A 115343-nucleotide genomic window follows, 5' to 3' on the forward strand; every position below is an offset into this window, starting at 1 on the left:
TTCGTTTGGTCATAGACACTCCTTCTAGGCCCATTATGCCTTCTTATGGCTGTGTCCGTAAAATCTGGGTAGAACCCGAGTGCTTCCCATGATGCTTTGAAGCCAATGTGGCGAGGGTTGTCGTATAAGCCTGCTTGCTCGCCCTCAACGGTAATCTGTTTAAACTCTTCATAGTACTTATAATCAGGCAGTACCATGGTTTCTTTGCGGTGAAGAATAGGAGGGTTGTCATAATTAGTGTAGTTAGTCACTTTATGGCTCAGTTTTGCCAAATCGACTGTAACGCTCTGCTCTAGAGCAGGATAAGACTCTCCATCGAAAGTAGGGTAGCTCAGTAAGCTTAGAGAAAACTCCTTTCTGGATAGTTTGACAATGTTCCAGCTTTCTCTTGGAACTTTTAATGCTTTGCTAACTGCAAGAATAACGGAGCTGAGTTTCTCAGGAATACTGATTAAAGTGCTTTCATGAAGATACTTTGCGTCGGGTAACTTCTTACCTACGTTAACCTCATCCACTAACTCTTTAAATAGCTCAGCATTCATATTAAGTTTTCCGCTAGTTCTATCGCGTCGTCACCAAAGGCTTTCTGACCAGGATATCGCCTTCCTTTGCTACTCACCCCCATTATTTGGAGATGTTTAGCTGGGTTTTCAGGGTGGATGCTTACATGGATAGGGCGATCATTGCCGTAATAGTAAAGCCTATCAAATTCTAAGTTAGCCACAATGAATCGAGTGATATCTGCACTTGAAAACTCATTGACTTGAAAGTCACAGGCAGCACCACCTCTCTCACAAATCATGACCCCTCGGCTATTTCTCTCAAAGCCTGAGTGCTGATCTATATTTGGAGCAATTCCTTTTGAAGCATGCTTGGAAACGAACATTTTAAGTTTATGCGAGGTAAAGCCATAAGTAATTAAGGGAGTTGAAAAAGCACGCTCTATTGGAAGCAAAATTTTTTCGACAAATAGCTCTAGTGCACGTTTTGTACTTTCTTGCTGTGGAAGGTTTTCAATATCAGAATCGTGTTTGGACCGATGCCAGCCTAAAAGCTGCTCTCCTAGGGGGTGTTGAAGCAGAGAAAGCTCACATGGTAATTCGTAAAGAAAAGCATTGCCTTGCTTGATAAAACTTAGCTCACCATTCGTCCTTCGATGCATGAGCTCGCAATCGCTGACTTTTAGGATATTTTTAATTTCTTTTGATGTTAAAAGAGTTGCGGGCATCAATTTGTAGGCTCACGAATTTATTGTAATCGTAAAGCCTCTATTGTTGATTATCAAAATGTATTCTGTAACCACATATCGCTTTGCTTAATAAAGTGGGATCAACTTTCTAACTTAAAAAGCTTATCGCTACACTAGTCAGGTACTAGCGAGAGGAAGCTGTCGCAATACGTTTTAAGAGTTTGGTAGCTGCTGAGCTCGAAAGCGGTATCTAATGTTTCCTGAGTAGCTTCTGAAAAAATGAGCGCACAGCTGTTTATACTGGTGCGGTCGGCTTCTGCTTTAGCATAGAACTGTTTTTGTTTTGCAGTAAACATAGACTTTATAAGAACCGTATTGAGCACGAAAACTCGCTGGTTGGAATGGTATGTTGCAATGATCACAAAGTTTGGCGTAATGATATGGTAGGTGAGTCTTCCTTTCTTAAGATAATTCCCCTCTATAGCTTCAAAATACTTTAGCCCAAATATCGCTTCACAAATAACATTTTTACAAAACCGCTGCTGTTCGACAGGTAGGCGTTGTAGTAGCCGCTGTAAAAAGTGTGAGTGTAATGTGACATTATTAAAATAAATATCCATGCCCCGTTTTAGTTCTTTTTTGCTCGCAAAGGAGCGAGTGCTTAGATGGTATATATGTATTGGGTATAGGTCGCCAATTGAATCTAAACTGAAGGAATTATGTGACGTGCCTATTAATATCATCTTTTTATGCCATGAGCTCCTGCTATTTTTTACAGTTTCACTTAGGCTAAATGGACTATAACTAGAAGCCCAATCGTTGAAGAAAGATATAATTTTCTTTTTACCAACGATGCCTTTTGACCTTGGGCCTTCAGTTACATCTAGCCATTGCTTTTTAAGTAACTCGTTTTTGACTATTGAGCTGCGCAGGCTCCCTTTAACCTGCGCTTTAGCTATTGATTCATGCATATACATCACCCGTGTGCTTTATTAAATAACTTCGCTACGTTTAACTCTGCGCCACTCTACGGCGCTAACAAGGCCGTAATTTCCAACGCTGTTAGGCCGACGCCATTTCGCATGAGGCATGGATGTCAGGTAATGTAGTGCTTCTTCGAACGAATGAACTTTTATCTCGTCGCCTTTTTCTCCAATCGTATAGCCCCCCCTTTTGTATTCACACATTGAACTAAACATTGTACCGTCCGTCGCAACAGGGACATTTACATATTCATTATGCAAACCAGACATGCCCGATAGGTTTTTTGTAGGTTTGTAGTCCTTTCTGGACTTTAACCACTCCTGACAAAACGCTACATCTACAAGTTGATTCCCACTTTCAGATTTATAAACTTTACCTTTGGGGGCGCTTAGTAAGTCGTTTCGAACCGACCTTGGGGCCATATTAGCCAATGCTGCTAATTCGTTAATTGTTAAATCTAAACCCGCGATATTCTCGAAATGATCGAATTGCTCAGGCAAATCATATATTTTTCCCAATGGTAGATTGTCATACAGACACAGCTTAATTCTTCCATTCAAAGCTTCATCAAGTAGAGAACAAAGCGCCTCACCTTCAAAGGACGCGGTAAGCCGCTCCATCTTGGCGAGCATGGCGATATCCTCGAGATCTGAAGGGAGCATTTCACCTTCTAGAATTTTGCCCTTTACCCCCAACTCAAAAAGTCGTTCAAACAACCTTATCAACCCATCAGTACCGACTTCAGAACTAGTGAGGCTCTCGAAGGTATCTCCTGAGTATTCGTTAAGAAACTTCAAAATGAAGTCCATGTACTGATTAGCTGTCTCAACAAATAGGGTGTTATTTATAGATTCATGCTTTAACATTTTATTCCCATGTATGTTTTATGATTGACATATTCAGGTTATGTTTTGAGTGTGAGGATGTCAACCTATTTATGTTTTTAATTGGCATGTTTGGGTTTGTTGGGGTTTTATTGTTTGGGAAGGACTTTTCTATCAAAAGCTTAGGTGTTGGGAGATTTTCAGAGACAAATAAATTTTAGAAACACCCCGTTACACCCAACAATTGACACCCTCCTCGGGGTTGGTTACTTTTCATTCTACACAACGAGGAGAGTGAAAAAATAACATGTCCATTTCAATAAGTTTTGAGTTATCTGACAGCGACCTGGATCATTTCAGAGAAGTGATTAAGGCTGCCGCACAGAACGCCAGCAAGTACACCGAAGACGAAATTCTCACCAAAGCCGCTGCCACGTGTAAGGAAATGGAGAATGCTGATTTGCCCTCCTTCGTGTCTGAACGTGTTGAGTCGCTGGAAGTGCTGATGGCCGCAGTGAAGGACGAAGAATGGCAGATGCCGGAAGAAGAACGGCAGGACATTCTGACGTCACTGGCGTATTTCGTCGACCCTGAAGACATGGTGCCAGACCATATTCCGGGTCTGGGTTACCTGGATGATGCCATCATGATTGAGCTGGTAATTCAGGACATGTCGCTGGATTTGTCTGCTTATCGTGAATTCTGCAGTTTCCGCAGCACGGAAGAAAAACGTCGCGGCGCAGAAGCCAGAGTGGATCGCGAAAGCTGGCTGGCAGGCACTCGCAGTCAAATTCGTTCCAGCATGCGCAAAAAACGCCAGTCAGGCACCCGTCGCCGCGTGTTTGGCCGAATTATGTAATACCGGCGGTATTTCACAGTTAACGCGCCAGGAGGGCTTTCTGGCGCTGTTATCCGCCATCTGAAATTGTTCGTAAGGCTCTCGGTAGTTATTTTCAGCAGCCGACAGCGTTTTGATAAGCGAACGCTCGAAAGGCGTATTCGCAAAACCATAAAATTGCAGGCACAACGTTCAGGTATCGAAGGGTTTTCGCGAAAGCCCTGACCGGTTTATCTGCTACCTTACCCTCTACTCTTGTCCGTACTTTGTTGATTGCTCGCTGTCCTGATGCGGCGGCAGCTGTTCACGTGCCTGTTCTACGTGCTCTTTATTGCGCGTCCGGTCCATAGTCTTCACCTGATGATGCATTGCCACCTTTGCCAGAATATGAGCGGTAACCGGTGCGGTTATCACCAGGAACACGGTGATAAGAATTTCTTTAATGGTGGCATAGCCCTGCAAATCGAACATATACACCATAGAGCCAGCCAGCACACCGCCCAGACCCAGGGTAGTGGCTTTGGTGGGGGCATGCAGGCGTACGTACAAATCTTTTAATCGCAGCAGGCCAAACGAGCCTACCAGGATAAACACTCCACCCAGAATGAGGAGTAGAGAAATAGTCAGTTCTGCTGCAAAACTCATAAACACTCCTACTCGATGATGTCGCCGCGAAGCAGATATTTGCCAAACGCGACACTACTGACAAACCCCAGCATGGCAATTAATAGCGCGGCCTCAAAGTACAGTCCGGTGCGGTTGTAAATGCCGTACAGTAAAATTAAGGCGATGCTGTTGATATACATGGTATCCAGCGCCAGGATCCGGTCGACAATATGCGGGCCGAGAAACAGGCGCCACAGATTCAGTATCAGGGCGAGACAGATCATGATGGCAACCGCGATTACAGTGATATCTAGCATGCGAAGATTTCCTTAATGCGCGCTTCATAACGCTGCTTGATGAAGTCTATGATCTCCTGCTCGTCGTCAGGCATGTTCAGAACGTGTACGTACAGCCATTTTTTATCAGACGATATTTCACAGCTTACCGTTCCGGGCGTCATAGTCACCGTACTGGCCAGCACAGTGATAGGAAAAATATTGGGTAAATCCAGCGGCACCGCCACAAAGCCGGGCTTGATGTTGCGCATTGGGCCCACCACCAGAAGGGCCACCTGCACATTCGCAACCAGAATGTCCTTGGCCACAATGGCGATATAGCTGATTACCTTCAGCGGGCGCTTAACCGGAGCTTCCGGCATTCGCAGCGGCTTACACAGCAGCGGGATGATAATGCCCAGTGCCGTTCCCAGCAGGATATGGCCCAGGCCTATCGAGGCGTTTAACGCCAGCCACACAATAAGCAGGGTGACACTGTGCAGCGGCAGAGGGAGTACTTTTGATACCATGCTCATTGTGCGCCCTCCCTGAGGTTCAGTGTCTCGATAAGATACGGCACGTTATGCAGTTGCTCAGCGGCAGCTGTCGTGTACTGGATAACATAACCGCCCAGAAGCACCATGGCAGGGGAGGCAAGCAATAACAAGGCTGCCGCAGAAACCTGCCATTTCGATGCATCTTTAGAATCTGACGGATCGCTGTTTTCCGGATACCGCCAGAACAATGTGGTACCCGCTCTGGAGAGTGCGACGATGGTAATCAGGCTGGAAATCAGGATAAAGCCCCAAACCCAAAACTTTTCAGCGGCGCCGGTTGCCGACTGTAAAATCATCAGCTTGCCAAGGAACCCGGAGAAAGGTGGTAACCCGGCGATGCCCAGCGCGGCTACAAAAAACAGAATGCCAAACGCAGCCTGTTGTTTAACTTTGCGCGCTTTTACGAATCGATCTAGTGCTTTTCCGCGCTGTTCACCTATCATATCGGCAATTAAAAACAGTGACGCTGATATCAGTGTGCTGTGCACCAGGTAATATAGGCCAGCGGCTGTCGCCTCCGGGGTGCGCAAAGCAAAGGCAATTAACAGCGTGCCTACCGACACAATAATCAGATTGCTGTTTAACATGCGTAAATTTGGGCTGGCGAGTGCGCCTACCGAACCCGCCGCCACGGTGAGTATCGCAAATACCCAAACCCATGGCTCTGCCATGCCGGCTAAGTCACCGGCAGTATCACCGAAGATCACAGTGAATACGCGGAAAATACAATACACGCCCACCTTGGTCATAATGGCGAAAAGGGCGGCTACCGGGGCGATGGCCGCTTCATAGGTTTGCGGCAGCCAGAAATGCAGCGGCAGCATGGCGGCTTTTAATCCAAACACAATCAGCAACAACGACCCGCCTACCTGGGCAATCACCGCCTGGCTGGGCTCTAATTCAGCAATGCGTAACGACATATCAGCCATGTTCAGCGTGCCGGTGGTGGCATAAAGCGTACCCAGCGCAATCAGGAACAGGCTCGAGCCGATAAGGTTCAGAATCACGTAGTGTACGTTTGCCTGCGTTTTTTGTTTCCCGCCGCCGTGCACCATCAGCGCGTAGGAGGCGATAAGCAACACTTCGAAGAAAACGAACAGGTTGAACAAATCGTTTGTCAGAAATGCGCCGCTTATTCCCAGTAACTGAAACTGAATTAACGGGTGATAGTACTTACCTTCGCGGTCAGTGCCTGCGAAGGAGTACAGCGTAATGCCCAGCCCCAGGAAGCTGGTCAGTGTAATCAGCATGGAAGACAGTAAGTCGGCATACAGAATAATGCCGAACGGTGGTTGCCAGTTGCCAACCGCGTACACCAGTGCGCCGTTTTGACTTACCGTCGCCATTAGCCAGATACCGCAGGCTACCTGCATCAGGGTAAGAACCAGCGTGGCTACACGACGATACTGATAACGCTCTACGCCGATAAATGGCGGCAGCAACATCAGCAAACCGCCCAACAGCGGTATTAAAATGGGCAGAATGGGTAAATGAAAACTCATTGCTTACCTCTGGCAGCTTGAACTTTTTTCTCGGTGTCAGGGTGGTCACGGCCATCTACCAAATCGTTCCCGAGGTCGGCCCGGGCGCGCATCGACAAAATTACCACAAACGCAATCATGGCAAAGCCGATAACAATGGCCGTCAGTACCAGTGCCTGCGGCAGGGGGTCGGCATAGTTTTCAGTGGTGCCCAGAATAGCGGAACCTCTCAGACTTAAGCGACCGCTTGAGAATAAAAAGAGGTTCACTGCATAAGACAGCATGGTCAGCCCGACAACAACAGAGAAGGTGCGGCCGCGTAAGCACAGGAATACGCCGCAGAACGTGACAACGCCAACACATATTACGTATAAAGTTTCCACTATTCCTCCATCGTCGGACGATAACGCACTGACGTCAGCTTACCTAAGTTCGCCAGGATCAGCAGTGTCGCCCCTACTACAGTTAAGTACACCCCAAGGTCGAAAATGAGCGCGCTTGTCAGCTCGATTTCGCCAATCAGCGGAATGTCGAAATAATCAAACCAGCTTGTCAAAAAGGGTCTGTCGAAGAACCAGCTGCCAACCCCTGTGACTGCAGCTATCAGTATGCCCCAAGCGATCAGAGACTGATAATCGACTTTCAGGCGGGGTTTTATCCAGTCAACGCCATGGGCGACGTACTGCTGGATGAGTGCTACCGAGGTAATCAGTCCGGCGATAAACCCGCCTCCTGGCATATTGTGACCGCGCAGGAAGATATAAAACGACACCAGCAATGCCAGCGGCAACAGGCTCTGAGAAATCATGATCAGAATAGGAGGATGAACGTCTTTAGACCATGGCAGGCCATTCTCATCGGCATTGGTCATAGACAACCTGATACCGGCAAGCAATTTGAATATCCCGATGGCGGCAATACCCAGCACCAGAATTTCACCCAAAGTATCCAGCCCCCGGAAATCCACCAGAATGACGTTAACCGCGTTGGTACCGCCACCGCCGGTTTTACTGTTTGCAATAAAGTAATCAGAAATACTGTCCAGTGGCTGTGTGATAAACGCGTAGTTGACGGTGGCCACGATGCCGCCAATAGCAGCCGCTATGGCTAAGTCCCTGACAACCCGTGATGGGGCCGACTCTATCAGGGTTTTCTGCGGCAGGAAGTACAGCGCCAGCATCAGCAGAATCACGGTAACCACCTCTACTGCCAGCTGGGTAAGTGCCAGGTCGGGGGCAGAGAAACGGGCGAATGCCACTGACACAACCAGTCCGACAACCGACAGTAATATAAGAGAAAACATCCGTTTACGGTGAAATATCACGGTACCAATGGCACTGAGGCACAGGATGATACCGGCAACAATTTCTACCCCGGTTACGGGCTGGTCAGGCGGGATCACTGTGGAGATCTCAAGATCTATCAGCGGCACTGTTGTCAGTACAATAGTGAACAGGAGCAGTAACGCCATATAGCGCTGCAGAGAACCATTATCGATATATTCCTGCACGCGTGTGGCACCGGCAGTGATACGCTGTATTACCCCTTCAAAGACCAACTTGGCATCAGATTCGCGGAATTGAAACTGGAACCGGTACACTTCATTGCGGTAGAAATACACGATCAAGCCACCCACGATGGCAATGACACTCATCAGTAACGGCAGGTTAAAGCCATGCCAGACAGACAAACTGTAATAGGGCAGGTTACCCACGATAACCACCGAGGCAGCCGAAGCAAGCAAATCACCCACCATAAATGAAGGGAATATCCCGACCAACAGACACAGCGCTGCGAGGATCTCGATGGGCACTTTCATATAGCGTGGTGGCTCGTGCGGAGTCTTTGGCAGATCTTCAGGTTCGCCACCAAAAAAGACATCGTGAACAAAGCGAAGTGAGTAAGCCACTGCAAAAATCCCGCCCAGTGTTGCCAGTACCGGGATCATCCAAGACAAATAGCCCAGCGTTTCCTGATGCAGCGACTCTGCGAAAAACATTTCTTTAGAAAGGAAGCCATTGAAAAGCGGCACCCCGGCCATGGATGCTGAGGCTATCATTGCCAGCGTCGCGGTGTGTGGCAGATAAGGCCACAAGCCAGAGAGCTTGCGCATGTCGCGAGTTCCCGTTTCATGGTCCACTACCCCTGCAGCCATAAACAGCGAGGCTTTGAAGATGGCGTGGTTCATGATGTGGAACAGCGCGGCAACGGTAGCCAACTTGGTATCCAGCCCTAGCAGCAACACGATAAGCCCCAGATGGCTCACGGTTGAATAGGCCAGCAACCCCTTCAAGTCGTGTTTGAACATGGCCACATAAGCGCCCATAACCAGCGTGATTAACCCTGCTGTTGTCACAATGAGGAACCACATACTGGTACCGGCCAGAACCGGATAGAAGCGCGCCAGCAGAAATATCCCTGCTTTTACCATAGTGGCAGAGTGTAAGTAAGCACTTACTGGTGTTGGTGCCGCCATGGCGTGGGGTAACCAGAAGTGAAAAGGAAACTGCGCAGATTTTGTGAATGCGCCCAGTAATACCAGTGTCAGCGCGATAGGATAAAGCGCGTGGTCACGGATAGTATCGCCACTGGCGAGGATCACACCCAGATCGTAGCTGCCCACAATATCTGAGATGAGCAGCAGGCCAGCAAGCAGCGCCAGTCCCCCGGCACCGGTTACCGTCAGCGCCATGCGCGCGCCTTTACGCGATTCGGTTTTTGATGCCCAGAAGCTAATCAGCAAAAATGAGCTGATACTGGTCAGCTCCCAGGCCATCCACAGCTGCAACACGTTGTTGGCAAGCACGATAGAAAGCATGGCTGACATAAACAGCATCAGATAGGCAAAGAAACGTCCTACGGCTTCGCGTTCAGACAGGTAATAGCGTGCGTAGATGATAATCAGCAGGCCTATACCAAGGATCAGCAGAGAGAACATGAGGGCCAGTCCGTCCAGACGCATCGATAAATCAAGTCCTACGGACGGTATCCATGAGAGGCGCTCAACAACGGTAATGCCATCCAGTACCGTAGGAGTCAGACTGATCACGTAGGTCAGGGCGACCGCAGGGGCAATCATAGTGCAAATGGTGACCGCTGTGCGTCCAAACCTTTCGGTCAACAACGGTACCAGCACACCACCAAGCATGATCGCCGTTATCCAAAATAAACTCATGGTTACCTCATGCTCCCGTCTGTTCTTCTCTTATGTTGCGCGTGTAAAGCGAATTGAATTATCGTTTCTGCCGGTATTAAACGTTGCAGATTGTAGATCGGGTTATTATTGCTGACGCATGATAGCAGTATAGACATTACTTTTTTGAAATTTAAGAGGAATCTAACCGATAAGTCGTTATGAGGTGCCGGCGGTAAGAAGGAGTTTGAGGTTTTTGCGAGTGGATAGCAGATGCGCAGCGCACGCTCCGGTGAAGATCAAAAGGAATACCTCGCGAACAGGCTAATAGCGTCTGAATCTGAGTATTTTGTGTATTCTGTGCCGAAAGAGAACGTGTCCAGCTTGTAGCGTGCGCCCAGATGATAAGCCTTCTGGTCAGATCCTTCACTCCACATTTGCCACTCCAGGCCACCGTATAATTTGATATTGTCATTTAGCTGGTGGAAGACGTAGCTGCTAATGCCGCGGTAGTTAGCATGCTGTGGCTCAGATACCGGCTATGATACGTTTTTTACATGCCAAAGCCGGCTCCATTGATAAACCGGGGACGGTGACATTACCGGTTTATTTAAAACCTTCACACCGCTTTCAGGCTAATTCAATTTACTGAACTGCAAAGCTGTGCAATGGTATTTACAGCACGCGGTAATGTAAGCGATGCCGCCTTTCGGCTACTAACTGAATCACGCAGCAGTGCTGCATCTGCAAAGTCTTGGAAAAGGAAGTGTTCTGATGAAATATCCCCTCTTGCTGTTATCGCTGGGCTCGCTGTTGTTGCTTACTGCCTGTAGCCAGCAGGACACCGCGTCTGACGCACAGGCACTTGCGCCCAGAGCGGCCACGGCAACAGGAATTGTTGAGGGACTGAATGAAGATGGTATCAGCGTATATAAAGGGATCCCTTACGCCAGGCCGCCAGTTGGCGACCTGCGCTGGCGCTCACCGCAGGAGGTTGACAGCTGGGAGGGAGTAAAAACAACCAAAGACTTCGGCAATGACTGTATGCAAAAGCCATTTGCAGGCGATGCTGCACCGCTGGGTGAAGAGCCCGCTGAAGACTGTTTATACATGAACGTCTGGGCACCTGCACAGTCGGCAGACTTGCAGGATAAGCGCCCGGTTGTGGTGTGGATCCATGGTGGCGGGTTTGTGAACGGCGGCGCCTCTCCGGCAACCTATTCCGGCGAACAGTTTGCACGTGCGGGCGTGATTTTTGCCAGCTTCAACTACCGCCTGGGGCGGCTTGGCTTTTTTGCGCATCCTGCGTTAACCGAAGCCAGTGAAGGTCCGCTGGGTAACTACGGATTTGAAGACCAGATAGCCGCGATGCAGTGGGTACAAAATAATATCGCGGCTTTTGGCGGCGATCCGCAAAATATCACCGTCATCGGCGAGTCTGCGGGTGGCGCGTCTGTGTTCAATTTATTAACCACGCCAGCTGCACGCGGGCTGTTTCAAAGGGCTGTGGTGATGTCAGGCGGTGGCCGGGGACTGATGCGGGCGCGATCCATATTTGATACTGAAAATGGCACACCATCGGCCGAACAGATTGGAGTAAATTTCGCGCAGAAGCACGGCATTGAAGGTACCGGGCCAGAGGCACTCGCGCAGCTTCGTGAGCTGCCTGCAGAGGCTATTGTTGATGGCTTTAATTTGTCGACACTGTTCCAGCCACCACAAGATCCGCCAACGTATCCTGGCGCGCCCTTACTGGATGGCGAGATAGTCAGGGGTCATACCGAGGCACTGGTAAAAGCGGGTGACGTTGCCAATGTCACACTGATGATAGGAACGACGAGTCAGGATCTGGGCTATGCATCGTATCAGGATAAAGACGCGCTGTTTGCCAGCTTTGGCGAATATGCCGCCGATGCGCAGAATGCTTACGATCCCGGTGGTGATAAGCCAATGGACGCAGTGGCTGTTGCCGTCGGACAGGACAGAGCGATGCAGGAGCCGGCCAGGTTTGTCGCCCAGCAGATGACAGCACAGGGGCAAAAGGTGTATCTGTATCGCTATAATTATGTGGCCGAGTCAGTGCGAAACGGGCAGGGCACGCCGCATGCTGCGGAAATTCCGTTTTTCTTTGATACAGCAGACATCAAATACCCTGATGCCACCGAACAGGATAATGCCGCAGCTGAGCTGGTTTTCTCTTACATGGTTAGCTTTGCCAAAGATGGCAACCCGAACCTGCCACGATACCCGCAGTGGCATCCTTATGACAACGAGCAACATAACATTATGATCTTCAATATGGATGCTACCGCCGAAGAGGTAAGCGACCCCTGGGCTGACAGATTAGATGCCGTGCAGCGAGCGCACGAGTCGGTATTAATGCCGGGACAAGATTAAGCGGCTGCAATCAGCCTGATGCCGCTCTGCGGCTCAGGCATTGTGCTCACGGTTTGTCATCATTCTCAGGGACATTAGCGGACGTTGCGAAATCGGTCTGATGCCCTTCTGCGGCTCTGATATCTCTACCGGTTTTATCTTCACTCTTTGGTCCGTTAGCGAACCTGATGACATTTCGCGGAACTGGTATTTTCCCTCCGGGCATTTGGTGTCACCTTTTGGGTTGCTAGCGAGCGCTTCAACATGAGCCTGAAGCCGCTCTGCAATTCAGGCATTATCCTCAGCTATTATCATCTTTCGGGCCACTACCAAGTGCCGTAAATGTCATAGGCGAGCTGGCTAAGAAACCATTGGTGTGTTCGCAAACGGTATAACCACTTTTAGTAAATCGCATTCAAGATCCCGTAATTACGCTCCTTTAAAAAGTTACATAGGCTGTTTGCCAAAGGAGAAAATTATGAAGAAATCGCTTAGTCTGCTCTTTGGCGCGCTGTGCACATTTTCAGCTGGTGCACAGGGTCTGAAAGACGTTTATCAGGATGCTTTTCTGATTGGCACTATTGCCAGCAACCAGCAATTAATGAAGCCAGACGCCGATACCAGTGCGCTGTTTCAGCGTGAATTTAATGTATTGACCGCAGAGAATGACATGAAGTGGCAGCGCATCTATCCGTCGCCGCAGGGCTACAATTTTGCCGCCGCCGATGCGCTCATGCAGCAGGCAGAAGACTGCCAGTGCCAGGTAGTGGGGCACACACTTATCTGGCATCAGCAAACCCCCGACTGGGTATTTGAGGATGATGCTGGCAACCCGGTTAGCCGTGAAGTACTGCTTGGCCGGATGCAGTCACATATCAATACGCTGATGACGCGTTACCAAGACGATGTGTACGGGTGGGATGTGGTCAACGAGGCGCTGAATGAAGACGGCACGCTGCGGGAGTCGCGCTGGCGTGAGATTATCGGCGATGATTACATTGCTCAGGCGTTTCGTTTCGCTACCGAGGCCAATCCAAATGCCGAGCTTTATTACAACGATTATAACCTGAACGCGCCAGCCAAGCGTGACGGGGCGGTGCGCCTGGTTAAGTCGTTGCTGGCACAGGGTGTGAAAGTCAGTGGTATCGGAATGCAGGCACATTATATGCTGCGTTCTCCTGCGATATCGCAGATAGAAGAATCGATTACTGCCTTCGCGTCGCTGGGTGTGAAAGTAATGATAACCGAGCTGGATATCTCGGTGCTGCCCTTTCCGAAACAGGCGGCCATAGGTGCGGAAATCAGTGAGACAGCGGCGTTTGCTGAAGCATTAAACCCGTACGCCGATGGGCTGCCCACCGATGTACAGGATGCACTGGCAACGCGCTACCGTGAGCTTTTTGCGCTGTTTTATAAGCACCGCGATGACATCAGCCGGGTGACGTTCTGGGGAACACACGATGGTACCAGCTGGAAGAATAACTGGCCGGTGCGCGGACGCACCGACTATCCGTTATTGATCGACCGGCAGGGACAACCTAAGCCTGCTTACGAGGCCGTCGCAACCTTGCCTGCATCCATTGCGCAATAACGCTGAATAAAGGACTCGTGAGTGGGAAGCTGACTGACTGCGTTAGTGACCCGCTCGCGTTGCTGTCGCATCGACTGCATTAACTGAGTATCGGAGAGCATCGTGGCGGCAGGATGATAACTTGTCGGTGTTACGCCCTGACCCAGCATGACCTGGGTCCAGGAATCTACCCTGAACAGTTCGTTTTGCTTTTGGAAGGCGTGCGCCTGTTCTTTGAACAACGTGATGCGCTCGGCCAGTGATTCCGGCACGTCCATGTCTTTGCAGTGCTTCCAGAACGGACTGTCTTCGCGCTCGGTGACATGATAATGCAAAATGATAAAGTCGCGGATCCGCTCAAGCTCAAGCTGAGTCTGCTCGTTATATTCATTAATTAACGCCTGATCATGACCGGAATGCGGAAACAACTGCATAAACCGCGTGATCCCCATTATCACCAGGTGAATGCTGGTGGACTCCAGAGGTTCAACAAAACCGCTGGCAAGCCCCAGAGCAAGACAGTTCCGATTCCACGCTTTTTTACGTCGCCCGGTTTGAAAGCGCAGCGTTCTCGGTGTGGTTAACGGCTCGCCTTTTACGTTTTTCAGTAACGTGCGCTCGGCTTCTTCATCGCTCATATACTTGCTTGAATATACCAGCCCGTTTCCTACCCGATGTTGCAGAGGAATTTCCCATTGCCAGCCAGCGTGATGAGCCGCTGAACGCGTATACGGCACTGCCGGCCCTACCGCACTGGTTTGTACCGCACAGGCGCTGTCGCACATCAGCCACTGCGACCAGTCCTCAAATCCGGTATTCAGGGTGTCTTCAATCAGCAGACCTTTGAAGCCGGTACAGTCGATGAAAAAGTCGCCTTCAATCACTTCACCACTTTTAAGATGAAGTGCCTGAATATCGCCATTATCGTGCTGTGCCACGCGGTCTATAACACCTTCAGTGCGCGTTACGCCCAGTGAACTGCAGAAACGCTTAAGAAACTCAACGTAATCTCCGGCATCCAGGTGATAGGCGTACTGAATGTTGCTTTGTGGTGAGGTCGCGAATTTGTGCTGTTTAGCCGCTTCCAGCTCAAAACAGTAATCGCCGTACTCGCTCTCCAGTCCTCTGGCTTTTGCGCTTAAGTAAAAATGCACGAATTCGGCCAGCCAGCTTTGTTGTCCGGTCACGCCAAATGAATGGATGTATTTTTCGCCGACATGCCCCCAGTTTTCAAACTGAATGCCCAGCTTGAACGTGGCCGCCGTGGCGCGCATGAAGGCCTGCTCGTCAATTTGCAGCAGCTTGTGAAAAGTACGTAGCGGCGGAATGGTTGCTTCGCCCACGCCAATGGTACCAATGGTTTCAGACTCTATCAGACTGACGTTGACCAGCGGGCCCATTTTGCGTGCCAGCGCTGCTGCGGCAATCCAGCCCGCAGTGCCCCCGCCGGCGATAACAATTTTTTTCGGATGCGTAGTCATAATACTGCTACTTATTCAGTTGATTAATGATTAGCGCCCGCAAACGGCGGGCCTTTAACTCGTCGAGCTCGCCCAACATGCCTTTGCCAGCATCCGGGATGTGCCCGGCAGGCATGTCGGCATCGCCAAACACGTAATAATCGAACAGCGCCTTAAACGCCGCTTTTTCTCTTTCCGGTCTGTCACGAATTGCCAGCATGGCGTGAAAAAGAGACGTCATGCCATTGCCAAGGTATGTCGGTGCCTGCGACCACCAGTAGTTCACCAGAATGTTAAAGTCGCTGAGCCCCTCAACCTGATGCCACCACATGCTGGGAATAAAAATACCATCACCGGGTTCAAGTTCGGCAATCTGGGCGTGCTTCATCGCTTCTTCAAAGCGCGGAAAACGGGCCAGGTCAGGGTTGTGAAAATCTACCATACTGATCACCTGTCCACCTGGTGTACGTTCAACCGGGCCTGGGTACAGGTTTGCGATTTGCTCCGGAGGCAATACCACCACACGGCGGCGTCCGGAAACACAGCAGGCGATATTCTCCATATTATCAAAATGGCACGAGGCCAGAGACCGGTTACCCACCCAAAGGCTAACCAGCGGGTCGTACTTCGCGTCGGGGATAAGCTGTGGCGTCTCGGAAAATTCTACTTCCGCTTTCATCCCCGGAAAAAATTTATCCAGCGGCGCTGACGCCATATACAGCGACAAATCATCAGGCGCTGTTACCAGTTCATCCAGAAAGCCGTCGACTTTTTCAAGCACGCTCTCATAGTTAAGCGCCGCTGCATTCTCACTGTAAAAATAGCGGCCCTGAATACTGGATGAGGCGCGATAAATCATAGACGGCCGGCCATTATAAAATGGCTTCAGATAGTTTGCTGCCGCAGCAGAACTATCCTGTGCATGATGAGTAAGTGCCCAGTGTTTCGCAATGCCACGCAAAACCAAAGGCCTGGCGTTTTCCGCAAGGGTACTAACTGAAGGTGCATCAGCCGCGGCGATGTCTTCCACCGGCGTGCTGATACCCGCAATGCTACCCGGCATAAGCCTTAAGTTCCTGCTGCTTACGCACATTTTTCAAATCAACCAGCGTCTGTAAATTGCTCAGTGATGTCATCGCCAGAAATAACCCCTGCAAATATCCGTCTTTATGCAGTGAATGTAGCTCATCAGCCCCTAACGCTGCGACTTTTTCTTCGCTTATCGCGTAGTGGCCGCCCAAAGACAGCTTCGTTCCATCCACCAGATCGATATTCACATTCAGCGGCTCCAGCAGCTCCAGCGCCTGCCATGCTGCAATCATGTCTTTAGTTACCTGCACGCCGCTATGGATGAGGTTCAGAATAGACGCAACACGGTTCAAATAATCAGAGTTCCCGCCTTTAGGCAAAAATACCGGTTTACCTTCTGTTGTCGATATTTTCGGATGGTTTTCATCTACATGCACCATTACCTGCGTGCCGTTTTCGTGCAAACCAATGGCAAACGGCCCCCTCGCAACCATCGCAGGAACATAGTCCGCGGCCCAGCCAGCCTGCGCGCGAATACGTTCATAACCTTCCGGCAAGCTTTCATTCAAAAACAAATTCTCGCCCTTCTCCAACCCCAGCAGCGCTGTCATCACAAAGCTGCCCGACGCTTCCTCAGGGTAAAACAATACCGGATAATGGCGCGACACATTCGCAAGTTCAGTCGCAAAAACCGGCACAGACGCCATGTTGTCGCCAAACTGCGCACGGTATTGCGTTATCACGCGCAGGTCTTTGTGGGTGACGTTGTCGAGGAGGGTGTAGGTGTTGTTCTTTGTCATTATTCACTTCCTTTAAAACCTGCTGCGCTCGCTTTTACTGCGTTAAAGCTGATGCGGAAAATCCTCATTTACTTTATGTAAACTCCGGTTTTCCGCATCACCTTTGCCTTGTACTAGCGTCGCTCGCGACGGTTTCACTGTTATTGTCCTGCTGCGCTAGGCTTAACTGCGTTAAATGAATCAGGAAAAATCCTCATTTACTTGGTGTAAACTCCGGTTTTTCCCGATTCATTTGCCTTGTTCTGCCGTCGCTCGCGACGGTTTTATGCTTTTGTTTGCTGCGAGTTTTATTGATGCTGCGTTACTGCTGCGTCGGTTTGCAAACCGTGTTATCAGCGAACGTTGTCAGTACCTTAAAGCTTATGCGCAATACACCGGTTTATGCCAGATAAACGTCGGGCTTGCGTATAAACTCTCTGTCGTGCTCCTTCTTACTCTTAATCGTTACGGCGGTATCAGTAAAATAGCCTTTTACTGAACGCACTAAGGCCACCGAAGTGGCCTTGTGCTTTTTGCTTGTCAGCTATCAGAAAGTATAGCGTGCACCTAAGTGGTAGCGTGCGCCTAAGTCTTCCAGATACCAAAGCTGGTTTGGAGTCCGGCCGTGCTCACGGCTGTTCTCGTCAGTGATGTTAATACCCTCAACAAAGACGGTCAGATTTTCGCTTACTTCGTAACTTACGTTAGCATCAATCTGGTAGTAGTCTTCAATGTACGCCGGGTTGTTAGACCCTTTGTAGTTTGCACGGTTAAGGAATTTCTCACGCCAGTTCCAGGCAACACGAGCTGTCCAGCCGTAGTTCTCATATAGCAGAACCAGGTTGGCAGTATCACTCAGGCCGGTAAGGGCGAACTGAGATACGTTTGGATTGCCTTCGTTGTCGAAGCCGATATCGCCACGAACAATGGTGTAGTTAGCCTGAACACCGAATCCGGTATCACCAAAGAAGTGCTGTACAGCCAGTTCGGCACCGTACAGTTTCGCTTCTCTGTTGTTTTGCGGATAAGACGTACGGAACACCATGTCTGGGTCGCCTTCTTCTGGAATCAAATCCCATCCCGGAGTTTCACCTAAGCGAAGGATTTGATCTGCAGTCCCTGTGTAGTCATCCGCGCCATTCGGGAACGCTTCAGGGTGCTCAAGCAGTACCATCATGGCAAACAGAGACGTGTCATCTACCGCAAAACCGCGTTCACGCAAGGCTTCTGCCGCAGCGATAGCACGTGGTCCTGATGTCTGATCCTGAATGCCGAAGAAGGTGCGATCCTGCTGACCAGTACCGATAAAGTTCGCTACACGCTTCTCGAAGAAGCCGACTGACGCGTAGCTGCTTTCGTCGTAATACCATTCCAGAGACAAATCGAAGTTATCCGATTCAAGCGGTAACAATGCCGGGTTGGATGAAGACGCTGTTGCTCTCGCACCGTTGATAGTCGAGCCGGTCAGACCGAAGTTTGACGGTGATACACGCAGGTCGCCGTATCCGGCACGGGCAATGGTTTTGCTGTAAGAGAAGCGGCCTTTGATATCATCGGTTAGCATGATGTCAAAGTCTAAGCTTGGCAGCAGGTTGTCATAGTCCGCATCCACTGACAGCGGTTGTGCTGTTGTGTTTGGATCAGTGAAGACTGAGAAGTCGTTGTTGTTTTCCCATACCAGATAGCTTGGTGGCGTAACCAGCGACGTTGATTCTACGTCAGTAGTTTCGTAGCGAACGCCGGCTAACACGTTGACTGGCATGTCATTCCACTCAGCCTCAATGTGCACCTGGAAGTAGGCAGCCATGGTGTCTTCTTTCACGGTATCGTTGGTAGAGAATACGCTGCTTACACCAAAGTAGTTAGCATCCGACGGATACAGAGCGATACCTTCACGTGCGAGTGCAACCGGGTCACCGATAAAGCCAATGCCCTGGCTTTGACCGATGTCGAAGTCTTCAAACAGTGCGCCAACATCAATAGGCTCAAGCAGTCCTTCTGAGAATTCGCCTGGGTTTGCAATACCCCAGTTACCTAGTGTCATGTTGTCACCGGCAGTCTGGCGAGCGTTCATTTCCATAGCACGGCCTTCCACACCAAACTGGAATTTACCGTTATCCATGAAATAAGTACCGTCGAACTTGAACTGGGTAATTTCTGTAACCTGTGAAGCGTGACGGAAACGCAGGATGGATGAACCCACATCGCCAGCATCTACGGTGCCATTATTGTTACCGCGTTCTGAGTCATCATAAACGTTGAGGTAAGTAGGCAGTTCAGAATCGTACCACCACTCACGAGAGGCAACAGAAGGTGCACCGATACCCACAGCAATTTCACCTGAGGCCAGGTTGTCACTAGGACCGCTTGGCAAACTTTCCATCTCTGAATTGTGAACGTCGAAGTTCAGTTTCAGTGAGTCGTTGACGAAATATTCAAAGTTTAAGCCCAGAGAGTTGAGCGTGTTGGTTTGCTCACGATACTGCTGCTCGTAACCTTCATCCACGGTGCCGTTGTAGTTCTCAGCAATGTAGATAGGCGTAGCCACAGGACCATCGTCAAATACAACGTTAGTCACGTTAGAGCCGTTCTGAACCCAGTTCGTGATTTCGCCGCGGTGCTCAGTAATTTCGTTTTCAGCAAAAATATAGTCCAGGGTAGCGGTCATATTGTCTGCTGGTGCATATTGCAGCGTAATCTGCGCATTTTTACGCTCACGCTGACGGTCTGAGAATGCATAACGTAAATCGTTCGGGCGGGCATAAAGCTGGCCTACGTCCGGCGCATTGTCATAAATAGACATGTCGGCGTTGTTGAACAGGGTGTCCGGGTCGTTTGGATCGCCCCAGGTGCCAATGTTCCAGTCGTTAACAGTTGCGCCCACGTAACCTGAGTCACGTTGCTGCACAACGGCCGCAACGTTAACACCAAAAGTGGCGTCGTCGTTGGTCCAGTTCATCAGGCCTGAAAGTTCAGGCGTGACGTCATCGCCTACGCGGTTAGTGGTATCGTGAACTGCTTTTGCACCCACAGTGGCGCTGAAGCCCGGGTTATCCAGCGGACGTGCGGTGATAATGTTAATCGTTGCACCAATACCACCGGTTGCGATATCCGCTTTACTGGTTTTGTAAACTTCAACCGCGCGCACACCTTCTGAAGCCAGGTTGCCGAAATCGAAAGCACGGGTACTGCCGCCGCGAGTGGTACCGTCAGCACCACTACCACCACCGTAAGTCTGCGCCGCCGGCATCATACGTCCGTTAAGTGTGATCATGTTGTTTTGACCACCAAAACCACGTACGGTAACTTCGTTACCTTCGCCGTTTGAGCGGCTGATAGATACACCGGTAATACGCTGTAGAGATTCAGCTAAGTTGGTATCCGGGAATTTACCGATATCTTCTGCAGAGATGGCGTCAACCACACCCACAGAATTTTGTTTGATAGACGCCGCTTCTGTCAGACTTGATTTCAGGCCCGTGACTTCAATAACTTCAACCGGCTCGTCGTCCTGCATGTCGACATCGTTTTGTTGTGCCATTACAGGCATCATTACACTGGTACCCAGAAGCAGGGAGATGCTCTGCGTCAGCAATGTTTTTTTGTATGGTAGTTTACGTTTCATGTGTGTCCCCAATCGTTTCCCTATGACCTGCTTACTACAACCTAACATTCGTCGCTGGCTTTCCTGGCCATCGTGGCTTTCACCATCGAACGCAAGAGTAAACAAACTGTTAACGAATGGTAATGAGGTAGTGCTGGCAAGCTATTATCTTTTTTCACAATACATTGTCGATAAATTGCGTATTTGATGAGTTAAAAAAGCCGGGACAGTGCCCGGCTCGATTTTTTAGTATAGATTTACGCTCAGAACTGACAGCTTGCCTGCCCCTGATTTGCCACCAGAACCAGCTGTCTTATCTGAATTGAAAGCGGACCGTCGCTGGTAATTTGCATGGGTGATACAAGCTGTTCCATATTTACCTTGTCACTAAAACAGCTTAGCTTGATATAGCGCGTCTGCCAGTCACTGGTGCGGTCAAAAGACGAGGTCACATCAACCTGAGCCGGGTCACGCTGGTCACTTTGTAGTGCCAGACTGACGGAAGACGCAGTGGGCTGAAGGACTTTGTATTCCAGTGCCAGCGCCATATCACCATTACTCTGACGGCTCAAATCAACGGCTTCGCCCTGAATCGAAACTGAGCCTGCAGCTTGCCAGGTAACAATTACGGTATCCTCCTGCGCCATATCGTCTGCCGCAATGGCGCTTAACTCGCCAGCCGGGCTGGTTGCCTGAGGGGGATAGACCACTTCTGTACCGGCGCTGTCGGTGATCATTAACTGCCACGGCGTGACGGGATCGCCGGCTAGCAGGAAGCGTGTGGTGGGGTCGCCTTCACCGGCCACCGCCGTCGATTCATCCAGACGGTCTATCGTACTGGTATCGCTGTAGCTAAGTCCGTAGCCGAATGGAAAGAGTGTCTGCTCAGTGGCCTGGTCACCGTTTTGTCTGGCGTCCATGGGCGTTGCCGGCCACGAGAAACTCAGCTTACCGGTAAAGTCGTAGCGTGGTGCCCTGTCGCTACCACTAAGCAAGACGTCAGCGATGCCACCGCCTTCCGTGCCCGGTAACCAGGCGGCTACGAAGGCATCTGAAGCATTAATTTCCGGGTTTACCCACATTGGGCGACCTGACAGAAATACTGATACGGTGGGAATGCCAGCTGCCTGTAGCGCTTTTAACTGAGCCAGCGCGGTCGTGTCCTGGTAGTCGAGGTGAGGGCGATCACCCTGAAATTCCGCATAGGGTTGTTCGCCGAACACCACAATGGCGACATCTGGTTGTTGCGATAGTGTATCGCCGATGCTACCGGACACACCTACCGACGGAAGGTAGCTTAGCGAGCCGCCAGCCTGAGCGACCTGTTCACGTAAGCCATCAAGGATCGACTGACTGTTTGGGAAGTCACTGTTTTTATTGCCCGTTCCCTGCCAGCTTAATGTCCAGCCCCCGGCAGCCTGGCCAACATCATCGGCCGCTGCACCTGCAACCAGGATCGTGGCCGCGGGTGATATGGGCAGTGTCGCGTTGTTATTTTTCAGTAACACCAGCGACTTTCTGACCGCCTCGCGAGCGACTGCGCGATGATCATCGCTTCCAAGCAGATCAAAATCACCGGCATAAGGGCGGGATGAAGGCAGTACCGAGTCCAGAATGCCTGCACGAGCCTTGACCCGAAGAATGCGGCTAACGGCTTCATCCAGGCGAGCCTGCGAAATGGTGCCGTCTTTTACCTGGGCCAACGTATTTTCGTAAAGCGCTTTCCAGCTGTCAGGTGCCATGAACATATCCAGTCCGGCATTAAACGCCTGTGGACAGGACGTGGGTTCGCATCCTTTAACCTGTCCATGACCATTCCAGTCACCAACCACAAAGCCGTCGAACCCCATGCGACCTACAAGTACGTCGGTCAGCATGGCCTTAAAACCGTGCATTTTTGTGCCATACCAGCTGTTGTAAGAGGCCATCGCCACCTGTACGCCAGCCTGAATAGCGGGTGGATAGCCAGCAGCATGAACGTCACGCAGTTCAGCTTCAGAGACATTGCTATCGCCCTGGTCTTTGCCGCCAATGGTACTGCCGTCACCGACAAAGTGCTTTACCGTGGCTATCACGTGCTCATCGCTGAGAAATTCATCGGTGTTTACTTTCCCCTGCAGACCGGTAACCAGTGCACCTGCGTAGCGGGCAACAATATCCGGATTCTCCGAGTAGCTCTCGAAAGTACGTCCCCAGCGGTCATCCTGCGCTACAGCCACCGTCGGCGCAAAGGTCCAGTCGTTACCTGTGACGCGAATTTCTCTGGCAGTGATTTCGCCAATACGGGTCATCAGTTCGGCATCATTGGCAGCGCCCAGTCCGATGTTGTGTGGGAAGAGTGTGGCACCAACAATGTTGTTGTGCCCGTGCACCGCATCAACACCCCACATAAGCGGGATGCCGAGATAGCCATCGGAAGTATCCACTGACGCCTGCCACATCGCATCGGCCAGTGCCAGCCAGTTTTTAGCGGCAGTACGGTTGTCATTGCCAGGCGCGCTGTTACCGCCGTTGAGTATGGAGCCCAGATGATATTTTCTTACCTCTTCGGGCGTCACCGAGGCGATATCAGCCTGAATAACCTGACCGACTTTTTCTTCCAGCGTCATCTTTTCAAGCAGCTCTGTCACTCTGGCCTCAACAGCCAGACTGGTTGTCAGCGGCGATGACTGCTGTGGCCATTGCTCGGGGTGAATAGTTGGCGCACTGGTTCTTTCTGGTGGCACAGGGGCTGTAGACGTAGGGCCGCAGCCACTGATTGCCATAACGAGTAAACAAAGAGAAGGGGTTTGGTATTTCACGACGGACTGACTCCGGAATAAATTTTAAGCAAGGTCACAGAAGTAAAGGCGGGGGTAAAGGTAAAGCCTAAAAATCTCAATAGACTAATTAGAATTCGTAAAAAGTGGTCAATCGAAACCAATGACAGACGGTTGTCCGATGAAGACTATCGGCGTGTGAAAGGCGTTGAATAAGCAAGGTGCTCAGTTGGGAAACTTTGAATGAGTTGCGTGAACCTGAGGAGACAACATAACGATGTCACAGGGCGGTGCAGCCAGACCGTCGGTTTCCAGGGAAAAGGTTAAGGCCGTAAAAACGCTGTCGCGGTAAACCGTCCCTGGAAGGGATCCATAACCGGACGAAAGCCAGCGCGAATATCACCGGAATGCAGCGAGCTGCACCGATAGGCAATAAGACGATTGAAGCGGGCATTTACTGAATAGATGCGTTCGAATAGCGGCGTGCTGCTGTGAATATAGTCCTGTGCAGGTGGATGGCGCTGAAGGTCCTGGTTCAGTGCAGGCAGATATTCCCGCTGGCGGCTTTCATCGATGTACTCAAAGCCGGTACGACGATGGCGGTAAAATGCGGTACCACCGTGCTCAGGTCCGCACAGATAATGCACCACGGCAATCTCGTCGGGTTTGGGTTGGTCGAAGTGTGGAACGCGCTGCATCGGCAATAGTTCACCGGGAGATTTCGTCACCATGGAAAAGTAACTCTCTCCCTGAGAAATAGCGGGTAAATCACACCCTGTCAGAACGATAGCTTTATTAATGATGTCTATCAGAAACCCGTTGTACATGTCCATCGTTCTGGCCCGCAGGCCAGGATAGAGACCATTTTCGAAAAGCTCGACACACTGGCTGACGGCCTGTTGCTTCAGTGCATCGGCCGCGGGGGCGGCGTCGTCAATGATAAGCACGGGCTGTAACTCCCGTCCTATTTGTGCAGTGTGTACTTCCATTGCTATTGCGTCATCTGGCAATGCTCACGAATGTAGTCATCGTGAGAGGGCATGTAGTCCGCCGACCGGCGTATCACGCCACGGATCTCTTCCAGACGATGCGCCAGTTGCTCGTCGGTATAGCGGTTGGCCAAAGCATGATAGCCCTTCGGACGCAGCCCTTGTCCGTACATGACTTCAAACCAGCTGATGTCGTTAAACAGTTCGTTGTTAAACCGGAAAATGCGACCGTTTTCCTCAAACAAATCCATTTTTCTCTGCAATTCGTCCGGGATATCCATGGTTTTGCAATAGCGCCAGAATGGGGTGTCGGTTCGGCTGGTAGCGTGATAATGCAGGATCAGAAAATCACGTATCGCCTCATATTCAAAACACATCTGGCGGTTAAATTCATCCACATCCTGTTGCGACTGACCCTGGTGAGGAAAGAAGCTGAAAAACTTGGAAATGGCTACCTGTATCAGGTGCAGGCTGGTGGACTCCAGTGGCTCCATGAAACCGGAGGATAAGCCAACTGCCAGACAGTTATGTGACCAGCTTTTACGACGCATGCCTGTTCTGAATTTGATCAGGCGCGGTTCACCCAGCATATCGCCGTCGAGGTTACTTTTGAGGATATCCAGCGCTTCGTCGTCGCTGATAAACTTGCTGCTGTACACATGACCGTTGCCGGTACGGTGCTGCAAAGGAATCCGCCATTGCCAGCCTGCTTTTTGCGCCGCTGCGCGCGTAAAGGGCCAGGGCTCACCATTACGTGCCGTACCCACTGTCACGGCGCGATCACACGGTAACCAGTGTTGCCAGTCGTCGAAACCGGCATTCAGTGTTTGCTCGATTAACAGTGCACGGAAGCCCGAACAATCGATAAAAAAGTCAGCTTCCAGCTTATCGCCGTTTTCCAGCGTCACACGTGCGATATCACCGTTCTCGTGTTGCTGTACCGTATCGACTTTTCCTTCAATACGCCTGACGCCCCAGCCCTCAGCCAGTTTGCGTAAATAGCGGGCGTAGAGTCCGGCGTCAAAGTGAAAGGCGTAGGCGATTTTTGACAGCGGCGAGTTTCCGGCATCAATAGGGCGCATAAATTTCTTCTGCAGGCATGCCTGTGACGCCAGCGAGTAATCGTCTAAGTCGCCGGCATGTCCTTGTTGCTGCATGCGTAACCAATATTGGTAAAAGTGCACGCCTTCCATGTTTTTGCCCAATTCACCGAACGCGTGGAAGTACTTGCTGCCAATTTTGTCCCAATCGGTAAACTGAATACCCAGCTTAAACGTGCCGCCGGTTTCTCTGACAAATTCATCCTCATCCAGCCCAATTAGATCGTTATACAACATTAGCTGTGGGATGGTGGCTTCGCCTACGCCCACGGTACCTATATCATCAGACTCGACCAGCGTTACCGCAGTCTTGCTGGTGTCCAGTAGCTTGCCAAGCGCTGCCGCTGTCATCCATCCGGCTGAGCCGCCACCTAAAATAAGTATGTGCTGTAAAGGTTTCACGATAATGCACTGCCTTTTACTGATTCTCCTGACGCTGCCGTCAGGCTGTTGGGTAGAGTATTATCCGCATTGTTACCCATGGCAATAAAACGGAAAAAGCAGGAAGCCCTTAACAGAGCTTCCTGCATATATAGCCAGCGTGGTCACCGATGAGCCTGAATGGGCACACATCCCCATCGGTGTGTCGCGTTAGCATGTGGGTTATGGCATCAGAAGTTTGCTCTGAGTACCAGTGCCACACGACGGTCGGCTATAAACCATGAACGACCGGCCTGAAGGCCTTCGTTATTCAATTGCATGATGGTTTCTGACTGCGCGTTCGTCAGGTTGGTACCCTGCAAGCCCACTGTGATGTGATCATTGATGTTGTAGAACACCGATCCATCAAGCTGTCCATGATCGTCGTACCAAAGCGGGGCTTTGGAGATAACATCACGTGTCGTCAGCAGGTAGCGCGAGCGCCAGTTATAGGCCAGACGGGCACTCCAGTCATCCTTTTCGTACATCACTACCAGGTTCGCGGTCTTTTTGGATTGTCCCTGTAACGGCACGTTATCCAGGTTCACGCGGATACCGGTATCGGTAAAATCATCGCCAACCCAGTCTTCGCTGTCAGCATCCACTTCATTGTTGGGCACACCGCCTGCATCAATGTAAGTGAAGGTAGCTTGCACACCGAAACCATTCCACGGCGATGGCAGCATATCGAAGAATTGCTGATAGGCTATCTCAATACCGTCCATTTTACCGTCGCCGCCGTTGGTAGTGCTGTTGAGCAGCACGGCCTGGGTTTGTCCGGTTTCCGGGTTGGTGTATTCACGCGCCGCTGCACCCTGAATAAAGTAGTTCTTCAGATCCTTATGGAATATTGTGGCACTCAACTGGCCGACATCGGCAAAATACCATTCCAGTGCAAAGTCGTACTGAATTGCCTCCATGGGCTCCAGGAACGGGTTACCACCAGAGCCTGTCCACGCAGGCACGTAGCTGTACTGGATAAGGTTTTCTTCCGGCGGTGGCGGATTTTCAGGATCGGTCTGCGGACGCACGCTGGTTACTGGTTCATTACCCAGTGTGGCGCGGTTTCTGACATCACCCATGTCCGGCAGTGCTACCGCTTTCGAGAAGGCGAAACGTGCTAATAGTTCGTCCGTCAGCTCCACTTTAATGTTGAAGCTGGGCAGGAACATATCAAACTCAGTTTCTGCTGCCAGTTGCTGCTCGGCGTCGTTACCGAATGCGCGGTCACCTTCAGACAAATAGTTAATTTGCTCGCCAATCCAGCGGTTTTCTTCCGCGTCTACCGCTTCCTCAAACGTGGCATAGTTGCCCGCTGCAATTTGCTCATTCACCCAGGCGGTTACGATTTCCGGCGTCAGGCGCTGTCCCTGTAACGACTCTGGTGGTGGGAAGTCAGGCAGCAGATCCGGGAAGGTAATAGCACCTTTCGCGGCTCTTTTCAGATTAACGTAACGCAGACCGATGTTACCGCTGTAGCGCAAGTCACCCGTCCCTTCGAAGTTCACGCGGACGTAAACGGCTTTGTTGGTTTCCTGCGTTGAATTGATTTCACCAGGGGTGAACAGGCCGAATTCTGCATCTACACCATCGCGGTCACGATAGGGTTCCCAGGTCCCGCCGGCAGTCATGTATGGCATCGCGCCGTTAATAATCGAGCGCACGTACGCTTCAGTGGCGTGAATGGTCTGGCCGCCTGGAATATTGGCAACGCCGCCACCGTGGAAATCTGTCCAGTCCACCAGTTCAAAGTTAGAACTGTCTACCGGGATCTGGTCAAGCCAGCCTGCCGGTGCAGCACTTGAGTATTCCGGACCCAACGCACCCCAGTTCCAGCTGGTCGAGCGGACGGTCTGGTCACGTTTTGCATAACGTGCACCGGCCTGAATAGACGTAATTAAACCCTCACTGTCAGGATAGTACTTAGCGTCAAAACGGATGGCTTTCGAGTCACCCTCGGAACGCTCCCAGTGGTCCATCGCGCTTCGCAGGAAATACGAGGTAGGATCCTGGAAGTAGTTGGTGTCGCCTGCCGGGTCGCCGGTGAAACCCGGGTAGTTACCTCCCTCGTATTCGCCGGGGTTGGCATCGCGATAACCAAAATACGGCTCCAGTAGTGCCATATTGGGTGTCGACGTCGTAACATCATAATACTGACCGGCAAAGGCGGCCGTGTGCACTACCAGGTCGTCATCAGAAGTTTCTGCTTTAACGTACTGCAGGTCTGTTGAGAGCTCGAGGTTTTCTGTGGCTTTCCATTCCAGATTAAATGAAATGTCTTCAACCAGCGTTTCGGTTTCCTTTACCCGCGAATCAAACTGCGTCGGATAACCAAATTGTGGGCGACCACCCGCTTCCCAGGAACGTATGATACGGTCGTTATTGCCGTCTGCGGCACGCCAGCCATCAGTACCCTGTGTCATGGTGCCGTTTTCGAACAAACCGTCTTCGTCGAAGGAGAACGATGTGCCCTCAAGCGGACGAGTACGGCGGCCATCAATAGCGTAGTAACCACCCTGATATTTTACCGCCTGCTCGTGCCAGGATAGGCGTGCGTCAGAGCGAATATACTGAATGGTACCCAGTAAGGTTTCATCTTCGTTTTGCCACTGCAGTGCACTGGCAATCCCTTTACGTTCACGATCATCAAACTTTTTCAGCAGGTTTGACGCGTTAGGCATCCACACCGTGCCTTCGCCGTCTTCACCAACGAACGCCTCTGCGCCTGCCAGATCGCGGGCGTAAAAAGGTACATAAGCATCTGACTGAATACCGTGAGACTCACCGTATAACTGGGAATGCGCGAAGTTAACTAAAAAGCCAACCTCGCCGCCATTGCGGATATCCCAGCGATCACTGAATAGACCGGAATAGGTAGGGCTGCCTTCTTCAGCCAAATCGCCATAAGAGTAGTCGCCGCTGAATGCCAGTACGCGATCTTCTGAGTCGAAGGGCTTGCGGGTACGCAGGCTGACCGTACCACCAATGCCGCCTTCAATCATGTCGGCTGTCTGGTTTTTGTATACATCAACCCCGCCCATCAGCTCGGGCGAGACATCCTGAAATGATAAGCCGCGACCGCTGTTAGCTGTAAATGAATCGCGACCGTTAAATTCACTTCGGGTTTGCGTCATACCACGGATAATTGCGCCACTGCCTTCCACACTGAAGTGGTCAGGATCATCCGGACCGGCAAAGCGTTCTACGTTTACCCCAGGCAAGCGCTGAATGGCTTCAAGAACGCTTCGGTCTGGCAACGAGCCAATGTCCTCGGCGGTAATCGCATCGACTACCGTATCTGACATCCGCTTTAAATTCTGTGCACTGTTAAGGTTACCGCGTATCCCTTTAACTTCGATAACCTCTACAGATTCATCTTCTTCTTCCTCGGCGTCGGTTTCTGGTGCTTCCTGCGCATAGGCGGTGTGCAGAACAGAGACCAGCGATAACGCCAGCAAGGACTTTCTGAATTTCCTGTTCGGACCAAAATGATGGTCCTGTTTCGACATCTTCATGTGTTACCCCAGACGAATTATTGGTATTACCTGCTACCCATCGTATGGGGCGCAGTCACTTTTATTCTTGGGGTAAATTTTGTGCGATGGGGGCAGGGCAATCAACGAAAGTCATAAATATCACAATAGCAAAAACATAAATCGCAACATTTGATTAACACTTTATGGGTCGTTGCTTAAAAAAGTAATGCAAATCATGCCTCTGGTGAGTGCCTAATTGTTAACTTTTTGCTTTTTACTCTGTGTGAGGAGGGCGCGGGGCGTGATATCTGGCCAGTGTCGCCAGCGTCGTAATGAAAATAAGGCCGGGTGAAAAACCGTAACCGCAAGGAAGTGTTAAGTAATTCGTTGATGAGCCAAAGCGAAAGCCTAATCCCGGAGCCGGGCGGCACGTCAGCCGCCTGCTCAGAGAATGAAAGCGACGTTAATTGTCGCTAATAACGCTGGCGAGTACATACACCAGTGGCGCATTCCAGTTGATAGTAATTTCGTTGGTTGAATAACTACACCAGTCGTCCAGGTATGAGGTAGCCGGTAAATCAGAAGAATACTGACAGCCGTCCTGATGCCCGTTCTGCGGTCCGCCGGCTAGCCAGCCGGGTACCGGATCAGCAATACCATCCGCCTCAGAGGGGCGATGATGAATAAAACGTGGTGAGTTGACACCAAACCCGGTAACAAAGCTGTAGCCTGTAGGGTTGCGCCCGCCCACGTAATCGAGCAGCGCCAGTGCGGCCGTTCGGTATGCCTGTTTACCCGTTAACGCAAAGGCGTTTTCAAGCAGCATGGCTTTGTTCATCATCACAGCATTGCTTCCCCAGACAAAATCTTTTGTCACAGCCGGAACGCGAAATGCGTTGGCTTCCATGATAGCTACCTGCTGGTCGGCAAACCGGGTAAACCGGCTACTAATAGCCTTGTAGTCGCTGTCAGTCAGAAGTGCTTTAGCATCCCGCAATAATGACAAATAGCTCAGGCCGGTTACGTTTGCCCATGATGGGGTGGATACGCCGGATAAGCTGCTTGTCAGTTCTGCAAGCCTATCCGCATCCTGGCGGCTGATAGCGTATTCAATGGCAGCCCAGGTATGCTCATCGGATAGTACGTTGTCACCGTACTGGCCTGTTTTTACGTTATCTTCATTGGTGTAATAACGCGCCGGGTTCGCTTTTGCCCATGCCAGTGCGCGATCTGCCCGGCTTAGGTAATCATCACGACGTTCATCAAACACGCGGGCAGCCACTGACATCACGGCAGCGAAGTTCAGTGCAGCAGCAGTGCTCTTTGCGGTTGCGTAGCGGGTGGCAGTTGCTGCTTCTGGCATCACCGGCCCGGAGAAATTCAGCGTGGTCAGTTTATGAAACACCCCACCGTCGCTGTCCTGCATAGTGATCATCCAGTCCAGATTCCATAAAATCTCATCCAGCAGGTCTGCCCGTTCATTGGTTGACTCGGGAATATTCCAGTGTCGGCTGTTATAGAATTCGGTGTTATCGAGATAGGCTCGCAGTAGCGTGTAGGTAGAAATACCCGAGTTCACAATATATTTGTTGTAGTCACCGGCATCGTACCAGCCTTTGCTACGGTCTGTCGGCGCAGCGTCAGGTTCGCCCAGTATCAGCGTCTGCATGTCCGGGTGGCCGGCGGCGCGGTGCCATTTTCCGGCAAAAGCCTGATCCAGCGCCATGCCTGCGCGATTATAGTAATAGGCTTTAATCGCGGCATCGTGAAGGGCCCCATAGGGATCGGACTTCACAGTAAATATCACAGGTTCGGTACCATCTACACTAAGCCGATATTCGCCAGGCGTTGTGATGGCTGACAGATCTGCCAGTGAAACACGCATACCCGCATCATCCCAGGTGCCTGACGGTTGGGTGTTACCGGACAATGGCTGGGCGCCGTCATTCAGGCGGGTTACTGTAAACGGAGACGGGGACGCATTGGCAATCACTGCGAGTTTGTTCTGCTTGGGGGTAAAACCCCACTGATTGAGATAAACATTGTCTGCAGATGCAGCTGTCATAGAAAGTGAGCTGAGTGCAAAAGCCAAAAGGCATGTCAGACGCTGTTTTTGAGTTATTTTCATCACGTTTCTCGACCTGGTTACTGCAAAGAAAGTTCAAAGGGAGCCAGCGGCCATCCCTCGGCATCGGTGATCTTGTAAATCGGATTATCAGCCCACGCGTAGCGCACAGTCACTGGTTTGTCGACGTTATCGCTGTGCAGTGTGAAACGGTTGCCGTCACGCTCAAGCGTAGCCCAGTGATATTCACCGTTTTCACCGGCAAGGGTAAAGCCGGAGTGGGCAGTGGTGAGCATTCTCAGCCCCTGAGGATCAGTAATCGTCAACTCCACTGAGCTTCCATTCACCGCTGCGCTTTGTACCTGTGGCCCACTTATATTGACGTCTCGCTGATAAACAGCATGTTGCGCCTGCTTGGCCAGGCGCTCACCGACAACCCGCTTGTTAACCGGATGAATATCGTTGTATTCGCCAGCATCGATGGTCGTTACCACATAGGCATTCGGTGTAGTGGCGGCCTGTGCCTGTTCATCGCGAAGCTGTGCCCAGTGACTTTGCTCCGGGCCGGTTTGCGGTGTCATATAATTGGTAAGCTGAACCAGAAAAAAGGGCAGGTCCGGTTGTTCCCATGCCTGTCGCCAGTCGTCCATCATCGCCAGCATTTTTTCGGCGTAGGTGTCTGGCTCACCGGTATTGGATTCGCCCTGATACCAAAGCACACCTGACAGCGGGAAGTCAGTAAGCGGGGCAATCATGGCGTGATACAAGCCGGTTGGCTTCCAGCGAATGAAGGTTTGCGTGGGCGCGGCTTCGTCCATGGTTGCGGCCTGTTTATAATGCCATTCACCGGCTAAAGAAATACGTTGCGTGTCAGTTCCCAGAAAGAAGGCTTTATCTGGGAAGAACTCAGTGTTTCCGTTATTGGCGATAACGCGCACCGTGATCGTGTTGTCGCCTTTGCGCAATACATTCTGAGGTACAGTATAGCGCCGCGGCGGATAGTGATATGTGGTGTTTCCGATACGTGTGCCGTTTACCCAAACCTCATCTGCATCGCGGATCCTTCCCAGGCGCAGTATCATCGGGTGCTCAGGTGTCCGTGACAACGACACGGTTTTCTTTGCCCACCAACTGCCGGTAAAGCCCGCTTGAGTAAAGTCAGGTCTGCCAGGTACGGTAAAGGTTTTCCAGTCACTGGTGTCGGCGGATTCTGCATACCAGGGAGTGTCATCGTTTAATCCGGCATCGCGATTTGCCAGTGTACTGTGCCAGTCTTGCGCGGCGGCCTGATCCGCTTGCTGAGTTTGCTCTATAAATGCATCATCCTTAAACGGTGCGGCAGCCTCAAGCGCTTGTGGATACGGGGTAAGCAGACGAGGTGCCATCCACGCCTCAATCGGCGAGCCACCCAGCGAGGCATTGACTATCCCGATGGGCACACCTTCGTAACGATGAAGATGACGCGCAAAATAAAAGCCTACTGCGGACAGTGAGCGGATGTGTTCTGCCTGGGCCTTTTTCCACTGGCTCTCGCCAGGCTCAGACAGCGGTTTGGTAAAATCAAATGCATCGGGTACGGTAAATTCGCGTATCTGCGCATAGTCCGCCTGCGCAACGTCTTCCGGATAAGCTTCTTCTGTGCGCGCCAGCGTCAGTTCCATATTCGACTGCCCGGATGTCAGGTACACATCGCCAAAATACACATCGCTGATCGCAAGCGAGACGTTTTTACCTTCTACCGAAATTGTGTGTGGACCACCGGCCTGTTGCGCCGGAATGGCTAACGACCATCGTCCGTTTTGTACATCGGCGCTGCCAATAATCTCGTTATTCAGACGCAGTGTCAGTGTGTCGGTGTCGTCACTGAAAACGACAACCGGAACATCAGCGTGTCGTTGTAATATGGCGCTATCGGTGAAAAGTGGATGAAAGTGTGTTGCTGCCAGTGCGGGAATAGAAAGTAAGCTAAGCAGAGTGGTAGTGATAAGGCGCATAACGGGGTCCCTGAAAGCAAAAACGTGCAGCGAAGGCTGCACGTTTTTTTAAAGGCAAGGTTATTTGAACAGAACCTGATTAACCTGATTTTCCAGCAACTCCTGCTGACCGGAAACATGTTTAGGATCAAGGTTATTGTCCTGCGTGTAAGCTGCCAGTGATTCCAGACTGAAGCCGCCGGTGGCAATTTTGCTGCCGAAATCGCCGTCCCAACCCTGATAACGCTTCGCTTTGGCATTGCCAATGAAGTCGTTCTCAATCATGGCTGCGGCTTTTTTCAGACCCAGCGCACAGGTATCCATACCACCGATATGGCCGTGGAACAGATCCGCTGCATCGATACTCTGACGACGAAGCTTAGTGTCAAAGTTAAAGCCGCCAGACGTGTAACCGCCGTTCTTCAGAATTTCGTAACAGATCAGCGTCATTTCTTCCACGCTGTTCGGGAACTGGTCAGTATCCCAACCCAGTTGCGCATCGCCGCGGTTAGCATCAATAGAACCAAAGATACCCAGCGCAAATGCAGTAGCAATTTCGTGATGGAAAGAGTGACCAGATAAGGTCGCGTGGTTAGCTTCAATGTTGACGGCGAACTCGTTTTCCAGACCGAATTCTTTTAAGAAGCCATATACCGTAGCCGTATCGTAGTCGTACTGGTGCTTCGTCGGCTCCTGTGGTTTTGGTTCAATAAGCAGCAGGCCATCAAAGCCAATTTTGTGCTTATGCTCAACCACCATGTTCATGAAACGACCCAGGTTGTTGCGCTCGCGCTTTAAGTCTGTGTTAAGCAGGGTTTCGTAACCTTCACGACCACCCCACAGTACATAGTTCGCGCCGCCCAGTTTCTTGGTGGCGTTCATAGCGTGGAATACCTGCGTAGCAGCGCGTGCGAAAATTTCCGGATCCGGATTCGTCGATGCGCCAGACATGTAGCGTGGGTTACTGAATACGTTCGCCGTACCCCATAACAGCTTCATGCCGGTTTCTTCCTGCTTGGCTGCAAGCACGTCAGTCATTTCAGAGAAATTGTTCACGTAGTCTTTGATGGTGTCACCTTCCGGTGCCACGTCTACGTCGTGGAAGCAGTAATATGGCGCGCCCAGCTTGGCGAAAAAGTCAAATGCCACGTCTGCTTTCTGTTTGGCACGCTCCATGGCGTCGCCTGGCTGTAGCCACGGGCGGTTAAAGGTTGAGCCACCGAATACATCGGCACCGTCCCAACAGAAGTTATGCCAGTAGCAGCTGGCAAAACGCAGGTGCTCTTCCATGGTTTTGCCGAGGACTTTTTCTTGTGCATTGTAGTGTTTAAAAGCCAGCGGATTTGTTGAGTCCGGGCCTTCATATTGAATTGGCGCTATGTCGTTAAAATAATTTGCCATGAGTCACTCCTTAATGAGTCTGTGGCGTGCATGAAACGTGTACCGCAATGGTAAAGACACTACCCGCCACAACAATTATGTAAATTGGATAAACTTTTGTGTTTTTTAGTCGGCTCAGAAATGAGGCTCGACGGCGAAATAAAGCTCCCGGAATTTCTGGCGTCGCTTCAGATACACATCAAAATGTGAATGGTCCGGTTCGAAACTTTTCACCAGCTTGGGGAACGGACAAATATACGAGGGCTTAATTTCCGGATTCATCGCAAGGTGGGCCAGCCTGGCTGCACCTAATGCCGGACCTACATCGCCGCTCTGCCGAAGGTTCATGGCCAGACCGCTGACATTTGCCAGCATCTGGCACCAGTAACTGCTTCTGACACCGCCACCAATCAGGCTGATGCCATCGGCTTGCACGCCACAGCCATGCACGGCGTCAATGCCATCGGCCAGCGCCATAGACACGCCCTCCATCACAGCACGTCCCATGTGAGCACGGGTGGTGGCTGCGCTTATTCCGAAAAACATGCCTTTCGCTGACGGATTGTTGTGAGGCGTACGCTCACCGGTAAGGTAAGGCAAAAAGTACGGGGTGGCGTCATCATCAATGCCGGAGTTGTTTTCTATATCGGCCGTAAGCTCACCCACATCCTTATAGCCTGCATTGGCTGCATACCATTGCAAACAGCTTGCTGCGCTTAGCATTACCGACATCAGGTGCCAGCGATCGGGCAGGGCGTGACAGAAACTGTGTACGGCAGACTCTGCATTGCTGCGGAACTCTCGGGTAACAGCAAAATAGACGCCTGAGGTACCCAGCGATAACATCGCTTGTCCGGGGTTAATGATGCCGCAACCAATTGCTCCGGCGGCGTTATCGCCAGCGCCGGCAACCAGTTTTACGTCTCGCATTCCCCAGCGCTGGCTTAACGAGGGCAGAAGTGTGCCGGTTACCTGATTGCCTTCGAACAGGGCGGGCATTTGCTGACGGGTCAGGCCGCAGGCTTCAAGTAGTGAGTCATCCCAGTCGCGCTTGCCAACGTCCAGCCAGATGGTGCCAGCAGCGTCGGACATATCGCTGGCAAAGTCGCCGCTAAGCTTATAGCGCAGGTAATCTTTTGGCAGCAATACCTTGTTGATGCGTTTGAAAATATCCGGCTCGTGGTGTTTTACCCACAGTAACTTGGGCGCGGTAAAGCCTGGCATCACCAGGTTACCCGTGATTTCTGTCACTGATGGCACAGCTTCTGAGAGCTCTTTGCATTCAGCCTCACAGCGACCATCGTTCCACAAAATGGCGGGGCGCAATACGTTTCCGCCCTTGTCGAGGAGGGTGGCACCATGCATCTGACCAGCAAAACCAATCGCGCTTACCGGCGCCAGATTGTGCTCTTTACTTAATGAATCAAGACAATCACACGTTGCCTGCCACCAGTCCTGAGGATTTTGTTCGGACCATAAGGGCTTGGGAAGAGAAAGATCCAGGCGAGTGCTGGCACTGGCGATAAGTTCGCCGTCGGTGTTGGTCAGAATGACTTTGACACCGGAAGTGCCTAAATCGATACCTATGAACATGTCATTTCGCTAAAACGGTTTTGGTTGTGCCTAATGCTGATTACCAAATAACAAAAGGACAATTACGATTTTTTGTAATTTTTTTGTTAATTCAGATTAACTGAGCTACTATCACCCTGCCTGAAAAATATCATAACAATTTTTATTTAATTTAGTTTTTTGCGGGGCACACATGTTTGCAAATAAACACAGTATCACCATGCTGTTTAACGCCAATAAGGTGTATGACAGACAAATCATCGAAGGTATTGGTAGTTACCTGCAGTCATCAAAGGCCGACTGGGACCTGTATCTTGAAGAAGATTTCATGGCCCGGCTTGACCATCTTGATGAATGGAGTGGCGACGGGATTATTGCCGATTACGACAATCCCGAAATCCAGGTTGCTCTGCAAAAAGCCAAGGTTCCCGTTGTCGGGGTAGGCGGGTCGTACCGTAATCCTGAGGACTACCCGGATGTGCCTTATGTGGCAACAGATAACTTCGAGCTGGTGAACGCAGCGTTTCAGCACCTTCGTCAAAAAGGGATCCAGCGTTTTGCCTTTTATGGTGCGCCGGTAGACGAGCATCACCGCTGGGCCCAGGAGCGCGAAAATGCGATGCTGGAACTTACCGCAAAAGAGGGCTACGAATGCTACGTCTATCGCGGCCATCCGGTACGACCAGAAACCTGGCAGTATACTATTAAGCGTCTGGCTGACTGGCTGAAAAGTCTGCCCACGCCGATTGGGATTGTGGCAGTGACCGATGCGCGTGCACGCCATTTGCTGCAGGTGAGCGATCACATAGGCATGTTGATCCCGGACAGAATGGCGGTTGTGGGAATTGATGATGACGAAATCGCGCGCTTTTTAAGTCGCGTAAGCTTAAGCTCCGTCAAGCAGGGCTGCTTCGAAATGGGCTTTCAGTCTGCCAAGTTCCTGCACAAAATTCTGCAGGGATACAAAGGGCCCAAGCGACCTATTCTGGTGCCGCCGGAGCGTGTGGCCGAACGACAGTCTACAGATTTCAAAGCCATTGCCGATCCGCACGTGATGCAGGCAATGCATTTTATTCGTCAGAATGCTTGTCGCGGGATTAAAGTGGATCAGGTACTGGATTACGTCGGCGTTTCCCGTTCGAATCTGGAAAACCGTTTCAAAGACGAACGTGGACACAGCATTCACACAGAAATTCACAACGAAAAGTTGCTGAAAGCCTGCAAAATGCTGCGGGAAACGGACGAATCGACAGCGCAAATCGCTAAGATTTGTGGCTATCCGTCACTGCAGTACATGTATGCGGTATTCAAAAAGCATTACCAGAAAACCCCGATCGAGTACCGTGATTCCATGAAGCCCGCCTCTACGGAAGTGGAACTGGAAATGGTGAAAACCATTCTGTAGCGGCACAAAGGAATGGGCGGGTCGTCAGCGCTGAGGACAGCAAGTGTCCCGTGCTCTCAATACTGCCTCGCCCTGCCGTAGTGCCGAAACCTGTGCACACGCAATCGCCCTGCGACTTTTCTCCTACAGACAGGAAACCACCTGTCTGTCTTTTTTGTTTCCCTTAATCTGCAGCCCGTAAGCCAGCAGACTCCGCCCGCTACTGTGGCGTAGTAAAATGTAAAAAAACAAAAACAGAGCGGGAAATCGTAATCCGGATAATTTGAACTGGCTGGTATGAAGCCGTTACATTCTGCGTACTTACAGGTTCTGGGAATGAAATTATGGCTCGACGCGCGTCTTCGATAGCAACGATAGTACTGGGTTCACTGTTACCCGCATTCACTGCACAGGCAACAGCAACGTTTTCGTGGTTTGATTATCAGGCGTCTGATACCACATCGCAGGTAGAGCAAGGCCAATTCAGCAATCCTATCCTTCCCGGATTTTATCCCGACCCCAGCATTACGCGCAAAGATGACACCTATTATCTGGTCAACTCTTCATTTGCCTACACTCCTGGGCTGCCCATTTTTGAAAGCCAGGATCTGGTGCACTGGGAACTGGCAGGACATGCCCTGAACCGGCCCTCGCAAGTCACGTTTGAAAACCTGAATACGTCGCGGGGGATTTTCGCGCCGACAATCCGCTATCACGACGGGCTGTTTTACATTATCACCACGGCGGTCGACGCTGGCGGTAATTTCATTATCACGGCTGAGGATCCTGCCGGTCCCTGGTCCGATCCGGTATGGTTGCCGGAAGTAGGGGGTATCGACCCGGATTTATTCGTTGATGAGGATGGTCGGGCGTACATTGCACACAACGATGCGCCTCCCGGTGAGCCCTTGTATGACGGGCATCGTGCAGTGTGGTTATGGGAGATTGATTTAGACACACTAAAAGTGAAAAAGGACTCACGCAAGTTACTGATAAACGGTGGCGTGGATATATCAAAGCAACCGGTGTGGATTGAAGGACCGCATATTTATCGTGTGAACGGTTGGTATTATCTGACCTGTGCAGAAGGTGGCACCAGTGTGAATCACTCACAGGTAGTGTTTCGCACACGCAGCTTGAGTGAGCCCTTCGTCCCTTATGAAAATAATCCGATCCTCACGCAGCGGGACCGCCCGCAATCGGATATTACCTCAACCGGGCATGCGGACTTTATTCAGACGCCACAAGGCGACTGGTGGTCTGTGTTTCTGGCTACCCGCCCTTACGAAGGCAATCACTATAATACCGGGCGTGAGACCTTTATTTTGCCGCTTACCTGGAAGGAGGAATGGCCACATATCCTGCCTGCTGGTGAGCCGGTTCCCACAACGTTGCCCATGCCCGTTGGTGTAGCAACCGATAAGGCTACCTTTGCCGAGCGCAGCCGCCACTTTCGGGATGATTTTGATAGCACGGCACTGGACCCGCAATGGCTGGGCTTAAATACGTTTGAACGCGGTTGGGCAGCGACTGAAAAAAGTGCGCTGACATTACAACCTGTGACGACGTCGCTGCGCAATGCCGAACAGTCTGCATTTTTGGGAAAACGCCAGCAGCATATGCAGTTCTCTGCCAGTACACAGCTTGAAGGAGCCGAACCGGGCACCACGGCAGGCCTGGTCGTGTTTCAGAACCGCCGGTATCACTACTTTCTGGGGGTTGAACAAACTGACACCCAGCGCATCGTGTTTTTGGAGAAAGTTGAAGACGGAAAGGTGACACGACTGCACGAGACTGAGCTGAATGGGTCCGGAGCCTTGATACTGAGGGTAGAAAATCAGGAAAAAACACTGCAGTTTTCGGTTAAGGACGTTGCCGGGAACAAGCAAATGACTATCGGTGAGCCTCAGCCGGCGACGTTGGTAAGTACCCAGAGTGCGGGTGGGTTTGTCGGTGCACTGATTGGCCTGCACGCAAGAACGTCAGCCGGAGAATAGTATGAAGTGGATTTACGCTCTGTTTTTATTCAGCGTTGCTACCGCCTCCGCAGCCGCCGGGTACCTGTCGGAAGATTCGGGCACCGGCTTTCCTCTGGTTAGCGACAATGCTGTCGCGCAGATTGTGGTTGAAGAAACCGCAAGCCCTGGTGTGATCCGCGCGGCGAACAGCGTTAATGAAGATATTTATCGGGTGACGGATCAGCGCCCCGGCGTCATCTCCTCATTGCCCCGTTCCGGCGCCATTGTATTGGTTGCCGAAACAGGAAAAAGTGCGTTGCTCGCACAACTGGTGGCGTCCAACAAGCTGAATACCGATGAGCTGGAAGGGCGATGGGACGGCTATCTTATACAGCATGTCAAAGCGCCTTTTGAAAATGTTGATGAAGCCTGGGTCATCGTAGGTGCCAACCGACGGGGTGCCATGTATGGATTGTATGATTTAAGCGAAACCATTGGTGTATCGCCCTGGTACTGGTGGGCAGACGTTCCGGTAACACAGCGTAAAGCGGTGTATCTTAAATCAGGAACTCGTATTCTTGAATCTCCCAAGGTGAAATATCGCGGTATATTTTTAAATGACGAAGCGCCTGCGCTTACCAACTGGGTACATGAAAAATACGGCGGCTATAACGCCGCGTTCTACGAGCATGTGTTTGAGCTACTGCTGCGCCTGAAAGCCAATTTTCTGTGGCCGGCCATGTGGAACAATGCCTTTGCCGATGATGATCCGCAAAACCCGGTGCTGGCACATGAAATGGGCATTGTGATGAGTAACTCTCACCATGAACCTATGATGCGCGCAGACAAAGAATGGAATCGTTATGGTGAAGGCGCGTGGGAATATTCCACTAACCCGGAGAACCTTTACAAGTTCTGGGAAGAAGGCGCACAGCGTCACAAGAAGCTTGAGAGTATTTTTACGCTGGGTATGCGCGGCCAGGAAGATACGCCGATGAGCGAAGGGCAGAACGTAGAGCTGCTTGAAACCATCGTGGCAGACCAGCGCAAGATTTTGGAAGACACGTTTGATAAGCCCATTTCGGAGGTGCCGCAGGTATGGGCGTTATACAAAGAGGTACAGGGCTTTTATGAGCGCGGCATGCGTGTTCCGGAAGATGTCACTTTACTGTGGACCGATGACAATTTCGGCAATATCCGTCGCCTGCCTGTCGAAGAGGAACGCGATCGTAAAGGCGGAGCCGGTGTCTATTATCACTTTGACTACGTCGGTGATCCGCGTTCGTACCGGTGGATAAATACCATACCGCTGGGCAAGGTGTACGAGCAGATGAGCATGGCCTGGGAGTATGGTGCCAGAGAAATCTGGATCACCAACGTCGGCGATCTTAAACCCATGGAGCTACCGATAGATTTTTTCCTGACCATGGCCTGGGATCCTGAAGCCTTTGACGGACAAAGTGCAGCGCAATTTACCCGTGATTGGGCGGCGCAGCAATTTGGTGATGCCCATGCGGATACGGTAGCCTCATTACTGAATACCTATACGCTTCATAATGGCAGACGCAAGCCCGAGGCGGTGACGCCTGATACCTATAGCCTGTATCACTATGATGAAGCGGAACGTGTGTCAGCATGGCTGAGCGAGGCTGCACAAAAAGCTGATAGCCTGCAGCAGGCGTTGCCGGAACAATTCCAAAGTGCCTTTTTTCAGCTGGTGGGATATCCGGTCTGGGCAACACAGACAATGTACGAACTCAATTATGCGCAGGCTGTGAATGCGCGAGATGCTGCTCAGGACCGGGCTTCGACAAGTGAGTCGGCAAAGCAGGTTGACTACTGGTTTGCCCGCGATAAGCAATTATCCGATCAGTATCACTCGCTGAAAGACGGTCGCTGGAATCACATGATGTCACAGCCTCATATCGGCTTTGTTCACTGGCGTAATCCGCCTGCAAATCTGCCGCCGGTTACCCGTCACAAGGCGCTGGCAACGCCGGCTGTCGCCGACATGGGAGTGAGTACACAGAATCAGTCCATATACTGGCCTGCCAGCGAATGGCAGAAGCAACCACTGACACTTGAACCCTTTACGCCATTCGGCGCATCGCAGCGAACCGTAACGGTGTATAACCGTCAGGCTAAACCCTTTGATTTTAAGGCAGAAGCAACAGCTGACTGGATCCGGTTGTCTGACACTGCAGGTACTGTCGCGCAACAGCACGACCTGGATGTCAGTATTGACTGGGATTCCCTGCCAGCGGGCGTGCACGAGTCGAGCATTTACATCACCGGAATCGGTTGGGGAGGGGCAACGGTCCATGTGAAAGCCATTAACACCCGCAGTCAGCCCCACGGATTTGTTGAAGCAGATGGAGTGATAGCGGTAAATGCGTCCAGCGCGAACATTGATGGCAACCAGCAGCACGTGAAGTGGGAGCGTCTGTCGCTGCACGGACGAACGGGTGAGGCAGTGCGCAGTTTCATCGGTGCTGACGGTGAGGTCCCCAAACGTCTGACAGAAAGACCGGTGCTGACATATCCGCTGTATTTTACGTCTACCGGTACATTTGACGTCACCATCGATATATCGCCCTCTCAGCAATTCTTCCCGAACCATAAACTGGCGTTCTGGATGAGTGCAGACAGTGACGAGCCACAGCGAATTGAAGGCGCGGGTGATTACAAATACTGGGGGCAGGAAGTCGTAGACAATGTTCGCCAGCTGAAAACGTCGGTTACCATCAGCGAACCTGGCGCACATACCCTGAAGCTGTATCTGGAAGATACCGGCGTGGTGTTACAAAAAATAATAATCGATACCGGGGGGCTGAAGCAGAGCTATCTTGGGCCGCCGGAATCTCCATTTATTTCTCAGGGAAGGAGAGAATAAGCCTTATCGTCATTCAGCGAGCGCTCACGCAGGCAACTGCAAGTCAGCGACGCAGAGAATGGCTGTCGTCTCAGGCAGGAATCCAAAAGGTTATGTCAGATAAATCAGAGACGGTAGCAACCCGTCTCTGCGATTTTCGTGACTCGTCGCGCCTGTCTCGCCTGCCCCGTCCTATGTAAATTTTATGTAATTCCATTCCGCCATGGCGTTATCTTGTTTTGCACCGTTTTAACATTGCTGAAAGCACAGCGACGCTGCAAAATGCTACACAACTAGCGAATAAATACAAAAAGGAGCACGTTGTGGCAATTAAGCATTGTAGTGTAAAGACGCTTTCACTGGCCGTGTCTGCCGTCATTCTTTGTGCATGTCAGCCGGCTAATGAGGCCGACAGTATGAATACCACAAAGCAACCCGAAGTACAGGCTCCGGCCTCTGCAGAGAAACCGGTAGCGACTGACACCTCTTCTGAAATGGCGGCGGGATATGCCGAGCCACTGGTAACGCATATTTACACAGCAGATCCCTCTGCACATGTGTTCAACGACAGATTGTACATTTATCCGTCACATGACGTGGAGTCTGGCATTCCGCAAAATGACAACGGCGACCATTTTGATATGCGCGACTACCACATTCTGTCTATGGATGAGGTAGGTGGTGAAGTGACCGACCATGGTATGGCGCTGTCTGTAGATGATATTCCCTGGGCGGGTCGTCAGCTGTGGGCACCGGATGCGGCAGAAAAAGACGGCACGTACTATTTGTATTTCCCGCTTAAAGATAAGCAGGACGTATTCCACATTGGTGTGGCGACCAGCGATGACCCGGCAGGCCCGTTCGAACCTCAGCCAGAGCCAATGGCAGGCAGCTTCAGTATCGACCCGGCAGTATTCAAAGATGATGATGGTGAATACTACATGTACTTTGGCGGCATCTGGGGCGGTCAGCTGCAGCGTTACGAGGGCGAAGAATATAATCCTGAAGATGAGTATCCTGCTGATGATGCGCCAGCTGTGAAGCCGCGTATTGCCAAACTTAGCGATGACATGATGTCTTTTGCTGAGCCGGTTAAGGAAATCGATATTCTTGATCAAAATGGCGATCCCATTCTGACCGGCGATAACGCGCGTCGTTTCTTTGAAGCTGCATGGGTACATAAGTACGACGGCAAGTATTACTTCTCCTATTCCACAGGCGATACTCACAAAATCGTATACGCAACCGGTGATAACCCTTACGGACCATTTACCTACCAAGGCGTGATTCTGGAGCCGGTTCAGGGATGGACAAATCACCATTCCATCGCGAAATACAAAGGTCAGTGGTATCTTTTCTATCATGATAGTTCGCTGTCCGGTGGCAAAACCTGGCTGCGAAGCGTGAAGATGACAGAACTGACCCATCGTGAGGATGGCAGTATTGTTACTATCGACCCGTATAAAAAGGCCGAGTAAGTATGGAACAAACTATGAGTGGGCAGGCCGCAAGGCCTGCTGACAACGCCGCGAATAACACGGCGTTTATTTTATTTATCAGTGTGGTCGCCACCATTGGCGGCTTCCTGTTTGGTTTTGACAGCGGTGTGATTAACGGAACGGTTGATGGGCTGCAGCAGGCGTTTAACTCTGAAAGTGTAGGGACAGGGTTTAACGTGTCCAGTATGTTACTGGGCTGCGCTGTGGGCGCCTTCTTTGCAGGACGTCTGGCTGATCGTTACGGACGTCGTGCGCTATTAATGACCGCCGCTGTCCTCTTCATTATCAGCGCCTGGGGCTCTGGCGTAGCTGGCACTTCAGGTGAGTTTGTCATCTACCGTATTCTTGGCGGTCTGGCCGTGGGTGCCGCGTCAGTGATGGCGCCCGCCTATATTGCTGAGGTATCGCCAGCGCGCTTTCGTGGCATGCTCACGTCTATCCAGCAAATTGCCATTATCAGTGGCCTGTTTGCGGCATTTGTCAGCAACTATCTGCTTGCCGATGCGGCTGCGGGGTCCACGGCAGAGTTCTGGATGGGCTATGAAGCCTGGCGCTGGATGTTCTGGATGGAACTGATCCCAGCCTGTTTATTTTTACTGATGTTGTTTTTCATTCCGGAGAGTCCGCGCTTCCTGATGGTGAAAAAACGTACGGATAAAGCGCAGGAAGTCCTGACCCGGCTTTACGGCAAAGCGGCAGCTGACCAGAAAATTGCCGAAATCCGTGGCTCTCTGGCTGACGATCACAAACCCCGGCTCTCAGACCTTATTCAGAAAGGGTCTGGTAAAGTTCGCCCGATTGTCTGGGTAGGCATTGGTCTGGCGGCGTTTCAGCAACTTGTGGGTATCAACGTCGTGTTTTATTACGGCGCCGTGCTATGGCAAGCAGTAGGCTTCTCTGAATCGGATGCATTGCTGATTAACGTAATAAGCGGAGCTATCAGTATTGCCGCCTGTGTCATCACGCTGATGGTCATTGATAAAATCGGTCGTAAGCCGCTGCTCAAATGGGGCTCGATTGGTATGACAGTGACGCTGGGGACCATGGTGTATGCATTTTTGAATGCTGATCAGGATCCTACCGGCAGGCTGATTCTTGGCGATTACGGCACCATTGCGCTGGTCGCAGCCAATGCCTACGTGTTTTTCTTCAACATGTCCTGGGGACCGGTAATGTGGGTAATGCTGGGAGAAATGTTCCCGAACCAAATCCGTGGCTCGGGTCTGGCAGTTAGTGGCCTGGTTCAATGGGGCACAAACTTTGCGATCACCTGGACGTTCCCCATGTTGCTTGCAGGCGTCGGATTGGCCGGAGCGTACGGACTTTATGCCATATGTGCACTGTTGTCGGTAATCTTTGTGGTGAAGCTGGTTAACGAGACTAACGGCAAAGAACTGGAAGAGATGGAAGGATAATTTCCCGTATAAAGCGCCCTTTTTGCCGCATTGTGCAGCGAAGGGCGTCTGGTAATCATGTGATGAACCTGGACTTTGTCACGTTGGGGCCTGCTGGCCCCTTTTTTATAAAACCTGCCCCATTACGCGGTTCATACAAGCAAAAGATAACAGCGAAAGAATAAACGCGAGTCCTGACAATGAGGGACAGCAGCAAGCTATCCCTGCAAAAAGCTCAACGGGATATGTCGGCAAAAAAGCGGCCTGATTCCCCGTTAAGAAACACACCGAATGCGCATGTTTACCACTGCGAATGGTGCTGGCAAGTGCACCTTTAGCAAGCAAATTACCAATTTCTAACAAACATTAAGAATCCGTATATCGATGTGAAATTGTGATCTGACTATCGTTCATTTTACTACCCACAAGTCGAGCCCAGGCGGCACAATAAACAATCGTGTTATCGCTCTGGTGCCTTGCGTTACCGGTAATTTGCGCACTGACCACGCGCTACCTGAACGCTGCAATTCATTTTAAAACCAGTATGAAAAGGTGTATGTAATGAAGCTAAAAAGCATTCTTTTAGGCGCTGTTCTTCTTGGCGCATCGGGTACTACGCTGGCAAACGAGTGTGAAGCAACCATCGACAGCAACGACATGATGCAGTTTGATAAATCTGAGATGACGATCCCTGCATCCTGCGATGAGTTCACTGTCACACTGACTCACAGCGGGAAGCTACCGGCAGCATCAATGGGGCATAACTGGGTGATGTCGACCAAAGCCGATATGCAGGCAATAGCAACAGACGGTATGTCAGCAGGACTTGATAATAATTATATCAAGCCCGGTGATGAACGTGTTATCGCGCATACGAAGGTCATTGGCGGTGGAGAGAAAGACTCCGTGACCTTTGACGTATCCGGATTATCAGCAGACGAATCTTATGCATTCTTCTGCTCGTTCCCGGGACACATCTCCATGATGAAAGGGACGGTTATTGTTAAGTAACAAATACCTGAAGTAACAAATACCGGGAATAGCCGGTACCAGACGCGCTGCATAGATTATTAATACAGCGCGCTTTGGGAAAGTGCTGATTGCACCCAAACGCCCGCCATTTTCGGGCGTTTTTTATTGTAAAACCGGAGGCTGATAAGAGGTTTAATGTGGTGCCGATTTACCTTCCTTCTTTGAATACCAGCTTTTATCCGCGACAGATGAAAATCCGCGCACAGCAAGATGCGCTTGATATGGCATCGCAGTCACTTGCCAGAAATAGCAAAAGATCACATAGTGAACGGTAATTGGCGATCGCCCGATGGCGGCGTTGTAACCGGAGAAATTACAGTGAAGTATTATGTCGTAGCGTTGTTAGCAGCGTTAAGCTCGCCTGCAGTCAAAGCTGATAACACCATCAGACTATCAGAGCCAGTGGCAAAGACAGAGCATAGCGAGACCTTTGGCAGCGAACTGGATACCCGTTTACCGCAGGTATCGCTTGCAGCACTTGAGGCTCAGCCACAGAACTACCTGAATACCCCCTTTCAGGTGACAACGCGTATAGCGAAGGTGTGTCAGAAAAAGGGCTGTTTCTTCATTGCGCAGCAGGACGATGTGACAATACGGGTGTCATTTAAAGATTATGGCTTTTTCATACCCTCCGATAGCGGCGGGAAAGAGGTAACGCTGGCCGGCACGCTGATAAAAAAGACAATGTCAGCAGAGCAGGCGGCGCATTTTCGCGCAGATCTTAACGACAGCAATCCGGCTCTGGCACCAGGCGAGGTGTATGAGATAGTTGCACAAAGCGTCCGCATCCCTTTACGCAGCTGACAATACCTGTTCACCATCATTGTAGAGAGCGGTCGCCATGACGCTCGATTACAGGTCAGCAGAATAAAAAAACACTTCTTTTATGTAAATAAAAACAATTATCATTTGCATTGGTGGGTGTTGTCCTCTAGGCTGAAAGCAGGAGGATGACACTATGCAGCTAACTTATCTTTGTCCAAAGCATGCCGACTGGGTGTATAACAACCCGCAGCAGGCAGTACATTTTCTGACCCGAAACGATATGCAGGGTAGCTTGCTGTACCACAGCGGTCAGTACTGTGATGCGATTCCTTATCTGGGCTGTGCGTTCGATATTGCCGCTATTTTATTAGAACTGGAAGATGGCAACGATGTGACGCTGGTCAATAACGTAAAAGCGCTTACGTTTATGTTAGGCAGCGCGTATCAACTGTCACAGCGCTGGGATTGCTATCAGGCAATTCACGCTCGCGCATCACGGTTGCTGGCGGCAGTAGCGAGGTATCAGGAGCATCAGCAGCAAGTGCGCACCGGTGAGTCGTCGAACCCGCCTGACGCACAGCGACCACTTTCTGCGAGCAAGTGAAAAATGAAATCGGTAATCAGTACTGTGCGAACGGCATTGATAAGCTGCCTGAGTGGCGTTGTACTGACGCTATGGGGCGTGCAGCAAAATCTGGTGTCATTTATCGACGGCCGGCTGTTATTTTTACTTATACTGGCAATCGCTGCGGCAATTACCGGTTTTGTGGTGTACTGCGCGCACCGGCAATCTTCCGCTACTGATTAAAAAAAACCGCCGCGAGATCGCGGCGGCCTTATTACCTAGTGCGTCAGGATCATACCGGCTCTGGAACCTATCACCAGCGACATGTTCGGGCTGTCCGGGTTGCCGTGTGACAAGCCATGACGGTCCAGCATGCCGGGAAGCGAGGTGCCTCTCCAGATAACGATACCGGTATCCGAATCGACCTCAGCAATAGAGGTCGACGCCGCGCCCCAATAATCGTCGTTATCAGTGAAGGCGACGATGATATTGTCAGAGTCAGGCGCAAGGATAGCGTCAGTGATTGCTCCTTGTACCTGTACGTTGGCAATCACCTCAGCTTCCAGGGACATCTTTAATATGTTGCTGCTGTAGTAGCCGTCCCCCACACACAGGAATGAATCAGTCATCGGACGCGCCAGCATGTTGTAGCATGCGCCGCCATCCTCACTGTTGCTACTGGCTCGCAGCCCTAACTGACCATTGTTAAAGGACAGCACTAATACTGCTTCATAGGTGTTTACCAGCACCACCGTGTTGTTACCGCTGTCAGTAGTGACGGCAACCGCTTCAATGTGCGCACCGGTTGCCCAGGTACCGAGGATCTGATTGTTGCTGACGTCCTGAATGTACAGCATTTCTTTATCGGCATAGAGGACGTCATCAAAGCCATCGCCGTTGACGTCGGCTACTGCGACAGCTGAAACAGACATATCGGTGTTGTTGCTATCCAACTGCCATAATGCGATGCCACTATCCAGCTCAATGACGTCAATTCTGGGAGAGTAGAAGTCGGCACCAAGCAAAAACAGTTCGTCATACTCATCGCCATTGATGTTTCCGATAGTGGCGTAACCATGCTGTTCCCAGTTACTGGAAATCTCTTCACTAACGAACACGTCGCCATCTGATGTCATGGTGGCATAACGCTGGCCCTCATAGCCACTGTCGGTAGAAGGAATGACATAGACAGCCGCACTTTCACCCGGCGCGATTTGAGCCCAGCCTGCAGCCGTAAAATAGTCCAGCTGAGACGGGTTTTCGTTGTACCAGTCTACATAGGGAGTAGGGGACAGTTCAGCCACAACCAGCTTATCTTCGCCGGTAGAGCCGGTTCCGGTGCCCCACATCAGCTCATCTTCACCGTCGTTATCGATATCGCCAGCGGTCAGGCCGATATTTTCATGGTCAACCATGTCCAGCGTCCACAGTTCGGTATAGGTGTTACCAGTAATATCAAAACCGTGGATCCCGCCCCATTGGCAGTCACCCAGTATAATTTCTTCGGCTGGGTCGCTGTCGAGATTATGGGTGATGACAGAGCAGTTATCTTCATTGTCGATGCTGACAATTTGTGTGCTGTTTTCGATATCCCAGACAGTTAGTGCGCTCCAGCCAGAAGACGCCAGCACCTCGTCAATGCCGTCGTTGTTGATGTCACCGGTGGTCAGTACGCGGCCAAAACCGTCAGCGTAGTACCACTGGCGATCGCTGGTGTTGATATCGTAGATTTCACCAGAAGACAGCACCAGCTCAAGTGAGGCATCACTGTCGACGTTGCCAACGGTCATTTCAAAATTGTAGCTTTCTTCGGTAGTCAGGCTTAACAGCTCGGTCTGCAGATTATTGTCATACACGAACACATTATGATTAGCACCATATTGACCTGTTGCAATAATCAGCTCCGGGGCTGCGTCACTATCAATATTTTCCAGTAGCATGTGGGTGATGATGTCATCGGATTCGAATACCGCAACCGGCGGCAGGTTCATATCTTTCACGTGATACACGTTACTGCCCGACGCCACAAACGCTTCTGACATACCGTCGCCATCAGTGTCAAAAAGCGCCATACGCGTCATGCCGTCTTCACCGGAAAATGCATACGGGTAGGTGAATACTGACTCATACCCATCGCCCTTCGCGGCAATCACTGACAGAGTGCCTGTGCGGTCCAGGATCACCATCTCGTTATTGTTATCACCAATAACGTTCGCGACCTGAATGCCGTTTGACGTATAGGCTACCTCAATACCTTTACGCATTGTCGGTGCGGTAAAGTCAGCGTGCGTCACCGTAACCTGTTGTTGCTCGGGCGCAAGTACACGTTCTGCTGTGAAAGCAAAGCTGACAGTAGTCTGAGGATTTATCATCGGGATGGAAGGCGTCCAAGTAACCTCGCCGCTCTCGCTGACTTCCATTCCACTGGGTCCGTATAGAAGAGAAATCGGCGTAGACAAATCAATGTCGGGAGATACCGTAAACGTCACCGGGCTTCCCGCCTGAACGGATTGTGGCAGGCTGGAAACGGTTAACGAGACGGCGCGCTGAAGTTCAAATAAAACGTCGCCACCAGTATTGAGTTCGTACCAGTCCATCTGCAATGAATTGGAAAAATCGGCAAAAAGTTCTATTGTGCTGCCAACAGCATATTCATAGGCGTTTTCGCAGTCGTATTCCTGATTTTGCTGCTCGAAATTCAGCACCAGGGAATGCCGGTTACCTTCCTCTACTGTACTGTCGAATTCATAGCTACCGGCGATAAAGGCCTCAGCTGAGTGAATTTCAAAGCTGCCGTCGGCATAAAACTCGAAGGTTTCAACACACTGATTGGGGTATTCGTAAAACCAGGTAGCAACAACAGAGTTAGTTTGCTGGTCGGGTGGAGGCGGCGTGGTTCCTCCGGTGTTTGAACCATTTGAGCTGCTTCCGCCCCCTCCGCCACATCCGGCGAGAAGTGAAGCTGACAACATAATGAGAGGGACAAGCCTTTTCATGGCAATCTTCCTTAACTATAACAGCGTACTGCTATCCTGATACTACCCTTTCTGGCAATGGCCTGATGATGCGATCAAATGGGGCTATGACAAAGAGGAGACAAAAAGTAAGCGGATTCTGCCAAATAAAACGGAAAAAGCCAGAGAAATGAGACAAAACGATAAAGATTTAATCAAAGCAGACAAAACTATATTTCTTTTACTGAAAAGTCAGGCATGTCAGTGGCATGAGTGTGTATCGCGTTAAAAAGCGAGTGTGAGCAGCCGCTGACACGTTATTTGCTGAAATAAACAGAAGACTTCAATAGCTGAGTTAATACAGGATGTCGTAAGCGCTCCGGCTAAGATTATGTTCAGCAAACTGGCATTATTATGGCAAACTGAAATTACCGGGCAGGGCAGTTGTTTGCTGATGCCGTCGTATCCAGACCAAGGTGACAACTATGAATGCAGAGCGCCCCTTATTTAAGCACATACGGGATCATGCCACGCTGTTTTCCGAAATGGCGCGTTATCGCAATGAGGCCGCTGCTAAACTGGGGCTTAAGGGATATGAGTATCACAAAATTCCAAAATTTATCGGCCCAGATGGTGAACGTCTGACGATTGAGCCCGAACGCAGCATTATCGTTCCCGAGCTAAAATTGCTGGAAGGGGTGAAGGTGATTCTTCAGGAGTCCGTCTCTACACTGACGCATATTGCCAACAGCGATATTGGTTATCGCTACCCGACTGCCGCGCTGGCGGGGTTGGATGCCCCCTTCATTAAACGCATGCGCTCTGAGTATTTTCATCGGGTAGACGAAGACAGAAATATTTGTCGCCCGATAAACTTATCTTTTGGTATTAAAAGCCGTGGTAAAGCGGACAATCGCCTGGAATATGAAGTGTGGTTACCGGAAGACGATCCTGATCAGGATCCGTTGCCGCTGCTTATTGAAAAGTACGGCGAAGACTTACCCGATGATGTCCGTCATTTTGTTCAGCAACCGTCACGCATTCATGGCTGGATGGGCGTAAAACGGGCAGCATTTGAGTCGCTGTACCAGAACCAGGCGGAGATGGGCAATCTGGTTATCTGTGTTGGCCTGTCTGTGGATGCCTATAACATTGGCGCCAGACCAGACTTGTCCTATTGCTCGGAAGTAGACAGCTCAATCGCTGTCAGTAATGCCGAGTTGGAGTGGGAAGTGATGGGCTACTATGCGCCATCGCACGCCAGATTCAGTCACGATGAAATCTGGGCTGCAATTAATCATACGCTGGATGCGATAGGTCGTCCGCTCAGCGACGTCTATTCCAGTGTGATTATTCCCATCGAGCAAAGTAAAACGGAGCGCATTCTGCATACCGTAAACAATCAGGGCATCACGCCTGCACACATTGCGCACCTGGACTTGCAAACCTGGGAGTTTTTACAAACCGCCAGCGAGCACCGTGTCAAAGCCCATGATCCCTCCCGAAGCGTCAACTTACTGGGGCGTTTGAACCGGTTGTTTTACCAGGACGACCATAAATTACCCTCACTCAAGTACATGCATGACCTGATTGCCCATTTACCGGCCAGTTAACCGACCGTAACTGGTCTAACCACAAAAACTCTGCTAGCGTTCAGTGTCAGGCCAACAAGATTCGCATCGCATGAAGCTTCATACGCTAGAGGGTTATATACAGCAAATTCACCTGGTAGAAGAGGGGGATAAACTCCTTCTGTTAGATGGGTGTTCGCGGGCAGATGTAGATAATGTCTGCCGCTTCATCCGTGAAGAGCTTGGCCGGCCATTGTCTCACCTTTCAGTGATTGTAGTTACGCATATGCATCCTGATCATGCCGGGGGTGCGCATAAACTACGCAGTATCAGCGGTGCGCGTATTGCGGCCCACCCCAAAGCCCGTAACTGGTATGCAGGGCTCGCTGGTCGCAGCGCACATGCCATCGATGTCGCGCTCACGTGGTGGGTAGCTAACCGCCTGGGCAAGCCGAAAAAGCATATCTGGTACAACCCGCTGCTGCGGCCAGATATCCTGTTAACCGATGGACAGCGCGTACCTGAGTTTGAAAACTGGAAGGTTTACTTCACCCCCGGCCATACCGATCATGATTTATCAGTCATGCATATGCCTTCTCAGCGCATCTATGTTGCCGATCTTATGGTGAAGGTAAAAGGTGAACTGGTGCCGCCTTATCCGGTTTGTCACCCTAATCAGTATAAGCGTTCGCTGAAAACTGTCAGGGCTCTGAAGCCAGCCTCGGTGCTGTTCGCACATGTCAGAGAACAGGCCGGTGCCGGGATTGATTTTGACCAGGTGTTACAACACGCGCCAACATTGCCTAAAAATCACTGGCATTCCACCCGCAATCGCATTTCCCGTAAGCTGGGGCTTAATGAAAAACAGCATTAAGCGTGAGAAGAGAAACGCACTAGCGCACAGGGGGTAATGGGCTGAACGTTGTCAACGCAGGAAATGAGGCGATGGATTGATGTATAGTGACGGCACAATCAATCACAACGTACTAACGACTATGAAATTTTCTGGAATTTTGCTTGGCGCTGCACTCGTTTCTTTGCAAAGTCTGGCGGCGCTGCCGTCATTGCACTCGCATCCATATCAACAGACATTTTTTGATTCCCTGGCTTCACTGTGTGGACAGGCATTCGCTGGCAGACTGGTTACCGATACCGCTGGCTCAGACAGTTTCAGCGGCAAAGCGTTAATCATGCATGTGCGGGAGTGCACCGATACTCAACTACACATTCCGTTTCATGTGGGCGACGATCGTTCGCGTACCTGGATCATCACCCGCACGGGAAGCGGTCTGACGCTAAAACACGATCATCGTCATAAAGATGGCAGTGAAGATGCGCTCACTATGTACGGCGGGATAGCTTCAGAGCCTGGCTTTGCGCAGGTCCAGTCATTTCCGGCTGACGCCTATACCCAGTGGATGTTTGCCGAGCAGGGACTTCCCCAGTCGATACCTAACATCTGGCGCATGTTTGTGTATCCAGACATGTTCAGCTATCAGCTGGTGCGGGAAGGCCGCGAATTTCGCGTCGACTTCGACCTGACTGCGCCCGTCGATACGCCTCCGGCCCCATGGGGTGCAGACGAGGGCTAGAAACAATGGGGTGCTGACACGTTATCACATAGTGTGAATACACGGCTGGTCAGCATCGCGGCTCGCCTGCAACGATGTTGTGCAGAACCGCAGAACCGCAGAACCGTGCAGAGCTACAGGGCTGTATAACCGCGAAGTTGTGGCAGCGGCAAGAAAGCATGCAGTGCTGCAAATAAGAAAGCCGGTGGCTTACCGGCTTTCTCTACAGCGTACGGGCGCTATTTCTTTTCAGAAAACTGCTCGTAAGCCAGCATCGCGTCAGCCGCGTACATCAGTGACGGGCCGCCACCCATATAAATTGCCATACCCAGAGTTTCTTCAATTTCTTCTTTGGTTGCGCCAAGTTCTACCAGTGCTTTTGCGTGAAACCCGATACAGCCATCACAGCGTGTGGATACGCCAATCGCCAGTGCTATCAGCTCTTTGGTTTTCTTATCCAGTACACCGTCTTCGGTGGCAGCGCGGGCCATAGCAGAGAAGCCCTGCATGGTGTCAGAAATGTCGTTGCGCAGACTTTTCATGTTTGCGGAGATGCGTTGCGTAATGTCAGGGTACGATTTGCTCATGGTATTGTCCTTATATTAGAAAGTTTTTATATATTGAGGGATAAACCGGCATTTTTAAAGTGGTATGAGGTGAAATGAATGCGATATCGGCAAACACTTCCCCACATGACAGCAACATCTGCTCTCATTATAGTGTTGAATCAGGGACTGTTGATTTTTGCTGTACACTTTTGCAGCGCATTGTTAGTGATTCAGGCAAGGGCAGCGTTCACGCGGTGTAGCAACGCTACATAAGTGGGCGATAACACAGCATAAATCACTAACAAACGCTGCCCGCAGGGTTTGGCTAAACGCGTTTTGCTCTTTGTTCCGTCTCATTTACCTGGATGACCAGGCTACAATCGGCGCGCTGTGATCAAAACGCGTTTATCCAGAACAAAATTCGTACAGCAAAGATTAACAGGCCCTTTGCAGTTTGTAACAAAGTATTCAATTGGCTTGCTTTTATTGGCATCAGCACCACTAATTAACATTATGTGCCAGAAAGAACGCATTCGCATTACAAGGAGTGCCACCGCCTTATGCGCGAGTTTTTTAATCAGATCATCAAACCGGTTCAGTCACTGTCGGGACAGGGTATGTCGCAGGTAGACGCCTGGTTTTTACAACAGCGTCACCGCTTTACCATTACCGGATTAAGCCGCAGTGGTAAGTCGATGTTGTTTACCAGCCTGATGACTATTCTGAAGTACCGCAGTGAAGAGAAGTACAACTGCTTACCACTGCTGGAAGCACTCCCAATTGATTTGGTCGAGCACATGCGTCTTGAGCCCTTACCAGGCTACGACTTCTTTCCGGTAGATGAGCATATGCAGGCGCTGGCGCGCGGAGAATGGCCTGCGCCAACAGAACAGGCCTATGGTTTTAAGCTGATTGTCAGGCTTCGCCAGACCAGCACACTGAAAAAGTACTTAATGCCATATACCGACGTGGTGTTTGAGTTTATCGATTACCCCGGCGAGTGGATCACGGATTTACCGCTGTTAAGTAAATCATTTGTCCAGTGGAGCGATTCTGCCTGGGCGCAGCAGGCCAGTGAACCGCAAAAATTTTATGCTACCGAATGGCATGATTTTATCGAAGAATTTGATTTTGAGCAGCCGCCAACCCGTGAGGCGGTGTTAGCGGTTGTTTCACAGTACCGGAAGTACCTGCAACATGCGAAAGAGAACGGCATCTCAATGCTGCAGCCGGGGAGTTTTCTTATTGACGGTTCCGGGTTTGACTGGCGCTCGCAGGGATTTGCGCCGTTGCCTTCAAAGGTCTCCAGCGATGTTTCTCACCCATGGTACAAAACGTTTGCCAGACACTACGAGGCTTTTCAGAAGCAGTGGTTACAACCGCTGAAAGACAATACATTCCGGGAAACTGACAAGCAGATCATTCTGGTAGATTTATTTGAAGGGCTGAATCATTCCAGGCAGCACCTGTATCAGCTAAAAGAAACATTAAGCCATCTGGCCGAGACCTTCGTGTACGGCAACCCGAACTGGTTCGCCCGCCATGTGCTCAGGCAGCATAAAATTGGTCGTGTTGCCTTTGTGGCAACCAAAACTGACCTTATCCCGGAAGCACAAAAGCCAAACATGCTGTCATTGTTAAAGCAGGTGTCTGAAGGCGCGGTGGCAAAATTCGAGGGGAAACCCATCGAGTTTGAGCATTTTTTAGTGTCGGCGATTAAAACCACGGATGCAGGCAGCAACGACAATGCACTGCGTTACACCAATGCTGACGGCGCCTATGTCGAGGCCGATTTTGAAGCCTTGCCGGCGAAGTTAAAAGACATGGAAGCCGATGCGCACTATCCGGTGTTAGCTGCCAGGGTGCCGAAAGACCATTTGCCCAGAATGCTGAACGGTCGTGGGTTAGACCGTTTGCTGCAATTTTTACTTAATTAGGGAGGCACCATGTCTGCCGATACCTCACAACGATATCGCTCTAAAGTTACCCAGCGCACCATTAACACAGTGCAGCCAGAAGCCGACATGCCGGCGAAAATCGAGGAAGATACCGCCGCCATCGCGGTGAAAAAACGGGGCCTGTCGCTTGGGACATCAACCTTACTGCTGGGCGGAGCCTGTGCCATCGGCTTTGGTGTATTCAGCGCGGTGGAGTCTGTATTGCAGCGGATGGATAGCTATCCGGTAACCGCCAGCGTTTTAGGAACCCTGCTGGCGGGTTTCGTGCTTTGCATGCTGACGCTGGTGGGCCGCGAAGTGAAAGGATTTATGAACGTGAACCGCCACATGGACCGGCGTCTGGATTATGCTGCGCTTTCAGAATCAACCGACAAGCGCGCTATTCTTAATGCGCTAAAGTCCCATGCCAGCGCGTTTTCTTCACACAGTTATGCCGCGCATTGCTATCGCACGTTCTCGCAGGCCGTAAACAGCGATCAGGATGCACAGGAAGTGCTGTCACTGTATCGGCGCACGGTAACTCAACCGGTAGATAAGCGTGCTCAGGAGTTAATTCGTAAAGAGTCGATGACGGCGGGGAGCCTGACCTTTATCAGCCCGAATCATCTGATTCAAACGCTGATGATTGTGTGGATAAGCTTTCGCACAATCCGACGCGTGGCGCAGGTATACGGCTTGCGACCGGGCACCTTTGGCAACTGGCAGCTGTTTAAGATTCTGGCCCAGAATATTGCCGCACAAAGCATTTTTGACCTGGCCACCGATGAGGTTGCCAATCAGATAAGCGGCTCATTAACCGCACGTTTTATGGAGAACTCCGCTGAAGCGGTGGCTGTTGGCGCGCTCAATGTGCGATTAGGAAAAGCGCTGGTGAAACTGCTGCACTGAGTCCGCCTTGGTGCGCGTCGGGTGCGTGAGTCCCGCCGCACTCCGGCTCGCTGGCACGGCGCTGCTGATGAGAACCGCCGTACTCTTGCTAGCTATCCACCGCGCTGTTGACGACGTTTGTCGAGCCGGGGCGTGTAAACCTCAGGCATGACGTCTGGCTTAAATGGCTTTTTTCGTCGGCGCGACGACGTTAGCAAAAATAAGTCCGGCCACCAGTGACATGAAAATAACAAACACTTCCTGTCCCAGATGGTCAGATTGCACGAAGTCCTGCCCGGTCATAAAAGAATTCAGGCCAATATAGGTTTTAGAGCCAGGAACCAATACAATCAAACCGTGCATTGCGACAATGGTCGCAGGCTGGTTAGCAATACGTGTAAATACATTAGCAAACACGCCTAAGCAAAACGCGCCCACAAACGTGCCCAGCCCGCCGTCCAGATAATCGGAGCTCCAGGCAGTGGCACTGTACGCGATGAAGGCTGACATTATCGCCCATGGAATGTGTTTAACCCGCGTCCGGAAGATAGCAACCAGCGCCAGACACAGCAGAAAGACTGACAGCCAGGTCGCCCAGTAAGGCAGGGACTCTGCCGGCTTGTAAATATTCTCGCCAAACAGGCTGAATCCGGCTGATACCCCCAGAAATGCTCCGAAATACAGTTTAAACAACTGCATAACCGCATCCATGGTACGCGCGGTGCCTGACACCATATTGCGGGAGCTCAGTTCGGCCAGGCCCATAAACAGGGCCAGTCCCGGAACAAAAACAATCACCGAAGACAGTACAATAAGCGGTATGTTTACCCCCGGATCCAGATACCGGCTGATGGCACATGCCAATATACCGGCAACGAAGGCGGTAACCGGTTCGAGCATCAGGTTCACTCGCTTAGAGCGAAACGACCATAAGGTCCACAGATAAGCAACCAGCCCTAAGAACCCAGACCAGAAGATTTCCGGCCAGCTTGCGCCCATCAGCATGGCAAAAGCGCCGGTAGCCAACCCGTAAGCCGCTCCGGTAATGAGTTTTCCATAAGGGCTGGGCATGGCGTCTATTTCGTTCAGACGCTGGTTAGCAGCAGCCAGAGACAGCTTGCCTGTCAAAAGTGAGCTTGCCAGTTCATCGGTCAGTGACAACGCGTTCATATCCAGATCACCGGGCATCAAACGGGCGGCATGGTTGTACTCGTCTTCGTGACGATCACTCCAGATGACGAAAGTCAGTGACGTTGGCGTAGAGATAAATGAAGCGTGCACACCCAGATACGTTGCCACTTCCGTCAGGTAAGCTTCCAGACGAAATGAAGGCGTGCCGTATTTGTGCAGCATTTTGCCAAGCTTCACGATAAATTTTCGGATTTGGATAAATTCGGTGGTGTCCAACGTGGATTCTCAACGTTTCAAGGTAACAGCGACAGCAGCGGCGGAGCTGCCTAAATAATGCGCGGATGATAGGGGTAAGTGAAGCGCTTAGCAAAGAAGTTTTTTACTCTCTTTTTAATTAGAAAAAATAATGTCTGCAGAACCCAGAACCCAGAACCCAGAACCCAGAACCCAGAACCTACGACGAATATCGTATAACTCAGTACGCGTAGCAGGAAGTAGACGGAGGTGCGCACCGACAGTCTGACCCAGTTACGCACCATTCCGGCAAGGCGTACCCGTCTTGCGCACCGGTTTCTCAGGCATACGTCAGCCGATGGCCAGCAGGCATTAGCCGTGATCCAGCTGCTACCAAAACAGGGTAAAACCCTCACAGGCTTATCGTATCAATTGGGTATTTTATCGGCGTAGCCTTTACTCGATTGATGATAATAAGTATCATTTTCATATTAATTAATCGAGTGGGTTTAGATATGACAACAGGAATCAAGAAACACTGGCGCAGCGCGCTGTTCGCCGTTATGGCTGCAGGCATGACCAGTCAGCCGGTTCTGGCAAACGGCGAGATCACTGATCAGGTTAATCACCTTAAAGAGCATATCGGTGAATACACCGAAGAGGTGCACTGGCTCGAAAACAAATTTGGTGGTGTCGTTGACGCTTACGCGCAGGATGGCAAACCTGATACACATCAACTTATTGAATTCTGGGAAGAAGTAAACTTCCACTCTGCCATCGAAACACAGTATGTACCCATCTATGCCTCTATCTGGCAGGGGATCTACGGCGTTAAGCAAGCGATTGATAACGGCAAAGATGTTACTGCGGTTCGCGATGAGCAGGAGAAACTGAATCAAGCCTTGTGGCAGGCGTTGGGCGCAGTTAAACTTGCCGCCAAATATCAGCAGGACGGCTTGGTAAAAGCGATAAAAACCACGGCAACTGAGCCGGTCACCGGTCCTGAAGTGATTGATGATATTAAAGATCGCCTGCACCGCGTTGTTGCCAAATATGCTGAGAAGCTGAATGAAGTTGCGACAACGCTGGTTCACGATACTTATATGCAACGCTTTGAAGGCATCGAAGGCGCATTGATTGAGCAGGACGCCGAACTGGTTGAAGACTTAGAAAAAGACTTCAACGTGACACTGCCTCAGGCCATTTCAAAAGACGCCGGTGTCGATAAGGTTCGCGACGTAGTAGAGGCCATGCAATCGAAGCTGGACCGCGCGAAAACGCTGCTGGTCGAAGCTGAGAAAGGTCGTAAAGAGGTCTTCTAAGGAATTTGTATGCAACGAAGAACATTTTTACAGGGGCTAAGTGCTGCAGCAGTGTTGGGCAGTTTGCCGCTGACAAGTCGGATTGCTTTCGCCGCGGCGGCGAGCCCGGTATCAGTAGACTCGCTTCCCAAGCTGGAGGGCGACCTGACGTTGTACCTCGGGCGTGGCGAGGGTGGTCTGTACGAAAATGTTCTTGATGCAATCAGAAAGCGCAATCCCAAGCTGAATCTGCAAATCCGCCGGGGTGGTACGGCCGCTTTGGCCAATACCATAGTGGCGGAGTCCAAAGCAGGCGTACGTCGTGCTGATTTGTTCTGGGCGGTTGATACCGGTTCAGTCGGCATGGTGACCGATCAGGGCCTGGGGCAGGAACTGCCAAAGGATTTAACCGCGCAGCTCAAGCCAGGCTTCCAATACCCGCGCTGGTCTCCGGTTACTGGTCGCGTGCGCACGCTCCCATACAATACAGAACGTGTCAGTCCGGATCAGATCCCTGATGACATCATGGCTCTGGCCGACAGCAAGCATACGATTGGCTGGGCTCCGGCGTATGCCTCATTCCAGTCTTTTGTTACTGCTATGCGGATCCTCGAAGGCGAGAAAGCCACTGCCGACTGGCTGCGTGGTGTAAAACGTCATGCCAAGGAGTACGCCGGTGAGCTGGGCGTAGTAATGGGCGTAGAGCGTGGCGAAGTGGATATGGGCTTTGCCAACCACTACTACACGCTGCGTCTAAAATCCGGTAAACCGGACGCTAACGTAGATTTGGCGTATACCAACAATGATGCAGGTTGCCTGGTTAATGCTTCGGGCATTATTGCACTTAGTGAAGGTGATTTGCCGGTGAACTTCATTCGTTATCTGTTGACGCAGGAAGTGCAGTCTTATCTGGCATCAGAGGCTTACGAAATTCCGCTGGTGAATCAGGTAGCGCAACCGGCGGGATTGCCGTCGCTGGATAGCATCACTCCACCGGACATGGATCTTCGCAAACTTGCAGACCTGCGCCCTACCCTTAACCTGATGCGGAAAGTCGGCGTATTGTGAGGAAGTTTCCCGCGCCGTATCCGCTGGCGTTTATCATCGCGGTACTGGCTATATTGCCCGTAGGGGTACTGTTTTCTTTAGCTCAAGACAGTGCTCAGCTTTTTGATACGCACAATTTGCGGGTGCTGGGTAATACCATGGCGCTGATGGTGTTGACGATTGCCGGTGCGGTGATCATTGGTGTACCGCTGGCTCTGTTTACTGCTTACGTCCAACTTCCCTTCAAGCGGGTATGGCTGATTTTACTGGCCGCCCCTCTGGCTCTCCCCAGTTACATCGGCGCCTTTGCCATGTACTTTTCCTTTGGTCGCGGCGGTGAAATTGAAAATCTGCTTGGGATCCCTACCCCGCCCGTCGATGGACTGTGGGGCGCTGCGCTGGTGATGTCGTTGTACACTTATCCGTTTGTCATGATGACCACGCGGGCATCGCTGTTAAGTCTGGACGGTAGTCTGATTAACGCCGCACGTTTACTCGGCCAATCGTTGTGGGGAAGTCTTTGGCGCGTGGTGTTGCCGCGCGTGCTAAACAGTATTGCCGCGGGAGCCCTGCTTGCTGCCCTTTATGCGCTGTCAGATTTCGGTACGCCAGCCATCATGGGCCTGGATACCTTCACTCGCGTCATTTTTGTAGAGTACAACGCTTTTGGATTAAGCCAGGCTGCCATGTTGTCACTGCAACTGATGGTCATTGTGGCGCTGGTATTGTTTTTAGAATCCCGCATCGGTGGCGCAGGCGAGCGTCCGGGCAAGCATCTGATGTTGTGGCCGGAAAAATGGCAATACTCGCTGATGCTGCTGGCATCCATGCCGGTGGTGCTATTGTCAGTGGTGTTACCGCTGGCGATATTTCTGGTCTGGCTGGTACGTGAAGGGACCGGCGGCTTTGAGATGAGCTACGCGTGGAACTCGGCTTACGCGTCGCTGCTTGCCGCCGTCGTCGCCGTGATATGCGCTATTCCCGTGGCCCATGCCGCGCTGGCCGGGAAAGCCGGCCGGCTGATGGAGCGGATAACCTACTTTGGTTTTGGTGTTCCCGGTATCGTTATGGGCACAGCGCTGGTATATCTGGGCCTGCAACTGCCGTTTTTGTATCAAACGCTGGCTTTGCTGGTGGTGGCTTACGTGCTGCGTTTTATTCCGCTGGCGGTCGGCAGCGTCAGAACGACCGCTGAAAACCTTGATGCCAGTCTGGTAAAAGCGGCACGTGTTTTGGGCGCCAGCCCGCGCGAAGCCTTTGTGCGCATTACCCTGCCACTGACATTACGTGGTATGGTGGCAGGGGCCGCGCTGGTATTTCTTGAGGCGATGCGCGAGCTGCCCGCAACACTTATGTTAGGCCCCACCGGTTTTGAAACCCTGGCCACCTATTTGTGGCGGGTGTATGAGGCCGGCTACTTTGGTCGTGCTGCTGTGCCGGGCTTATTTTTAGTATTATTATCCGGGCTGGGTCTTATTCTGATGCTCTCAGGAGAGCGTAAGGCCGAATTCACAATTTCTGAGGATAGTCGTCGTTAATGCTGAAAGTCAGTGAATTATCTGTAAATTACGGTGCGACACGGGTCGTAGATAAACTGGATCTGGAATTAGGACACGATGAGATCCTGATGCTTGTCGGGCCGACCGGCTGCGGTAAAACCACCATTTTGCAGGCGTTGGCCGGGCTTATTCCTATTTCTGAAGGCCGTATCGAACTTGGCAAATGGACATCAACTCCGAAGAAGCTGGTGCCACCCGAGAAGCGTAACGTCGGCATGGTGTTTCAGGACTTTGCATTATTTCCCCATCTGACGGTAGAACAAAACGTGTGCTTTCGTTTAAAAGACACGTCACTGGCCGATCACTGGCTGAAACTACTGGGGATGGAAACCTTCAGAAACGCCAAGCCTTCACAGCTCTCCGGCGGTCAGAAGCAGCGTGTTGCTCTGGCGCGAACGCTGGCTCATGATCCTGCATTTGTGCTGCTGGACGAACCTTTGTCAAACCTTGATGCCGCCTTAAAGGACAGCCTGCGCTGGGAAATCCGCAGTGCGCTTAAAGCCGCTGGCGTGCCTGCCATCTGGGTAACTCACGATCAGGATGAAGCATTGTCAGTGGGCGATCGTGTGGGAATTTTGAATAAAGGCAAGCTTGAGCAGATTGATACCCCTGAAGCCTGTTACGCTGAGCCGTCGAGCCGCTTTGTTGCCCGCTTCCTCGGAGAAGCCAGCTTCCTGCCGGGCAATCTTGAGGGGACAAATGTGGTTACCGAAATCGGAAATGTACCCGGTACTTCGATTAACGGTGCCTGCGGGCAGGTTGATATTTTGGTTCGCCCGGATGATTTGTCGCTATCTGCTCAGGCAGACGATAACAACTGCGTAATTGACTGGGTACGTTACGAAGGCGAAAGCCGCCTGTACGCTGCCACGTTGAAAAACGGGGTGCAGCTGAAAATTCGGGAAAGCCATGAAAATGCGCTTGCGCCTGGCAGCCACGCTCATGTGGTTTTAACCACCACCCATCCGCTTGCTGCATTTTGTGCGGAACCAGTAGCGCCCTCGTCAGAAATATAAGCGTCACCGGATAAGCTGACTCGCTGGCATTCCCTGCATAGTGGGTAGAGATGTCAGGGATTTTGGCGAGGGGGATAGCCATCCCCTGCTTCCCTTTGGGCATCAACATAGCCTGCTTTATTTTGTGTGGTACTGTCTTAGAGAGTCAGCCTGCTTCCGCGTAAGCATCGCGGATCAACGATTTCACTTCTTCATTTACCTGCTCTGCAGAAGTCAGCTCGAGCCTGTGTGTGCACATGGTGCCGAAGGGCCCTGAATCCAGCAGTATGCCCTCTGGGGTCCGGCTATCGAACTTCAGTCCTACATCCATACGGGTTTTGGTAGCGGGTTTGATAAGCGCAAACTGGCGTTTTCGCTTTATACTTACTGCGGCTTTTTTCGGGATCACTTCGACATCGCTGCCTAAGGTTTGGCAGTAAGACACCAGCACGTCATAAACCGGTTTTAAGTCAGGTTTTTTCGCATACTGAGCGGCAATCAGATCTTCTGAATCAGAAGAGGCGGCATCGGCCTCGCGGTATTTCAGGCTGATAAAGTTGGCGTACCCATGGGTCAGGCCATGCTCTTGCTTAAGCCAGGCCACAATCTGACCATGCTTTTCCAGATTGGTCGATGACAACAGCTTTTTCCATCCGGCAAGGGTTTTACCGGTTTTCTCTTCAAGATTCGCTTCCATAAGATGGCCCGTGCTAGTTCAGATTAAAATGTGCAGTGAGCTTTGATTTAATGATTCTAGGCCGTAATACCAGGTGTGGCAAAATGTCCTTACGTGAATAGATTTTTGATGTGTGCCAGGGCGATAGCGTGGAGCGCAGCGACAATATTGAAAAACAATACGGCGTTGGCAATACAATGCCAGCGGTTTATCTGATTTTATTGAATAGCGCCTGACCTGTGCAAAGAGGTTGAAGATACGGGGCTGGAGTAAACCAGGCCGGTTGTGCATGGGGTTTGCTAAAGCTATGTTGTGCCGCGCCGCTCGCCATTCATGTCGTTGCCATACTCTGTTCACCGAACCTTGCTTAACATGCGCGAAGATTGCACTACATTCACAAAGCCGGGGTCAACCGGCACTGGCTACGCAATAAACCAGCGCCAGGTTTACCGGCAATAGAAACAACAGGTTGTGTGGTAACAAACATTGACCAAAGACAGAGTGAGTAGCCCACTCACTCTGCATTACAGGTTATTGCAAGTCCATGCCCTGCTTATAAAACATCAGCGCCTGAGCACTGTCCTGACGACGCTCACTTAATTCTGAGAGCAGCATCAGGTCGGTCTTGTCCTCAGAAAGCTTCACGGACTTCAGTAACGCTTTTTCTGCAAGCACGTCATCACCGGCATGAAATGCCACATGCCCTAGCGTGGAATACAGGGCGGCGTTCTTTTCATCGCGCTTGATCCAGCCTTCCAGCGCTTTTATCAGCGGTGTCGGATTCGCCAGGTTCAATTGCTTCATCAGCGGAATAAACAGGGGTTCGACTTCGCGTTTTTGCCAGTCGAGCAAACGTTGCTGTGCATCGCTGTGCATTCCCTGGTCAATCAGTTGTTGAATGTAGGCTGCCTGATACGCGGTATCGTGGCGCAGTTTGCGCGGCAGGGTTTCCCAGTGCTGTTTAAGCGCGTTCGCACCTTGTTTGCTGGCAATTTCGGCAAATTTGCCTTTGGCGATGCGTTGTGACCAGCGTACATAATCTTCTTTATCGAGCAGCTTTTTCCAGTTGCCGAGATTGTTCTGAAGCTCTTGCCAGTGACCCTGACGGGCAAGGCATTCTGCTTTTAACTTCACAACCTGCCGGTGTTCTGCCGCTTTTTCGTCTACGCTGTTTAACCGTTTAAGCGCGTCCTGATAGTTGCCTTCTTCCATATCCAGACGAGACTGCACGATAATCGCGGCGATACGGGAATTAGGATAATCTTCAGCCTGCTCCAGCAGATAACGAACGCGGTCTTTTTCATCAAGCGCACGCGCCACCTGTGCGGCAGCAAGGTAATTCACGCCGTCAAAGTCACCTTCGGTGGTTTGTTTGAATGCTTTTTTTGCTTCTGCCAGCTCACCTTCTACCAGCGCCTGCAGGCCGCGATAAAAAGCTTTTCTGCGACGGCGTTCCCCCAGGCTGCCAAACCAGCGGTGTGAGCCTTTAAACAGGCTCATCACCCAGAAGAACAGCTTTTTGATGATCCACCAACCAACAAAAGCGACTATGACAGAAATCACCAGACTGATTACCGTCATCTCAATGGCAGTATCACCAATAGCAATCAGTACGTAACCTTTCTCGCCAATCAGCATTGGCGCTATAACCAGTGCCGCTACCAAAGTGGCAACGGCCGCCAGGGCAATGAATAGCCATCTCATAAGGCACTGGCTCCTTGCCCGAAGACCTGTTTAACGCGCTGTTCAAGCAGGCTTTCCAATGGCTTTTGTGAGGCAAGCTCAGTCGGAATGTCACGGCTGATATCAGTATCAACCAGGTTTTGAAGGGCGTTAATGAAGCCTGCCACCTGAGAGGTTTCAATATCAAACTTCTCTATCAATATTGTCTGGGCATTTTGTAACGACTGGCTATACAGTGCCTGATTAGCATTAAGAGCGGCAGACTGTGCGTTCATTAACTGAAACCGCAGCTGTTCTTTTACCAGCCAGCGGGCCTGCTGGTCCATGACCGGTTCGATAGGACCGTTGAGATCTTTCACGCTGATAAAGTCATCCACCAGTGAGCGCCACACGGCTTTCAGGTTGTCCAGCCAGTCAGCGGTCGACTCGGAAACGTCGTTGCTGGTGGTGTCACCCGCCATGGCAGGCTTTTCGAATGTGTCTAACGGCAGGCCTTTTACCTGATTCAGCATACCGGAAAGCGCCAGTGCCACAGAGGTATGGGAAACCGGGTTCAGCTGCTGCAACATCTGGATATCTTCAGCCAGTTTGGCACGCACTGGCAGTACTGAGGGATCTGAAAGTGATTTCAGTCGTTTATCCGCATTTACCAGCAACATAATGGCAGTGCGGATATCCTGCTCAAGCCACAACTTACGGCCCGCCATACGCACCAGGTAATCCGCTTCAGCAATCAGCCAGTCTGCAGGACGTCGCCCTTCCAGATTTTCCAGTTGCTGTTGCACCGATTCTGATTGTTGAACCAGTTGCTCGTTGGTAGACAGCAGGTTATTGATTTTCTGGTCCTGATCGCTGCGCTCGCGTTTCAGCGAGGCAATCTCGCCTTTAAGTTCACGTAATTCGCCAGATAAAGAGGACACTTCCTGCTGCTGAGTGCGCTGGGCATCTACCAGGCTTTGGGTGTTATCCGTGCGCTGGGTCCAGTACCAATAGGCGCCAGCAAAAAGTGCGATAACAGCAAGCAGAAGCACGATGACAAAAAACCAGAGCGCGCCGGTTTTTGCGCCGGATTTCACGGGTGTACTGCCGGATTTCTCGGTGTGCGTTTCTGATGTCACGGCAGGCTCTGGCTCAGGCATATTGTCCTGCGTGTCTGCCGGAGGCAACGCCTCATTTGGTGTGTCCTTATCTTCGTTGCTGCTCATTTTTTACTCCCAAAAATCCTTCACCCACTGTATCAACGCGCTGTCACTGGCACCAGTGCAGACTGACACGTTCGTGGCTCCCCAGCGTTTTATTGCATCCGCCACGCGATCACTCACGGTTAACCATGGCAATGCTGATACCTGTGGCTGCGGTGACAACGCCCAAAGCTGCTGCGCCATGGTTTCGCTGGTGGCAATGATGCCTTTTACGTGTTGCCACTCCCAATGGTTCGTTTGTGCAGGTACCGGAAGCGGAACGCGGCGATAAACGCAGTATGCGGTTACTGCGATCCCCCGGCGGGACAATTCATCTGCAATCGCGGTCCGACCACCTTCTCCCTTAATCATAATCACTTGGCGGCAATTTTCACGACTTAATTCATCAAGACGTAAAATACCTTCTGAGGTAAAGGTGTCAGGCACCACTACATTGTCACTGAATTGCGCGAGGCCAGAGCATGTGCTGCTGCCTACCGCGATGAATTGTAGTTGCGCAGTGAGCTTGGCCGGAATGCCGGTCAGTGCATCAACGGCAAAAGGGCTGGTGACGATATACCGGTCAGCCTTGCGACCCTGTTGCAGATGGTCGGTTAGCGCACGGATTGCCGCCTGTTCCATCGCAATGTCGCTGGTTGCCAATACCGTGACATTAAGTCCGGCAGCGCTGAACGCTGCTTTCGTACTCTCCAGTTTAGGCCTGGGCCGCGTGATCAGATACATAACAGGTTAATCGTAAAGTGCCTTTAGAATTTCGCCTGCCCCTTGCGCTAATAATGCCTCGGCGACTTCGGTGCCCAGCTCAGCGGCGCGCTGACGATCGCCGGTAGCAGAGGCGTACAGTAACGTTGAGCCGTCCGGTTGCCCCACCATGCCGGTAATTGTCAGCTCGTTGTCATCGAGCGTCGCAAAGCTGCCGATAGGTACCTGGCACCCGCCTTCCAGACGCGTATTCATCGCCCGTTCTGCGGTGACCCGGGTATGGGTATCCTCGTGATCCAGTGCCTGCAGCAATTCAATCAACTCGGCGTCGTCGTTGCGACACTCAATGCCTACTGCGCCCTGCCCCACAGCAGGTAAGGATACGTCAGCATCAAGCTGTGCGCGGATGCGATCGGCCATATCCAGTCTAATCAGACCGGCAGCCGCCAGGATAATCGCGTCGTAATCGCCATTATCCAGCTTCGCTAAACGCGTATTGACGTTGCCGCGCAAATCGCGGATTTGCAGGTCTGGACGGTATTTGCGGATCTGGCACTGGCGGCGCAGGCTGGAGGTTCCAACCACAGCGCCCTGCGGCAGCGCCTCAATGTTTTCATAGGTGTTTGACACAAACGCATCAAACGGATTTTCGCGCACGCAAATTGCGTGAAGTCCGAATTCCTCGGGAAATTCCACCGGCACGTCTTTCATAGAATGAACGGCGATATCCGCCCTGCCTTCCAGCATGGCAATTTCCAACTCTTTTATGAACAGCCCTTTGCCGCCGATTTTCGCCAGTGGCGTATCTAAGATCTTGTCGCCCTGAGTACTCATCGGAAGGAGCTCTACAGACAAGTGGGGATGATGCTTAAGCAACTCGGCTTTTACATACTCAGCCTGCCACATGGCTAAAGCACTTTTGCGGGTAGCGATGCGGATCGTGCGTGGGGTCGTTGCGGTCATAACTGTCCTGCATAATGGATTGGTGGTCTATCGCGCCATTCTAACGAAATCAGACGGTTGGCGCACCGATATCGTATTGAACTGCATCAACGAAACCGATAATCGTGCTCCGGCGATTACCAAGACAAGTGGCAGGGGTATCTCTTTGTGCGTGATCCTGTGATCACACGGGCTCTTTTATCGAAACCTGACCGAGTTTGAAAAGCATGCGCTTTAAGGTGGCTTTTTCCTGCTCTGAAAAGTCAGACAACAGTGTACGTGCAAGTTCGAAACGGTGCGCAGTGACGTCGTCAATCAACAACTTCCCCTTAGCTGTCAGCGCAACAGGTTTAGAACGCTGGTCGTTATCAGCGTGGACACGCTTTACCAGCTTTTTGTCTATTAGCCGGTTAATACAGGTTGTCAGCGCACCTGAGGTAATTCGCACTTCCTCAAGCAGCAGTCCGGGCGTAGCAATGTGTGGCACTTCCTGACGTCTTGCGCAGGCCAGTACATCGTGTTCCGATTGTCCCAAACCAAATTGTTTAAGGGCCGCTACGCCGATAGCATCAAAATTGGACGCCACACCGATCAGGCCCCCCAGCAACGTGGCATCGGCCACGGGGAGATCCGGGTGAATGTCTGACCATTGTTTTTCTGCCCGGGCCAGTAAGTGAGGAACCTGATTAAGCTTGTTGATAGCGTATTCCGTTTTTTTGCAGTGTCTGTTTTGTGAGTATAAGCAATCCTTTGCTGTGGCGATATCCCCGGACTACGGACGATGGTACCTCTCCCACAATTATCGCTTTTTCCCCTCAAGCACATTGCCGTTTATCGCTATACGCATTGTATTGTCGGTAAAGGTAATCTGGATCTCCTCCGTGTAGGTGAGTCCCAGTATGCCGCTGTCTTTTTGTGCCAGAAGTTCATCGTTCATAAATAGCTTGCCTTCAAACGCCTGCAGCGTAATGACCGGATCGTCCATGCCCAGATGCACACGAACGGCTTCGGCATCAAAGTCATAGTCTCCTGTCTGATTTGTATAATCCTGCGGACGGGCCAGCGCTTTGCTGTCTGGTGGCGTTACCGTCTGACCCAGAGACAGCATGTAAAGATCGCCCAGCATCTTAAGCACAGGGGTATTTCCCCAATTAGATGTAATGGCAATAAAGCGCGCAGAGTCAGCAGACTGAATCATGACGCTTTTCGTACCATAGCCACTGCCGGCGGCGAAATACAGCGTGTCGTCACCGGCTTGTTTGATACTCCAGGCATAGCCTTCATGATCATTATTTCCGGATTGCACGTGAGGTGTGAAAAGTAACGCGGTAAACGCTTCAGGAAGCAGTTTATTGGTTTTCAGGGCGGTTACGTAGCGATGTAAATCAGACGGCGTTGAATAAAGCCCGCCACCGGCGTTGTCGCCCCAGTGCTTGCTGCGCTGCGCCGACTCGATGCCGTGTCGGGTGAACCGATAGGGTTCCGCCTGATTCATCACGATGTTCCGCGACTGATACACGCCGGTATTCCTAAGGCCTAAAGGCGCAATGATGCGCGAGGTAATGACATTGGCATAGGTGTCCTGCGTGACATTCTCAATGATTGCGCCCAGCAGCGTGATACCGGCATTGGAATATTCGTATTTCTCACCCGGGCTGAAAAGCAAAGGCAAGCTATTAATATAACGGGTGATTTGCTGTTTGAACGTAAGCGCTTCGTGTGCCTGTACGCCCGACTCACGTGGCAGGCCGGAAGTGTGGGACAGCAAATGGTGCACGGTGATCTCGTCTTTCCAGCTTGCGGTCAGCGACGGGAGATATCGCCCCACAGTGGCTTTTAAATCAATAGCCCCTTCTTCGGCCAGCATCAGCAAGACGGTAGCAGTAAAGGTTTTAGATATGGAGTTGACGGAATTTCGGGTTTCAACCGTGTTGGGAATTTGGAAACTGCGATTGGCAAGACCGTAGCTTTTCTCAAAGCCTGCACCATTGCTATCAACCACTTTCACCGTGCCGCTAAAACCATGGATATCATGATAAGCCTGAATCAGGTTATCGTATTGCGTGGCTGAGCTGTTGTCTGCCGCAAAGCCGTAAAAGCAAACGCCGCAGATTAGCAGCGTAAATAGCCGTGTTACTGAGAAATATCTCATACCGTATTCCTGTGTTAACAATCGCTTTATGTGTTTATCTTTATGTAAAGATAAATGCTTGTAGAGGTAAATGGAATAGGGGATTTGCAATAAAATATTTCAGTGTGTAGGAAGCTGCTGGCGTTTTAGAAGTGATGGCGCGGGTGAAGTATTTTGCGAAGTATACAAGGGAAAAAGGTGCCGTAAGAGAGAGCGCTCACGGCGGGAGAAGCTGTCAGGCAAGAGTGCGCTGGATAAATGCACTGATATCGTCTAGCTCTTTCATACAAACATTGTGCTGCATGGTGTAAGTCGTCCAGGTGACATTAAAGCCATTTTCTTTAAGTACTTTGTACGCGGCATTGCCTAAAAACATCGGCACTACTTCGTCCTGCTCGCCGTGAGCCATCATGATCGGAGTTTCACGATTGGTGTCGACGGCTTCTGACGCGAGGCTGTCAGGCTCACACATGTAGGTAGACAACGCCATCACGCCTGCCAGTTTCTTCTGGTAGCGGGCCGCGAGGTGAAGAGCGATAACCCCGCCCTGAGAAAAGCCGGCAAGAATAATACGTTCAGCCGGAATGCCTTTGGCAATCTGGGATTCTATGAGCTGTTCAACCTGCTTGGCAGAGACTAAAACCCCTTCTAAATCGGCGCGACTGTTAAAATCCAGCGACTTAATATCGTACCAGGCGCGCATACGCATGCCGCCATTTATTGTTACAGGGCGTTCCGGTGCATGGGGGAACAAAAAGCGTATCGCAAGCGCTTCAGGCAGCTTAAGCTCGGGCACGATGGGTGCGAAACCATGGCCTGAGTCGCCCAATCCATGCATCCAGATGATGCAGGCTTTTGCCTCCTGTGACGGGTTAATTTCAACACAGGGTATTAAACTCTCACTCATTGTTTTATCCTATAGTACGTGCGGTATGCGCGACATCGGTGAATATCATACTGTTTCGCTATCTGGTCTGTCGAAACCGTTTTTCCGTAACAGGGTTGAGGCTGCGACAAAATCGTATGTCACAGGCACTCGGGTAACCCGGTAGCAATGCAAACCGGTAACGGCAGTACATGTAGTATTCACAGCGCAACGTTATTGTTGTTTTTTTACGGGATCGCAAGTCGATATGCTACCATTGTGCGCTTAAATCACCACGTTAAGATAAAAAATTAAAAATTTTTATGGCTTCATTACTCGGTAACCTGTTTATTCTCGCCGCGCCATCAGGCGCTGGAAAATCAAGCTTAATCAAAGCATTGCTGGAAAAGCACGGTGATAACGCAACCTACCCCATGCAGGTATCGGTATCGCACACTACCCGCCAGCCCCGTCCGGGCGAAATTGATGGTGAGCATTACCATTTTGTCAGCCGGGATCAATTTGAAAGTCTTATCGAGCAAGGCGTGTTTTTCGAGTGGGCGGAAGTCTTTGGCAATTACTATGGCACATCACGGGTGACCATTGAGCAAACGCTTCACCGTGGTATAGATGTCTTTCTGGACATTGACTGGCAGGGTGCCCGGCAGGTGAAGAAGCTGCTGCCGGATGCCCGCGGGATTTTTATTCTGCCGCCGTCGGTAGAAGTACTGCGGGAGCGACTCACCCGCCGTGGTCAGGATTCTGAAGAGGTTATCGCATCAAGAATGACAGAAGCCGTGTCGGAAATGTCGCACTATGCCGAGTTTGACTACCTGCTGATCAATGACGATTTCACCACTGCTTTGCATGAGCTGGAGGCCATCGTCTGCGCCCAGAGGCAGCAGGCGTCAAAGCAGCAAATTCGTCATGCGGCACTGCTTGCGCAACTGACCAGCACTGATACGTAAATCTGGTGGCAGGATCGCAGATCCCGCTGGCGCTAATTTGCACAAAACACTAGGATCGCGGCATTGCGTGGTATATACTACGCGGCCGTTTTTTGAAATACTCGCTCAACCTATTTTCGGAGATAGTAATGGCTCGCGTAACCGTAGAAGATGCCGTAGACAAGATTGGTAACCGCTTTGACCTGGTGCTGGTTGCAGCACGTCGTGCACGTCAAATTGCCACTGAAGGTAAAGATCCGTTGGTTGATGTTGCTAACGATAAGCCCACTGTTACTGCGCTTCGTGAAATCGAAGAAGGCCTGGTAACCGCCAGCACGCTGGAACAGGAAGAAATCCGTGACCAGGAACAACAGGACAGCGCAGAATTTGCCTCAGTAGCGAATATCCTTTCTGAGCAGTAATTACACACATTAACGTGTAAGCCAGTTCTGACAGCGCCAGTGTACTTGTTTTGCAGGTACACTGGCGTTTTACCATTGGCTTTCCCTCTAATTCTACGTATTCTGTAAGTTCATTATTTTTAACGACGTTTAGTGGACATCATCACCTGCTGTGTATCTGTTTGAAGGGTTAAAACAAAAAGTTGCCGATTATCTTCCTGAAGACCGGGTAAAACTGGTTCAGGATGCGTTTGTGCTGGCGCATGAAGCGCACGATGGTCAAATGCGTTCCAGCGGCGACCCCTATATCACGCACCCTGTTGCGGTGGCGGGGATCCTTGCGGACATGCATCTGGATCATGAAACCCTGATGGCAGCTCTGCTTCATGATGTCATTGAAGATACACACTACAGTCAGGAAGACCTCGCAGCGTCTTTCGGTGACACCGTGGCTGAACTGGTCGAAGGTGTCAGCAAGCTGGATAAAATCGCCTTCAACAGCAAGCAGGAAGCACAGGCAGAAAACTTCCGCAAAATGATGATGGCGATGGTGCAGGATATTCGCGTTATCCTGATAAAACTGGCCGACCGTACGCACAACATGCGTACCCTCGGTGCGCTGCGTCCTGACAAGCGCCGCCGGATAGCATTAGAGACGCTGGAAATTTATGCCCCTATCGCGCACCGCCTCGGTATTCATGATATTAAGAATGAGCTTGAAGACTTAGGTTTTCAGGCCATGTACCCCATGCGTCACCGCGCGCTGAAGTCTGCGGTGAAACAGGCGCGGGGCAACCGCAAAGAAATTATCGAGAACATTCGCGAAGAGCTGGAAACGCGGATTACAGAATACAGAATTGAGGCCAGTGTTCAGGGTCGGGAAAAGCATCTGTATTCTATTTACCGCAAAATGAAAAACAAAGAGCTGATGTTCAATGAAGTCATGGACATCTATGCATTTCGTATTGTGGTAGACACGGTAGACAACTGTTATCGCTCACTCGGTGCGATGCACAGCCTGTACAAGCCAATAGAAACGCGCTTTAAAGATTACATAGCCATTCCGCGTACCAACGGCTATCAGTCACTGCATACCTCGCTGATTGGCCCTCACGGTATTCCGGTTGAGGTTCAGATTCGTACCCAGGCGATGGATCAGATGGCCGATAAAGGGGTGGCCGCACACTGGCTCTACAAGGAGCCGGGCGACAGCGATACCACCGCGCAGCTGCGCGCACGCAAGTGGATGCAGTCGTTGCTGGAATTACAGCAGTCAGCCAGTTCGTCCTTCGAATTTATTGAGTCGGTGAAAACCGATCTGTTTCCTGACGAGATCTACGTATTTACGCCGGATGGCCGCATTATTGAGCTGCCGATGGGCGCGACTGCGGTTGATTTTGCTTATGCGGTGCATTCCGATATCGGTAACACCTGCGTCGGTGTCCGCGTCGAGCGGCGTAACTACAGCCTGAGCAAGCCGCTGGAAAACGGTCAGACCATTGAAATTATTACTTCGCCCAAGGCAAAGCCAAATGCTAACTGGCTTAACTTTGTGGTGAGCGCCCGTGCCCGAACCCGCATTCGTCAGTACCTGCGTAAGCAACATTCTGAAGAAGCGGTGAACATGGGCAACCGTCTTCTTAGACACGCCTTGGGCACGGTGAAACTGGATGATATCGCACAGGAAGATATCGACAGGGTGGTGATGGAAACCAAACATACCGACTTCGATTCGCTGCTGGTAGATATAGGACTGGGTAATGAGTTAAGCGCCATTGTCGCCCGTCGTCTGCTTGGCGAAAGCACTGACCTGCCGGATAAGAAAGGCCATGTGGCCATTCGCGGCACCGAAGGCTTGTTGGTGCACTATGCAAAATGTTGTCACCCTATTCCGGATGATGAGATTGTCGCGGTACTAAGCCCCGGACGTGGGATGACAATTCACCAGACCGGTTGTACCAATATCAGAAAGCTGTCTCGTGAAGAGCCGCAGCGTGTGCTACCGATGAAATGGGACGACGAACCGCAGGGCGAGTTCAAAGCATCTCTGCGCATTGAGTTGTATAATCATCAGGGTACGCTGGCTACGTTAACGAATACCATTTCAGGCTGTGATTCCAATATTATCGGCCTGCAAACCGAAGAAAAAGAAAGCAACATCTACTTTATCGACATTGAACTGACAACACATAATCGGGTACATCTTGCGAATATTATGCGCAAGATAAGAACGATGCCTGAAGTACAACGCGTATCCCGTCACAGTCAGTCCAGACACTAATTACAGTTAAAAACAGGATTTTCTTATGTCTAAATCAGTGATCCAGACCGATCGCGCACCTGAAGCCATTGGTACATACAGCCAGGCAATCAAAGCCGGCACTACCGTATACCTTTCAGGACAAATTCCCTTAGTTCCGGATACCATGGAAATGGTATCGGAAGACTTTGCTGAACAGGCCACCCAGGTTTTCAATAACGTGAAAGCCGTATGTGAAGCCGCTGGCGGCACCACCAACGATCTGGTGAAGGTGAATATTTATCTGACCGATTTGTCTCACTTCACCACCGTCAATGAGATCATGAGTCAGTACTTCAATAAACCCTACCCGGCCCGTGCTGCCGTGCAGGTCTCCGCACTGCCTAAAGGTGCCCAAATTGAAATCGATGGGGTTATGGAGTTGCCGGAGTAAGCACATGTCACCAGAGCGTTACCAGCGCATTCGAGATGTGCTGGCCAAACGACAGACAGACCTGACGGTGTGTCTGGAAAACGTGCATAAGCCGCATAACGTGTCGGCCATCGTACGCACCTGTGACGCCATCGGCATTCACCGGGTTCACACGGTTTGGGAAGAAAAATACAAGTTGCGTGGTGGCACCGCGATGGGCAGTCAGCAATGGGTGCGGGTGAACAACCATGACAATATTACTGATGCTATCGGTGCGCTGAAATCGCAGGGCATGCAGGTATTGGTTACACACCTGTCAGAAGACGCTGTTGATTTCCGGGATGTGGATTACACCAGACCTACCGCAGTGTTGTTTGGTCAGGAAAAGTACGGTGTGACTGATGAAGCGATTGCCATGGCCGACCAGGATATTGTGATCCCTATGGTGGGAATGGTGCAGTCGCTGAATGTCTCTGTTGCTGCCGCATTAGTGCTTTATGAAGCGCAGCGCCAACGTCAGATTGCCGGTATGTATGATATCCAGCATCTGGATGAAGAAGAGTGTCAGCGCATGCTCTTTGAAGGCGGCTATCCGCGCTTGCAAAAGATGTGTAAACGCAAAGAAATTCCGTATCCGCCCATCGATGAAAATGGCCACATTGCGGCCGACGAGCGTTGGTGGCAACAAATGCAGATGTCGCCTGCCGCCATCAAGGCACTTCATGCCGATGAGGCCGCCGAGTAAGAACGTGGCTTCATTTCTTGCCTGCCTTAACTGGCAGGCGGAATGCAAAAAAACTTCCGCAAAACGCCTGCTTTCCTGCGCCATCCTCAGATCCAATCCGTTTTTCGAGTTGGGGCGTCCCCCTGCTAATTTTCTGTCTGTTTGTTCTTATCAATGAGCCGGGTGTCTTCCAGTACGCCCTGACAGTTTGGGCATCGCAAGTGTAGCGCGGTAGTGGCACAGACTTTACAAAAGGTACACGCGAACTGACAGGCATAGCTTGGTTCGTTCGCGCCGAATACGTGACGACACCTCTCACAATGGGTTTTATCACCGGTCATATCACTCTCTCCCGCGTGGGTATCTAGTCGTATCATAATGCTAGAGCCTGTTTATCTTTGTTCAGTGCTTATGCAGACGGCCAATTTTGTGCCAGACAATCGCAAATGAGCGAAGTTTAGGGGGCCTAAATAAGTGAATTTGTGGGCCGTATTGCGCAAAACTGGCCACTGCCCACAGGGTTGGAGCTAAAACGCCCTACTACTGCGTTATCAGCCGCTTATTTGGATTGCCAAACCACGCTGCTTCTGCCTTGTATTAGGGCGTTTTAGCATCCAACACAAATACTGAACAAAGATAAACAGGCTCTAGTAATTTTTATGATGCTCTCTGCCTTTTAGCGCACGATTTATGCCATATCCGTGAAAGAAAGTGCGCCTTTTGCGGGTCTGTCTCTTTTCACACTCACCGGAGCCACTTTTATGATTCATAAGCTTGCTGTAACTGTCTTTCTCGCCTGTATTGCCTTTTTCTCGTCTGCCCAACAGCGCAGCCACATTGCGGATGCGGCGCACAACGTCACGCCGCTGTTAAATGGCATGACCGCACCCGACACCACGCTGCAGACGCCTTCAGGTGCACCGGTGAGTCTTAAAGCGATCCTGATGAATAAGCCCACCCTGATGCTTTTTTATCGTGGAGGCTGGTGCCCGTACTGCAACCAACAGCTTGCTGACTTGAAGAACATTGAAAAGGCGTTAACCAATCTGGGATACCAGATTGTGGCTGTCTCACCGCAAACTTCGGAGCAGTTGCAATCGCAGGCGCTGGAGAGCGATTTTGCTGCGCAGCTTTATATCGATCCCTCACTCGAAACGCTGACAGGTTTTGGCATCGCCTTTTATCTTGATGATGAAACCCGGAAACGCTATCAGGAATACGGCATTTCCCTGACACAAGACGACAATGGCAAGGCAGTACTTCCGGCACCGGCTCTGTTTTTCCTCGACTCAAAAGGGGTTATTGAGTTTTCTTACGTTAATCCGGATTACAAAGTCAGACCGTCTGCAGAACTGGTGTTGTCTGTCGCGAAAGTATTAAAGAAAATGTGACTCAGCGAGTCCTGACGTTTGCAGTTGCAGGTCAGGGATCATAGGGAATGACAACCTTCTTTTTGAACAAAGAATAATAAGTCTTAAATAAATAGATTGCCCCGCACCTGTTCTGTGGTGCGGGATACTCGCCATATCGCAACGGATCCATTACACTCACTTTCAAACTAACGCAAACCGGTTTGCGCCCTGTTGATGTAACAAAAACGCCCGTCAAAAGGCTGTGCAGTGCATCCGTTTCCATACCTGCTCAGTGCGAAGTGAACACTAATCTGTCGCACGGAACATCACTCACCGGTTTGTACGCGAGCTGTAACAAGGACACCTATCGTCACCATGCAATCGTTAGCGCAGATGCCGGTCACCGCTTTAAAGGGCGTGGGGGCAAAAGTTGCCGAGAAACTGGTTAAGCTACACCTGTTTACCGTGCAGGATGTGTTGTTTCACTTACCCCTTCGCTATGAAGATCGTACCCGTACCTATCAGGTTCAGGAGTGTCGCCCGTTTACCCACGTAAGCGTTCAGGGTGAGGTAAAAAGTGCAGATATTCAGTACGGGAAGAAGCGCATGCTGTTGGTAAAAGTGTCAGATGGCACCGGCACCATCACGCTGCGCTTTTTTCACTTTGGCGCGGCGCAACGCAACATCATGACTCCCGGAAACGAGGTACGCTGCTTTGGCGAGATAAGGGCCGGCAAGTGGGGTCTGGAGATGATGCATCCGGAGTTTTCTCTGGTGGATGACGCGACCGATCCCGCAGCAGAAACGCTGACGCCCGTTTACCCTACCACCGAAGGGGTGAAGCAACTCACGCTGCGAAATATGTCCGATCAAGCCCTTGTGCTGCTGGATAAAGGCGGCCTTGGCGACCTGTTGCCAGAAGGAATGTACGAACAACAGATATCACTGAAAGATGCGCTGCATCTGGTGCATCGTCCGCCACCGGATGTGGCGGTGTCGCAACTCGAGGAAGGCGCGCATCCCGCGCAGTACCGGCTGATTATCGAAGAGCTTCTTGCTCACCATTTAAGTGTACTGAAAGTACGTCAACAGTCTGATGCCCAGCCTGGTATCGCGATACAAGTCAATCAGGCACTGATAGATCGGTTGCTGAATGCCTTACCATTCTCTCCTACCGGCGCACAGCAGCGCGTGGTGACTGACATTCAGCAGGACATGCAACGTTCACGACCCATGATGCGGCTGGTGCAGGGCGATGTTGGCTCTGGTAAAACGCTGGTGGCAGCGCTGGCTGCGCTCTCAGCGATTGGTGCCGGATATCAGGTAGCGTTAATGGCGCCTACCGAGCTGCTTGCCGAACAGCATGCTAACAATTTTCGTGAATGGCTTTCTCCGCTGGGAGTGGAAGTGGGCTGGCTGGCCGGAAAACTTAAGGGTAAGGCGCGAGAGGCGGTATTAGAGCGTCTCGCCAGCGGCGATGTGCAGATGCTGGTGGGTACCCACGCCATATTTCAGGAGCAGGTGCATTATCAGCAACTGGCGCTGGTAATCGTAGACGAACAACACCGTTTTGGTGTACATCAGCGACTGGCGCTGCGTGAAAAAGGCGAGCAGCAGGGCCGTTTTCCGCATCAGCTGATCATGACCGCTACGCCTATACCACGCACGCTGGCGATGACGGCTTATGCAGACTTAGATACCTCTGTGATTGATGAGCTGCCGCCAGGCCGCTCGCCGGTAACCACCGTGGTGTTGCCTGACAGCCGACGCGCCGATGTTATTGCGCGGGTCCATGAGGCATGTAAAGAGCACGGCAGGCAGGCGTACTGGGTGTGTACACTGATTGATGAATCCGAAGTACTGCAGTGTCAGGCAGCCGAAGATGCCGCCATTACATTACGCACGGCCTTACCCGACTTGAAGGTAGGGTTAGTCCACGGACGATTAAAACCTGCGGAAAAGCAGGCGGTCATGGCGGCCTTCAAAGACGGCGAACTGGATCTGCTGGTGGCAACCACTGTTATTGAAGTTGGCGTGGACGTGCCCAACGCTAGCATCATGATTATTGAAAATCCGGAACGACTTGGCCTGGCGCAGTTACATCAGTTACGAGGTCGGGTAGGGCGTGGCGCGGTAGAAAGTCAGTGTGTGTTGATGTACCAGAGCCCGCTGTCGAAAACGGCCACGCAGCGTTTAGCCGTGCTGCGCGAGTCCAGTGATGGCTTTTATATCGCGCAAAAAGATTTGGAAATTCGCGGTCCGGGGGAGCTGATGGGCACACGCCAAACCGGCATGGCGGAGCTGAAAATTGCCGATCTGGTGCGTGATGCCGGCATCATTCCTCAGGTGCAGAATATCGCTTCGCACCTGTGGGAAAACTACCCGTCACACGCACAGGCCATTATTAATCGCTGGATAGGGCAAAAGGAGCAATACGGTCATGCCTGATGTGCCGATGTTTATTTCTCAAAACGGCAATACAGCAGATGCCGGACTGGCTACACGTATTGCCAAAAAATGGCAGTTCGCTATAGAGACGGCGCTGCCTTCAGCTCTGGCAATGGTGATAGAAGACGGCCAACTGAGCCTGAAAGACTTTGCCGATCCCAAACAGCTGCCAGTCTCGGTTGATTTTCTTTCCGGAAGCAGCACATACCGGCAGCAACGTGGTGGTGGCAAGAGCGAACCGGTGGTAAAAGCGATTGGCCTGAAAGGACATGAAAATTACCATGTCATAGACGCCACACCAGGGCTGGGAAGGGATGCTTTTGTAATGGCGAGCGTGGGTTGTCATGTCACCATGATTGAACGCTCACCGGTGGTGGCAGCATTGCTGGAAGATGGCATAAGGCGACTGCAGGAAGCCAGCGACACGGTAGCACAAAGATTAACTTTATATCATGGCAATAGCACAAAGGTGATGCAATACTGGGATGGTGACAACGTGGATGCGGTCTATCTTGACCCCATGTTTCCGCATCGGAAAAAGTCAGCGTTAGTGAAAAAAGAAATGCGGATTTTCCAACAGTTATTGGGAAATGATGAAGACGCAAATCTTCTGTTACCTCCCGCATTGGGTTTAGCAAAGCACAGGGTGGTGGTAAAACGGCCCAATAGCGCTGATGTTCTGAACGGGCAGCAGCCCACTATGGCGATAACAAGTAAAAAACATCGGTTTGATGTGTACATTAGCCCCAGGAGATCTACATGATTGAAGTTGGAAGTACCTTGCCAGAAGTTGATTTTAGCCAGTTGAAAAACGGCGAAATGACGAACCCTAAAACCAATGAGTTGTTTGGCGGTAAGCGGGTAGTAGTATTTGCTGTGCCCGGCGCGTTTACCCCCACGTGTTCTAATGCACATTTACCCGGCTATGTCGCGCTGGCGGATAAAATCAAAGCCAAAGGCATCGACTCGATTATCTGTCTGTCGGTAAATGACGCCTTTGTCATGGATGCCTGGGGTAAAGTCCATAATGCAGAGGAAATTGAGATGGTCGGAGACGGTAACGCCCAGTTTACCAAAGCTATCGGGCTGGACATGGATACCAGCACATTTGGCGGCACACGTTCGCTGCGCTATGCCATGATTGTTAACGACTGCCGTGTAGAAAAAGTTAACGTGGAAGATCCGGGCAGATTTGAGGTTAGTGACGCAGAGACCATTCTTAATAGTCTTTAAGAAATAAAAATAGATACTTACTTTTCTGCTTTAAAGAAAATCTTAATAATCAATCATAATTTTTGATGAAATCAAATTTTGCTGATGGTATGCTTTTTACCATCAGCAATTCCCCTTATCGCGTGTAGCCATCCGGGCTGCGTTGTCGCGAGTTCCTTAATGTAAATCGTTGCCATTAGTGAAGTTTCGGCGCAGTACACCTTGTTGCCCAGGGAGGGTATCTATGCGTGAACCACCACCGAAGTCACATCTTTTTGTAGTGACACCGGCCCGTCAGACTGACCAGACTGAACAGAGCCGCCAAACAGACTTTTTCACAGGTTTACTTAAAACCTGTGGCTATAACTTTACTATTGTTCATCACGTCGGGCAGTTACCTGAAACGGCAGAAAACGATGTGGTGTTTTACGATTCTGCAAACGCCGCCTCTATTATGCCGGCGTATTCAGAGTACCAGGGCAGTGCACGCTGGGTGCTGTTTAACTTAATGCGTGAGGCGCTGGATGAATCGGGTGCTATTGTTGCCGGTATCGAGGGCGCATTTTATCAGGAAGATCCGCCTGAGCTGATTATGAAGGGGCTGCGGCGTATTCATACACGGGATGTCTGGTTTTGTCGCTCGTCAATAAACAGTGCCATACGACAGATGCGGGCGAAGCTGAAAAATGCATTCTGGTCAGAAAAGTCAATGTCGCCGCCACTGGTTACGACCGACACGCCGCTGACGAAACGTGAGCTGTCGATTGTGCAGCTGGTGTCCGAAGGCGCGCAGAATAAGGAAATCGCAGAGCAGCTTCATATCAGTATTAATACCGTAAAAACCCATATTTACAGTATTTTCAGAAAGACCCGTTCCAGAAATCGTATCGAGCTGCTGTTCTGGTGTCAGAACTACATGAATCACGGCTGACAGCAAACCAACACGCATCGGGGATGTACGGCCCCACCGCTTACAGGAGCGCCCACAAGTTGTCCGGGTAGTGCTATAATCCGCGCGGATAGCAATCAGGCTCGGTAAAGTGGCCAGAGCTACCGGATTCAGACAGTGGGGACAAGCGTGATTCAGAGAGATGTAATAGTAATTGGTGCCGGTGCCGCCGGTCTTTTTTGTGCCGCTGAGGCCGGAAAGCGGGGGCGCAGTGTCGAGGTTTTGGATCACGCAAAGAAAGTGGGGCGGAAGATCCTGATGTCAGGCGGGGGCCGTTGTAATTTCACGAACATGTATGCCAGCCCTGAGAACTTTTTGTCACAAAACCCCCATTTCTGCAAATCAGCGCTAAGCCGTTATACCCAGTGGGATTTTATTGCGCTGGTTAGCGAGTACGGCATTCCTTATCATGAGAAAACCCTCGGTCAGCTGTTTTGTGATGAGTCTGCCTCTGACATTGTCAATATGCTGATGAGCGAATGTGATAAGGCCGGGGTAACCGTCACTACCCGCTGTGAAATTCTCGGGGTGGAAAAGTTGGATGCGGGCTATCACCTGAAAACCTCGCTCGGTGACTACCAGTGTGAGTCACTGGTGATAGCAACCGGTGGATTAAGTATGCCGAAACTGGGCGCGACGCCATTCGGTTACCAGATTGCCAAGCAGTTCGGGTTGCCAGTATTACCCACGCGGGCAGGCTTGGTGCCTTTTACACTGCACGATGCACAAAAGCAGGTACTTAGCGAATTAAGCGGCGTGGCCATTGATGTCAGCGCCGCATGTAATGACATGGCGTTTAAGGAAGCGATGTTGTTTACCCATCGCGGGTTAAGCGGGCCATCCATGCTACAGATTTCTTCCTACTGGCACCCGGGCGACACCTTGAGCATTAATACGTTGCCAGCCAGCGATGCCCTTGCATTTATAGAGGAGGCGAGAAAGACCTCCCCTGATGCGCAGCTGTCCACTTGTCTGGCAAAGCTTTTCCCTAAGCGCGTGGTGCAAACCCTTATCGATTTCAACGCGTGGCCGAATAAACCGGTGAAGCAGCTGACTCACAGCGAGGTGGCAGGGATTGCAGAAACGCTGGAAAACTGGGAAATCAAACCGAATGGCACGGAAGGTTATCGTACTGCGGAGGTAACGCTGGGTGGCGTGGATACCGATGCACTGTCGTCAAAAACAATGATGGCAAAGAATGTCGAAGGGCTTTATTTTATAGGTGAAGTTGTTGACGTGACCGGCTGGCTTGGCGGGTACAACTTTCAGTGGGCGTGGTCGTCAGGTTGGGCTGCCGGGCAGGTGGTCTGAGAATGCTTCACATCGCCTGTGTTTAAAAAGTACCTCGTTAACCGGACTATCCAGAATGAAATCTTTACTGTGCGCTGTACTCCTTGCTATTAGCTTTCATGCAGTGGCAAAAAACGAACTACCGAATTTGCGTTTCCTGGCTGCCGGTCAGCAGTCACCCGCAGCTGACTTGAGCGCATTGAGCTGGCTTGCCGGACATTGGCAAGGTAATGCCTTTGGTGGCCTGGTTGAAGAAATCTGGGCGCCGGCGGTGGGCGGCAGCATGATGGGCGCGTTTAAACTGGTTGTCGATAATCAGGTCAGGTTTTACGAAATAGAAACCATTTCTGAAGAGAACGGCACGCTGGTGTTCAGGCTTAAACATTTCAACAGTGATTTGACAGGCTGGGAAGCAAAGCACGACAGCGTGGTATTCAAACTGGTAGAGGTTGCTGAAAACCGAGTCTACTTTGACGGCCTGACTATTGAGAAGGTCAGTGACAATAACATCACAATGTATGTCGCACTGGAAAACGGCGACACGGTAACAGAAGGCGTGTTCGCGTACTCCAGGCACAGGTAACACCGCTTCAGGTTTAAGCGTTATCGTAGTAAGGTGCTAAGGCCGCAGGGAAATGCGACTCTGCGAGAACAACTCTGACATGGATGTAACGAATGAAATCGATCTTCTTTTTGGTCGGCATGCTGCTGACTTCCTCGGCTTTTGCCCAAAACAAAATTCTAAACCCGCAAACCTGCTTTCGTGGCCCCTTCGAAAACCACCAGGTGTGGTTTGACACCTTAAAAGAGAAGAAACCTAATTTTAATAGTGAAGGTTTTTTGAAGGTATTTCCGGAATCGACATTCAACGAATTCAAAGACAAGCTGGAGTGCGTAGACTTCACCTACGAGGTAGATGGTCTCACCGTAGAAGGCTTTTATCTGAAACCAAAAGAACATGGCGACACGCCTTTACCGCTGGTAATTTACAACAGAGGCGGTAATGCAGGCTTTGGCTATGTAGTGTTCGGGAAGAAGATGCAATTAATTGCCGACATCGCCATGCGCGGTTATGCGGTGATTGGCAGTCAGTACCGCGGCGCGTCGCGCAGGTTCATAGAGAATAATGGCTTTGACGAATTTGGTGGCGCTGATGTGAACGATGTTGTTGCCCTTACTGAAGTCGCCAAAGCGCTCCCGGGTGTAGATGCCTCGCGTTATGCGCTGGTAGGCTGGAGTCGTGGGGTATCACAGGCATATCAGGCTTCGCGGCAGATGGAGAATGTATCGGCAATAGTCGCGATTGCGGGCGTGGTTGATGCAGAGAAATCACTGGCATGGCGACCAAAAATGGAAAAAGTCTACCAGGCCAGAATACCGGGGTTCGACACAAACCGGTCTGAGGAACTGTACAAGCGTTCTGCTATTCATTGGCTGGACGAGTTGCCGCAGCAAGCCCCGATATTGCTCATTCACGGAAGTAACGATAAACGAGTGAATGTTACCCAGTCGCAACATATGGCCGAGGCACTCAATAGTAAAGGACATCCGAATAAGCTGGTGGTTTACGAAGGCGGAAGTCATAGCCTTAGTTCACATCGGGAAGAGATGCTGAATCAGATCATTCATTTTCTGGATAACTCGTCAGGGAAATAGCCGGAACTGCTACGTCAGGTCGGATATATGGCGGCCAATGATGCCTTTGTGAAGATTAAGGTCTGCGTTTTTGACTGTGACTGACTCATGTCTATCACTGCGGAATCTTTCCGGAAAGATGTTGTTACAGGAAAGTGTAGTAAAGCACCAGCGTGCCGCCCTTAAGCACACTGCCGTAATTGAGGTTAAGGCCCAGACCATATTCATGTACAAAGGCGTTATCATCACTATTTCTGCGTAGCCAGCCCATTTCAAACTCATAATAGTGGCCAGAGCCCATTTGTGCGGCGATGGTATCACTCAACTCTATCCGGGTGGCCCGATATTTCATGTAGTCATTGCTCGCACCAAAGAGAGAAAATGGCGTGATCATTTTCAATCCGGCACTGGCATACCATTCATTTATCGTCACCTCGTGCGCACAGTTTTGCGTAGAGAGCGCCTCACCATGCAGGTAGTGAAAATCGCTGTATAACGTGTATTCGGTTTTCTCTTTTTGCCATTGATAGTTGAGCCTCATCACGGGCTCAAGCATCAACATGCTGATATCGTAGTTTACTATCAGCCCATCAAGAGCATCCTGAACCGGCGCGGCGACGCCTGTGTTGTAGTCGAGGGTACTGCGATAGCGCATCCATGAGAGAGACATATCGGCCTCGAAAGACCAGTGGTTATCAATCTGATAGCGCGTGCCTCCCCCTGCTGATAACGAGAGGATCTGCTCGCTGAGTTCATCGCCTCTGGTGACCTCAGAAGAGCCCAGAAATAACTCCTGTTCAAAATCAATGTACGATGCCCTGATGCCGGCATGCCAGGTAATACGTCTGTTATCACCAGCAAATTCTCGACTCCATGGGAAATTAAATTGCTTTATTGAGTTTCTTAGTGCTGTGGCATCGTCGGTACCTAACTCGTTATTATTCAGGTCCACCAGGTTGTTTGGGTTGAAGTCAAACAAGCCGAGCTTTACCACTGAACTGTCACTTAGCAAAGCCGCTGTTGAAAAGCTGCTTTTTACTGCCTCGGAGGCCATATCTTCCAGCTCATTTGCTGCTGAAGAAGCCGCCCAAACAGACAGGCTGGCCATGCTAAAGGCACTAAGGTATGTGGGTAGTAACATAAGCATTCCGGAATCTGATAAGTGAGCCCTGTGCCGAAGCATCGTGGGTAACCCTTTTTATTACTGCAGTAGTGTGATTATTGACCAGTTTAATAAGGGCGCCGCTGAATTTGAGGAAAGTTGCTTTATCCCGTATCGTGAGCAAAGAGAATCATAAAGCTGGCGGTACAGTGACAGAAGACATATCACCGAATCAGGCGTTGGTGACACTGCTTACACAGTGGCAGGAAATGCTGCGTGAGGGGACCAGTGAATATGAACTTATTCGTGTTTTGCAGGCACCGCCGCTGGCGTTTTTCTCTGAGCAGGCCATGCGCGATCCGCTGTTGCTCTTTCAAACCCACTTTGCGCTATACAATGCACTGTATCAGCTAAGAGATGACTGGCTGGCGAACCAGCAAGGCCTGTTGGAAATAACCGGTACACGTATTCACTTACATGATTATGAACCACAGGCGCCGGGGTTAACATCTGCTGATCCATTGCGCGAGTATTATCTGAACTGGAACAATTTCGACAAGACCGGCAAGCAGGATGTGGAAGCGATGCTGGATGCGTTTTGGACACGAATGGCAACCGGCACGTCAGCCGATAATGCAAGCCCGGAAAAAGTCTCCCGGGCGCGGGCGACATTGGACATCGGTGATGATCTTAACCTTACCCGGGAATTGATAAAACGACAGTACCGTAAACGGTTACATGAATGTCACCCTGACAAAGGCGGGCGCGCTGAAGACACCAGGCAGATTGTCAGTGCCTACATGCTGCTGATAACGTCACTTCCTTAATATTTTCTGAGAGGCTGGAAGAACATTTCCATTAACAGCGGGGCTTCTTCATGAATGACAAAGCTCTCAGGATCATCCAGAAACTCAACGACAATACCCCTGAAATAGCAGTTTAACGCTCGCGTTAACAGCTGCGGGTTGGCGTCAGCAGGAAGCTTCCCCGTTTTTTGGGCCCGTTCAAAATAAGCAGTAAATACAGCCGATGTTTTGCGTTTTTTCTCGTTAAAGGCGTCTTTACTGGACTCCATATCACCGCTGTAATCGCACTTCAGAAGAAACAGAGTAAGCACTTTCTGCTTTTGCGGTTCATAATGTAACTCGACCAGAATTTGGGTGCAGATTTCCTGCAACTGACCGACAGGATCCGGGTGTTCAACTTCCAGCCCTTCCAAAATTTTCTGAATAAAAGGAGTATGTAGCCGTTCATGTAACGCGTCGAAAATTTCCTGCTTGTTTTTGAAGTGCCAGTAAACGGCGCCGCGTGTCACCTCTGCTGCTTTTGCGACATTTTCGAGAGAGGCTCTGGCGACGCCGCGTTCACTGAATACCTCGACAGCTGCATCCAGTATGGATTGCCGGGTTTGATCTGCTTCTTCTTTGGTTCGACGCATAAGGTATACCGAGTATTAAATTGACAAACATACATACATGAATGTATTTTAAATTAAACTGAAATGACGTCCTTGTCCAGCTTAAGCTTAACGATTGGAATTTTACATTATGAGTCAACGCGTTTTACTGCTTTGTGCAGTGATTTCTTTGGGGTTTCTGACAGCCTGCTCTGAGCAGAGTGAGCAAGCGCAAGCCGGTCAGTCGCAGGCTCAGCCGGCGCCACGCGTCTCCGTGACGACCGTTTCCAGACAACCGGTGACATTCGAGGTTGTGTTACCTGGCCGTGTAACGCCATTCAGACAATCACAGGTTCGTCCGCAGGTGGATGGTGTGATTACCGAGCGCTTGTTTCAGGAAGGCGCGCAGGTAGAGAAAGGGCAGCAGTTGTATCAGATTGACGATGCCCGTTACAGTGCCCAGCTCAACAGCGCTGTTGCTGATCTGAGAAGTGCCGAAGCCAACCTGAAAACACTGGAAGCCAAAGCCCGCCGTTATGAAGATCTGGTTAGCCGCAACGCCATCAGTCGACAGGAATTTGATGATGTTATTGCGCAAAAAGACCAGGCGGTTGCGTCGATTAACGTGGCAAAAGCGGCTGTCGATCTGGCTCAGGTCAATCTGGATTACACCAAGGTGTATGCGCCTATCAGTGGACAAATCAGTCGCTCGTATGTGTCTGAGGGCGCGTTGGTTACCACAAATCAAAGTCAGCAGTTAGCTACGATCACGCAATTAAATCCTATCTATGTTGATATGCAGGAGTCCGGCCAGGCCATTGTCACGATTCGCCGCGAAATGCAGCGCCAGCAAGAACTGCCGGTGTCACTGTCACTTGATGAGGCGGCCGTAGACAAATACGAACACAAGGGCGTGGTGAAGTTTTCAGAAGTTACCGTTGAGCAGACGACAGGCTCGGTCACTCTGCGTGCAGAAGTACCTAACCCTGATGGGCTGCTGATGCCCGGCATGTTCGTGAAGGCTCACGTTATCACAGATGAAAAAGACGCATTGCTCGTGCCTCAGCGTGCGGCAACACGTCAGCCTGATGGCACGCTGACCGTGTTCGTCGTGAATGCCCGCGACGAAGTAGAACCTCGCCAGCTAAAGACGACTGACAGCTACCAGGATATGTATGTGGTCGCTGCAGGTTTGAGTGAAGGGGATCGCGTCATCGTTACTGGCTACCAGAAAGTCCAGCCCGGCATGAAGGTGAATGCATCCGAGTGGAAATCCGGCGGCGCAAATGCCTCACGCACACAGCAATAAGCGAGAAGAGTAGATCCTATGGCGCGTTTTTTTATCGATAGACCTGTCTTCGCCTGGGTGCTGGCCATTATAACCATGATGGCGGGTGTGCTGGCGATTCAGTCACTGCCCATTGAGCAGTATCCTAAAGTAGCTCCACCCTCTGTTACCATTAGTGCGTCTTATCCGGGCGCGTCGGCAGAAACGGTAGAGAACTCCGTTACACAAATTATTGAACAGAACTTGTCGGGTATCGACAACCTGCGGTATTTCTCTTCGAGCAGTGCCAATAGCAGCATGTCAATTTCACTGACGTTCGAGCCGGGCACCGATCCTGATATCGCTCAGGTGCAAACGCAGAATAAAGTGCAGGGCGCCGTCTCACTGTTACCGCAGCAGGTACAGCAGCAGGGCGTTACGGTTACCAAATCAAACGACTCCTTTGCGCTGGTGATTGGCTTTTACGCAGATAACGGCAAGCTTACCCAGTATGATTTGTCTGATGCCCTGATTTCGCAGTTCCGCGACCCGATCTCCCGCGTAAATGGCGTGGGGAGTGTGCGTGTATTTGGCGCACAGCGTTCAATGCGGATCTGGCTGGACCCGGACAAGTTGTTTAGTTACAACCTGACGCCGGTCGATGTGCAGTCTGCCGTTCAGGTACAAAACACCGACGTTTCAGCAGGTCAGCTTGGCGGCTTGCCCGCCATTGAAGGCCAGCAGATTAATGCGACTATTCAGGCCCAGTCACGGCTACAAACGGTCGAAGATTTTGAACGTATTGTATTGAGGGTAAATACGGATGGCTCGCAGGTGCGTGTTGGCGATGTCGCCCGGGTAGAGCTGGGCGCAGAGTCTTACAATGTCATTGCGCGCTACAAGCGTCACCCCGCAGCGGGTATGGCGGTGAGTCTGGCGGCTGGTGCGAATGCGCTGGATACCATTGAACGGCTAAAAGCGCGTGTGGAAGAGCTGAAAAGTGGTCTGCCAGAGGGTGTGAAAGTGGTATATCCGCTGGATAGCTCACCGTTTATCGAGCTGTCGATTGAGTCGGTGGTCAAAACACTGATTGAAGCTGTAGTGCTGGTATTTCTGGTAATGCTGCTGTTTCTGCAGAACTGGCGTGCCACGCTGATACCGACTATTGCGGTACCGGTAGTATTATTAGGTACGTTTGGTGTTCTTTATGCCTTCGGTTTTAGCATCAACGTACTGACCATGTTTGCCATGGTGCTGGCCATCGGCCTGCTGGTAGATGATGCCATCGTGGTGGTAGAAAACGTTGAACGTATTATGGAAGAAGAGGGGCTGTCGCCTCGCGAAGCCACCAAAAAATCCATGCAGCAAATTACCAGCGCACTGGTCGGGATTGCCGTAGTACTTTCTACCGTGTTCATTCCCATGGCGTTTTTCAGTGGCTCGGCAGGCGCCATCTATCGTCAGTTTTCCATTACGATTGTGTCAGCGATGGCGTTCTCTGTATTGGTCGCCATTGTCTTGTCACCTTCTCTGTGTGCGACCCTGTTGAAAAAGCACGATCCAAACCATGACAAAAATAAAGGCTTCTTTGGCTGGTTTAACCGTAACTTCAACAAAGGGCGTGATCGCTACCAGAAAACGGCGTCTCATATGGCGCGACGTGTCAAACGCTATAGCGTGGTGTATGGCGTGCTGGTGGCTGGCATGGCAATCATCTTTATGCGACTGCCTGGCGCGTTCCTGCCAAATGAAGATCAGGGCAGCCTGATGATGCTTATCAGCACACCGCCGGGGTCAACCGCAGGGCGTACCCTGGAGTCGGTAAAGCAGGCTGAAGATTTCTTCCTGGATCAGAAAGGCGACGTCGTTAAAGACATGTTTACCGTCGTGGGCTTTAGTTTCGCCGGTAGTGCACAGAATGCGGCGATGGGCTTTTTGCACCTGATTGACTGGGATGAGCGTGACGAAAGCAACTCGGCGTTTGCGTTGCAGGGTCAGGCGTACGGAGCCTTCCAGCAAATTGAAGATGCCAGTGCGTTTCCGATTATCCCGCCACCGATCATGGAACTGGGTAATGCTACCGGGTTCAACCTACAGCTGGTAGATCGTGCCGGTAATGGCCACGAAGCACTGATGAACGCACGAAATCAGTTGCTGGGAATGGCCGCACAGAATCCGAAGCTGACGGGAGTACGTCCTAACGGATTAAGTGATGTACCGCAGTTCAAAGTCGATATCGACTCGGAAAAAGCCTCGGCACTGGGGATTTCTCTGGACCAAATCAATGCCACCCTGCAAATTGCCTGGGGCTCCAGCTATGTGAATGACTTTATCGATAATGGTCGAATCAAGCGCGTGTATATGCAGGCGGATGCACCGCACCGTATGTCACCGGAAGATTTGGATAAGTGGTTCGTACGCAATAACGATGGTGAAATGGTGGCATTCAGTGCTTTTGCCACGACCAAGTGGACCTATGGTTCGCCGAAACTGGAGCGCTTTAACGGACTGTCGTCTGTAAATATACAGGGGAGTCCTGCCGAAGGCGTCTCTTCCGGTGAAGCCATGGCGGAAATGGAAAAGATGGTCGCGCAGTTGCCAGCAGGCTTCGGCGTAGAGTGGGCCGGGTTGTCATTTGAAGAGCAACAGGCGGGTTCGCAGGCCCCTATGCTATATGCCATTTCGATAATCGTGGTGTTCCTGTGTCTGGCGGCACTTTACGAAAGCTGGTCGGTACCGTTTGCAGTGATGTTGGTGGTACCGCTGGGTATTCTGGGCTCGGTAGTCGCCGCGTTCCTGTTCAGTCTGCCAAATGATGTGTATTTGCAGGTGGCATTCCTGACTACAGTGGGGCTGGCCTCCAAAAACGCTATCCTGATTGTCGAGTTTGCCAAAACCCGGTATGAAGATGGCGAGGATTTGATGACGGCAGTATCAGAAGCCGCTTCACAACGTTTCCGCCCAATTCTGATGACCTCCATGGCGTTTATTCTTGGGGTAACGCCACTGGCCATTTCCAGTGGTGCCGGTGCGGCTGCACAAAATGCGATTGGTATTGCAGTAATGGGCGGTATGCTTGCTGCGACATTCCTTGCGATATTCTTTGTGCCGATGTTCTACGCGATGGTGGAAAAGCTGTTCCACGGCAACAAGCATAAAGCCAGAGATGATGCGTGATAGCGCAACAGAGACGGACTGAAAAAAACGCGGCATAGGCCGCGTTTTTTTATCTCTGCGTAAACCTGCAGTTTTACGGCAGTGGGTTTGCTATCTGTTAAACCCACTGTAACCTCTGTTACTGACTACTGACTACTGACTACTGACTACTGACTACTGACTACTGACTACTGACTACTGACCGCTAAAAACTCATAATTCACAGCCAATAGCAGCCAGCCAACAGATCACATTGAGGCAACTGCCTCAGGGCAAACAGCGCAAACCAGAAACGCAATGCGAGAATGGCTGCAGGTACTACCCATCACACGGACATAAGACCAAAGGTGTAGCTAAAACAGTCGCATAAGCTTGCGCTTCGTCAATCAGTCGGAGCAAAAGTATGGCATGATAGGGCTTCCGGCTGGCCACAAACGGGCGCGCTCAGGACGAGTGATTTGCCTGTAATCGTGTTCCGGCTACGCTTATCAATGGTGAACAACACGCAGGATAGGTTTATGTCTTTAACGTTGCCTCCTTCTCCCGACTGGTCTTCGCTGATTAAATCAGGCAGCCGGGTATTCGTTGGCGGAAATGCATCCGTTCCCTATGCTCTTGTGCAGCATTTAATCGACCACAGTGCGGGTTTCAGTGATATTGAGATGGTGCATATGCTCACCCTGGGTGATACACGGTGGGCCAAGGAAGAATATCGTGCATTGTTTAAGGCCAATACCTTTTTCATTGGTGGCGCTGAAGTCCGCAAGGCGGTAGACGAAGGGCGTGCCGATTATACCCCGTGCTTTTTGTCTGAAATATCCGGGTTGTTCAGCGACGGCACATTGTCACTGGATGCGGCCATGGTCAATGTGAGTCCGCCGGATGAGTTCGGTTACTGCTCATTGGGCGCGTCAGTGGATATCTGTATGTCAGCGGTCCGCCAGGCCAAAAAGGTCATTGCCCAGATTAACCCTCAGGTGCCCCGCACCGCCGGGCATTCGTATATTCATGTCAGTGAAATTCATGCCTGTATTGAAGCCGATGAGTCGCTTATAGAAGTGGAAACGCCGCCCATCGACAGCGTCACCGAGCGGATTGGCCAGTATGTATCCATGCTGGTGGAAGACGGCGCTACCTTACAATTCGGAATAGGTAAAATTCCCAGCGCTACGCTGAAATACCTGTGCAATCACAAAGATTTAGGCATACACAGTGAAATGCTCACTGATGCGATTATTGAGCCGTTATCCACCGGTGCGATCACCAACAAGAAGAAAACCTTTCATCCGGGAAAAATTGTTACCAGCTTTGCCATTGGATCGCGCAAGTTATATGACCTGATTGACGCTAATCCTCATATCGAGTTTTATCCCAGCAGCTATGTGAACAAGCCCACCAACATTGCCAAAAATGACAACATGATTGCCATCAACAGCGCGCTTGAAGTCGATTTAACCGGTCAGGTGGTAGCCGATTCACTGGGTTACGACTTTTACAGTGGCATTGGCGGGCAAGTGGACTTTGTCAGCGGCGCGTCGATCAGCAAAGGCGGCAAGCCAATTATCGCGCTGCCTTCTACCGCTAAGAATGAAACGGTCTCACGAATTACTCCCTGCATCAGCGAAGGGGCGGGCGTGGTCACCTCACGGGGCAACGTACATTACGTGGTCACCGAATACGGTATTGCGTCGCTGAAAGGGAAGAGTATTCGCGAACGGGCATTAGAGCTTATCCGGGTAGCGCACCCTAAATTTCGTGCGAAATTGCTGGAAGATGTCCGTCAGAATTACTGGGTACCGCATTATCAGGCCAAATACCCGACGGACATCCCGGAGCTGGGCGCTATTCAGTTACAAAAGCTGGTCATACAGGGCGAAACCTTTTACATGCGCCCGTTGAATCCCGCTGACGAACGCCGTCTTCAGGAATTCTTTTATTCACATACCAAAGAAACCCTGCGCCTGCGCTACAACTACGATCCTAAGCAAATGTCGCGGGAGAAATCCTGTAATCTGGTGAGTGTGGATCAAAGCAGTGATGCTGCTTTGTGTATCGTGCGTCAGGAAGGCTCCCGCATCACTATTCATGCCGTCGGTCGCTTCTATTACAATCCCAGCGATAATTCCTGCGAAGCCGCATTTGTCACCCGCGAAACACAGCAGGGAAAAGGCATGGCAAGCCGATTGTTAAACCAACTGATTGATGTTGCTAAAAAGCGCGGGATAGCGCGTATGATGGCGTATGTCAGGGCCGATAATAAACCCATGATAGCGATTTTTGAGCAGGCGAACTTCAAGCGCTTGTTCTCCAGCGATCCCAGTGATGTGGAGCTGGAGTTGAATCTGGAGAGCGATAAATGACGTTACGGATATACCGCGGTAAAGATTGTGTGCATCACGATGTCGGACATGACCACCCGGAAAGTCCGGACCGCATCTACGCTATTGATGATCAGCTGCTGGCGTCAGGACTGGACATGATTTGCGAGCATGCTGATGCCAGACCTGTCAGACGGGAATACTTGGCGTTGGCCCACGATCCTTACTATGTCGACAGTGTGTTTGAGCGGGCACCAAAAACCGGCACGATCTGGCTGGATGATGATACCGGCATGACGCCAATCACACTCAGCGCGGCACTTTATGCGGCGGGAGCTGGCTGCGATGCCGTTGACTGGGTCATGGAAGGTGACAACCGTCAGGCCTTTTGCCTGGTGCGGCCGCCCGGTCATCATGCTGAATACGACAGTGCTATGGGCTTTTGCTTTTTCAATAACATTGCGGTGGCCGCGCGCTATGCGCTGCAAAAGTACGAGTTAAGCCGTGTCGCCATCGTTGATTTTGACGTACATCACGGTAACGGCACCGAAAATATTATCGCCGGCGACCAGCGCATTATGATGTGCAGCAGTTTTCAGCATCCTTTTTATCCGCACAGCGGCAGCCCGGTCTCGGCGAGCAATATATTAAGTGTGCCGCTTGCAGCCGGCGCAACCGGGGATGTATTTCGTGAAAAAGTGGCCTACTGGTTTCAGGCGCTGGAGAACTTTCAGCCGCAGCTTATTTTGATTTCGGCAGGGTTTGACGCTCACGCGGAAGATCCTATGGCGCATATCCGGCTGAAGGAAGATGATTACAAGTGGGTTAGCGCGAAGCTGCGCGAGGTAGCAGATCACTGTTGTCATGGACGTATCGTCAGTACGCTGGAGGGTGGGTATAACTTAAGTGCGCTGGGAAGAAGCGTGGTTGCACATCTGCGTGGCTTAAACGGCGAAAGCGAGATGACAACACAGGTACAGGGCCAGACTGCCTAGAGAAAATTTTGAGACGTGCTTATTAGTAGTGCGCTAAGGGGGATGCGAGTATTTACTTTGGTGTTAAAGCGCCAAGTATAAGTCGGCTGCACGCGCGACACGCGAAATGCTGGCATGTCGCGGTGCGTGGTTGCCGTTATGCCAGCAGGACAAAGTCCCGGTATAACATCCACAGGCCTGCGCCAACCATAAACAGATTCTCACTTAGCGAAATGAAGCCAAGGGGCACATTGCTGTCGCCTCCTACGCAGGCGCATTTCAGCTCGCGCTTGTCGATGTAAACGGCTTTAATGACCGAAACAGCGCCTATGGTACCAATGAACAGCGATACCGGTGCTACCCACAGGGCTGGCAGTAACGCCAGCATGCCGATGCCGGCCCATGCTTCAGCGAAGGGATACACATACGCATACCTTATCTGTTTCATCGCCAGTAAATCATAGGTAATAAACTGATTGGAAAATGCGGTTAAATCCTGCAGCTTCTGTAGCGCAAGCATAACCATGCTGAACGCGACAAAGTGCATGATAACCGGGGCTGGTGCCAGATTGAGCCTGCCGGAATAGATAAACGCAACCACCATGAGTGCGGCGATGGCAAAAATAGCCAGCACTGGCGTGTAGGTTGTTCCCTGAGGGCCTTCCTGTGATTTCCCGAAATAATCCCGCAGATCGTCATAGCCACCGATGCGCTTTTCGTCGATAAAGGTTTGTGGCGTGGTCTCTACGTCGTGTCGGGATTTAAACTTGTCGGTTTCTTCGCGGGTTTTCAGATGATGATCATCAACGGTATACCCTTCCCGTTCCAGTAAGTCTTTTGATTTGAGGCCAAATGGACAGATGTGTTCATCCGTTACCATTCTGTACAGCGTTGCCTGTTTGCTCATACGTCCTCCATGGTTAATTTACCCCTACCATCAGTTGAGGTAAGGGAAGAATGCATCGCTATGCGTGTAAACTTTATACGCCTTTCAATAAGGTTTTGCTTAATTACACAGAAATTGGGGGCAATGTCCCGGTTGTCAAAGCTGTTTCAATCTTTGTGCCACAGGAAGAGACGAGTTTTTCTGTCCGGACTGCGTGCAGTCATCCTGCACGGGTTTGGCAAAAACAGCCTTTTGCGTCGGCCTGTATCACGGCGCCGTGATACTCAGCGCGCGCGATACTGACAATATTGTCTATGAGCGTCTGGCCGGTAAAGCAGCCATAACCTGTGGCATAGGGCCCCAGATAGCGAAGCTGACGCTGCTCGTCGATGATTGCGATAGCCGGGAACGCTGGCAGCAATGCCGCTAACCCGGGCACTGTAGCGATATTCAGGGTTTTGGCCTGATAGCCCTGTTCGCCAAGCTCGTTTAGCAAGGCGTCGCGATGTTGTGAAGTAAGCGTATTACAGTAACAGCTGGCATCCGTCTGTAAGTGAACCAGCGTTCCGGGTTCTACCCCTTGTGCGGATAGTAGGGCGACCAGGTTGCCGTCAAACGACATCGATGTTGCGGCTTGTGCCAGTACCTGGTTGGGGTCGAAACTGACAATCTGCTTACTGTTGTATAGCCACAGTCCCGCCAGAATAGCGACGGTCCAGGCAAACAGCAGACTCCAGCCGAGGTATTTCCCGTTCATATACTGAATTTATCAATAGCCACTTTCATTTCCCGACAACGGGCATTCAGATTGTTGACCTCCCGCGCCAGCTGATTTGCACTTTCCACTTCATCCTGTGACAACTCATGCATGCGGGCAGCGCTTTGTGCAATGGACGCAGAAGCGGACTCCTGTTCAACTGCGGAGGTGGCAATTTCGGTTACATTGTCAGCGGCAATATTGATTTGGTCGAGCACATCCTGCATAGAGCCGGACGCCTCGCTAGAGGTGGCAACGGCTGAGTCGACCAGCTCAACGCAGGTCTCCATTTGCGTGACCGAGCTTGCGGTTCGCGACACCAGCAGTTCCGTGATAGCAGTAATCTCATCAGCGCTTTCTTTAGAGCGGATCGCCAGCGTTCTGACTTCATCTGCCACCACTGCAAATCCGCGTCCGTGTTCACCCGCCCGTGCTGATTCAATAGCGGCGTTGAGGGCCAGCAAATTGGTTTGCTCTGCCACTGCAGTAATAGACCGCATCGCCTCTGAAATTTTCCCGCACTGCTCGTTTAGTGCGGAGTTAGTTTTCGCTGCATCGTTTAACTGGTCTCTCAGCGAGCTTATCGTGGAATTCGTAGTATTGATGGTATTCTGCGATTGTCGGACGGTTTCCCGCGCCACGCTGGTTTTATCATTGGCAATGGTGGTGCGCTCTGCAGCCATCTGCATCGCTGTGGCTATTTGCTCTGACGCCGCAGAAACCGATACAATCTGCGCTGCCGTCTGCTCCGACATCGCATGAGTTTTGGTGACCGTCTCATCAATACGTGTGCTGGCGTCGGCGACACTGGCGGTAAGTTCACCAGCCTCTTTCACCAGCGAATTAATTTGTTGAATAAAGCGGTTAAACTGAACAACCGTTTCATTATCTGAGTCGATAGATACCGCAAGATTGACCTTCGCGCTGTCATTAAGAATCTGGCCAATAGCTGTGCGAAGCTGCTCGGCAGCTTTGCCTTCATTAAACGCATTGTTTGCCATAAACATCAGGACCAGCCCCTCGGCGACAGCGAAGGCTGCGTGTAACAACAGGTAAGAAAATAATAAGTGACCAGGTTCGAAGATAAACACCGGCGACCCGGCAGACTGCAGGAAGAAAAAGCCAATATGGTGCACAGCGACAACGGCAGTGGAAGACGCAATCACTTTCCAGTCGCGGAAATAGGCAAGAAATGCCAGCATCACGAAAATCTCGAAATGCATCTCGATAAGGCCAAATGACTGATGAATGTGCAGCGCGGTCATCAGTTGCACACCAATGCCGATGGCATGGCGGCTAAGCGCGCTGCCTGGCTGTTGAAAGCTCAGTAGTAACGGTACCGCAACAATGGGAATGCCAAGCAGAAACGCGACAATCAACTCCCCGGTAATTAGTCCAATCACCACTGAAATAAGCCATTGTGCTGCTAAAACCGCACGAAATATCTTATGACCATCCATTATCCACGAGTACTGCATATCATCACCTCAAAATAAATGCTCACATAACTATAGGTTAGCCTGGCGCATTCGCTAATTACGCTATGATAAAGTGCATAACGCAAATCGGATATTGGACATTAGTATGCTAAATCATCGATTAAGATCTTTTTTTTTAATAGCTTTTTGCCTGAGCTATAGTGCAGCCGCGGCTGACTTTAAGACAGGCCCGGTGTTTGACAACTGGGGACGTCATGCGCCCGTTGTGGGGGTAACCTTTGATGACACCACTCATTTTTCTGTTGCTTTTGACGTAGCGAAGGCGGCAGAAAAAGGAGAGCTTAACCGACGTTTTGACTCGCTGGCACGGTTTATCAATATGCACGTGGCGAACGGCGTGAAGCAAAAGGATATCCGCCTGGCGTTAATCGTTCATGGCGGTGCAACGCTGGAATTACTGTCAAATGCGCAGTACAAGGCAAAAACCGGGGTTGATAATGCCAACATCGCGTTGCTTAAAGCGCTGATGGAAGCGCAGGTTAAGGTGATAGTGTGTGGCCAATCTGCCGCCGCGCATGGCATACCGGCAGAGAGTCTGTTGCCGGGCGTGGACGTCGCCCTTTCTGCGATGACAGCCCATGCTCAGTTGCAGCAGCAGGGCTACACCGTCAACCCGTTTTAAGTTGCACGTCGGCGTCGAACGCGGTGAGGCGTCAAAGCCAGCGTTTCCACAGCATGGCAATCAACATGAACACGGCCAGCACGCCCATCGCACCCATAAGCAGCGTAAATGCGTCCTGTGAGTCGGTGCCGGGCAGGCCACCGACGTTCATGCCAAAAACGCCGGTCAGAAATGACAGGGGCAGAAATATCGCCGTCACCATCGACAAGACATACATCCGCACGCCCTGCTGATCGGCGATGCGGTTTCTCAGCTCATCCTGAAGCACGATGGCACGTTCGCGCGCAAGATCGAGATCTTCCACATAGCGAGTGACGCGGTCGGATTGTTCGCGTAACTCAAACGCCTGCTCCTGACTCAGTACCCCCGGTAAGCGCTGGAGTGCTTCCAGTGCATCGCGCTGCGGAGCCAGAAAGCGACGCATAGTGGCAGCCTGTCGTCTCAACGCTGCCAGCGTTTGACGGTCTGCCTTATTCAGAACATCGCGGGTCTCGCATTCAACCAGCATATCGTCCATGTCATCCACGGTGTCATGGATGCGATCGGCGATGTTGCCAACGAGTTCAATCAGTAACGTCCGCGGGCACGCTGGCGCTTGCTGCGCGTCGAATTGCTCACGGATCGCCGCTACTGACTCTAACCGCCGGTCTTTGCGTCGGGCGGTCACTAACAGATTACCTTTCAGCCATACCCGCAACGACACCATATCTTCGGGATCGGCATCAGGATTTTTATTCACAGCGCGAAGGTATATCAGGGCGCCTTCCATCATTGACAATGCCCGTGGACGCGTCTCCAGCGCCAGCAATGCATCGGTGACAGATTGCGGTAATCCCAGTTGCTGCATCAGGTGTTCTGAATCCTCAATATCGGATTGCAAATGCACCCATAAGTAACCTTCTTCCGGCAACGCGGTGCTCAGTGCGTCAGGCGAGACCGGTTCGGTTTTGCCTTTATCTGAAACGCGGTAAGCCCACAAAAAACCGGAATGTTGCATATCATGCATTAGGTAAATTCTCTTTCTCATTTAGCAGTTTGATTGCGCCATCTATATGAACATCCCGCTGAGGGAATGCGATCACCACGCCTGCTTCGTTGAATAATTCGTCAATGGCATAACGCACCTGACTTCGGATGACTCTGAGGTTGCGCTCGACGGTGGCGTTTACCCAGAAGTAGACCTCAAACGCGAGTGCGTTATCGCCGAAATCGTCAAAAATAACAACGGGTTTTGGTTCAGTTAAAATATCTTCCTGTCGCGTCACCGCCGCTTCAATCAGTTCTGCGACTTTGCGACAGGGCGAACCATAGGCAACACCGACTTTCACTGAGGTACGAGTAAGGGTATCAATCAGCGTCCAGTTGATGACGGTATTTTCCAGTAGTTTGCTGTTCGGGATCAGCATGTGCACGCCATCCACACGACGTATTCGGGTGTATCGGGTGTTGATTGACTCTACCGACCCACGGGCGTCGTCTACCTCTAAAAAATCACCAATACGGATCGGCCGTTCCCACATCAGAATCCATCCACTGATGAAATTATTGATAATATTCTGCGCGCCGAAGCCTACACCAATGGCGATCGCGCCGGACAGAAACGCGAATGCGGTTAGCGGCACGCTGAGGAGCTCCAGCAATGTGACTATCAGAATAGCAAAGGCGGTAACATAGAAAATGCGCTTAAACAGGTGAACGGTATCGGCACTTGCGCCGGTTTTACGCAGTCGATAAGTGGCAATGTGAGCAAATTTATCAATCAGCCAGGAACCCACAACGGCTGCCAGTGGAACCGCCAGCAACTCACCCACCGTGAAAGTGTGCTCGAATAATGTGAACGTCTCATAACTGAGTGTCGACGTTATCGTCTCCCAAAAATCATTCACGCCAGGTTCCTTGATTATTTTTATGCGCTTTTCAGCATGATAGACCGCAGTGCAAGCGAAAGCCACCAGTCGCATTCAGGGAAATGTGGTAGAGTTTGCACCTTCCCTAATCAGTCTGGAAATCTTATGCTTCGTGTCGTCATCACATTCGTTTCTTTACTACTGGCTTTTCAGGCCAGTGCGATCACCTTAACGCTGTCAGAAAAACACGTTAATCAGATGGTAAAGATGACCTTTCCGCAAACCCAGTACTACAACCAGATAAAGCTGACCTTTACCGATCCCGTTGTGACACTCGGGTCGCTGGAGGATGATGTGGCAGTTCAGGTAAACATCATGGCGCAGCAGAACGGGCAAACGCTCAACGCGACAGGGAAAATGAAAGGGTTGCTGAAGTACCGCGCCGAGCGCAAAGAGTTGCAGATAGAAAAACCTACGCTGGTGGAGTTTAAGGTGCAGGACAATACGCTGGAAAACAGTCAGGCGCTGATGAATGCAATCAATCAGATGCAGGGCCGACAGTTTCCCATGATACTGCTGCTGGACTTTACTGAGCTGAATCTGGGTTTATTTGGCAATCAGCTTCCCAAGCGTATCGATATCGTTAATAAACACCTTGTCATAGAAATGTAGGGGAGCGGTTGCGCAGTATGAAACATATCGCATTTTTATCGATGAGCGATTTAGGCGACTTCTTTGTGTACGACGATTTACTTATTCCCCACTTTGCGAAAGCCGGGTGGAAGGTTACATCAGTGCCGTGGCGCGAAGAAAGCAACTGGGATGCATTCGATGCGGTGATCGTCAGAAGCCCATGGGATTACCAGCAAAGCCCGGCGGCATTTTTAGCATGCTTGCGCCGTATCGCGGCGTCGCGGGCGTATCTGGATAATCCGTTGTCGCTGATGGAATGGAATTTACAGAAAACTTATCTCAAAGACATGGCGGCCAAAGGCGTTACCACGCTTCCTACACGCTGGGAAACTGGCTATAACCTGGCGGCAGTGAATGCATGCTTTTCTGAGTTTGATACCGACACCGTTATTGTTAAGCCGACGCTTAGCGCCAACGCGGATGATACCTTTCGCCTGAATCGCGACGATGCCAGCAGCCGGGAGAGTGAACTGGGTCAACTATATGCTGGCAGAGATATTATGATACAGCCCTTTGTAAAAGAAGTGCTGGATGAGGGTGAGTATTCACTTTTCTATTTTAATGGTGAGTACAGTCATGCCATTTTAAAAACACCAGCAGACGGTGACTTTCGTGTTCAGGAAGAGCATGGTGGCAGCTTACAACCGGTCATCCCTGACGCGTCCATGTTGAGGGCGTGCAAACAGGCACTGCAGGCGATGCCGACTGACTCTCTGTATGCCCGTGTCGATTTAATTCGTTATCAGCACCAATGGGCGATCATTGAGCTTGAGTTAATTGAACCGTCGCTGTACTTCAATCTGGATGAGGCCTCACAGCCGCGTTTTGTGGATGCGTTTATTACTCGCTACGCAGAGTCGACAAACTGATAAGCACACCATTGTGACAACATCAGACGGGTAATAAAAAACGGGCATCAGCCCGTTTTTTGTTTTCTTACCAATAACCAATGTGGATGTGATCCGCCATTAGCGCTCTGATGACTTCGGCGGCCGCGGTGAACTGTGTTCAACACGACGGGAAGCCGAAGGACGCTCAATGTTTCGCTGAACCGGCTTGGAATAACTACGCTGTACCGGTTTACTGTAATTTTGCGACTGGCTGCGGCTGCTTTGTGGCGCCGGCGCTACAGGTTTCGCATATTGTCTGTCTGCCGGCTTGTGTTGTTTAGGCGCTACCGGATTGCGATTTACGGCCTTCGGCGGACGCGTAACCACATCACGTTGCTGCACCACAGGCTTGTTGACATTGCGCGAGTACCGTTCAGACGCTACCGATTTATCCTGCATACGGCGCTGTATCTGCTTGTGCTTGTCAGACCCTCTTACGACCTGCTCCCGGGTCGCCCTGGGGGTTACAGGGGTAACCTGGCGGCGGGATTTGTCACGTAAATCGACAACGCGACGGGTAGGCTGTTCGCGATAATCCAGTTGACGCTCCCGCGTTTTTACTACGTTACGTTCACGCTGCAGCGTGTTGTAACGAGAAGGCGAACTATGAACTACACGGTTCGAATAACGGATCCGGCGGTGATTCACGTCGTGATCCCAGCGTCGATATTCTTTTGTGTAAACCCGTTTTACACCGGGGCCGCGATAATAATGACGAACCGGCTGACGAGTGACTACCACATGGCGGTTATGCCAGTGAATACCGCCAAAATAGAAAAACGTCGACAAACGAATACTCGGACTCCAGTAAAAACCGAAATGATTGCGGTAATTTACCGGATGGTGCCAGTACACCGGCGCGACCGGGTGCCACCAGTTTCCGTATACCACTCTGGTGTCATAATAAGGGACATAGACGACTTCCCGGCGGCGCGGCTCGATGACAATAATTTCTTTGTCGCGCTCTATGGTCTGGTAGTCGTTGTCCGACAATGATCCACTTTCCAGTGCGTGCTGACGCAACACCTGCACCCTGGCCAGAACGCGCGACTGACTGATCAGCACGTTATCACCCAGTGCCTGTAACCAGTTAAGATCGTCTGCCATGGTTCGCAAAACCTGTTCAAACGGCGCCAGCGCCTTCACACTCGGATCCCAGTTAAAGGCATCTACCTGCACTGCCACCTGCTCAGCGGTCAGATGCTGGTTTTCCTGCCGCCAGCGGTCGGCAGCGACCACTTCCAGTGGATAGGTGGCGGCAATCAGAATATGCGTAAGCACAGAATCAGGGTAAAGGGCGACGGGCGCCAGCAAACTGTCCAGCTCGGCATCCGTGTAGGTTGCCTGCGCCATATCGCTGGCAGGCTCCGGTGTGGCAATCGCCTGCGTTGCCGGCAATGCCGTACCCAGTGTCAGCGTTACCAGTAATGTTAATGTTGTACGTTTCATACAATCTCCTTAAACCGCAAATTCACGATTGAACGGGGCGGTTTTTCGAAAGCTTGTATAATTTATAGTCGTTGCGGGATTAACCTAAGCTGAACCGAACCCGGCTGGCAGGTTCAGCTTGTTTACGACCAGCGCTTTTATGACACGGTGTGCAGGTCAGCGTTGCTCACTGCTCAGAGCAGCGCGATTACCTCATGGTGTCAGATTATTTTAGCAGGTGGGGATCGAAGGCATGCCCGAGTTTCTCGGTTTTCGTCTTCAGATAGTGTTTGTTGTCTTTAGTAATGCCATGATCAATCGGTTTTCTGGCAACAATTTCTACGCCCAGCTTTTCAAGGGCATCAAGTTTACGGGGGTTATTGGTCATCAGCTCGACTTTGGTAACATTCAGTGTTTCCAGCATCAGTTTACAAATATCATAGCTGCGCAGATCGGCATCAAAACCTAAATGCTCGTTGGCCTCTACCGTATCCATGCCGCTGTCCTGAAGATTGTAAGCGCGGATCTTATTCAGCAGGCCAATACCACGCCCTTCCTGACGCAGGTACAGCAATACACCGTGGCCGCTTTCCACAATGTTCTGTAATGCCTTTTCCAACTGAAAACCGCAATCGCATCGTGTACTGAAAAGCGCATCACCGGTGAGGCATTCAGAATGAATACGAATTGGAACGGTGTCACCAGCTTCCCACTCACCGTACGATAGCGCCACGTGTTCCTGACCACTGGCTTCAACGAAACCATGAATGCGGAAATTGCCCCAGCGGGTAGGCAATTTGGCTGAACTTACATATTCGTACTTAGGTTGCTTTATGGTCATGACACTTCTACACCCGTTAAAGGAAGCAAAGAATTGGGGGTGTTCCTGCTAATTACAAGGCCGGGGGGCCTGCTAAAATGTGATAGTATCCGCATTATAGCAAGCCGTGGGTAGGAATCCTATTCACCAGCAATGATAAACTGCCTGTTGCTGTGCTTATAAGTGTGTAGAACAGAAAATATTGCTTTTATCTGGCGAAGTGCGTTTACAAGGGCTTGTATTCTTCCAGTGGTGCCGGCATGGCAACACCGTAGCCCTGCGCGTAATCCACGCCCATTCTCCCAAGCTGGGCCATCGTCGCTTCGTTTTCGACGAACTCACCTACCGTTTCCATGCCAATGGCTTTGGCCACATCCTTTATCGACGACACCATAGCGGCATCAACCGGATCATTGAGCATATCTTTGATAAAGCTGCCATCAATCTTCACACAATCTACCGGCAGGTGTTTCAGATAGGTGTAGGATGAGAAACCACTTCCGAAATCATCTAAGGCAAATTTACAGCCTAACTGTCTGAAAGTGCGCATAAAGGCCTTGGTTTCATCCATGCGCAGAATCGCGGAAGTTTCTGTGATTTCGAAACAGACTTTCTGATACGGGATCCCGAAGGATTCAAACGCATTAAGGATAAACAGTTTCAGGTCACGGTCAGCCAACGATTGTCCGCTGAGGTTGATGCTACAGCGCTGCAGGGAATCCAGGGCATCGCGATGCGCGGCAAACCAGCGGAAGGTATTTTCCACCACCCAGCGATCAATTTTGCTTATCAGGTTATAGCGCTCTGCAGAGGGCAAAAAGGCGCCTGGCGGTACCAGACTGCCGTCTTCATTTCGCAGGCGCAGGAGGATTTCATAGTAATCCCCGTCGATCGCTTTATTCAGCGGCCGGCAATGTTGGTAGTACAGCGTGAAGCAGTCGTTCTCCAACGCCTCGTTAATAGCACTGACCCAGTTTAGCTCCTGCTCGTAGCGCTTCAAACTCTCATCTTCATTAGAGTAGCGGTGTATCTGATTACGCCCCCGCTCTTTGGCAATGTAGCATGCCGCATCTGCCATACTCAGGTATTGCTCGGGCGTATGCTTGTAGCTGTCACAGACAACCTGGCCGATGCTGACGCCCAGAGAGAAAATACGATTTTCCCATACGAACCGGTACGCCTGCAGTGCATTGAGCAGTTTTACGCCCAACAGGTAGGCGCTTTCTTCCAGTTGGTTCTCTATGAGAATGGCAAACTCATCCCCCCCAAGTCTGGCTAGATGTCCCTGGCCCTGAATAGTATCCTGAAAAAGTTGCGCGACGTCTTTTATCAGCGCATCACCGGCGCTGTGCCCACAGGTGTCATTTACCACCTTAAAGCGGTCTAAATCCAGATACAGTATCGAAACCACGGTGTCTGATGTTCTGTTTTCCAGTGCGTGATGAAGCTGCTGCTCAAACTCCCTGCGATTGTAAACCCCGGTCAACGAGTCGTGCGTGGCAAGGTATTCCATGCTTATGTCTGACTGCTTGCGTTCCGTGATATCGAATATCGAGCCATACAAGAAGCTGTTGATATCTTCTTTACGGATCTGGCAAGAGAGGGAAAACCAGAACTCAGAGCCATCCGCCCGAAGCCCCTTTATCTCTCTTCCCATGACGGTACCGCGTTCGAGAATTTCCCCAACCAGCAAATCACGTTCCTCACGGGAAGTGTAGAAATTGCGTGTGTTCTCAACACTTCTGAGCATAGTCTCTTCGTCGGGGTAACCAAACAGGGTGCACATCGCCGGATTAACACTGATGAGCTTGCCTTCCAGTGTTGAGGTATAAAGCCCCTCGGCAGAGTTACGAAAGAGATCGTAAAACTGATTGAGCTGGCTGATGGTCTTTTCCCGCGCCGAAATCTGCTGAATGCTAATATTTCGTTCTCTTATCTCAACGCAAAACGCAAAACTGAGCATTGCCAGGGTCATTATCAGAATCAGTTGCAGGGAAACCAGCGGCGTCACCATAATTGCCTGTGCAACAACATCCAGCTGTACCGCGTAGGTGGCAAACAAAAACAGCCAGCTGATGATAAACGTGCGTGACTGCGCGCGATTGCGGCGATCCCGGAAAATAATAGCCAACAGCATATGCAGTGTGCCAATGATTGGTGCGGCAATGTAAGCGGCAATCGTGGTCTGATAAGGGGTGGATACGGCCACGACGCACAGCAGCGCTATGACAGCCAGATAATTCAGCAGGCGCAAAGGCAGCGGAATTCGGGGGAACAGGTTATGACAAACCTTGGCCATTGTGGCGAAAAATGCTGCCAGTATCGACACCAGCACATATTCAGACAGGTTGGTTAGCCCGGGCCATAGCACCAGTCCGCCCTGCATGGTAAAGGCAAAAGCAAACAATAAAGCGAATGTCGCCGCCAGCCAGAAGCGTGCCGGTGTGCGCTGGTATAAATAAGAAATAATAAAATAGCCGAACAAAACGAAAAGGGTGCCCAGTGCGATGCCAAGTAACAGCAACATCTGGCGGGCATAGGTCTGTAGGGCTTTGTCTTCCCATAAGGTCAATGCTGGAGGCAGCAGGCCATCGTCCTGAATACTCAGCAGAATGGTTTTTGTCTGACCTGGTTGCAGACGAAACGCAAATTTCACGGTTGGCAACAAGCGGGTCGGGAGCTCTTCGCTTCTGGCTGAGCGATAGTTCATCGAGTCGGTAATGCGTTCGCGCCCGTCAAGCAGCACAAGATGCACATTGTCCAGATTAATGCGGTCAGAGAGCAACGTCAGGGAAAGCGGCGTGTTACCGGTATTGGAGACTCTGGCCTGCAACCACAGACGCGTATCTTCCGGCTGGGCCTGCGGATAAATCCATCTGGGCCAGTTGTTGTACCCGGAGACGACGGTATCGAAGGCATGCTGACGGGGGACTACCCGCCACTGCGCATTAATATCAAACGGCTGAGAGCGGAACTGTTCATTGACGACGATGTGGTCATGACCCGGCTTGGCGAGGGCAGGAAAGCAACACAGCATCAGATAGCACATAACAACGACTGCGCAGTACCTGAGTAAACTATGTGGGTTGTATCGCTGAACTGTCATGCGAAGCGAAGTTGCGTCCCTGTCAAAAATGCATATCTCCATACTAGCGGAATAACTTCCAGATTGTGAACATTAACCGCATAATTCTCTGAAACTACAGGAAAGTCAGCGTGTAAAGCGTTGATGTCAGAAAGGGGCGCATCGCGGACGGGTTTCTGTTCTGGCGAGATGTTATAGCTGTGTCGTTCTGGGGCCACCGCGTATTATTTATCTCCCCAGAATGGGAGTGGGTATTGCAAGTAACACGGCAGTGGGATTTGTTAACAAGTACTGCCAGAAACAGACTGTCTGCGGGCAATGCACTATCGTGAAAATGCACGGAAAACGAATTAGATTGCGGGCTTCTCGACTGTCCCCAGCGTTTTCTGACACCAGTCCCACAATTTGTCTCCAGCGTTATCACCGCCTGCAATTAACTCCAGCCAGATGGCATCGCAAAGCCATTCAATATTTATCAGGATCTGCAACTCGCCGGTAAACAATGTCGATTGAAACCGGTCTGCGCCCCACTCCTCAGACTGAAGTGTAGCATTGGTGACGGTGGCAAACTGACTGACCCAGCGTAGGGTGGCCGCCGGTGTATGTGGCAGTGGCAGCAGTATCCGGACCACGTCATCTTCCCGCCGGTATGCCAGTCTGAGTGCTTCTGACGTCAGCTGCTGCATGATAATGAGACCGATGTCGGGTTAGCAGGTGGACGTGAAAACGGATGGTTATCCCAACGGGTATCAAAAGGGGATGTCAGCGCACCAAGGAATTGCTCTACTGTAGACCAGTCGCCTGCCTCTGCCTCAGAAATCAGTTCGGTCAGCTGATGCGTGCGTGGAATCACTGCCGGATTTTTTGAAAGCAGACTGGCTTGCGGTATCGACGCGGTCTCTCCATGCAACCGGTAGTTGCGGTAGCTCTGCCACCACGCGTCAAAGTTGTCTCTGTCGGGAAAATGATCGCGCAGAGGGGAAGAAGATAAGGTTAAATCGGCCAACGCCAGTAACCGGAAGCTGTCAGTATAATCGCGCTGCTGAGTCTCAAGCATGGACAGCCAGTCCTGCATAAGTTTGATGCCGGTGTCGTCTGTGTCCAGCCCCATTCTGGCGGTCATGAGGCGATGATACTGGTCAAGAAATACCGGTTCGAAGCGTGACAACGCATCCCGTAACTCCTCAATGGAGCATTGGTCAGAAAAGGCATGTGCAAGCGCATTTAAATTCCATAGCGCAATACCTGGCTGGCGATCAAACGCATAGCGTCCTTCGTGATCGGAGTGATTAAATACTGCCGACGACGTAAAGGTATCCATAAATGCATAGGGACCATAATCAAATGTAATGCCATGCACCGACATGTTGTCAGTGTTCATCACGCCATGTACAAACCCATGTACCTGCCAGTGCGCGACAAGACGTGCCGTGCGCAGTGTAATGGCAAGCAACATGGCAGCCCAAGGATTCTCAGCCTGAAGACATTCAGGAAAGTGTTCGTTGAGTGCGAACGTTACCAGCTTTGCAAGTGCATCCGAATTCTGAGTATTAAAATAATACTCGAAATGGCCGAAGCGAATGTGGCTTGGTGCAGTGCGGATCATCATGGCACCGGGTTCGGGCTGTTCGCGGTACACGGTATCAGTGCTGCTGAACAAACATAAACTGCGGGACGTCGGTATACCCAGGTGATGCAGCGCCTCCTGCCCCAGGTATTCACGTAATGTTGAGCGTAACACTGCGCGACCATCAGCGTGACGGGAATAAGGTGTCTGTCCGGCGCCTTTCAGGTGCAAATCCTGCCAGCCGTGTACTGCGTGCTTTGCCTCTCCCAGCAACAGGCCTCTGCCATCACCAAGAAATGGATTCCAGTGCCCAAACTGGTGGCCACCGTATTTCTGCGCGACGGCGTTTTGAGATAATGCGGAATTCTGGTCCTGCAATGCCGCCAACAGTTCGTTTTGTTGCCACCAGGACTGAGGCAGAGAAAGGGCATCAGCTAACTCGTGATTCACCAGCCTCAGGCGCATACCCTGAAGTGGTTGCGGTACGACCTGGCTTACCAGATCGGGAAGTGCATCAGCGTATCGGCGGGCTAGTGTCACGGGACTCCGTCAAAGAAAAATTATCGAGTGGCTGTCAGTATAACATGTGTGCTTATCTGCACACGTCACGAGAGAGGAGCGACGTTATACGTAAGATGAACCAATATGAAATGAAATACGTTAATACACCCGGCATGGCTGGCGTATCAAAAACAGTCACCCTTAAAACCACATTAAAACCGCCCGCTGTAGCGCTATTCACTCCTTCCCCGAATACAAATCACAAAAATTACGCCCGGCGTAATCTTTCCCGGGCATGGAGATGTATAAGCTTTCAGGAGGTTCTGAATATCATGCTTCATAGCGTATTATGCTGTGTTGAGATAATTCAGAGTTATCTCTGCGTGATTTTCGAGGGGAAGATCAACCGTCACAGGCAAGGCCATTGACGCGCAACGACCAACAATAATTTTTTGCGCCAGCATTGTCTGTTTTACCGGATATTTCAGAGGGAAAAATGCTAACACTTCACCATTTAAATAATTCACGCTCACAACGTATATTGTGGCTTTTAGAAGAACTCGGCGTGGAATACAAGCTGGAGACCTACCAGCGAGATGCAAAAACGAATCTTGCGCCACCGGAACTTAAGGCCGTTCATCCATTAGGTCGCTCACCTGTACTGACCACGGATGACGGGGCTGTTGCGGAGTCAGGCGCGATCATCGAGTATCTCATCAGGCACTATGCGAAAGAGACATTCAGCACGCCTGAAGATGCATCCATGCATCAGCAATACCTTTTCTGGATGCATTTCGCGGAAGGCTCACTGATGCCGCCACTGGTTGCAAATCTGGTGCTTGAGAAAGCGCGTGAAAAGGCGTCAAAGCCATTCTTTATCAAACCCATAGCCAATAAGCTGATTGACGGAATTCTGGATGCATACTATCGCCCGAATCTCGAACAGAGTTTACGCTATGTTGAGTCTTATCTGTCATCTCATGACTGGTTTGCCGGCAATGCGCCGACAGGTGCTGATGTACAAATGATATTTCCGCTTGAGTCACTGGTGGCGTCAGGGCGGGCGAGTAATCTGGCAGCGATAACAGCCTGGGTAAATAAGGTTCATGATCGCCCCGCTTACCAGCGTGCGCTTGAAAAAGGCGGCGAGTACGCTTACGCATAAATGCGGCGTTTACCTGAGAAGACGTTTTCACCGTTGTTACCTGGGTAATTGCGGTGAGAACTCCTCGACACTGCCCGCGGACCAGCGAATCTTTCCTAATACCAATCCGCATAGGAATTTACCCTCTCAGAGTAATCCCTGAGGGCTAGTCGAAAACGACTTAGATCACGACGCGCTCTCTGAGGCATAGTCATTCTATGTCCAGAGGACGCAACACAGATGTAAGTCGTTTTGGCCACTCCCGTCGGGCAATGCTGTCAGACTTTCTGGCGTTGTTATGCTTGCTTGATTTGGAACCACCAAACCTGCGCAACCAAGCCTAGCCAGAAAGCCTGACAGTCTTGCTGAGTGGGCAAACTCCTATGCGGATTGGTATAAGCCAGGCGCCTCGTAATTGACAGACGTCGTTGAGAGCTAACCAACGCCATCAGGTTAGTCTTAGTTACACCCGTCGAGTTTAAGCAAGCCTTACGGCTGTGTGTGGGTAGCCCGCGTGCTCAAAAGACAGAACAGCAGGGAAAGCCGACGGGCTTAGCCATCTTCCTTATTAACGTAATCGTCAATTAACTGCATGAAGGCCTCGCCATAGCGGGCGAGCTTGGTCTGACCCACACCGCTGATGTCTAACATCGCAGATGTTGAGGTTGGCAACTTGGACGCCATGTCTACCAGCGTTGCATCGCTGAATACCACATACGGCGGCACGCCGTGTTCTTCTGCCAGCACTTTTCGCAGATGCTTAAGGCGAACAAACAAGGTGCGATCGTAATTTGCCGGTGCGTGTTTGGCTTTCTTATCGGGTTTGAATTCGAGACGCGGCACCGCCAGTTTCAGTGCAACCTCGCCTTTCAGTACCGGACGGGCTGCTTCGGTAAGACGCAGATAGGCATTTGCCGTGATGTCCACGCGAACCAGGCCCTGATGAATAAGCTGATTGATGATGTTGTGCCAGTAGGAGTCTGACTGGTCTTTGCCGATACCGTAAGTACTCAACTCATGATGACCGGCTTCCTGTAGCCGGCGTAGCTGCTTACCCCGAAGCACATCAATCACGTATTGTGTAGATGCTTGTTGCGACAAACGAAGAATGCATGACAGAACTTTTTGCGCAGTGACGACGCCGTCGACCATTTTCGGGGGATCGAGGCAGATATCGCAGTTACCGCAGGCGCTGTCGCTGAACTGCGAAAAATAGTTCAGGAGTACCTGACGCCGGCAGGTTTGTGCTTCCGAAAATGCCTCCATGGCCGCAAATTTCTGCAGTTCAACGTCGTTGCGGTCGGTGTTGGCACCCTGTTCTATCCATTGACGAACCCGGGCTGCGTCCTTTTCGTCAAACAGCAGCAGGGCCTCGGCTTCCAGACCATCACGGCCGGCGCGCCCCGTTTCCTGGTAGTAGCTTTCCACACTGCGAGGTACATCATGATGCACTACAAACCGCACATTGGATTTATTGATACCCATACCAAACGCTACCGTCGCGACCACCACATCGACTTTGTCGTTCAGAAACTGGCGCTGCACGAATTCCCGTTCATCAGGATCCTTGCCGGCGTGATAGGCGGCGCTACGAAAGCCCTGACGATATAGCTTAGCGTTGAGATCGTCGACCTTGGCCCGGCTGTTACAATAAATGATGCCGCTGCCATCCTGTTGTTTGACGTAATCAACTACCTGTTCAAAGGCTTTATATTTGGACATTACCCGATAGCGGATGTTGGGCCTGTCAAAGCTGCCTCTGTAAACCAGCGGAGCGTGCAGATTTAACTGTGCCTGAATATCGGCTTGCGTGGCGGCATCGGCGGTGGCGGTCAGTCCGACTACCGGAATATCAGGAAAGCGGGTTTTTATTTGCCCCAGCATGCGGTAGTCCTGACGGAAGTCGTGGCCCCAATGCGATACGCAGTGCGCTTCGTCGATGGCAAACAGCGCAACAGTAATTTGTTGCAACAAGCCCTGGAAAGACGACTGCAGCAACCGCTCAGGTGACACATACAAAAGGTCATAATCGCCATGCTGAAGTTTCGCCTGGATATCCATCTGCACGTCGGTGTCCAGCGACGAGTTCAGGTACGCTGCACTGACACCCTGGGCCTGCAGCTGTTCTACCTGATCCTGCATTAGAGAAATCAGTGGGGATACCACAATCGCTGTGCCTTCGCGGACCAGTGCCGGTATCTGGTAGCACAGTGACTTACCGCCTCCGGTTGGTAACAGCACAAGCGCGTCGCCGCCATCGCAGAGATGAGAGATTACTTCTTCCTGGCCATCTCTGAAGCTCGCGTAGCCGAATATGCGCTCCAGTACAGACTGGGGCGTAGATGTCGCGATGGATTCGGGAGACTGAGCGTCGGCAACAACTGAGATGTTCATGGCGGGGGATTTTACGCTGTTTTTGTCTTCGCTTCACGGGGGAATCCGGAATTCTGGACGAAAAGACAGTGTGAGGGGCTGCAACGTTTGCGTAGATGGTTGTTTTCACTATTTTAATAGTACAATGGTGTCACTGTTAGGCAAAAAGGAACGGTTATGTCATCGTCGCTGCGCAGCGAACTTACTAATGAAGTTATCGCCCTGTTTAAAGACGCGATGCCTTTTAATCGCGAGTTGGGCCTGGAAGTCATACAGGATGGTGACGACATTCGCGTAGAGGTGCCCTGGCATGACAAACTAACCGGCAATCCTTTTCAGAAAATTCTGCACGGTGGCGTTACCGCCAGTTTACTGGACACCGTAGGTGGCTTAGTTTCTATTGTTCAGGCTATTCGTTTAACCGAAGACAGTGCACTGAGCGAGCTAAAGGCGAATCTGGCTACCGCTGGTACTGTCGATATGCGGGTTGATTATCTGCGTCCGGGCAGAGGAAAGCGATTCATAGCAACGGCAACCGTGATCCGTAAGGGCCGCCGGGTAGCTGTTTGTCGTATGGAGCTGCACAATGAAACAGGCGAGCATATCGCTTTTGGCACCGGCACCTATATGGTTGGCTGACACCTGATGCAAAAAAACTGGTCGCACGCCAGGCAGTTACCGTAGTTATATCTGTTCCGACAGCATGAAGGCTTATCCCGCCCGCTGGTTGGATACAACATTTTTTTCCCTGGAGGTATCTCATGGCTGAACCGTTACCGGATCTCATTGAAGAGTTTGTTTCTGACGGAACGGGCGATGATCCTGCTGCCACACTCACCACGTTGGTGGGGCAGGATGATGTGTATATTGCTACGCTGCTCGAATCGTTACCGGTTGAGCGGCGTATTGCTGTATGGGATGGCCTGCCACGCGACCGTAAGCTTGATGTGCTGGTCGAGATGCGAAGCGACCCCCGTGAAATCCTGATTGATGTGATACAGGATGACGAATGGGCCGCGATTTTCTCAGACATTGATGCTGAAGATTTACTCGAACTACTGGATTCACTACCCACCCGGCTGGTGGATTTGGCCTATGCTGCGCTTGATGCACAGCAGCAGGCATTCTTCCGCGAAGCTACCGCCTTTAAAGATGATGAGGTGGGGCACTGGATAAGCCACGAACTGCTGGTGCTGCCGCTAAATGCCAAAGTGCGTGAAGGTCTCAGGTTGATCCGTCGTAATGTGCCGCAACACTGTGACACGGTTTTCCTGGTGAACCGCTCGGGCCAGTTCTCTGCTGCGGTAAAACTGACTCGCTTATTCGGTGCGCCCGAGCACGTGCCGCTGGTGGAGTTAACCGAAGAAAATATTCCGGTATTAAAAGGCAACGATGAGAGCACCTCTGCCTCACTGCAAGTGCAGCGGTCCGGGTATGCGTCGTTGCCGGTGGTGGATGAAAACAACAAGTTACTGGGCCGTTTGGAGATTCAGTCAGCGGGCGAGTTAATTAACGAATTTTATGAGCGTCAGGTGATGGCGTC

The 115343-nt window shown here is 51.1% G+C and carries 94 protein-coding genes and 1 pseudogene (1 of these 95 running past the window's edge); 46 read left to right on the forward strand and 49 right to left on the reverse strand.

The window, feature by feature from the left end; translation table 11 throughout:
• The 4 genes and pseudogenes from JKP77_RS11990 to JKP77_RS12005 form a co-directional block, all read right to left on the reverse strand.
• Positions 1-542 (reverse strand): annotated as a pseudogene (locus JKP77_RS11990) (hypothetical protein); the annotation flags it as partial.
• Positions 539-1228: a hypothetical protein gene (locus tag JKP77_RS11995; RefSeq protein ID WP_218311582.1), complete on the reverse strand. Its 690-nt coding sequence runs from the start codon at positions 1226-1228 to the stop codon at positions 539-541. The gene JKP77_RS11995 and the pseudogene JKP77_RS11990, both read right to left, overlap by 4 nt.
• Before the next feature lie 134 nt (positions 1229-1362).
• On the reverse strand, positions 1363-2160 hold the full coding sequence (locus tag JKP77_RS12000; protein WP_218311470.1) for a hypothetical protein: 798 nt from the start codon (positions 2158-2160) through the stop codon (positions 1363-1365).
• A 21-nt stretch (positions 2161-2181) separates the two neighbouring features.
• Positions 2182-3039, reverse strand: a complete 858-nt coding sequence (locus tag JKP77_RS12005) for a hypothetical protein (protein ID WP_218311471.1) — start codon at positions 3037-3039, stop codon at positions 2182-2184.
• Between the two features lie 265 nt (positions 3040-3304).
• On the opposite strand from JKP77_RS12005, the gene JKP77_RS12010 reads away from it, so the two are divergent.
• On the forward strand, positions 3305-3856 hold the full coding sequence (locus JKP77_RS12010; protein WP_218311472.1) for a YkvA family protein: 552 nt from the start codon (positions 3305-3307) through the stop codon (positions 3854-3856).
• Between the two features lie 228 nt (positions 3857-4084).
• Here the strand turns inward: JKP77_RS12010 and JKP77_RS12015 are convergent, their stop codons facing one another.
• From JKP77_RS12015 to JKP77_RS12040, 6 genes are read right to left on the reverse strand one after another with little or no spacing between them, the layout of a single operon-like run.
• Positions 4085-4480, reverse strand: coding sequence for a Na+/H+ antiporter subunit G (locus JKP77_RS12015; RefSeq protein WP_218311473.1), 396 nt, complete (start codon positions 4478-4480; stop codon positions 4085-4087).
• Between the two features lie 8 nt (positions 4481-4488).
• Entirely contained in the window at positions 4489-4758 is a 270-nt protein-coding gene (locus JKP77_RS12020) for a K+/H+ antiporter subunit F (RefSeq protein WP_218311474.1), read from the reverse strand.
• The gene (locus tag JKP77_RS12025) at positions 4752-5252 is read right to left on the reverse strand and encodes a Na+/H+ antiporter subunit E (RefSeq protein ID WP_218311475.1); all 501 of its coding nucleotides are present in this window, start codon (positions 5250-5252) and stop codon (positions 4752-4754) included. Before JKP77_RS12025 ends, JKP77_RS12020 begins: the two co-directional genes overlap by 7 nt.
• Complete coding sequence (locus JKP77_RS12030; RefSeq protein WP_218311476.1) at positions 5249-6775, reverse strand: monovalent cation/H+ antiporter subunit D; 1527 nt, start codon at positions 6773-6775, stop codon at positions 5249-5251. The genes JKP77_RS12025 and JKP77_RS12030 overlap by 4 nt, the downstream gene beginning before the upstream one ends.
• Positions 6772-7137, reverse strand: coding sequence for a Na+/H+ antiporter subunit C (locus JKP77_RS12035; protein WP_218311477.1), 366 nt, complete (start codon positions 7135-7137; stop codon positions 6772-6774). The genes JKP77_RS12030 and JKP77_RS12035 overlap by 4 nt, the downstream gene beginning before the upstream one ends.
• Positions 7137-9929 (reverse strand): monovalent cation/H+ antiporter subunit A, encoded by a 2793-nt coding sequence (locus JKP77_RS12040; protein ID WP_218311478.1) that lies wholly within the window; start codon positions 9927-9929, stop codon positions 7137-7139. Before JKP77_RS12040 ends, JKP77_RS12035 begins: the two co-directional genes overlap by 1 nt.
• A 732-nt stretch (positions 9930-10661) precedes the next feature.
• Between JKP77_RS12040 and JKP77_RS12045 the strand changes: the two genes are divergently transcribed.
• Positions 10662-12284, forward strand: a complete 1623-nt coding sequence (locus JKP77_RS12045) for a carboxylesterase/lipase family protein (protein WP_218311479.1) — start codon at positions 10662-10664, stop codon at positions 12282-12284.
• A 457-nt stretch (positions 12285-12741) separates the two neighbouring features.
• Complete coding sequence (locus JKP77_RS12050; protein WP_246601189.1) at positions 12742-13854, forward strand: endo-1,4-beta-xylanase; 1113 nt, start codon at positions 12742-12744, stop codon at positions 13852-13854.
• Here the strand turns inward: JKP77_RS12050 and JKP77_RS12055 are convergent.
• From JKP77_RS12055 to xylB, 12 genes are all read right to left on the reverse strand, one after another.
• On the reverse strand, positions 13812-15314 hold the full coding sequence (locus tag JKP77_RS12055) for a tryptophan halogenase family protein (RefSeq protein WP_218311480.1): 1503 nt from the start codon (positions 15312-15314) through the stop codon (positions 13812-13814). The genes JKP77_RS12050 and JKP77_RS12055 overlap by 43 nt on opposite strands.
• A 7-nt stretch (positions 15315-15321) precedes the next feature.
• On the reverse strand, positions 15322-16356 hold the full coding sequence (locus tag JKP77_RS12060; protein ID WP_218311481.1) for a cupin-like domain-containing protein: 1035 nt from the start codon (positions 16354-16356) through the stop codon (positions 15322-15324).
• Positions 16346-17122 (reverse strand): SapC family protein, encoded by a 777-nt coding sequence (locus tag JKP77_RS12065; RefSeq protein ID WP_218311482.1) that lies wholly within the window; start codon positions 17120-17122, stop codon positions 16346-16348. Before JKP77_RS12065 ends, JKP77_RS12060 begins: the two co-directional genes overlap by 11 nt.
• A gap of 526 nt (positions 17123-17648) precedes the next feature.
• Entirely contained in the window at positions 17649-20726 is a 3078-nt protein-coding gene (locus tag JKP77_RS12070; RefSeq protein ID WP_218311483.1) for a TonB-dependent receptor, read from the reverse strand.
• Between the two features lie 242 nt (positions 20727-20968).
• Positions 20969-23506, reverse strand: coding sequence for a glycoside hydrolase family 3 protein (locus tag JKP77_RS12075; protein WP_338024869.1), 2538 nt, complete (start codon positions 23504-23506; stop codon positions 20969-20971).
• Between the two features lie 281 nt (positions 23507-23787).
• Positions 23788-24453: a DUF6445 family protein gene (locus JKP77_RS12080; RefSeq protein WP_218311484.1), complete on the reverse strand. Its 666-nt coding sequence runs from the start codon at positions 24451-24453 to the stop codon at positions 23788-23790.
• A gap of 2 nt (positions 24454-24455) precedes the next feature.
• The gene (locus tag JKP77_RS12085) at positions 24456-25958 is read right to left on the reverse strand and encodes a tryptophan halogenase family protein (RefSeq protein WP_218311575.1); all 1503 of its coding nucleotides are present in this window, start codon (positions 25956-25958) and stop codon (positions 24456-24458) included.
• 206 nt (positions 25959-26164) lie between these two features.
• On the reverse strand, positions 26165-29488 hold the full coding sequence (locus JKP77_RS12090; RefSeq protein ID WP_218311485.1) for a TonB-dependent receptor: 3324 nt from the start codon (positions 29486-29488) through the stop codon (positions 26165-26167).
• Positions 29489-29912: 424 nt separating this feature from the next.
• The gene (locus tag JKP77_RS12095; protein WP_218311486.1) at positions 29913-31577 is read right to left on the reverse strand and encodes a glycoside hydrolase family 9 protein; all 1665 of its coding nucleotides are present in this window, start codon (positions 31575-31577) and stop codon (positions 29913-29915) included.
• A 17-nt stretch (positions 31578-31594) separates the two neighbouring features.
• Positions 31595-33508 carry a sialate O-acetylesterase gene (locus JKP77_RS12100; RefSeq protein ID WP_218311487.1) on the reverse strand — a complete coding sequence of 638 codons (1914 nt, stop codon included), beginning with the start codon at positions 33506-33508 and terminating at the stop codon, positions 31595-31597.
• Between the two features lie 60 nt (positions 33509-33568).
• Complete coding sequence (gene xylA / locus JKP77_RS12105; protein WP_218311488.1) at positions 33569-34888, reverse strand: xylose isomerase; 1320 nt, start codon at positions 34886-34888, stop codon at positions 33569-33571.
• Between the two features lie 114 nt (positions 34889-35002).
• Positions 35003-36460: a xylulokinase gene (gene xylB / locus JKP77_RS12110; protein WP_218311489.1), complete on the reverse strand. Its 1458-nt coding sequence runs from the start codon at positions 36458-36460 to the stop codon at positions 35003-35005.
• Between the two features lie 172 nt (positions 36461-36632).
• Between xylB and JKP77_RS12115 the strand changes: the two genes are divergently transcribed.
• The 5 genes from JKP77_RS12115 (at position 36633) to JKP77_RS12135 (ending at position 45567) form a co-directional block, all read left to right on the forward strand.
• Entirely contained in the window at positions 36633-37844 is a 1212-nt protein-coding gene (locus JKP77_RS12115) for a XylR family transcriptional regulator (protein ID WP_218311490.1), read from the forward strand.
• Positions 37845-38167: 323 nt separating this feature from the next.
• A complete protein-coding gene (locus JKP77_RS12120) occupies positions 38168-39820 on the forward strand; it encodes a glycoside hydrolase family 43 protein (RefSeq protein ID WP_218311491.1) in 1653 nt (550 codons plus the stop codon).
• Position 39821: 1 nt separating this feature from the next.
• The gene (locus JKP77_RS12125; RefSeq protein ID WP_218311492.1) at positions 39822-42674 is read left to right on the forward strand and encodes a glycosyl hydrolase 115 family protein; all 2853 of its coding nucleotides are present in this window, start codon (positions 39822-39824) and stop codon (positions 42672-42674) included.
• A 473-nt stretch (positions 42675-43147) separates the two neighbouring features.
• The gene (locus JKP77_RS12130) at positions 43148-44131 is read left to right on the forward strand and encodes a glycoside hydrolase family 43 protein (protein WP_246601193.1); all 984 of its coding nucleotides are present in this window, start codon (positions 43148-43150) and stop codon (positions 44129-44131) included.
• 14 nt (positions 44132-44145) lie between these two features.
• Positions 44146-45567, forward strand: a complete 1422-nt coding sequence (locus JKP77_RS12135; protein WP_218311493.1) for a sugar porter family MFS transporter — start codon at positions 44146-44148, stop codon at positions 45565-45567.
• A gap of 105 nt (positions 45568-45672) precedes the next feature.
• On the opposite strand, the gene JKP77_RS12140 is transcribed toward JKP77_RS12135, so the two are convergent.
• Complete coding sequence (locus tag JKP77_RS12140; protein WP_218311494.1) at positions 45673-45909, reverse strand: hypothetical protein; 237 nt, start codon at positions 45907-45909, stop codon at positions 45673-45675.
• A 198-nt stretch (positions 45910-46107) separates the two neighbouring features.
• On the opposite strand from JKP77_RS12140, the gene azu reads away from it, so the two are divergent.
• From azu to JKP77_RS12160, 4 genes are all read left to right on the forward strand, one after another.
• On the forward strand, positions 46108-46557 hold the full coding sequence (gene azu / locus JKP77_RS12145; protein WP_218311495.1) for an azurin: 450 nt from the start codon (positions 46108-46110) through the stop codon (positions 46555-46557).
• 285 nt (positions 46558-46842) lie between these two features.
• Positions 46843-47382 (forward strand): DUF4920 domain-containing protein, encoded by a 540-nt coding sequence (locus JKP77_RS12150; RefSeq protein WP_338024870.1) that lies wholly within the window; start codon positions 46843-46845, stop codon positions 47380-47382.
• Positions 47383-47536: 154 nt separating this feature from the next.
• On the forward strand, positions 47537-47947 hold the full coding sequence (locus tag JKP77_RS12155) for a hypothetical protein (RefSeq protein ID WP_218311497.1): 411 nt from the start codon (positions 47537-47539) through the stop codon (positions 47945-47947).
• A 3-nt stretch (positions 47948-47950) separates the two neighbouring features.
• Positions 47951-48151 carry a hypothetical protein gene (locus JKP77_RS12160; RefSeq protein ID WP_218311498.1) on the forward strand — a complete coding sequence of 67 codons (201 nt, stop codon included), beginning with the start codon at positions 47951-47953 and terminating at the stop codon, positions 48149-48151.
• A gap of 35 nt (positions 48152-48186) precedes the next feature.
• Here JKP77_RS12160 and JKP77_RS12165 read toward each other — a convergent pair whose 3' ends face one another.
• A complete protein-coding gene (locus tag JKP77_RS12165) occupies positions 48187-50904 on the reverse strand; it encodes a hypothetical protein (protein ID WP_218311499.1) in 2718 nt (905 codons plus the stop codon).
• A 443-nt stretch (positions 50905-51347) separates the two neighbouring features.
• On the opposite strand from JKP77_RS12165, the gene JKP77_RS12170 reads away from it, so the two are divergent.
• The 3 genes from JKP77_RS12170 to JKP77_RS12180 all read left to right on the forward strand — a co-directional run bounded on the left by JKP77_RS12170 (position 51348) and on the right by JKP77_RS12180 (position 54025).
• Positions 51348-52475 (forward strand): hypothetical protein, encoded by a 1128-nt coding sequence (locus JKP77_RS12170; protein WP_218311500.1) that lies wholly within the window; start codon positions 51348-51350, stop codon positions 52473-52475.
• Between the two features lie 70 nt (positions 52476-52545).
• Positions 52546-53307: an MBL fold metallo-hydrolase gene (locus tag JKP77_RS12175; protein ID WP_218311501.1), complete on the forward strand. Its 762-nt coding sequence runs from the start codon at positions 52546-52548 to the stop codon at positions 53305-53307.
• A 121-nt stretch (positions 53308-53428) separates the two neighbouring features.
• Positions 53429-54025, forward strand: coding sequence for a hypothetical protein (locus tag JKP77_RS12180; RefSeq protein WP_218311502.1), 597 nt, complete (start codon positions 53429-53431; stop codon positions 54023-54025).
• Positions 54026-54243: 218 nt separating this feature from the next.
• Here the strand turns inward: JKP77_RS12180 and JKP77_RS12185 are convergent, their stop codons facing one another.
• Positions 54244-54591 carry a carboxymuconolactone decarboxylase family protein gene (locus tag JKP77_RS12185; RefSeq protein WP_218311503.1) on the reverse strand — a complete coding sequence of 116 codons (348 nt, stop codon included), beginning with the start codon at positions 54589-54591 and terminating at the stop codon, positions 54244-54246.
• A 521-nt stretch (positions 54592-55112) separates the two neighbouring features.
• Here JKP77_RS12185 and JKP77_RS12190 point away from each other — a divergent pair.
• Together JKP77_RS12190 and JKP77_RS12195 are read left to right on the forward strand one after the other, a co-directional pair.
• Entirely contained in the window at positions 55113-56489 is a 1377-nt protein-coding gene (locus tag JKP77_RS12190; protein ID WP_218311504.1) for a YcjX family protein, read from the forward strand.
• 9 nt (positions 56490-56498) lie between these two features.
• Entirely contained in the window at positions 56499-57398 is a 900-nt protein-coding gene (locus JKP77_RS12195) for a DUF697 domain-containing protein (RefSeq protein ID WP_218311505.1), read from the forward strand.
• A 159-nt stretch (positions 57399-57557) separates the two neighbouring features.
• On the opposite strand, the gene JKP77_RS12200 is transcribed toward JKP77_RS12195, so the two are convergent.
• Complete coding sequence (locus JKP77_RS12200; RefSeq protein ID WP_218311506.1) at positions 57558-58784, reverse strand: threonine/serine exporter family protein; 1227 nt, start codon at positions 58782-58784, stop codon at positions 57558-57560.
• Positions 58785-59012: 228 nt separating this feature from the next.
• Between JKP77_RS12200 and JKP77_RS12205 the strand changes: the two genes are divergently transcribed.
• The 5 genes from JKP77_RS12205 to JKP77_RS12225 all read left to right on the forward strand — a co-directional run bounded on the left by JKP77_RS12205 (position 59013) and on the right by JKP77_RS12225 (position 63665).
• Entirely contained in the window at positions 59013-59195 is a 183-nt protein-coding gene (locus JKP77_RS12205; RefSeq protein WP_218311507.1) for a hypothetical protein, read from the forward strand.
• Between the two features lie 62 nt (positions 59196-59257).
• The gene (locus JKP77_RS12210) at positions 59258-60064 is read left to right on the forward strand and encodes a hypothetical protein (protein WP_218311508.1); all 807 of its coding nucleotides are present in this window, start codon (positions 59258-59260) and stop codon (positions 60062-60064) included.
• Between the two features lie 9 nt (positions 60065-60073).
• Positions 60074-61111, forward strand: coding sequence for a type 2 periplasmic-binding domain-containing protein (locus tag JKP77_RS12215; RefSeq protein ID WP_218311509.1), 1038 nt, complete (start codon positions 60074-60076; stop codon positions 61109-61111).
• A complete protein-coding gene (locus JKP77_RS12220; RefSeq protein WP_218311510.1) occupies positions 61108-62628 on the forward strand; it encodes an ABC transporter permease in 1521 nt (506 codons plus the stop codon). The genes JKP77_RS12215 and JKP77_RS12220 overlap by 4 nt, the downstream gene beginning before the upstream one ends.
• The gene (locus tag JKP77_RS12225; RefSeq protein WP_218311511.1) at positions 62628-63665 is read left to right on the forward strand and encodes an ABC transporter ATP-binding protein; all 1038 of its coding nucleotides are present in this window, start codon (positions 62628-62630) and stop codon (positions 63663-63665) included. The genes JKP77_RS12220 and JKP77_RS12225 overlap by 1 nt, the downstream gene beginning before the upstream one ends.
• A gap of 145 nt (positions 63666-63810) precedes the next feature.
• Here the strand turns inward: JKP77_RS12225 and JKP77_RS12230 are convergent, their stop codons facing one another.
• The 8 genes from JKP77_RS12230 to JKP77_RS12265 all read right to left on the reverse strand — a co-directional run bounded on the left by JKP77_RS12230 (position 63811) and on the right by JKP77_RS12265 (position 71887).
• Entirely contained in the window at positions 63811-64341 is a 531-nt protein-coding gene (locus tag JKP77_RS12230; RefSeq protein WP_218311512.1) for a DUF4287 domain-containing protein, read from the reverse strand.
• 510 nt (positions 64342-64851) lie between these two features.
• Positions 64852-66024, reverse strand: coding sequence for a heme biosynthesis HemY N-terminal domain-containing protein (locus tag JKP77_RS12235; RefSeq protein ID WP_218311513.1), 1173 nt, complete (start codon positions 66022-66024; stop codon positions 64852-64854).
• A complete protein-coding gene (locus JKP77_RS12240; RefSeq protein ID WP_246601190.1) occupies positions 66021-67208 on the reverse strand; it encodes a uroporphyrinogen-III C-methyltransferase in 1188 nt (395 codons plus the stop codon). Before JKP77_RS12240 ends, JKP77_RS12235 begins: the two co-directional genes overlap by 4 nt.
• 3 nt (positions 67209-67211) lie before the next feature.
• Positions 67212-67928 carry a uroporphyrinogen-III synthase gene (locus JKP77_RS12245; RefSeq protein WP_218311514.1) on the reverse strand — a complete coding sequence of 239 codons (717 nt, stop codon included), beginning with the start codon at positions 67926-67928 and terminating at the stop codon, positions 67212-67214.
• A 6-nt stretch (positions 67929-67934) separates the two neighbouring features.
• Positions 67935-68870 carry a hydroxymethylbilane synthase gene (gene hemC / locus JKP77_RS12250; RefSeq protein ID WP_218311515.1) on the reverse strand — a complete coding sequence of 312 codons (936 nt, stop codon included), beginning with the start codon at positions 68868-68870 and terminating at the stop codon, positions 67935-67937.
• A gap of 163 nt (positions 68871-69033) precedes the next feature.
• Positions 69034-69471: a MarR family winged helix-turn-helix transcriptional regulator gene (locus JKP77_RS12255; protein ID WP_218311516.1), complete on the reverse strand. Its 438-nt coding sequence runs from the start codon at positions 69469-69471 to the stop codon at positions 69034-69036.
• Positions 69472-69648: 177 nt separating this feature from the next.
• Positions 69649-71001, reverse strand: a complete 1353-nt coding sequence (locus JKP77_RS12260; RefSeq protein ID WP_218311517.1) for a serine hydrolase domain-containing protein — start codon at positions 70999-71001, stop codon at positions 69649-69651.
• A gap of 214 nt (positions 71002-71215) precedes the next feature.
• A complete protein-coding gene (locus JKP77_RS12265; protein WP_218311518.1) occupies positions 71216-71887 on the reverse strand; it encodes an alpha/beta hydrolase in 672 nt (223 codons plus the stop codon).
• 281 nt (positions 71888-72168) lie between these two features.
• Between JKP77_RS12265 and gmk the strand changes: the two genes are divergently transcribed.
• The 5 genes from gmk to trmH all read left to right on the forward strand — a co-directional run bounded on the left by gmk (position 72169) and on the right by trmH (position 76610).
• Positions 72169-72813 (forward strand): guanylate kinase, encoded by a 645-nt coding sequence (gene gmk, locus JKP77_RS12270; RefSeq protein WP_218311519.1) that lies wholly within the window; start codon positions 72169-72171, stop codon positions 72811-72813.
• A gap of 128 nt (positions 72814-72941) precedes the next feature.
• Positions 72942-73214, forward strand: a complete 273-nt coding sequence (gene rpoZ / locus JKP77_RS12275) for a DNA-directed RNA polymerase subunit omega (protein ID WP_218311520.1) — start codon at positions 72942-72944, stop codon at positions 73212-73214.
• Positions 73215-73365: 151 nt separating this feature from the next.
• Positions 73366-75474 carry a bifunctional GTP diphosphokinase/guanosine-3',5'-bis pyrophosphate 3'-pyrophosphohydrolase gene (gene spoT / locus JKP77_RS12280; protein ID WP_218311521.1) on the forward strand — a complete coding sequence of 703 codons (2109 nt, stop codon included), beginning with the start codon at positions 73366-73368 and terminating at the stop codon, positions 75472-75474.
• Between the two features lie 25 nt (positions 75475-75499).
• Positions 75500-75886: a RidA family protein gene (locus JKP77_RS12285; protein WP_218311522.1), complete on the forward strand. Its 387-nt coding sequence runs from the start codon at positions 75500-75502 to the stop codon at positions 75884-75886.
• 4 nt (positions 75887-75890) lie between these two features.
• A complete protein-coding gene (trmH, locus tag JKP77_RS12290) occupies positions 75891-76610 on the forward strand; it encodes a tRNA (guanosine(18)-2'-O)-methyltransferase TrmH (protein ID WP_218311523.1) in 720 nt (239 codons plus the stop codon).
• A gap of 125 nt (positions 76611-76735) precedes the next feature.
• On the opposite strand, the gene JKP77_RS12295 is transcribed toward trmH, so the two are convergent.
• Positions 76736-76966: a DUF1272 domain-containing protein gene (locus JKP77_RS12295; protein WP_218311524.1), complete on the reverse strand. Its 231-nt coding sequence runs from the start codon at positions 76964-76966 to the stop codon at positions 76736-76738.
• Between the two features lie 384 nt (positions 76967-77350).
• Here JKP77_RS12295 and JKP77_RS12300 point away from each other — a divergent pair, with 384 nt between their 5' ends.
• From JKP77_RS12300 to JKP77_RS12335, 8 genes are all read left to right on the forward strand, one after another.
• Positions 77351-77980, forward strand: a complete 630-nt coding sequence (locus JKP77_RS12300; protein WP_218311525.1) for a peroxiredoxin-like family protein — start codon at positions 77351-77353, stop codon at positions 77978-77980.
• A 336-nt stretch (positions 77981-78316) separates the two neighbouring features.
• Complete coding sequence (gene recG, locus JKP77_RS12305; RefSeq protein ID WP_218311526.1) at positions 78317-80389, forward strand: ATP-dependent DNA helicase RecG; 2073 nt, start codon at positions 78317-78319, stop codon at positions 80387-80389.
• Complete coding sequence (locus tag JKP77_RS12310) at positions 80382-81152, forward strand: class I SAM-dependent methyltransferase (protein WP_218311527.1); 771 nt, start codon at positions 80382-80384, stop codon at positions 81150-81152. Before recG ends, JKP77_RS12310 begins: the two co-directional genes overlap by 8 nt.
• A complete protein-coding gene (locus JKP77_RS12315; protein ID WP_218311528.1) occupies positions 81149-81622 on the forward strand; it encodes a peroxiredoxin in 474 nt (157 codons plus the stop codon). Before JKP77_RS12310 ends, JKP77_RS12315 begins: the two co-directional genes overlap by 4 nt.
• A gap of 223 nt (positions 81623-81845) precedes the next feature.
• A complete protein-coding gene (locus JKP77_RS22570; protein WP_274608663.1) occupies positions 81846-82532 on the forward strand; it encodes a helix-turn-helix transcriptional regulator in 687 nt (228 codons plus the stop codon).
• A 147-nt stretch (positions 82533-82679) separates the two neighbouring features.
• Positions 82680-83861, forward strand: coding sequence for a BaiN/RdsA family NAD(P)/FAD-dependent oxidoreductase (locus JKP77_RS12325; RefSeq protein WP_218311529.1), 1182 nt, complete (start codon positions 82680-82682; stop codon positions 83859-83861).
• A 55-nt stretch (positions 83862-83916) separates the two neighbouring features.
• On the forward strand, positions 83917-84423 hold the full coding sequence (locus JKP77_RS12330; RefSeq protein ID WP_218311530.1) for a DUF6265 family protein: 507 nt from the start codon (positions 83917-83919) through the stop codon (positions 84421-84423).
• A 92-nt stretch (positions 84424-84515) separates the two neighbouring features.
• Positions 84516-85496 carry an alpha/beta hydrolase family protein gene (locus JKP77_RS12335; protein WP_218311531.1) on the forward strand — a complete coding sequence of 327 codons (981 nt, stop codon included), beginning with the start codon at positions 84516-84518 and terminating at the stop codon, positions 85494-85496.
• A gap of 124 nt (positions 85497-85620) precedes the next feature.
• On the opposite strand, the gene JKP77_RS12340 is transcribed toward JKP77_RS12335, so the two are convergent.
• Positions 85621-86616, reverse strand: a complete 996-nt coding sequence (locus JKP77_RS12340; protein WP_218311532.1) for a Solitary outer membrane autotransporter beta-barrel domain — start codon at positions 86614-86616, stop codon at positions 85621-85623.
• 170 nt (positions 86617-86786) lie between these two features.
• Between JKP77_RS12340 and JKP77_RS12345 the strand changes: the two genes are divergently transcribed.
• The gene (locus JKP77_RS12345) at positions 86787-87404 is read left to right on the forward strand and encodes a DNA-J related domain-containing protein (RefSeq protein ID WP_218311533.1); all 618 of its coding nucleotides are present in this window, start codon (positions 86787-86789) and stop codon (positions 87402-87404) included.
• On the opposite strand, the gene JKP77_RS12350 is transcribed toward JKP77_RS12345, so the two are convergent.
• Positions 87401-88015: a TetR family transcriptional regulator gene (locus tag JKP77_RS12350; RefSeq protein ID WP_218311534.1), complete on the reverse strand. Its 615-nt coding sequence runs from the start codon at positions 88013-88015 to the stop codon at positions 87401-87403. The two genes, JKP77_RS12345 and JKP77_RS12350, sit on opposite strands and share 4 nt — an antisense overlap.
• A 109-nt stretch (positions 88016-88124) precedes the next feature.
• Between JKP77_RS12350 and JKP77_RS12355 the strand changes: the two genes are divergently transcribed.
• From JKP77_RS12355 to JKP77_RS12370, 4 genes are all read left to right on the forward strand, one after another.
• Positions 88125-89282 carry an efflux RND transporter periplasmic adaptor subunit gene (locus JKP77_RS12355; protein WP_218311535.1) on the forward strand — a complete coding sequence of 386 codons (1158 nt, stop codon included), beginning with the start codon at positions 88125-88127 and terminating at the stop codon, positions 89280-89282.
• Positions 89283-89300: 18 nt separating this feature from the next.
• Positions 89301-92417 carry an efflux RND transporter permease subunit gene (locus JKP77_RS12360; protein WP_218311536.1) on the forward strand — a complete coding sequence of 1039 codons (3117 nt, stop codon included), beginning with the start codon at positions 89301-89303 and terminating at the stop codon, positions 92415-92417.
• Positions 92418-92914: 497 nt separating this feature from the next.
• Positions 92915-94756, forward strand: a complete 1842-nt coding sequence (locus JKP77_RS12365; RefSeq protein ID WP_218311537.1) for a bifunctional acetyl-CoA hydrolase/transferase family protein/GNAT family N-acetyltransferase — start codon at positions 92915-92917, stop codon at positions 94754-94756.
• A complete protein-coding gene (locus JKP77_RS12370; protein ID WP_218311538.1) occupies positions 94753-95709 on the forward strand; it encodes a histone deacetylase family protein in 957 nt (318 codons plus the stop codon). The genes JKP77_RS12365 and JKP77_RS12370 overlap by 4 nt, the downstream gene beginning before the upstream one ends.
• Positions 95710-95845: 136 nt before the next feature.
• Here JKP77_RS12370 and JKP77_RS12375 read toward each other — a convergent pair whose 3' ends face one another.
• The 3 genes from JKP77_RS12375 to JKP77_RS12385 form a co-directional block, all read right to left on the reverse strand.
• Positions 95846-96595: a MauE/DoxX family redox-associated membrane protein gene (locus JKP77_RS12375; RefSeq protein ID WP_218311539.1), complete on the reverse strand. Its 750-nt coding sequence runs from the start codon at positions 96593-96595 to the stop codon at positions 95846-95848.
• Between the two features lie 199 nt (positions 96596-96794).
• Positions 96795-97331, reverse strand: a complete 537-nt coding sequence (locus JKP77_RS12380) for a DUF6436 domain-containing protein (protein ID WP_218311540.1) — start codon at positions 97329-97331, stop codon at positions 96795-96797.
• Complete coding sequence (locus JKP77_RS12385) at positions 97328-98809, reverse strand: methyl-accepting chemotaxis protein (protein ID WP_218311541.1); 1482 nt, start codon at positions 98807-98809, stop codon at positions 97328-97330. Before JKP77_RS12385 ends, JKP77_RS12380 begins: the two co-directional genes overlap by 4 nt.
• A 106-nt stretch (positions 98810-98915) precedes the next feature.
• Here JKP77_RS12385 and JKP77_RS12390 point away from each other — a divergent pair, with 106 nt between their 5' ends.
• Positions 98916-99452, forward strand: a complete 537-nt coding sequence (locus JKP77_RS12390; RefSeq protein ID WP_218311542.1) for a DsrE family protein — start codon at positions 98916-98918, stop codon at positions 99450-99452.
• Between the two features lie 31 nt (positions 99453-99483).
• On the opposite strand, the gene JKP77_RS12395 is transcribed toward JKP77_RS12390, so the two are convergent.
• On the reverse strand, positions 99484-100458 hold the full coding sequence (locus tag JKP77_RS12395) for a zinc transporter ZntB (protein WP_218311543.1): 975 nt from the start codon (positions 100456-100458) through the stop codon (positions 99484-99486).
• Positions 100451-101338 carry a mechanosensitive ion channel family protein gene (locus JKP77_RS12400; protein ID WP_338024872.1) on the reverse strand — a complete coding sequence of 296 codons (888 nt, stop codon included), beginning with the start codon at positions 101336-101338 and terminating at the stop codon, positions 100451-100453. The genes JKP77_RS12395 and JKP77_RS12400 overlap by 8 nt, the downstream gene beginning before the upstream one ends.
• A gap of 126 nt (positions 101339-101464) precedes the next feature.
• On the opposite strand from JKP77_RS12400, the gene JKP77_RS12405 reads away from it, so the two are divergent.
• The gene (locus JKP77_RS12405; RefSeq protein ID WP_218311545.1) at positions 101465-101971 is read left to right on the forward strand and encodes a DUF1439 domain-containing protein; all 507 of its coding nucleotides are present in this window, start codon (positions 101465-101467) and stop codon (positions 101969-101971) included.
• Between the two features lie 17 nt (positions 101972-101988).
• The gene (locus tag JKP77_RS12410) at positions 101989-102861 is read left to right on the forward strand and encodes an ATP-grasp domain-containing protein (protein ID WP_218311546.1); all 873 of its coding nucleotides are present in this window, start codon (positions 101989-101991) and stop codon (positions 102859-102861) included.
• A 99-nt stretch (positions 102862-102960) separates the two neighbouring features.
• Here the strand turns inward: JKP77_RS12410 and JKP77_RS12415 are convergent, their stop codons facing one another.
• From JKP77_RS12415 to JKP77_RS12440, 6 genes are all read right to left on the reverse strand, one after another.
• Positions 102961-104331, reverse strand: a complete 1371-nt coding sequence (locus tag JKP77_RS12415; RefSeq protein WP_218311547.1) for a DUF3300 domain-containing protein — start codon at positions 104329-104331, stop codon at positions 102961-102963.
• Between the two features lie 205 nt (positions 104332-104536).
• Positions 104537-105151 carry a GTP cyclohydrolase II gene (ribA, locus tag JKP77_RS12420; RefSeq protein WP_218311548.1) on the reverse strand — a complete coding sequence of 205 codons (615 nt, stop codon included), beginning with the start codon at positions 105149-105151 and terminating at the stop codon, positions 104537-104539.
• A gap of 205 nt (positions 105152-105356) precedes the next feature.
• A complete protein-coding gene (locus JKP77_RS12425; protein WP_246601191.1) occupies positions 105357-108179 on the reverse strand; it encodes a putative bifunctional diguanylate cyclase/phosphodiesterase in 2823 nt (940 codons plus the stop codon).
• Between the two features lie 386 nt (positions 108180-108565).
• Entirely contained in the window at positions 108566-108901 is a 336-nt protein-coding gene (locus JKP77_RS12430) for a hypothetical protein (protein WP_218311550.1), read from the reverse strand.
• Entirely contained in the window at positions 108889-110322 is a 1434-nt protein-coding gene (locus JKP77_RS12435) for a protein adenylyltransferase SelO (protein WP_218311551.1), read from the reverse strand. The genes JKP77_RS12430 and JKP77_RS12435 overlap by 13 nt, the downstream gene beginning before the upstream one ends.
• A gap of 308 nt (positions 110323-110630) precedes the next feature.
• On the reverse strand, positions 110631-110816 hold the full coding sequence (locus JKP77_RS12440) for a hypothetical protein (RefSeq protein WP_218311583.1): 186 nt from the start codon (positions 110814-110816) through the stop codon (positions 110631-110633).
• On the opposite strand from JKP77_RS12440, the gene JKP77_RS12445 reads away from it, so the two are divergent.
• Positions 110780-111448, forward strand: coding sequence for a glutathione S-transferase family protein (locus tag JKP77_RS12445; RefSeq protein WP_218311552.1), 669 nt, complete (start codon positions 110780-110782; stop codon positions 111446-111448). The genes JKP77_RS12440 and JKP77_RS12445 overlap by 37 nt on opposite strands.
• 531 nt (positions 111449-111979) lie before the next feature.
• On the opposite strand, the gene recQ is transcribed toward JKP77_RS12445, so the two are convergent.
• Positions 111980-113821 carry a DNA helicase RecQ gene (gene recQ, locus JKP77_RS12450; RefSeq protein ID WP_218311553.1) on the reverse strand — a complete coding sequence of 614 codons (1842 nt, stop codon included), beginning with the start codon at positions 113819-113821 and terminating at the stop codon, positions 111980-111982.
• Between the two features lie 156 nt (positions 113822-113977).
• Here recQ and JKP77_RS12455 point away from each other — a divergent pair, with 156 nt between their 5' ends.
• Both JKP77_RS12455 and JKP77_RS12460 read left to right on the forward strand, forming a co-directional pair.
• A complete protein-coding gene (locus JKP77_RS12455; protein WP_218311554.1) occupies positions 113978-114439 on the forward strand; it encodes a thioesterase family protein in 462 nt (153 codons plus the stop codon).
• 122 nt (positions 114440-114561) lie between these two features.
• Positions 114562-115343, forward strand: the 5' portion of a protein-coding gene (locus JKP77_RS12460) for a magnesium transporter (RefSeq protein WP_218311555.1). It continues 556 nt past the right edge of the window; 782 of the gene's 1338 nt are visible here — the first part of the coding sequence; its start codon is at positions 114562-114564; its stop codon lies beyond the right edge, outside the window.

It is taken from the genome of Alteromonas antoniana, assembly GCF_019249295.1.
GTDB classification, from domain to species: domain Bacteria; phylum Pseudomonadota; class Gammaproteobacteria; order Enterobacterales; family Alteromonadaceae; genus Alteromonas; species Alteromonas antoniana.

Bases quoted from the DNA above. Each gene is read 5' to 3' on its own strand.
- JKP77_RS11995 (WP_218311582.1), bottom strand. From the start codon at position 1,228: ATGCCCGCAACTCTTTTAACATCAAAAGAAATTAAAAATATCCTAAAA.
- JKP77_RS12000 (WP_218311470.1), bottom strand. From the start codon at position 2,160: ATGCATGAATCAATAGCTAAAGCGCAGGTTAAAGGGAGCCTGCGCAGC.
- JKP77_RS12005 (WP_218311471.1), bottom strand. From the start codon at position 3,039: ATGTTAAAGCATGAATCTATAAATAACACCCTATTTGTTGAGACAGCT.
- JKP77_RS12010 (WP_218311472.1), top strand. From the start codon at position 3,305: ATGTCCATTTCAATAAGTTTTGAGTTATCTGACAGCGACCTGGATCAT.
- JKP77_RS12015 (WP_218311473.1), bottom strand. From the start codon at position 4,480: ATGAGTTTTGCAGCAGAACTGACTATTTCTCTACTCCTCATTCTGGGT.
- JKP77_RS12020 (WP_218311474.1), bottom strand. From the start codon at position 4,758: ATGCTAGATATCACTGTAATCGCGGTTGCCATCATGATCTGTCTCGCC.
- JKP77_RS12025 (WP_218311475.1), bottom strand. From the start codon at position 5,252: ATGAGCATGGTATCAAAAGTACTCCCTCTGCCGCTGCACAGTGTCACC.
- JKP77_RS12030 (WP_218311476.1), bottom strand. From the start codon at position 6,775: ATGAGTTTTCATTTACCCATTCTGCCCATTTTAATACCGCTGTTGGGC.
- JKP77_RS12040 (WP_218311478.1), bottom strand. From the start codon at position 9,929: ATGAGTTTATTTTGGATAACGGCGATCATGCTTGGTGGTGTGCTGGTA.
- JKP77_RS12045 (WP_218311479.1), top strand. From the start codon at position 10,662: ATGAAATATCCCCTCTTGCTGTTATCGCTGGGCTCGCTGTTGTTGCTT.
- JKP77_RS12050 (WP_246601189.1), top strand. From the start codon at position 12,742: ATGAAGAAATCGCTTAGTCTGCTCTTTGGCGCGCTGTGCACATTTTCA.
- JKP77_RS12055 (WP_218311480.1), bottom strand. From the start codon at position 15,314: ATGACTACGCATCCGAAAAAAATTGTTATCGCCGGCGGGGGCACTGCG.
- JKP77_RS12060 (WP_218311481.1), bottom strand. From the start codon at position 16,356: ATGCCGGGTAGCATTGCGGGTATCAGCACGCCGGTGGAAGACATCGCC.
- JKP77_RS12065 (WP_218311482.1), bottom strand. From the start codon at position 17,122: ATGACAAAGAACAACACCTACACCCTCCTCGACAACGTCACCCACAAA.
- JKP77_RS12070 (WP_218311483.1), bottom strand. From the start codon at position 20,726: ATGAAACGTAAACTACCATACAAAAAAACATTGCTGACGCAGAGCATC.
- JKP77_RS12080 (WP_218311484.1), bottom strand. From the start codon at position 24,453: ATGGAAGTACACACTGCACAAATAGGACGGGAGTTACAGCCCGTGCTT.
- JKP77_RS12090 (WP_218311485.1), bottom strand. From the start codon at position 29,488: ATGAAGATGTCGAAACAGGACCATCATTTTGGTCCGAACAGGAAATTC.
- JKP77_RS12095 (WP_218311486.1), bottom strand. From the start codon at position 31,577: ATGAAAATAACTCAAAAACAGCGTCTGACATGCCTTTTGGCTTTTGCA.
- JKP77_RS12100 (WP_218311487.1), bottom strand. From the start codon at position 33,508: ATGCGCCTTATCACTACCACTCTGCTTAGCTTACTTTCTATTCCCGCA.
- xylA (WP_218311488.1), bottom strand. From the start codon at position 34,888: ATGGCAAATTATTTTAACGACATAGCGCCAATTCAATATGAAGGCCCG.
- xylB (WP_218311489.1), bottom strand. From the start codon at position 36,460: ATGTTCATAGGTATCGATTTAGGCACTTCCGGTGTCAAAGTCATTCTG.
- JKP77_RS12115 (WP_218311490.1), top strand. From the start codon at position 36,633: ATGTTTGCAAATAAACACAGTATCACCATGCTGTTTAACGCCAATAAG.
- JKP77_RS12120 (WP_218311491.1), top strand. From the start codon at position 38,168: ATGGCTCGACGCGCGTCTTCGATAGCAACGATAGTACTGGGTTCACTG.
- JKP77_RS12125 (WP_218311492.1), top strand. From the start codon at position 39,822: ATGAAGTGGATTTACGCTCTGTTTTTATTCAGCGTTGCTACCGCCTCC.
- JKP77_RS12130 (WP_246601193.1), top strand. From the start codon at position 43,148: ATGGCGGCGGGATATGCCGAGCCACTGGTAACGCATATTTACACAGCA.
- JKP77_RS12135 (WP_218311493.1), top strand. From the start codon at position 44,146: ATGAGTGGGCAGGCCGCAAGGCCTGCTGACAACGCCGCGAATAACACG.
- azu (WP_218311495.1), top strand. From the start codon at position 46,108: ATGAAGCTAAAAAGCATTCTTTTAGGCGCTGTTCTTCTTGGCGCATCG.
- JKP77_RS12155 (WP_218311497.1), top strand. From the start codon at position 47,537: ATGCAGCTAACTTATCTTTGTCCAAAGCATGCCGACTGGGTGTATAAC.
- JKP77_RS12160 (WP_218311498.1), top strand. From the start codon at position 47,951: ATGAAATCGGTAATCAGTACTGTGCGAACGGCATTGATAAGCTGCCTG.
- JKP77_RS12165 (WP_218311499.1), bottom strand. From the start codon at position 50,904: ATGAAAAGGCTTGTCCCTCTCATTATGTTGTCAGCTTCACTTCTCGCC.
- JKP77_RS12170 (WP_218311500.1), top strand. From the start codon at position 51,348: ATGAATGCAGAGCGCCCCTTATTTAAGCACATACGGGATCATGCCACG.
- JKP77_RS12175 (WP_218311501.1), top strand. From the start codon at position 52,546: ATGAAGCTTCATACGCTAGAGGGTTATATACAGCAAATTCACCTGGTA.
- JKP77_RS12180 (WP_218311502.1), top strand. From the start codon at position 53,429: ATGAAATTTTCTGGAATTTTGCTTGGCGCTGCACTCGTTTCTTTGCAA.
- JKP77_RS12185 (WP_218311503.1), bottom strand. From the start codon at position 54,591: ATGAGCAAATCGTACCCTGACATTACGCAACGCATCTCCGCAAACATG.
- JKP77_RS12190 (WP_218311504.1), top strand. From the start codon at position 55,113: ATGCGCGAGTTTTTTAATCAGATCATCAAACCGGTTCAGTCACTGTCG.
- JKP77_RS12195 (WP_218311505.1), top strand. From the start codon at position 56,499: ATGTCTGCCGATACCTCACAACGATATCGCTCTAAAGTTACCCAGCGC.
- JKP77_RS12210 (WP_218311508.1), top strand. From the start codon at position 59,258: ATGACAACAGGAATCAAGAAACACTGGCGCAGCGCGCTGTTCGCCGTT.
- JKP77_RS12215 (WP_218311509.1), top strand. From the start codon at position 60,074: ATGCAACGAAGAACATTTTTACAGGGGCTAAGTGCTGCAGCAGTGTTG.
- JKP77_RS12225 (WP_218311511.1), top strand. From the start codon at position 62,628: ATGCTGAAAGTCAGTGAATTATCTGTAAATTACGGTGCGACACGGGTC.
- JKP77_RS12230 (WP_218311512.1), bottom strand. From the start codon at position 64,341: ATGGAAGCGAATCTTGAAGAGAAAACCGGTAAAACCCTTGCCGGATGG.
- JKP77_RS12235 (WP_218311513.1), bottom strand. From the start codon at position 66,024: ATGAGATGGCTATTCATTGCCCTGGCGGCCGTTGCCACTTTGGTAGCG.
- JKP77_RS12240 (WP_246601190.1), bottom strand. From the start codon at position 67,208: ATGAGCAGCAACGAAGATAAGGACACACCAAATGAGGCGTTGCCTCCG.
- JKP77_RS12245 (WP_218311514.1), bottom strand. From the start codon at position 67,928: ATGTATCTGATCACGCGGCCCAGGCCTAAACTGGAGAGTACGAAAGCA.
- hemC (WP_218311515.1), bottom strand. From the start codon at position 68,870: ATGACCGCAACGACCCCACGCACGATCCGCATCGCTACCCGCAAAAGT.
- JKP77_RS12260 (WP_218311517.1), bottom strand. From the start codon at position 71,001: ATGAGATATTTCTCAGTAACACGGCTATTTACGCTGCTAATCTGCGGC.
- JKP77_RS12265 (WP_218311518.1), bottom strand. From the start codon at position 71,887: ATGAGTGAGAGTTTAATACCCTGTGTTGAAATTAACCCGTCACAGGAG.
- gmk (WP_218311519.1), top strand. From the start codon at position 72,169: ATGGCTTCATTACTCGGTAACCTGTTTATTCTCGCCGCGCCATCAGGC.
- rpoZ (WP_218311520.1), top strand. From the start codon at position 72,942: ATGGCTCGCGTAACCGTAGAAGATGCCGTAGACAAGATTGGTAACCGC.
- JKP77_RS12285 (WP_218311522.1), top strand. From the start codon at position 75,500: ATGTCTAAATCAGTGATCCAGACCGATCGCGCACCTGAAGCCATTGGT.
- trmH (WP_218311523.1), top strand. From the start codon at position 75,891: ATGTCACCAGAGCGTTACCAGCGCATTCGAGATGTGCTGGCCAAACGA.
- JKP77_RS12295 (WP_218311524.1), bottom strand. From the start codon at position 76,966: ATGATACGACTAGATACCCACGCGGGAGAGAGTGATATGACCGGTGAT.
- JKP77_RS12300 (WP_218311525.1), top strand. From the start codon at position 77,351: ATGATTCATAAGCTTGCTGTAACTGTCTTTCTCGCCTGTATTGCCTTT.
- recG (WP_218311526.1), top strand. From the start codon at position 78,317: ATGCAATCGTTAGCGCAGATGCCGGTCACCGCTTTAAAGGGCGTGGGG.
- JKP77_RS12310 (WP_218311527.1), top strand. From the start codon at position 80,382: ATGCCTGATGTGCCGATGTTTATTTCTCAAAACGGCAATACAGCAGAT.
- JKP77_RS12315 (WP_218311528.1), top strand. From the start codon at position 81,149: ATGATTGAAGTTGGAAGTACCTTGCCAGAAGTTGATTTTAGCCAGTTG.
- JKP77_RS22570 (WP_274608663.1), top strand. From the start codon at position 81,846: ATGCGTGAACCACCACCGAAGTCACATCTTTTTGTAGTGACACCGGCC.
- JKP77_RS12330 (WP_218311530.1), top strand. From the start codon at position 83,917: ATGAAATCTTTACTGTGCGCTGTACTCCTTGCTATTAGCTTTCATGCA.
- JKP77_RS12335 (WP_218311531.1), top strand. From the start codon at position 84,516: ATGAAATCGATCTTCTTTTTGGTCGGCATGCTGCTGACTTCCTCGGCT.
- JKP77_RS12340 (WP_218311532.1), bottom strand. From the start codon at position 86,616: ATGTTACTACCCACATACCTTAGTGCCTTTAGCATGGCCAGCCTGTCT.
- JKP77_RS12350 (WP_218311534.1), bottom strand. From the start codon at position 88,015: ATGCGTCGAACCAAAGAAGAAGCAGATCAAACCCGGCAATCCATACTG.
- JKP77_RS12355 (WP_218311535.1), top strand. From the start codon at position 88,125: ATGAGTCAACGCGTTTTACTGCTTTGTGCAGTGATTTCTTTGGGGTTT.
- JKP77_RS12360 (WP_218311536.1), top strand. From the start codon at position 89,301: ATGGCGCGTTTTTTTATCGATAGACCTGTCTTCGCCTGGGTGCTGGCC.
- JKP77_RS12365 (WP_218311537.1), top strand. From the start codon at position 92,915: ATGTCTTTAACGTTGCCTCCTTCTCCCGACTGGTCTTCGCTGATTAAA.
- JKP77_RS12370 (WP_218311538.1), top strand. From the start codon at position 94,753: ATGACGTTACGGATATACCGCGGTAAAGATTGTGTGCATCACGATGTC.
- JKP77_RS12375 (WP_218311539.1), bottom strand. From the start codon at position 96,595: ATGAGCAAACAGGCAACGCTGTACAGAATGGTAACGGATGAACACATC.
- JKP77_RS12380 (WP_218311540.1), bottom strand. From the start codon at position 97,331: ATGAACGGGAAATACCTCGGCTGGAGTCTGCTGTTTGCCTGGACCGTC.
- JKP77_RS12385 (WP_218311541.1), bottom strand. From the start codon at position 98,809: ATGCAGTACTCGTGGATAATGGATGGTCATAAGATATTTCGTGCGGTT.
- JKP77_RS12390 (WP_218311542.1), top strand. From the start codon at position 98,916: ATGCTAAATCATCGATTAAGATCTTTTTTTTTAATAGCTTTTTGCCTG.
- JKP77_RS12395 (WP_218311543.1), bottom strand. From the start codon at position 100,458: ATGCATGATATGCAACATTCCGGTTTTTTGTGGGCTTACCGCGTTTCA.
- JKP77_RS12405 (WP_218311545.1), top strand. From the start codon at position 101,465: ATGCTTCGTGTCGTCATCACATTCGTTTCTTTACTACTGGCTTTTCAG.
- JKP77_RS12410 (WP_218311546.1), top strand. From the start codon at position 101,989: ATGAAACATATCGCATTTTTATCGATGAGCGATTTAGGCGACTTCTTT.
- JKP77_RS12415 (WP_218311547.1), bottom strand. From the start codon at position 104,331: ATGAAACGTACAACATTAACATTACTGGTAACGCTGACACTGGGTACG.
- ribA (WP_218311548.1), bottom strand. From the start codon at position 105,151: ATGACCATAAAGCAACCTAAGTACGAATATGTAAGTTCAGCCAAATTG.
- JKP77_RS12425 (WP_246601191.1), bottom strand. From the start codon at position 108,179: ATGTGCTATCTGATGCTGTGTTGCTTTCCTGCCCTCGCCAAGCCGGGT.
- JKP77_RS12430 (WP_218311550.1), bottom strand. From the start codon at position 108,901: ATGCAGCAGCTGACGTCAGAAGCACTCAGACTGGCATACCGGCGGGAA.
- JKP77_RS12445 (WP_218311552.1), top strand. From the start codon at position 110,780: ATGCTAACACTTCACCATTTAAATAATTCACGCTCACAACGTATATTG.
- recQ (WP_218311553.1), bottom strand. From the start codon at position 113,821: ATGAACATCTCAGTTGTTGCCGACGCTCAGTCTCCCGAATCCATCGCG.
- JKP77_RS12455 (WP_218311554.1), top strand. From the start codon at position 113,978: ATGTCATCGTCGCTGCGCAGCGAACTTACTAATGAAGTTATCGCCCTG.